General features: G+C 63.6%; 104 protein-coding genes and 1 tRNA gene (1 of these 105 running past the window's edge). 45 read left to right on the forward strand and 60 right to left on the reverse strand.

Features of this window, described 5'->3' with window-relative positions; translation table 11 throughout:
* Window positions 1-105: 105 nt before the first annotated feature.
* Window positions 106-522 (reverse strand): GNAT family N-acetyltransferase, encoded by a 417-nt coding sequence (locus OC373_RS01150; RefSeq protein WP_261996842.1) that lies wholly within the window; start codon window positions 520-522, stop codon window positions 106-108.
* A 114-nt stretch (window positions 523-636) separates the two neighbouring features.
* On the opposite strand from OC373_RS01150, the gene OC373_RS01155 reads away from it, so the two are divergent.
* On the forward strand, window positions 637-1,593 hold the full coding sequence (locus OC373_RS01155) for an SOS response-associated peptidase (RefSeq protein ID WP_261996843.1): 957 nt from the start codon (window positions 637-639) through the stop codon (window positions 1,591-1,593).
* A 7-nt stretch (window positions 1,594-1,600) separates the two neighbouring features.
* Here the strand turns inward: OC373_RS01155 and OC373_RS01160 are convergent, their stop codons facing one another.
* Complete coding sequence (locus OC373_RS01160; RefSeq protein WP_070425340.1) at window positions 1,601-1,981, reverse strand: response regulator; 381 nt, start codon at window positions 1,979-1,981, stop codon at window positions 1,601-1,603.
* Between the two features lie 124 nt (window positions 1,982-2,105).
* On the opposite strand from OC373_RS01160, the gene OC373_RS01165 reads away from it, so the two are divergent.
* A tRNA-Leu gene (locus tag OC373_RS01165) sits at window positions 2,106-2,192 on the forward strand.
* A 147-nt stretch (window positions 2,193-2,339) separates the two neighbouring features.
* On the opposite strand, the gene OC373_RS01170 is transcribed toward OC373_RS01165, so the two are convergent.
* From OC373_RS01170 to OC373_RS01220, 11 genes are all read right to left on the reverse strand, one after another.
* Window positions 2,340-4,196 carry a methyl-accepting chemotaxis protein gene (locus tag OC373_RS01170; protein WP_315985444.1) on the reverse strand — a complete coding sequence of 619 codons (1,857 nt, stop codon included), beginning with the start codon at window positions 4,194-4,196 and terminating at the stop codon, window positions 2,340-2,342.
* A 279-nt stretch (window positions 4,197-4,475) separates the two neighbouring features.
* On the reverse strand, window positions 4,476-6,674 hold the full coding sequence (locus OC373_RS01175; RefSeq protein WP_261996844.1) for a PAS domain S-box protein: 2,199 nt from the start codon (window positions 6,672-6,674) through the stop codon (window positions 4,476-4,478).
* Between the two features lie 251 nt (window positions 6,675-6,925).
* A complete protein-coding gene (locus OC373_RS01180; protein ID WP_261996845.1) occupies window positions 6,926-9,301 on the reverse strand; it encodes a Tex family protein in 2,376 nt (791 codons plus the stop codon).
* Window positions 9,302-9,507: 206 nt separating this feature from the next.
* Window positions 9,508-9,723, reverse strand: a complete 216-nt coding sequence (locus OC373_RS01185; RefSeq protein ID WP_261996846.1) for a hypothetical protein — start codon at window positions 9,721-9,723, stop codon at window positions 9,508-9,510.
* A gap of 132 nt (window positions 9,724-9,855) precedes the next feature.
* The gene (locus tag OC373_RS01190; protein ID WP_051010514.1) at window positions 9,856-10,290 is read right to left on the reverse strand and encodes a hypothetical protein; all 435 of its coding nucleotides are present in this window, start codon (window positions 10,288-10,290) and stop codon (window positions 9,856-9,858) included.
* Window positions 10,291-10,322: 32 nt separating this feature from the next.
* The gene (locus OC373_RS01195) at window positions 10,323-10,526 is read right to left on the reverse strand and encodes a PspC domain-containing protein (RefSeq protein WP_019184139.1); all 204 of its coding nucleotides are present in this window, start codon (window positions 10,524-10,526) and stop codon (window positions 10,323-10,325) included.
* A 47-nt stretch (window positions 10,527-10,573) separates the two neighbouring features.
* A complete protein-coding gene (locus tag OC373_RS01200) occupies window positions 10,574-10,957 on the reverse strand; it encodes a YfeK family protein (protein WP_261997325.1) in 384 nt (127 codons plus the stop codon).
* A gap of 61 nt (window positions 10,958-11,018) precedes the next feature.
* On the reverse strand, window positions 11,019-11,534 hold the full coding sequence (locus OC373_RS01205) for an SMI1/KNR4 family protein (protein ID WP_261996847.1): 516 nt from the start codon (window positions 11,532-11,534) through the stop codon (window positions 11,019-11,021).
* A gap of 62 nt (window positions 11,535-11,596) precedes the next feature.
* Window positions 11,597-12,667, reverse strand: a complete 1,071-nt coding sequence (phaC, locus tag OC373_RS01210) for a class III poly(R)-hydroxyalkanoic acid synthase subunit PhaC (RefSeq protein ID WP_261996848.1) — start codon at window positions 12,665-12,667, stop codon at window positions 11,597-11,599.
* Window positions 12,664-13,815 (reverse strand): class III poly(R)-hydroxyalkanoic acid synthase subunit PhaE, encoded by a 1,152-nt coding sequence (gene phaE / locus OC373_RS01215; RefSeq protein WP_261996849.1) that lies wholly within the window; start codon window positions 13,813-13,815, stop codon window positions 12,664-12,666. The genes phaC and phaE overlap by 4 nt, the downstream gene beginning before the upstream one ends.
* A gap of 52 nt (window positions 13,816-13,867) precedes the next feature.
* Window positions 13,868-14,482 (reverse strand): CDP-alcohol phosphatidyltransferase family protein, encoded by a 615-nt coding sequence (locus OC373_RS01220; protein ID WP_019184144.1) that lies wholly within the window; start codon window positions 14,480-14,482, stop codon window positions 13,868-13,870.
* Between the two features lie 377 nt (window positions 14,483-14,859).
* Between OC373_RS01220 and OC373_RS01225 the strand changes: the two genes are divergently transcribed.
* Complete coding sequence (locus OC373_RS01225; RefSeq protein WP_261996850.1) at window positions 14,860-15,513, forward strand: methyltransferase domain-containing protein; 654 nt, start codon at window positions 14,860-14,862, stop codon at window positions 15,511-15,513.
* A gap of 25 nt (window positions 15,514-15,538) precedes the next feature.
* Here the strand turns inward: OC373_RS01225 and OC373_RS01230 are convergent, their stop codons facing one another.
* From OC373_RS01230 to OC373_RS01240, 3 genes are all read right to left on the reverse strand, one after another.
* Window positions 15,539-16,027, reverse strand: a complete 489-nt coding sequence (locus tag OC373_RS01230; RefSeq protein WP_026069931.1) for an 8-oxo-dGTP diphosphatase — start codon at window positions 16,025-16,027, stop codon at window positions 15,539-15,541.
* A 56-nt stretch (window positions 16,028-16,083) separates the two neighbouring features.
* Window positions 16,084-16,593, reverse strand: a complete 510-nt coding sequence (locus tag OC373_RS01235; protein WP_019184147.1) for a DUF1249 domain-containing protein — start codon at window positions 16,591-16,593, stop codon at window positions 16,084-16,086.
* 144 nt (window positions 16,594-16,737) lie between these two features.
* Window positions 16,738-17,559, reverse strand: a complete 822-nt coding sequence (locus tag OC373_RS01240; protein ID WP_019184148.1) for a pyruvate, water dikinase regulatory protein — start codon at window positions 17,557-17,559, stop codon at window positions 16,738-16,740.
* Window positions 17,560-17,702: 143 nt separating this feature from the next.
* Between OC373_RS01240 and ppsA the strand changes: the two genes are divergently transcribed.
* Window positions 17,703-20,081 (forward strand): phosphoenolpyruvate synthase, encoded by a 2,379-nt coding sequence (gene ppsA / locus OC373_RS01245; RefSeq protein WP_046273401.1) that lies wholly within the window; start codon window positions 17,703-17,705, stop codon window positions 20,079-20,081.
* A 192-nt stretch (window positions 20,082-20,273) separates the two neighbouring features.
* On the forward strand, window positions 20,274-20,777 hold the full coding sequence (locus OC373_RS01250) for a transposase (RefSeq protein ID WP_083279763.1): 504 nt from the start codon (window positions 20,274-20,276) through the stop codon (window positions 20,775-20,777).
* Window positions 20,778-21,152: 375 nt separating this feature from the next.
* Here OC373_RS01250 and OC373_RS01255 read toward each other — a convergent pair whose 3' ends face one another.
* The 5 genes from OC373_RS01255 to mntR all read right to left on the reverse strand — a co-directional run bounded on the left by OC373_RS01255 (window position 21,153) and on the right by mntR (window position 25,002).
* Complete coding sequence (locus tag OC373_RS01255) at window positions 21,153-22,265, reverse strand: alkene reductase (RefSeq protein WP_261996851.1); 1,113 nt, start codon at window positions 22,263-22,265, stop codon at window positions 21,153-21,155.
* A gap of 117 nt (window positions 22,266-22,382) precedes the next feature.
* Window positions 22,383-23,252, reverse strand: coding sequence for an EcsC family protein (locus OC373_RS01260; protein WP_046273417.1), 870 nt, complete (start codon window positions 23,250-23,252; stop codon window positions 22,383-22,385).
* A 105-nt stretch (window positions 23,253-23,357) separates the two neighbouring features.
* Window positions 23,358-23,927, reverse strand: a complete 570-nt coding sequence (gene orn, locus OC373_RS01265) for an oligoribonuclease (RefSeq protein WP_019184153.1) — start codon at window positions 23,925-23,927, stop codon at window positions 23,358-23,360.
* A gap of 99 nt (window positions 23,928-24,026) precedes the next feature.
* On the reverse strand, window positions 24,027-24,551 hold the full coding sequence (tadA, locus tag OC373_RS01270) for a tRNA adenosine(34) deaminase TadA (protein ID WP_070425351.1): 525 nt from the start codon (window positions 24,549-24,551) through the stop codon (window positions 24,027-24,029).
* The gene (gene mntR, locus OC373_RS01275) at window positions 24,544-25,002 is read right to left on the reverse strand and encodes a manganese-binding transcriptional regulator MntR (protein WP_019184155.1); all 459 of its coding nucleotides are present in this window, start codon (window positions 25,000-25,002) and stop codon (window positions 24,544-24,546) included. The genes tadA and mntR overlap by 8 nt, the downstream gene beginning before the upstream one ends.
* A 240-nt stretch (window positions 25,003-25,242) precedes the next feature.
* Here mntR and OC373_RS01280 point away from each other — a divergent pair, with 240 nt between their 5' ends.
* The 3 genes from OC373_RS01280 to OC373_RS01290 all read left to right on the forward strand — a co-directional run bounded on the left by OC373_RS01280 (window position 25,243) and on the right by OC373_RS01290 (window position 26,403).
* The gene (locus OC373_RS01280; protein WP_070425352.1) at window positions 25,243-25,857 is read left to right on the forward strand and encodes a TlpA disulfide reductase family protein; all 615 of its coding nucleotides are present in this window, start codon (window positions 25,243-25,245) and stop codon (window positions 25,855-25,857) included.
* A gap of 123 nt (window positions 25,858-25,980) precedes the next feature.
* Complete coding sequence (locus tag OC373_RS01285; RefSeq protein WP_019184157.1) at window positions 25,981-26,160, forward strand: hypothetical protein; 180 nt, start codon at window positions 25,981-25,983, stop codon at window positions 26,158-26,160.
* Between the two features lie 60 nt (window positions 26,161-26,220).
* The gene (locus OC373_RS01290; RefSeq protein WP_019184158.1) at window positions 26,221-26,403 is read left to right on the forward strand and encodes a hypothetical protein; all 183 of its coding nucleotides are present in this window, start codon (window positions 26,221-26,223) and stop codon (window positions 26,401-26,403) included.
* 46 nt (window positions 26,404-26,449) lie between these two features.
* Here OC373_RS01290 and OC373_RS01295 read toward each other — a convergent pair whose 3' ends face one another.
* From OC373_RS01295 to OC373_RS01310, 4 genes are read right to left on the reverse strand one after another with little or no spacing between them, the layout of a single operon-like run.
* Window positions 26,450-27,568 (reverse strand): hybrid sensor histidine kinase/response regulator, encoded by a 1,119-nt coding sequence (locus tag OC373_RS01295; protein WP_261996852.1) that lies wholly within the window; start codon window positions 27,566-27,568, stop codon window positions 26,450-26,452.
* Window positions 27,565-28,149, reverse strand: a complete 585-nt coding sequence (locus OC373_RS01300) for a chemotaxis protein CheB (RefSeq protein ID WP_019184160.1) — start codon at window positions 28,147-28,149, stop codon at window positions 27,565-27,567. The genes OC373_RS01295 and OC373_RS01300 overlap by 4 nt, the downstream gene beginning before the upstream one ends.
* Window positions 28,149-28,997: a CheR family methyltransferase gene (locus OC373_RS01305; RefSeq protein WP_172838023.1), complete on the reverse strand. Its 849-nt coding sequence runs from the start codon at window positions 28,995-28,997 to the stop codon at window positions 28,149-28,151. Before OC373_RS01305 ends, OC373_RS01300 begins: the two co-directional genes overlap by 1 nt.
* Window positions 28,970-32,083 (reverse strand): response regulator, encoded by a 3,114-nt coding sequence (locus OC373_RS01310; RefSeq protein ID WP_070425355.1) that lies wholly within the window; start codon window positions 32,081-32,083, stop codon window positions 28,970-28,972. Before OC373_RS01310 ends, OC373_RS01305 begins: the two co-directional genes overlap by 28 nt.
* A gap of 153 nt (window positions 32,084-32,236) precedes the next feature.
* Here OC373_RS01310 and OC373_RS01315 point away from each other — a divergent pair, with 153 nt between their 5' ends.
* The 4 genes from OC373_RS01315 (at window position 32,237) to OC373_RS01330 (ending at window position 35,961) form a co-directional block, all read left to right on the forward strand.
* Window positions 32,237-33,394, forward strand: coding sequence for an ATP-binding protein (locus OC373_RS01315; RefSeq protein ID WP_261996853.1), 1,158 nt, complete (start codon window positions 32,237-32,239; stop codon window positions 33,392-33,394).
* Entirely contained in the window at window positions 33,387-33,755 is a 369-nt protein-coding gene (locus tag OC373_RS01320) for a response regulator (protein WP_019184164.1), read from the forward strand. The genes OC373_RS01315 and OC373_RS01320 overlap by 8 nt, the downstream gene beginning before the upstream one ends.
* 112 nt (window positions 33,756-33,867) lie before the next feature.
* The gene (locus OC373_RS01325) at window positions 33,868-35,652 is read left to right on the forward strand and encodes an EAL domain-containing protein (protein ID WP_261996854.1); all 1,785 of its coding nucleotides are present in this window, start codon (window positions 33,868-33,870) and stop codon (window positions 35,650-35,652) included.
* 69 nt (window positions 35,653-35,721) lie between these two features.
* Window positions 35,722-35,961: a DUF1653 domain-containing protein gene (locus tag OC373_RS01330; RefSeq protein ID WP_261996855.1), complete on the forward strand. Its 240-nt coding sequence runs from the start codon at window positions 35,722-35,724 to the stop codon at window positions 35,959-35,961.
* On the opposite strand, the gene OC373_RS01335 is transcribed toward OC373_RS01330, so the two are convergent.
* Together OC373_RS01335 and OC373_RS01340 are read right to left on the reverse strand one after the other, a co-directional pair.
* Window positions 35,958-36,485 (reverse strand): hypothetical protein, encoded by a 528-nt coding sequence (locus OC373_RS01335; protein WP_261996856.1) that lies wholly within the window; start codon window positions 36,483-36,485, stop codon window positions 35,958-35,960. The genes OC373_RS01330 and OC373_RS01335 overlap by 4 nt on opposite strands.
* A 93-nt stretch (window positions 36,486-36,578) precedes the next feature.
* Window positions 36,579-37,574 carry a GAF domain-containing protein gene (locus tag OC373_RS01340; protein WP_261996857.1) on the reverse strand — a complete coding sequence of 332 codons (996 nt, stop codon included), beginning with the start codon at window positions 37,572-37,574 and terminating at the stop codon, window positions 36,579-36,581.
* Between the two features lie 211 nt (window positions 37,575-37,785).
* Between OC373_RS01340 and OC373_RS01345 the strand changes: the two genes are divergently transcribed.
* From OC373_RS01345 to OC373_RS01355, 3 genes are all read left to right on the forward strand, one after another.
* A complete protein-coding gene (locus OC373_RS01345) occupies window positions 37,786-38,013 on the forward strand; it encodes a hypothetical protein (RefSeq protein ID WP_046273396.1) in 228 nt (75 codons plus the stop codon).
* Between the two features lie 163 nt (window positions 38,014-38,176).
* Window positions 38,177-39,391, forward strand: a complete 1,215-nt coding sequence (locus OC373_RS01350) for an MFS transporter (protein WP_019184168.1) — start codon at window positions 38,177-38,179, stop codon at window positions 39,389-39,391.
* Window positions 39,392-39,535: 144 nt separating this feature from the next.
* Window positions 39,536-42,283 carry a UvrD-helicase domain-containing protein gene (locus OC373_RS01355; protein ID WP_261996858.1) on the forward strand — a complete coding sequence of 916 codons (2,748 nt, stop codon included), beginning with the start codon at window positions 39,536-39,538 and terminating at the stop codon, window positions 42,281-42,283.
* A gap of 16 nt (window positions 42,284-42,299) precedes the next feature.
* On the opposite strand, the gene OC373_RS01360 is transcribed toward OC373_RS01355, so the two are convergent.
* The 9 genes from OC373_RS01360 to OC373_RS01400 form a co-directional block, all read right to left on the reverse strand.
* On the reverse strand, window positions 42,300-43,088 hold the full coding sequence (locus OC373_RS01360) for a CHAD domain-containing protein (protein ID WP_261996859.1): 789 nt from the start codon (window positions 43,086-43,088) through the stop codon (window positions 42,300-42,302).
* Between the two features lie 55 nt (window positions 43,089-43,143).
* Window positions 43,144-45,084 carry a response regulator gene (locus OC373_RS01365; protein ID WP_070425363.1) on the reverse strand — a complete coding sequence of 647 codons (1,941 nt, stop codon included), beginning with the start codon at window positions 45,082-45,084 and terminating at the stop codon, window positions 43,144-43,146.
* A complete protein-coding gene (locus OC373_RS01370) occupies window positions 45,071-45,931 on the reverse strand; it encodes an ATP-binding protein (protein ID WP_019184172.1) in 861 nt (286 codons plus the stop codon). Before OC373_RS01370 ends, OC373_RS01365 begins: the two co-directional genes overlap by 14 nt.
* Window positions 45,928-46,944 (reverse strand): ATP-binding protein, encoded by a 1,017-nt coding sequence (locus OC373_RS01375; protein ID WP_261996860.1) that lies wholly within the window; start codon window positions 46,942-46,944, stop codon window positions 45,928-45,930. The genes OC373_RS01370 and OC373_RS01375 overlap by 4 nt, the downstream gene beginning before the upstream one ends.
* Window positions 46,935-47,336: an anti-sigma regulatory factor gene (locus OC373_RS01380; protein ID WP_019184174.1), complete on the reverse strand. Its 402-nt coding sequence runs from the start codon at window positions 47,334-47,336 to the stop codon at window positions 46,935-46,937. Before OC373_RS01380 ends, OC373_RS01375 begins: the two co-directional genes overlap by 10 nt.
* Entirely contained in the window at window positions 47,333-47,704 is a 372-nt protein-coding gene (locus OC373_RS01385) for an STAS domain-containing protein (protein WP_261996861.1), read from the reverse strand. Before OC373_RS01385 ends, OC373_RS01380 begins: the two co-directional genes overlap by 4 nt.
* A gap of 1 nt (window position 47,705) precedes the next feature.
* Entirely contained in the window at window positions 47,706-48,566 is an 861-nt protein-coding gene (locus OC373_RS01390) for an STAS domain-containing protein (protein WP_070425365.1), read from the reverse strand.
* A gap of 355 nt (window positions 48,567-48,921) precedes the next feature.
* Window positions 48,922-49,962 carry a hypothetical protein gene (locus OC373_RS01395; RefSeq protein WP_261996862.1) on the reverse strand — a complete coding sequence of 347 codons (1,041 nt, stop codon included), beginning with the start codon at window positions 49,960-49,962 and terminating at the stop codon, window positions 48,922-48,924.
* A gap of 117 nt (window positions 49,963-50,079) precedes the next feature.
* Window positions 50,080-50,688: a hypothetical protein gene (locus tag OC373_RS01400; RefSeq protein ID WP_070474601.1), complete on the reverse strand. Its 609-nt coding sequence runs from the start codon at window positions 50,686-50,688 to the stop codon at window positions 50,080-50,082.
* A gap of 311 nt (window positions 50,689-50,999) precedes the next feature.
* Here OC373_RS01400 and OC373_RS01405 point away from each other — a divergent pair, with 311 nt between their 5' ends.
* The 10 genes from OC373_RS01405 (at window position 51,000) to OC373_RS01450 (ending at window position 63,550) form a co-directional block, all read left to right on the forward strand.
* Window positions 51,000-52,334 carry a TlpA disulfide reductase family protein gene (locus OC373_RS01405; RefSeq protein ID WP_261996863.1) on the forward strand — a complete coding sequence of 445 codons (1,335 nt, stop codon included), beginning with the start codon at window positions 51,000-51,002 and terminating at the stop codon, window positions 52,332-52,334.
* A gap of 117 nt (window positions 52,335-52,451) precedes the next feature.
* On the forward strand, window positions 52,452-53,033 hold the full coding sequence (locus OC373_RS01410) for a YceI family protein (RefSeq protein WP_261996864.1): 582 nt from the start codon (window positions 52,452-52,454) through the stop codon (window positions 53,031-53,033).
* A complete protein-coding gene (locus OC373_RS01415) occupies window positions 53,030-53,479 on the forward strand; it encodes a protein-disulfide reductase DsbD N-terminal domain-containing protein (RefSeq protein WP_261996865.1) in 450 nt (149 codons plus the stop codon). Before OC373_RS01410 ends, OC373_RS01415 begins: the two co-directional genes overlap by 4 nt.
* 14 nt (window positions 53,480-53,493) lie before the next feature.
* Window positions 53,494-54,495 (forward strand): cytochrome c peroxidase, encoded by a 1,002-nt coding sequence (locus OC373_RS01420; RefSeq protein WP_261996866.1) that lies wholly within the window; start codon window positions 53,494-53,496, stop codon window positions 54,493-54,495.
* Entirely contained in the window at window positions 54,492-55,028 is a 537-nt protein-coding gene (locus tag OC373_RS01425; RefSeq protein WP_261996867.1) for a TlpA disulfide reductase family protein, read from the forward strand. Before OC373_RS01420 ends, OC373_RS01425 begins: the two co-directional genes overlap by 4 nt.
* Window positions 55,029-55,165: 137 nt before the next feature.
* Complete coding sequence (locus tag OC373_RS01430) at window positions 55,166-57,724, forward strand: TonB-dependent receptor (RefSeq protein ID WP_261996868.1); 2,559 nt, start codon at window positions 55,166-55,168, stop codon at window positions 57,722-57,724.
* A 176-nt stretch (window positions 57,725-57,900) separates the two neighbouring features.
* The gene (locus OC373_RS01435; RefSeq protein ID WP_261996869.1) at window positions 57,901-60,138 is read left to right on the forward strand and encodes an ATP-binding protein; all 2,238 of its coding nucleotides are present in this window, start codon (window positions 57,901-57,903) and stop codon (window positions 60,136-60,138) included.
* Window positions 60,135-60,608, forward strand: a complete 474-nt coding sequence (locus OC373_RS01440) for a response regulator (protein ID WP_019184186.1) — start codon at window positions 60,135-60,137, stop codon at window positions 60,606-60,608. The genes OC373_RS01435 and OC373_RS01440 overlap by 4 nt, the downstream gene beginning before the upstream one ends.
* Window positions 60,601-63,030 (forward strand): hybrid sensor histidine kinase/response regulator, encoded by a 2,430-nt coding sequence (locus OC373_RS01445; protein WP_261996870.1) that lies wholly within the window; start codon window positions 60,601-60,603, stop codon window positions 63,028-63,030. Before OC373_RS01440 ends, OC373_RS01445 begins: the two co-directional genes overlap by 8 nt.
* 139 nt (window positions 63,031-63,169) lie before the next feature.
* Window positions 63,170-63,550 carry a response regulator gene (locus tag OC373_RS01450; protein WP_070427419.1) on the forward strand — a complete coding sequence of 127 codons (381 nt, stop codon included), beginning with the start codon at window positions 63,170-63,172 and terminating at the stop codon, window positions 63,548-63,550.
* Window positions 63,551-63,565: 15 nt separating this feature from the next.
* Here OC373_RS01450 and OC373_RS01455 read toward each other — a convergent pair whose 3' ends face one another.
* Window positions 63,566-66,448, reverse strand: a complete 2,883-nt coding sequence (locus tag OC373_RS01455; RefSeq protein ID WP_261996871.1) for a PAS domain-containing protein — start codon at window positions 66,446-66,448, stop codon at window positions 63,566-63,568.
* 370 nt (window positions 66,449-66,818) lie between these two features.
* Here OC373_RS01455 and OC373_RS01460 point away from each other — a divergent pair, with 370 nt between their 5' ends.
* The 3 genes from OC373_RS01460 (at window position 66,819) to OC373_RS01470 (ending at window position 68,923) form a co-directional block, all read left to right on the forward strand.
* On the forward strand, window positions 66,819-67,778 hold the full coding sequence (locus OC373_RS01460) for a cation diffusion facilitator family transporter (RefSeq protein ID WP_046273381.1): 960 nt from the start codon (window positions 66,819-66,821) through the stop codon (window positions 67,776-67,778).
* A gap of 85 nt (window positions 67,779-67,863) precedes the next feature.
* Complete coding sequence (locus OC373_RS01465) at window positions 67,864-68,604, forward strand: SOS response-associated peptidase (RefSeq protein WP_070425375.1); 741 nt, start codon at window positions 67,864-67,866, stop codon at window positions 68,602-68,604.
* Window positions 68,605-68,752: 148 nt separating this feature from the next.
* Window positions 68,753-68,923, forward strand: coding sequence for a CsbD family protein (locus OC373_RS01470; RefSeq protein WP_019184192.1), 171 nt, complete (start codon window positions 68,753-68,755; stop codon window positions 68,921-68,923).
* A gap of 214 nt (window positions 68,924-69,137) precedes the next feature.
* Here the strand turns inward: OC373_RS01470 and OC373_RS01475 are convergent, their stop codons facing one another.
* A complete protein-coding gene (locus OC373_RS01475) occupies window positions 69,138-70,061 on the reverse strand; it encodes an NAD(P)/FAD-dependent oxidoreductase (RefSeq protein ID WP_261996872.1) in 924 nt (307 codons plus the stop codon).
* Window positions 70,062-70,191: 130 nt separating this feature from the next.
* Here OC373_RS01475 and OC373_RS01480 point away from each other — a divergent pair, with 130 nt between their 5' ends.
* Entirely contained in the window at window positions 70,192-71,238 is a 1,047-nt protein-coding gene (locus OC373_RS01480) for a DUF6624 domain-containing protein (protein ID WP_237393548.1), read from the forward strand.
* A gap of 137 nt (window positions 71,239-71,375) precedes the next feature.
* Window positions 71,376-73,730 (forward strand): arylsulfatase, encoded by a 2,355-nt coding sequence (locus OC373_RS01485; protein WP_070425378.1) that lies wholly within the window; start codon window positions 71,376-71,378, stop codon window positions 73,728-73,730.
* A gap of 323 nt (window positions 73,731-74,053) precedes the next feature.
* Here the strand turns inward: OC373_RS01485 and OC373_RS01490 are convergent, their stop codons facing one another.
* From OC373_RS01490 to OC373_RS01515, 6 genes are all read right to left on the reverse strand, one after another.
* Complete coding sequence (locus OC373_RS01490) at window positions 74,054-74,470, reverse strand: hypothetical protein (protein WP_070425379.1); 417 nt, start codon at window positions 74,468-74,470, stop codon at window positions 74,054-74,056.
* Window positions 74,471-74,632: 162 nt separating this feature from the next.
* Window positions 74,633-75,910 carry a beta-ketoacyl-ACP synthase II gene (gene fabF, locus OC373_RS01495; RefSeq protein WP_070425380.1) on the reverse strand — a complete coding sequence of 426 codons (1,278 nt, stop codon included), beginning with the start codon at window positions 75,908-75,910 and terminating at the stop codon, window positions 74,633-74,635.
* A 36-nt stretch (window positions 75,911-75,946) separates the two neighbouring features.
* A complete protein-coding gene (locus tag OC373_RS01500; RefSeq protein WP_070425381.1) occupies window positions 75,947-79,012 on the reverse strand; it encodes an efflux RND transporter permease subunit in 3,066 nt (1,021 codons plus the stop codon).
* Window positions 79,009-80,121 carry an efflux RND transporter periplasmic adaptor subunit gene (locus tag OC373_RS01505; RefSeq protein WP_070425382.1) on the reverse strand — a complete coding sequence of 371 codons (1,113 nt, stop codon included), beginning with the start codon at window positions 80,119-80,121 and terminating at the stop codon, window positions 79,009-79,011. Before OC373_RS01505 ends, OC373_RS01500 begins: the two co-directional genes overlap by 4 nt.
* Window positions 80,122-80,186: 65 nt before the next feature.
* A complete protein-coding gene (locus OC373_RS01510; RefSeq protein WP_237393549.1) occupies window positions 80,187-80,756 on the reverse strand; it encodes a TetR/AcrR family transcriptional regulator in 570 nt (189 codons plus the stop codon).
* A gap of 146 nt (window positions 80,757-80,902) precedes the next feature.
* On the reverse strand, window positions 80,903-81,484 hold the full coding sequence (locus tag OC373_RS01515; RefSeq protein WP_070425384.1) for a TetR family transcriptional regulator: 582 nt from the start codon (window positions 81,482-81,484) through the stop codon (window positions 80,903-80,905).
* Window positions 81,485-81,718: 234 nt separating this feature from the next.
* On the opposite strand from OC373_RS01515, the gene OC373_RS01520 reads away from it, so the two are divergent.
* The 4 genes from OC373_RS01520 (at window position 81,719) to OC373_RS01535 (ending at window position 86,349) form a co-directional block, all read left to right on the forward strand.
* Window positions 81,719-82,501 (forward strand): SDR family oxidoreductase, encoded by a 783-nt coding sequence (locus OC373_RS01520; protein WP_070425385.1) that lies wholly within the window; start codon window positions 81,719-81,721, stop codon window positions 82,499-82,501.
* Complete coding sequence (locus tag OC373_RS01525; RefSeq protein ID WP_070425386.1) at window positions 82,498-83,496, forward strand: NADP-dependent oxidoreductase; 999 nt, start codon at window positions 82,498-82,500, stop codon at window positions 83,494-83,496. The genes OC373_RS01520 and OC373_RS01525 overlap by 4 nt, the downstream gene beginning before the upstream one ends.
* Window positions 83,497-83,664: 168 nt before the next feature.
* Complete coding sequence (locus OC373_RS01530; protein ID WP_070425387.1) at window positions 83,665-85,803, forward strand: TonB-dependent siderophore receptor; 2,139 nt, start codon at window positions 83,665-83,667, stop codon at window positions 85,801-85,803.
* A gap of 183 nt (window positions 85,804-85,986) precedes the next feature.
* The gene (locus tag OC373_RS01535) at window positions 85,987-86,349 is read left to right on the forward strand and encodes a hypothetical protein (protein WP_070425388.1); all 363 of its coding nucleotides are present in this window, start codon (window positions 85,987-85,989) and stop codon (window positions 86,347-86,349) included.
* Window positions 86,350-86,354: 5 nt separating this feature from the next.
* Here OC373_RS01535 and OC373_RS01540 read toward each other — a convergent pair whose 3' ends face one another.
* Both OC373_RS01540 and OC373_RS01545 read right to left on the reverse strand, forming a co-directional pair.
* Window positions 86,355-87,038 carry a thermonuclease family protein gene (locus OC373_RS01540; RefSeq protein ID WP_070427420.1) on the reverse strand — a complete coding sequence of 228 codons (684 nt, stop codon included), beginning with the start codon at window positions 87,036-87,038 and terminating at the stop codon, window positions 86,355-86,357.
* Between the two features lie 139 nt (window positions 87,039-87,177).
* Window positions 87,178-88,422 (reverse strand): MFS transporter, encoded by a 1,245-nt coding sequence (locus OC373_RS01545; RefSeq protein WP_070425389.1) that lies wholly within the window; start codon window positions 88,420-88,422, stop codon window positions 87,178-87,180.
* Between the two features lie 104 nt (window positions 88,423-88,526).
* Between OC373_RS01545 and OC373_RS01550 the strand changes: the two genes are divergently transcribed.
* Both OC373_RS01550 and OC373_RS01555 read left to right on the forward strand, forming a co-directional pair.
* On the forward strand, window positions 88,527-89,492 hold the full coding sequence (locus OC373_RS01550) for an AraC family transcriptional regulator (RefSeq protein WP_070425390.1): 966 nt from the start codon (window positions 88,527-88,529) through the stop codon (window positions 89,490-89,492).
* Between the two features lie 448 nt (window positions 89,493-89,940).
* On the forward strand, window positions 89,941-90,390 hold the full coding sequence (locus tag OC373_RS01555) for a hypothetical protein (protein ID WP_156785664.1): 450 nt from the start codon (window positions 89,941-89,943) through the stop codon (window positions 90,388-90,390).
* Between the two features lie 426 nt (window positions 90,391-90,816).
* Here the strand turns inward: OC373_RS01555 and OC373_RS01560 are convergent, their stop codons facing one another.
* On the reverse strand, window positions 90,817-91,848 hold the full coding sequence (locus OC373_RS01560) for a hypothetical protein (RefSeq protein ID WP_261996873.1): 1,032 nt from the start codon (window positions 91,846-91,848) through the stop codon (window positions 90,817-90,819).
* Window positions 91,849-92,076: 228 nt separating this feature from the next.
* Here OC373_RS01560 and OC373_RS01565 point away from each other — a divergent pair, with 228 nt between their 5' ends.
* The 7 genes from OC373_RS01565 to OC373_RS01595 all read left to right on the forward strand — a co-directional run bounded on the left by OC373_RS01565 (window position 92,077) and on the right by OC373_RS01595 (window position 99,659).
* Window positions 92,077-92,970: a M15 family metallopeptidase gene (locus tag OC373_RS01565; protein WP_261996874.1), complete on the forward strand. Its 894-nt coding sequence runs from the start codon at window positions 92,077-92,079 to the stop codon at window positions 92,968-92,970.
* 112 nt (window positions 92,971-93,082) lie between these two features.
* Window positions 93,083-93,709, forward strand: a complete 627-nt coding sequence (locus OC373_RS01570) for a fimbria/pilus periplasmic chaperone (RefSeq protein ID WP_261996875.1) — start codon at window positions 93,083-93,085, stop codon at window positions 93,707-93,709.
* Window positions 93,709-95,868: a fimbria/pilus outer membrane usher protein gene (locus tag OC373_RS01575; RefSeq protein WP_261996876.1), complete on the forward strand. Its 2,160-nt coding sequence runs from the start codon at window positions 93,709-93,711 to the stop codon at window positions 95,866-95,868. The genes OC373_RS01570 and OC373_RS01575 overlap by 1 nt, the downstream gene beginning before the upstream one ends.
* Before the next feature lie 76 nt (window positions 95,869-95,944).
* Window positions 95,945-96,463 (forward strand): hypothetical protein, encoded by a 519-nt coding sequence (locus tag OC373_RS01580; protein WP_261996877.1) that lies wholly within the window; start codon window positions 95,945-95,947, stop codon window positions 96,461-96,463.
* Between the two features lie 113 nt (window positions 96,464-96,576).
* On the forward strand, window positions 96,577-96,951 hold the full coding sequence (locus OC373_RS01585) for a hypothetical protein (RefSeq protein WP_261996878.1): 375 nt from the start codon (window positions 96,577-96,579) through the stop codon (window positions 96,949-96,951).
* The gene (locus OC373_RS01590) at window positions 96,948-99,005 is read left to right on the forward strand and encodes a YadA-like family protein (protein ID WP_261996879.1); all 2,058 of its coding nucleotides are present in this window, start codon (window positions 96,948-96,950) and stop codon (window positions 99,003-99,005) included. Before OC373_RS01585 ends, OC373_RS01590 begins: the two co-directional genes overlap by 4 nt.
* 204 nt (window positions 99,006-99,209) lie before the next feature.
* Entirely contained in the window at window positions 99,210-99,659 is a 450-nt protein-coding gene (locus tag OC373_RS01595) for a hypothetical protein (RefSeq protein ID WP_261996880.1), read from the forward strand.
* On the opposite strand, the gene OC373_RS01600 is transcribed toward OC373_RS01595, so the two are convergent.
* Entirely contained in the window at window positions 99,660-100,379 is a 720-nt protein-coding gene (locus OC373_RS01600) for a hypothetical protein (protein WP_261996881.1), read from the reverse strand. It lies immediately after the preceding gene.
* Window positions 100,380-100,510: 131 nt separating this feature from the next.
* Between OC373_RS01600 and OC373_RS01605 the strand changes: the two genes are divergently transcribed.
* Window positions 100,511-100,933, forward strand: a complete 423-nt coding sequence (locus OC373_RS01605) for a hypothetical protein (protein WP_261996882.1) — start codon at window positions 100,511-100,513, stop codon at window positions 100,931-100,933.
* 43 nt (window positions 100,934-100,976) lie between these two features.
* Here OC373_RS01605 and OC373_RS01610 read toward each other — a convergent pair whose 3' ends face one another.
* The 12 genes from OC373_RS01610 to OC373_RS01665 form a co-directional block, all read right to left on the reverse strand.
* Window positions 100,977-101,462, reverse strand: a complete 486-nt coding sequence (locus tag OC373_RS01610; RefSeq protein ID WP_261996883.1) for a hypothetical protein — start codon at window positions 101,460-101,462, stop codon at window positions 100,977-100,979.
* A 61-nt stretch (window positions 101,463-101,523) separates the two neighbouring features.
* Window positions 101,524-104,346: a MobF family relaxase gene (gene mobF, locus OC373_RS01615; RefSeq protein ID WP_261996884.1), complete on the reverse strand. Its 2,823-nt coding sequence runs from the start codon at window positions 104,344-104,346 to the stop codon at window positions 101,524-101,526.
* A gap of 96 nt (window positions 104,347-104,442) precedes the next feature.
* Window positions 104,443-105,807, reverse strand: coding sequence for a type IV secretion system DNA-binding domain-containing protein (locus tag OC373_RS01620; RefSeq protein WP_261996885.1), 1,365 nt, complete (start codon window positions 105,805-105,807; stop codon window positions 104,443-104,445).
* A gap of 478 nt (window positions 105,808-106,285) precedes the next feature.
* Complete coding sequence (locus OC373_RS01625; protein WP_261996886.1) at window positions 106,286-106,915, reverse strand: hypothetical protein; 630 nt, start codon at window positions 106,913-106,915, stop codon at window positions 106,286-106,288.
* On the reverse strand, window positions 106,912-107,316 hold the full coding sequence (locus OC373_RS01630; protein ID WP_261996887.1) for a hypothetical protein: 405 nt from the start codon (window positions 107,314-107,316) through the stop codon (window positions 106,912-106,914). The genes OC373_RS01625 and OC373_RS01630 overlap by 4 nt, the downstream gene beginning before the upstream one ends.
* Entirely contained in the window at window positions 107,313-107,882 is a 570-nt protein-coding gene (locus OC373_RS01635) for a hypothetical protein (protein WP_261996888.1), read from the reverse strand. Before OC373_RS01635 ends, OC373_RS01630 begins: the two co-directional genes overlap by 4 nt.
* Window positions 107,883-107,985: 103 nt before the next feature.
* A complete protein-coding gene (locus OC373_RS01640) occupies window positions 107,986-108,492 on the reverse strand; it encodes a hypothetical protein (RefSeq protein ID WP_261996889.1) in 507 nt (168 codons plus the stop codon).
* A gap of 103 nt (window positions 108,493-108,595) precedes the next feature.
* Window positions 108,596-111,409 (reverse strand): TraG/TraD/VirD4 family protein, encoded by a 2,814-nt coding sequence (locus OC373_RS01645; RefSeq protein WP_261996890.1) that lies wholly within the window; start codon window positions 111,407-111,409, stop codon window positions 108,596-108,598.
* Window positions 111,406-111,885, reverse strand: coding sequence for a hypothetical protein (locus OC373_RS01650; protein ID WP_261996891.1), 480 nt, complete (start codon window positions 111,883-111,885; stop codon window positions 111,406-111,408). The genes OC373_RS01645 and OC373_RS01650 overlap by 4 nt, the downstream gene beginning before the upstream one ends.
* Window positions 111,886-111,968: 83 nt before the next feature.
* Window positions 111,969-112,784: a hypothetical protein gene (locus OC373_RS01655; RefSeq protein ID WP_261996892.1), complete on the reverse strand. Its 816-nt coding sequence runs from the start codon at window positions 112,782-112,784 to the stop codon at window positions 111,969-111,971.
* A 43-nt stretch (window positions 112,785-112,827) separates the two neighbouring features.
* Complete coding sequence (locus tag OC373_RS01660) at window positions 112,828-113,439, reverse strand: hypothetical protein (protein WP_261996893.1); 612 nt, start codon at window positions 113,437-113,439, stop codon at window positions 112,828-112,830.
* A 14-nt stretch (window positions 113,440-113,453) separates the two neighbouring features.
* Window positions 113,454-113,900 carry a hypothetical protein gene (locus OC373_RS01665; RefSeq protein WP_261996894.1) on the reverse strand — a complete coding sequence of 149 codons (447 nt, stop codon included), beginning with the start codon at window positions 113,898-113,900 and terminating at the stop codon, window positions 113,454-113,456.
* 415 nt (window positions 113,901-114,315) lie between these two features.
* On the opposite strand from OC373_RS01665, the gene OC373_RS01670 reads away from it, so the two are divergent.
* Window positions 114,316-115,343 carry the 5' portion of an HNH endonuclease signature motif containing protein gene (locus OC373_RS01670; protein ID WP_261996895.1) on the forward strand. Its footprint extends 16 nt past the window's final position, so the window shows 1,028 of its 1,044 coding nt (coding positions 1-1,028); its start codon is at window positions 114,316-114,318; its stop codon lies off the right edge, out of view.

Raw genomic sequence — 115,343 nt, forward strand, 5'->3', positions numbered from 1 at the left:
AGGACATCACCCTTTCACGGTGGCGACCGGGGTTCGAATCCCCGTGGGGACGCCAGCTTCAAACACACAGCCCTGACTTTGGTCGGGGCTGTTTGTTTATGGGCCCTACGCTACGACCTTCGCCATGCCCACCGAGCGCTGCGCGGTCAAGGTAAAGCCGAACTGCGCATACAGCCGATGCGCCTGCCCATCAGCGATCAGGCTCACATAGGCGCCGATGGCATTCGTGCGCAGCCAGGCATCGAGCTGGGCCATCACGGCCTTGCCCAGGCCCTGCCCCTGGCGATCCGGGACCACGGCGATATCCACCACCTGCAGGAAGCAGCCGCCATCACCGATGATCCGGCCCATCGCCAACAGGCGATCTCCTTCGCGCAGGCTCACACCGAAGACGGTATTGGGCAGGCCACGCGCCGCCGCCTCGGCGGTTTTCGGGCTCAGCCCGGCCAGCACGCGCAGGGCACGGTATTCCTCCACGCTGGGTGGCAGGGGGATGCAATGAACACCAGCAGGCAGCGACATGACGCGGATCCGGCAATGAATGGACGCTCAGCATGCCCGAACGGATTCGCAGTATCTGCGACCCATCGGCCTATCCTGTCCCCTCCGCCCTCCCTGCGCGCTGCCGCCCCCGCCATGTGCTATTCCGCCCAGATCCGCGCCGACTACACCAAGCTGGTCCGTGAGTACGGCGCCATGATGTCGCTGGACGAGTTCGCCCAGCTTTACGCGCACGACGCCGGCAAGCAGCGCCCCAAAACCCCCAAGGCAATGGACGATGGCTTTGCCGGCGCCCGCACCGCGCAGGGCCAGGAGATCGTGGCCCGGATCCAGCAATGGCATGCCGAGGAAATGCAGGCACTGGATGAGGAGGTGCGCGTGCAGGGCGCACGCCTGCGCGTGGCCGAGGAGCAGTTGGCCGCACGCCCCACGCAGAAGGCACGCAACGAGGTGCGCGTGGCCGGCAACCGGATCGAACGCGCGCAGACGCGCCTGTCCGATCTGCAGCGCGCCGGCCTGGTGCCGCGCGACAGCCGCATTTTCCCGGGGGTCTACGCCCCGGTGATCGTGTCCGAACAGGGCCAGCGCGTGATCAAACCGATGCGCTACCAGTGCCGGCTGCCGGACAAACCCGCGCGCAACGACGTGCTCTATCCCGGCACCTACAACGCTCGCCGTGACAGCCTGGAGGCCTACTGGAAATCCGCGTTCGGCCACCGGCATGGCGTGGTGGTGGTGCAGTCGTTCTACGAGCACGTGCCGCGTCACGCACTGGAGCAGCGCCTGCTGTCGCCGGGCGAGAAATCCGAGAACGTCGTGCTCCAATTCAGCCCGCAGCCGCCGCGCGATCTGCTGATCGCCTGCCTGTGGTCGGAATGGGAAGGCCCGGAAGGCCGGCTGTTGTCGTTCGCCGCGATCACCGACGAGCCGCCCACGGAGGTGGCGCGTACCGGCCATGACCGCTGTATCGTGCCGATCCGGCGCGAACATCTCGATGCCTGGTTGAACCCCGACCCGGCAGACCTGGCCGCGCTGTACCGGATCCTGGACGACCGCGAACCGGTATCACTGGCGCACGCCGAAGCGGCATGACGCCCCCTCAGCCGGTGACCGAGTCCCCTGCCCGTGCGCGCCCCAGTGCGGCGTTCAATTCGGCCGTCAGGTAGGGCTTGGTCAGGATGATGCCCGAGCGGAAGGCCTCGGGCAGATGCTCGGTGGCCATGCCGGTGGCCAGCACGAAGGGGATCTGGCGGGCCGCCAGGGCCGCAGCCACCGCCTCACTGGTCTCGTTGTTGGCCAGGCGGTAATCCAGCAGCACCACCTGGGGCCGGGTCTCGCCGAGCAGGCGCAGTGCCTCCGGCACCGACGCGGCCAACCCCACCACCACGGCGCCGGACTGTGCCAGCTGCATCTGCAGCAGCGCCGCACTCATTTCGTCGTTCTCGACCACCAGCACCCGAAGATCCTGCAGCGCGCTCATGACGACTCCCTGTATGGTTCAGCGCGATGAGTATAGCGTCCTGTGTAGGTGAAACCCTGACGCCGACTTAAGCATTCAGGTCTGCACAAACCTCCACATCTTGTATACACTACGCGGCCAGCCAGCCGAAGTGGCGGAATCGGTAGACGCAGCGGACTCAAAATCCGCCGCCCTTAAAAGCGTGTGGGTTCGAGTCCCACCTTCGGCACCATGGAAAACCAGAACGCCCCGGATCGACGGATCCGGGGCGTTTTTCGTTGTGCGGCGGCTCGACAGCGCCGCGGCCACTACTCCACCGGCGCAATCGGCGGCAGGGTCTGTTTGCCGCGGCGCGCGGTCGGCGGTTCCCGCACGGCAGTCAGACCAGACGCAGTGCGGGCTGGCCAGCAGTGGGATTGAGGTGCGCCGCGCGAGGCGCACCTGTCCCCGCCACCCGGAACGCCGCCACCGTCTGCAGCAGCCGGGTGGACTGCTCTTCCATGCTGCGGGCAGCCGCCGACGCCTCCTCCACCAGCGCGGCGTTCTGCTGCGTGCTCTCGTCGATGTGCTCGACCACCTGGTTGATCTGCTCGATGCCCTCGCTCTGCTGCTGGGCGGCGGCGCTGATATCGGCCATCAGATCGCTTACGCGCTTCACGCTGACCACGATCTCGTCCATGGTGCGCCCCGCGCTCTCGACCTGGCGCGTGCCCGCCCCGACTTTCTCGACCGAGTCGCCGATCAGCTGCTTGATCTCCTTGGCGGCCTCGGCCGAACGCTGCGACAGCGAGCGGATTTCCGAGGCGACCACGGCAAAACCGCGGCCATGTTCACCCGCGCGCGCCGCCTCCACTGCCGCATTGAGCGCCAGGATGTTGGTCTGGAACGCGATGCCGTCGATCACCCCGATGATGTCGACGATACGGCGCGAGGAGTCGTTGATCAGCGACATGGTCGAAACCACCTCGTGCACCACCTGCCCACCCTGCGCCGCCACCTCGACCGCGCCACCGGCCAGCTGATTGGCCTGGCGGGCATTGTCGGCGGTGCGGCGCACGGTGGTAGTCAGTCCCTTCATCGACACGGCGGTTTCCTCCAGCGAGGCCGCCTGTTGTTCAGTGCGCACGGACAGGTCACTGTTGCCTTCAGCGATCTCGCTGGCGCCCACCGCGATGGTGTCCGCGGCCAGTTTGATCTGGGCGATGATGCCGGCCATCGTCTCGACCAGCGCATTGATGCCCTCGCACAGTTCGGCGATCGGGCCGGTCTTGTCCTGGGTGGCGATATGGCCGGTCAGATCGCCGGCCTGCGCTGCGGCCACCACTTCGCGTGTCTGCGCGACGGCCTGCTGCAGCGCCAGGGTGTCACGCACCTGCGCGGTGATATCGGTGGCGTACTTGACCACTTTGAACGGGCGTCCGTTCATGTCATAGATCGGGTTGTACGAGGCCTGGATCCAGACCTCGCGCCCGCCTTTGCCCAGTCGCTTGTACTGGCCGGCATCGTACTCGCCACGGCCCAGTTTCGCCCAGAACGCGCGGTACTCCGCGCTCTGGCGATGCTCGGGTTCGGCGAACATCGAATGATGCTGCCCGCGCACCTCCTCCAATGCGTAGCCCATGGCAGCGAGGAAGTTCTCGTTGGCGGCCAGAATGCGACCTTCAAGGTCGAACTCGATCACCGCCTGTGATTTGTTGATGGCCGCCAGTTGCCCGGCGAAGTCGGCCGCCTGGAATTTCTGCGCGGTGATGTCGGTCGCGAACTTGACCACCTTGTACGGCCGCCCGTTGCTGTCGAACACCGGGTTGTAGGACGCCTGGATCCAGATCTCGCGGCCACCCTTGCCGATCCGCCGGTACTGGCCCGCATCGAACTCACCGCGGCCCAGGTTGGCCCAGAAGTCGCGGTACTCCCGGCTCTGCGCGTACTCGGCATCGACGAACATCGCGTGATGCTTGCCCTGGATCTCCTCCAGGGTGTAGCCCAGCGTCTGCAGGAAGTTGTCGTTGGCATGGACGATGGTGCCATCGAGATGGAACTCGATCACCGCCTGGACCCGATGCAGGGCCTTGACCTGGTGCTCCAGCTCGGCCTGCCGCTGCAGGGCGGCCGATGCCGCAGCGCCTTGGGCGGCGCGTCGGGAAATGAACAATGCCGTGAGCGAACGCCACAACGAGCCGGCGTCGGCGTCGTTGCCACGACCTGGCACATGCGTGTGCAAGCCTGAAGTAATCATCTCTAGACCTCGGTGTCCTGTTAGCGAATAGGTCAGCGCCGGGCGGTGGCCCGGTGGCGGTATTCCGTTGGCTGGGACTCACGAAGACCGCCAGTGGGGATGACGTTGCTTCGATGGACTTCAAACACCGGGCAAGCCGGTGAACATGAACCATGAACAAGGTGTACGGCCAGATATCCACGTGAGCAGACAGGCAGCAACTGCGAGTCATATAACGGCGCGCGTTCTGAAAGCTTTAGGGCCAGCATCCCCGCCCTGTGATGCAGACTGGCCCGGCGCCTACTCGCCGCTTTCGCTGGCATCGAGGGCGTCCAGCGGGTCGACCGCACCCAGCGCCTGGGCTTCGACCTGCACGTTGTCGCGCCCCATCGCCTTGGCCCGGTAGCACTGGGCGTCGGCGGCGGCCACGGCATCATCCACGCTCATGCCCCCGAACAGGGGGGCGATGCCGATGCTGGCCCCCACGCTCAACCGGCGCTGATCCCAGGGGATGGACAACCCGCGCATCGCCTCGAGCAGGTCGCTGGCGATGCGGCGGGCACGCTTGAGCGAACAGCCGGCCAGGATCACCGCGAACTCGTCGCCGCCCAGCCGCGCCACGATGTCCGAATCGCGCACGCCGTGCCGCAGCACGCTGGCCACCGCCCACAGCACGGCATCGCCGGCCAGATGGCCGTGGGTATCGTTGACTGGCTTGAAATGGTCCAGGTCGATGTACATCAACGAGGCCGACTGCCCGGTCCGCGCGACCCGGGTGATGGCCTGTTGCAGGTGCGCCTCGAAACCGCGCCGGTTGCTCAGTTCGGTCAGCGGGTCGATCTCGGCCAGATGCCGGGCTTCGCGCTGGCGGGCGCGCTGCTGGGTGACATCACGGATCACCCAGACCGCGCCGCTGACCTGCCCCTGCTCATCGCGCAGCCAGGCACGGGTAAGGTCGACCGGCAGCAGGTGGGCACCGACCGACAGCAACAGGTCCGAATGCAGATCGACCGCGTTGCTGTCCGGGTCGAGCAGCACGGCCACATCCAGCGGTGAGCGCGGCGCGTACTCGGTGGTGAGTTCCATCACCTCCTGCAGCTGGCTGCCGGCCAGGGCCTCGGCGCCCTCCCCGGCCAGCGCGCGCGTGGCCGCGGCATTGGCGTACTGGATGCCCCCGTGCAGATCCAGGGTGAGCACCATGTCGGCCACCGCATCCAGGGTGACGCGGGTGCGCTGCTCGGATTCGCGCAGCTGCTGGCCGCTGAGCCGCTGCGCGGTCACGTCCTGGATCTGCGAAACGAAATGCAGCGGCTCGCCATTCTCGGTGCGCACCAGCGAGACCGACAGCCTCCCCCAGACCAGGTTGCCGGCCTTGCCCAGATAGCGCTTCTCCATGTGGTAGTGCTCGCGACGGCCGGCCAGCAGGTCACCGAGCAGGGCCAGGTCGGTGTGCAGGTCATCCGGATGCGTCAGTGTCTGGAAGTCGATCTGCAGCAGTTCGGCACGGGTGTAACCGAGGATGCCGCACAGCGAATCGTTGACGTCCAGCCAACGCCCTTCCAGCGAGACCAGGGCCATGCCCAGCGCCGCCGAAGAGAACGCCCCGGCAAACTTCTCGGCCGCGACGAAGGCCTGCTCGCGCACCTGCAGCAGCGGGGTGAGATCGACCGCCATGCCGACATAGCCGATCCGGCTGCCCCCCGCGCCGTCCAGTGGGCTGATCGACAACCGCACCTGGCGCCGCTCGCCGTCCTTGCGCAGGAAGGTCCATTGGTGCGACCACGTGCCTTGGGCAGCGTGCGCGGTCAGTGCCTCGAAAATGGTCGGCATCCGCCCCTCCGCATCCATCTGGGGCTGCAGGTAGGCACGCATCTCGTCCGGATCATGGAACAGCCCGGGGTTGACCCGCCCGATCACCTCCTCGGGCCGGTAACCCAGCAGCTTCTGGGCGCCGGTATTGAACAGGTTGACCACTCCATCGACATCGGTGGCGATCACCGCAACCTCATCGGATGCATCCACCACCGCCTGCAGGCGCTGGCGCATGTTGGCCGCGTCCTGCCGGGCCTGCTGCAGATCGGTGACGTCGGCATGGGCACCTGCCATCCACAGTGGGTGGCCCTGCGCATCGCGTTCGTAGACGCGGCCACGGTCCTGCACCCAGATCCAGTGGCCCTGCTTGTGGCGCATCCGGCACAGGCTGTCGTAGTGCGGCGAGCGGCCCTCCAGATGCGCGCTGAGCAGCGCGTTGGATTGGGCCAGATCGTCGGGATGCACCAGCCGGAAGAAGGTCTCGGGCGTGATCGGGGCGAGTTCCTCGCGGGTGTAGCCCACGATCTCCGCCCAGCGCTCGTTGACCCGCATCTGCCCGCCCGGGATGTTCCATTCCCAGGTGCCGGCCGCGGTGCCTTCGATGATCATTTCAAGCCGATGGCGCTGCTCGGCCATCTCACGCAGCGCTTCGGCAGCGTCGGAGGCGCTGGTCGGTGACTGGCTCATGGGCGCCCTCCGCGCCGGCAGGCCGCGCACAGCCCTGCCGCAGCGCGGTGATCGGCGCTGCGGCCCGCCCGGTTGCCCGGTCCTGCCTGGTCGTCTGTCATCTGGGCTCCCCGCCGTCCACCCACCCTACGGGCATTCAACGGGAAGTGTGCGTAAACATGCGTCAAACCAGAAGTGCCCACGGCCACCCAGACCCCCGAAAACGCCAAAGGCCGCCCGAAGGCGGCCCCTGGCAGGCAACGGCAGCAGGCTCAGCCGCCGCGCTTGGCCCGGGCGAAGGCATCGGCCAGCGCATTGTTGGCCGGCGGTGCCGCGCTGCCCGGACGGGGGCCGGACGGGCCGCCGCGGTTGCCGTTGCGCGGGCCATTGCCCGCCCCACCGTCGCGGCGGCCGCCACCGGCCGGGCGCGCGTCGCGCTCGCCCGGGGCCTTGGCCGGGGCCGGGGTGTCATCCAGGCGGCGGGTCAGCGCGATGCGCTTGCGCGCCACGTCGACCTCCAGCACCTTCACCTTGACGATGTCACCGGCCTTGACCACGTCACGCGGGTCCTTGACGTAGGTGTCCGACAGCGCGGAGATGTGGATCAGCCCATCCTGGTGCACGCCGATGTCCACGAAGGCACCGAACGCAGCCACGTTGCTGACCACGCCTTCCAGGACCATGCCGACCTTGAGGTCCTTCAGTTCCTCGACACCGTCGGCGAAGCGGGCCGCCTTGAACTCCGGACGTGGATCGCGGCCGGGCTTCTCCAGCTCTTTCAGGATGTCGCGCACGGTCGGCACACCGAAGGTCTCGTCGGTGAACTGCTCGGCCTTGAGCCCGCGCAGGAAGCTGCCGTCGCCGATCAGTGCCTTGATCGGGCGTGCGGTGGCCGCCACGATGCGCTCCACCACCGGGTAGGCTTCCGGGTGCACCGAAGACGCATCCAGTGGCTGGTCGCCATCGGCGATGCGCAGGAAGCCGGCGCACTGCTCGAAGGTCTTCTCGCCCAGGCGCGGCACTTTCAGCAGGTCCTTGCGGCGCTTGAACGGACCGTTGTCGTCGCGATGCCGCACGATGTTCTCGGCCACGGTGGATGACAGCCCGGACACGCGCGAGAGCAGCGCGGCCGAGGCGGTATTGACGTGCACGCCGACCGCGTTGACGCAGTCCTCCACGCGCGCATCCAGCGCGCGCGCCAGGCGGTACTGGTCCACGTCGTGCTGGTACTGGCCCACGCCGATCGCCTTGGGTTCGATCTTGACCAGCTCGGCCAGCGGATCCTGCAGGCGACGGGCGATCGACACCGCGCCGCGGATGGACACGTCCAGGTTCGGAAATTCCCTGGCCGCGAACTCCGAGGCCGAGTACACCGAGGCACCGGCCTCGCTGACCACGATCTTCTGCAGTTTGGTATCGCCCAGCGCCTTGATCACCTCACCGGCCAGCTTGTCGGTCTCACGGCTGGCCGTGCCGTTGCCGATCGCGATCAGTTCCACGTTGTGCTGCACGCACAGCTGCTTGATCGTGTGCAGCGACTGGTCCCACTGGCGGCGCGGCTCGTGCGGGTAGATGGTGTCGGTGGCGACCAGCTTGCCGGTGGCATCGACCACGGCGATCTTGCAGCCAGTGCGGATGCCCGGGTCGAGGCCGAGCACGGCCTTCGGGCCGGCCGGGGCGGACAGCAGCAGGTCCTTGAGGTTGTCACCGAACACCGAGATCGCCTCGGCCTCGGCTTTTTCGCGGGCCTGGTTGAACAGGTCCAGCAGCAGGTGCATGTGCAGCTTGGCGCGCCAGGTCAGGCGGCAGGCGTCCAGCAGCCAACGGTCGCCCGGGCGGCCGGCATCGCGGATGCCCGCGTTGTGCGCGACGCGGCCCTCGGCGTACAGATTGCCGGCCTCGGCATCGCTGCCCGGGTCCAGCTCCAGGAACAGGATTTCCTCGCGGCGTGCGCGGAACAGCGCCAGCAGGCGGTGCGACGGGATCTTCGCCAGCGATTCGGAATGTTCGAAGTAGTCGCGGTACTTGGCGCCCTGCTCTTCCTTGCCCTCGGCGACACGCGCGCGGATCACGCCGTTCTCGCCCAGCCAGGTGCGCAGCTCGCCAACCAGCGCGGCATCCTCGCCCCAGCGCTCCATCAGGATGGCGCGGGCGCCTTCCAGCGCTGCCTTGACGTCGGCCACGCCCTTGTCGGTATCGACGAAGGTCGCGCCGAAGACCTGCGGATCCAGACCCGGATCCGCCAGCAGGCCGTCGGCCAAGGGCTCCAGGCCGGCCTCACGCGCGATCTGGGCACGGGTGCGGCGCTTGGGCTTGAACGGCAGATAGAGATCTTCCAGGCGCGACTTGGTGTCCGCGCCGAGGATCTCGTTGCGCAGCTCATCGGTGAGCTTGCCCTGTTCGTCGATGCTGGACAGCACCGCGGCGCGGCGGTCTTCCAGTTCACGCAGGTAGGTCAGGCGCGTTTCGAGATTGCGCAGCTGGGTGTCGTCCAGGCCGCCAGTGACTTCCTTTCGGTAGCGGGCGATGAACGGAACGCTGGCGCCTTCGTCCAACAGGGCGATGGCGGCCAGGGCCTGGGCGGTCTGGGCACCGATCTCATCGGCGATGGTCTGGGCGATCTGCTGCGCGAGCTTGATGTCAGGCATTGCTTCCGGCCGGAGCCGCTTTGCGGAAAGAACCCATTCTGGCGATGCCGGGCGGCCGGGGAAAGCCGTTGACAGTCCGGTCCGAACCTGTCGCCCCGTGGCGGTGACCACACGAGGGGTCCTGCGTTCACGCCGGCATCCTTGCGTGGGGCCGGGATGCCGGCGCGGGCGCCCTTGATCAACGGGCGCCTTGGCGGTGCTGCGGGTTACCGGTAATGCACGGCAGCGCGTTGATGGACGATCTCATCGCGCATCGACTCCAGCGCCATCACCCGCACCTTGCCTACGCCCTGCAGTTCCATGAACCGCTCGGTGTAGATCTCAGGGCCCTGCTCGGTCTCGGCCTGGGATTTGCTGAAGCCATGCGGCACCAGGCCCTTGTCGCCATCCTTGCTACCACCGACATAAAGAACGATTGCCATGTGATGTGTTCCTCCAGAAAAACGGTTGCTCATACAACGCTGCAAGCTTACCCCGTCAAACCTGACTGATTCGTCATGCAGGCTAATAACGTTTTTTTGCACGCAGATGACGTCGCGTTGCCGACGTTTTTCTTACACGGATTTAACGCGGAAATAACGCCACCGTGGCCACCACCCGCGGCCCTGCAGCGCGTACACATCGGCCGCGCGCTCGAACGGGTTGCGTGCACTGACCCCACCGCACAGCAGGTACACCGGCAGATACAGCGGCCCCAGCACCAGGTACTGGTAGACGTGCGCGCGCTCGTGGTCGTGCAGGCCGATCACCGGCTCGGTGGCGTGACCGGCCTGGTGCGCGTAGGTCCGGCACGGCACGTCGAGCACCGGCCCGGTATGCAGTATCACGTTGCCCAGCGTGATCGCCCCGCCCGGCCCCCAGGGAAATTCACGGAACACGACCGCGCAGTCGCGCCCGTTCCAGGACGGACGTGCGCCAGCCAGCATCGCCGTGGTGCCCGCGGCGAGACCGATCAGGGTATTGGGCGAGGTCCAGACCGCGCCCAGCATCTGTAGTGCCCGCAGCAGCACCGGCGACAGGCTCAATCGGCCTCGTTGGGGATCAGCAGCCACAGGATCAGATAGACCAGGATGCCCGGAAACGCGGCCGAACCGATCGAGATCAGCACGAACAGCACCCGGACCAGGGTGACGTTCCAGCCGAAACGATGTGCAATGCCGCCCATGACACCGGCGATCATGCGGTCGTTGAGCGAGCGGGACAGCGGGCGCGGCGGTGTGTTCATGCACGGGGTCTCGAGCCGGTAGATGCCGACTCTAGCGCGAACCATGTCTACGGGGTGCGTTGGCGCAGGGCCGCCAACCGCGCGGTGAACCAGACCGCCGCGGTCTGCTCCGGCTGGCCCGGGCAGGCGATCCGGTACGGCTTGCCGCTCATGCTGCTCTGGCTGGCGGCGCGCTCGATGAACTGCTCGGCGGTGTCCACCTTGTCCTTCCTGAGCAGGTAGTCGTACTTGCGCTGAAGGTGCAAACGCGCATCGGCGGGACCGTACCAACTGCCATTGCGCTGGAACTGGCACCGGGAGCCATCCAGGCTTCCGATCAACTGCGCGATCTCGCGCTGTGCCTGCGCGCTGGGCGCGGCCAATGCGCCTGACGTCGCCAGAAGAAGTCCCGCAGACGCAACTGCGAGGCAATGAATTCGGACAAATCCCATGGCGCTCCCAATTTGCTTGCCCTGATTGTAGGTGTCACGCGATGCCACTGGAAAACCTCATTCAACGTTCCATGCCCTGAATGTTTGCACGGAAGGACGGGAAATCGGGAGCAACAACGGTCACGCCATCAGCATGGAACTCGTCCTCAGCAACTGTGAACTTCACAATTCCCGTTTGTGTATCAAGCCAATATTTGTTATCACCGCAGTCACCGGCAAAGGGGATGTGGGTTTCGAGGAATTCACGCATTTCGGGGTAGTAAAAATGCACTGACCCAATGACTTCCGCTATCGACAACAGTCGCGGATTGGTGGGCATACCGGCCACCTCAATGTAATTGAATGCCTCCACTTCGAGCCGATTGTAATCCCCCGCAAGCACTTCGTAGAATGCGTCGCGATAGAACACTGCGCCGCCGTCGAAGTAGCCGCCATTGTGCTTCGAATAGAAATCGATGAAGTCGTCTCTGCCCGGGAACCTGCCAGGTACCATGGCTGCAATCAGTTCGACCGGGACCGCTGGCGACGAATCATTGAAGGCGACGTTGCTTCTGGCGAAACCGGCTGGCTGCTCCATACACATATCCATCTGACGGGCACTCCAGCGTATCCATATTCCGCAATCGAGCAAGCTCGACTCTACACGTCCCGGGCCTTCAGCCAGTTGTCGATGGTCGCCGGCACTTCGCGCTGTGCGCGGCCGGAGACGTAGATGCCGATATGGCCGCCACGGAAACTGCTTTCGGTGTAGTCGGCGCTGCCGATCCGGCCGCGCAGCGCGCGTGATGCGTCCGGTGGCACCAGGTGGTCCTGTTCGGCGTAGATGTTCAGTACCGGCAACGTCACCTGCTGGAGGTCGACATGTTCCTCGCCGATGCGTACGCCATCGTGCATGAGCCCGTTGCCCTGGTAGAACTGCTTGATGAAATCACGGAACGCTTCGCCCGCCAGATCCGGCGAATCGAAGATCCACTTTTCCATGCGCAGGAAATCCTCCAGCGCGTCCTTGTCATCGAGGATGTCGAGCAGGCCGACGTACTTCTGCACGTTGAGCCGGAACGGCTTGAGCATCAGGTAACTGGCGTTCATCAGATCGGCCGGGATGTTGCCCAGCGTGTCCACCAGCAGATCCACGTCCACCTGCCGCGCCCAGTGCGAGAGCATGTTGTCCGGGGTGTGGAAATCGACCGGGGTGACCATCGTGATCAGGTTGGCCAGCTTGGGCTGGCGCAGCGCGGCGTAGCACAGCGCGAACACGCCGCCCTGGCAGATGCCGAGCATGTTGATCGGCTCACCGCCATTGTGGGCCTGCAGGTGGTCCACCGCGCCATCGACGAACCGCAGCAGGTAATCCTCCAGCGTCTGGTAGCGCTCGGAGCGGTCCGGATAGCCCCAATCCAGTACATACACATCGTGGCCGAGCGCCAGCAGTTTCTGCACCAGCGAGCGGTCTGTCTGCAGGTCGACCATGTAGGGCCGGTTGACCAGCGCATAGACGATCAGCAGCGGCGTCCGCCGTACCGGCGCCTGGCCGCCGACAAACCGGTACAGGGCGACCTTGCCATCGCGCCACACTTCCTCGCGGGAGGTGACGCCGTACTCGACATCCTCCACCGAGGGCAGCAGCGTCAGGCCATCCATCAGCTTGCGCTGCATGGCCAGCGTTTCCTGCAGCAGGTCTTCGGCGTTGAAGCCCAGGGGACCTTTCATGCGCTGCGTTTCCGGGGTTTGGCGGCGGCCTTCACCGGTTGGGTGGCCGTAGCGGTTTTCGCGGTTTTCGCGGCTTTAGCCGTTTTGGGTGCCTTGCTCTGTTCTGGTGCCACCTTCTTCGGGGCTGCCTGCTTCGCGGCTGCCTTCTTCGCGGCTGCCTTCTTCGGAGCGGACTTCTCCGGAGCTGCTTTCTTCGGAGCTGACTTCGTCGGAGCTGCCTTCTTCGAGGCGGCCGGCCGGGTGGCGGGCCTGCCATCGCCTGCGCCGCCGGCCATGCGCCGCACCAGCCGCTCCAACTCGGCGATGCGGCGGTGTGCCGCATCCATTTCCGTGCGTGTCGGCAGGCCGAAGCTCTCGGTCAGCCGTTCGATTTCCTGCTGGGTTGCAGCGCGCAGCCGCATCTGGGCGTTACCGAGGGCGGCGTAGACCGCCTGGAACGGTTCGGACAGCGCGACCTTCGCGTAGGCCTCTTCGGCCGCGTCGATCCACAGATCGAACATCGCCCGTGCACTGGTCAACTGATTGCCCGGCTGTTCGTGTTCGGCCAGGCGCTGCTCGAACAGGGTGAACGCATCGTCCAGCGCCTGCTTGATCTGCTCCACGTAATCGCGCGAGTGCGCCTGGTAGTCCTGCTGCGCACGCAGCAGGGCCTGCCAGCGGGCCTGATGCTCGCGGCCGGCGCCGAACGCCGGGCTCTGCAGCCACGGGCCGAGCTGGCGCTGCAGGGTTTCCAGCAGCTGCAGCAGGTCCGGGCCTTCGGCCTGGGTATGACCACGGGCGCCCTGCAGCATCCACTGCAGCAGCCCGTCGCCCTGCCCCAGCACCGCCGTGCGCCACGCCTGCGCGACTTCGGCGCTGGTGGTGTCGCGACCGGCGAACTGGGCCGCCACCTGCTGCATGGTGCCGTACCAGCCACCGGCCTGTTCACGGAAACGGTGCACGGCTTCGTCGGCCGGCCCGCTGGCGGCGTTGGGCATCATCTGCGCCCACCAGTCGATCGCCTGCTGCCAGTTTCCCTGGCCTTCGGGGCCGGCCGCCTGGCCCGGCGGCGCTGCGGCGTGCCGCAGGGCATCGCCCCACGCACTGAAATACTGCCGCGCAAGGGCCTCTACGTCGCCTGCGCTGCTGCCGCTGCCCGCCGTGGTCATGACCGTCCTCCCGTCTCGGGAAACGATGATAGCAATGCCGCGTCGCCGCGCCTCACGGCTTGGGAATGCGCAGGGTCTTGCTGATCATCAGCGAACCGGACAGCGCGAACAGCAGCACCAGCGGGTGCAGCTGCCACGGCCCGAGCTGCCACTGGCCCAGCCACAGGTCTGGCCCGGTCGCACCGACGCTGGCGGCCACCGCCAGCACCACCACCAGCGCCAGGCTGGTCGGGATCGGGGTGCCCTCGAAGTACGGCACCTTGTCGCCTTCGCCGGCCAGCGCCTCGGCGGTCACGTTGTAGCGTGCCAGGCGGCTGACACCGCAGCAGACGAAGTAGCTCAGCACCAGCCAGTCCCAGCCGCCCTGCATGCCACAGGCGTAGGCCAGCGCGGCCGGCGCCACGCCGAAGGAAATGATGTCCGACAGTGAATCCAGCTCGCGGCCCAGCGTGGAGCTGGACTTGCGCCAGCGGGCGATGCGCCCGTCCAGGGCATCGAAAATGAAAGCCAACGGGATCAGGGCCATCCCGAACAGCAGATAGCTGCGCTCGCCGTCCTGCAGGTAGCGCATGGCGGCAAAGACCGCCCCGGTGCCGCAGAACGCGTTGGCCAGGGTGAACCAGTCGGCCAGGTGGAACTCGCGCAACATCGAGAAGTGACGTTTCATGAAAGATCGGGTGGCGGCAATCGGAAGAGAGTACCGCGAGCGGCCCGCGCCCGGACAGCCCACCCTACGCTGCCGTACCCCGGCCTTGCCGCGCCGTTCACGCCAGCACGACCTGCGGTGAATTTTTGGCCACCCATCTTGACAGCGAGCACCGGCGGGGGCCGACGCGGCTTATCCACAAACTTGCCCACGAGTCATCCACACCCCCTGTGGACAACTCAGTCTCATTCGCCGCGACGCTGGTGATTTGTTGATCACCGTTCCTCATCGCCGGATGGAAATCGGCCTTCACCCGGCCGCCCATCGAGCGTCCCGGTCGGCTAAGCTGGCCGATGGACTCCGCCGCCGCCAGGTCCTGCCGCCCACCGACAGGAGTCTTGCGCGTGCTTTCCCCCGATGATCTGGCGATCCAGTTGCGCCACCCGCATGGGATCCACGCGCTTGCGGTGGCCCAGTCGATGAACCGCAGCAACGGTGATCTCAACCGCGCCGCCCTGGCACTGCTGTCGGTCACTGCCGGCGAGCAGGTGCTGGAGATCGGCCCCGGCAATGCCGCATTCGCGCCCGCGCTGCTGCGGGCGCCGCACAGTCGTTACCTGGGCGTGGATGTCTCCGCGGCGATGGTGGCGGCCGGCAATGCACTGCTGGCCGGGCACGGTCTACAGGATCGGGCCGAGCTCCACCTCGGCGACGCCCATGCCCTGCCGCTGGATGAGGCCTGCATCGATGCGGCACTGGCGGTGAACACCCTGTATTTCTGGGAGGAACTGAAACTCCCGTTCGCCGAGTTGGCGCGCGTGCTGCGCCCCGGTGGCCGGCTCTGCCTGGCCTTCGGCGATGCAGCGTTCATGCGCACCCTGCCGTTTGCCGCACATGGCTTCCACCTGCACGAACTGGCCGAGGTCGAGCAGGCCCTGCGCAGCGCCGGGCTGACCGTGCAGGCCTGGCGTGCCCATCACGAAACCGGGCGCAGCAACGACGGGCGCGAAGTAAACAAACACTTCCATCTGCTGCTCGCCCGGCGGCTGTAGTGCCGGCCGCTGGCCGGCAACCACGCTACAGCCGGGTGTAACTCCACGACTGCATGGCGCCGTCGCGGTACGGCATCACGCCGTGGAAGGCGCGCGGTTCGTCGTCGAAGACCAGCGGCAGGAAGCTGCGATCGCCTTCCCACAATGGCAGGCTGTCGATCTTGTCCACGTCCACCCACTCCAGCGTGCCCTCCGGGTTGGAGGTCAGCGGCGTGCCGGTGAAGTCATCGATGACGAACACGAAGCCGAACCAGTCCTCACCGTTCCTGCCGAAACCCGGCCAGCTGATCGTGCCGCGCAGGCGCATGGTCCCGCACTCGATGCCGGCCTCCTCGCGGATTTCGCGGCGCATGCAGGCGGCGGCGTCTTCATCGCGCTCCATCTTGCCGCCCAGCCCGTTGTACTTGCCCAGGTGCAGGTCACCGGGGCGGGCGTTGCGGTGGATCATCAGCACTTGCTTGCCGTCGGCGGACAGCACGTAGCCCAAGGTGGCCACGATGGGGGTATAGGGCATTTCGCACACGCTCGGGAACACAGACCCCGATTATGCGTGATCCGCCAGGCCGCGGCTCAGGGCACCAGGCTGGTGCGGCGTGCGTCGGCCGGTGCGGCCACCTCGCCATCGCGGCGCAGCGTGGCCACCCCGTGGCCGCGTTCGGCCAGGTATTCCAGCCATTTGCCGAGGAAGGTGTTCATCCGCATGCGGTGGCTGATCAGCTCGGCCGGCGGCGGGTACATCCCCACCACGTCCTGCCAGCGGCGGCCGACGTAGCAATGGGTGGTCTCGGCCTGCCGGGCATCACGGTACAGGCGCACATAGGCCGACGGGTCCGGCTGCCCGGTGACCGGGTCGGCGAAGTCGTAGGTCAGGCGCAGCTCGACCGTATAGCGGTGGCACTCGATGACATCCAGGCGCACATCCAGCCCATCGCCGATCGAGGAGACGTAGCTGCCGGGCACCAGTTCGGAGGGTGCGAACAGGCGCACCAGGTGCTGGTAGTTTTCCGCATACAGGCCCATCAGCCAGCTCAGGCGGCTGAGCCGGGGAATGCGTTCGATACGGGGCGATGCCTGGGCCATGGGTCGATCCTACACGTTGATCTCCCAACGTGGGGGCGGCACCACGCCGGCCAAAGCGGCGGCCCGCAACCGGTTCACGGACGCAGGGCAGCCCCGGCCCCGGACGAAGCAAGCGCCTCCCTGCTGTTCAAGGGGGCGCGCCGATCAATACATCTCGCGCTGCAGCCCCAGCGTGCCCAGCACCTTGCTCGAGATCTCCTCGATCGAGGTATGGGTGGTGCTCAGGGTCGGGATGCGCTCCATCCGGAACATGGTCTCGGCGGCGGCGACCTCGCGGCGGCAGGTCTCCAGGTTGGCGTAGCGCGAGTTCGGGCGACGCTCCTGGCGGATCTGCTGCAGGCGGTCCGGGTCGATGGTCAGCCCAAACAGCTTTTTCCGGTACGGGCGCAGGCGTGGCGGCAGGCGATCCTGCTCCAGGTCCTCGTCGGTCAGCGGGTAATTGGCCGCCCGAACCCCGTAATGCAGGGCCAGGTAGATGCAGGTCGGGGTCTTGCCGGCCCGGGAGACGGCCACCAGGATCACGTCGGCATCGTCGTAGTTGATGGCGATGCCGTCGTCATGGGTCAGCGCGAAATTCATCGCGTTGATGCGGCGGTGGTAGGTCTCGAAGTCCACCATGCCGTGCGCCTGGCCGACCCGGGAATGCCGGTTGACGGCCAGTTCCCGCTCCAGCGGCTCGATGAAGGGCGCGAACACATCCAGCATCAATCCGCCGCTTTCGGCCAGGATGATGCTCAGCCCGCTGTCCACGCAGGAACTGACCACGATGGGCCGGACCTGGTACCGCTCGCCCGCTGCACGGATCCTTTCACAGGCTTCGCGCGCTTTTTCCGGATCATCGATGAACGACATCCGGTCGGTGATGAAGCTGAACCCGGAGAACTGGGTCAGGAGGCTATGCCCAATGGTTTCAGCGGTGATACCGGTTCCATCGGACACGTAGAACACCGGTCGGATCGTCGACATACGGCTTTTACCCCCTCCGAAGCTTAAAAAGGCTGTCGATACAAGCTTGTGCCGACAGCGGTCTGCCCGGCATCATATCGGCTTCTTCCTACGGACGTGGCCATCCAGCCCGCCTCGGGCGATGGCCAAACGGAGCATCGCGCTTGAACGAGAACATCCTGTGGTTGCACGAACTGCGCCTGGCCGACCTGGCCCGCGTAGGCGGCAAGAATTCGTCGCTTGGCGAAATGATCGGCAACCTGGCCGGTCTGGGGGTGTCTGTCCCCGGCGGTTATGCAACCACCTCTGAAGCCTTCAAGGACTTCATCGCCCATAACGATCTGTCCAAGCGCATCTTCGACAAGCTGGCCACGCTGGACGTGGAAGATGTCGGTGCCCTGACCCTGGCCGGCAAGGAAATCCGCGGCTGGGTGATCGATGCCCCGCTCCACCCGGAACTGGACCAGGACATCCGCAGCGCCTACGCCAAGCTGTGCAGTGAAAACGGCGGCGGCGATGTCGCCGTCGCGGTGCGCTCCTCGGCCACCGCCGAAGATCTGCCCGATGCGTCCTTCGCCGGCCAGCAGGAGACCTTCCTCAACGTGACCGGCGCCGACGATGTCGTGCACAAGGTCAAGGAAGTGTTCGCCTCGCTGTACAACGACCGCGCGATCGCCTACCGCGTCCACCACGGCTTCAAGCACGAGGATGTGTTCCTGTCCGCCGGCGTGCAGCTGATGGTGCGCTCGGGAGTGGGTTCCTCCGGCGTGCTGTTCACCCTGGACACCGAGTCCGGCTTCCGCGACGTGGTGTTCGTCACCTCTTCGTTCGGCCTCGGCGAAATGGTCGTGCAGGGCGCGGTCAACCCCGACGAGTTCTACGTCTACAAGCCCACGCTCAGCGCCGGCAAGCCGGCGATCCTGCGCCGCTCGCTCGGCAGCAAGGCGATCCGCATGGTGTATTCGGATGTCCCCGGTGAGCGCGTGCGCATCGAAGACACCCCGGCCGAACTGCGCAGCACGTTCTCCATCAGCGACGAAGACGTGCAGGAACTGTCCAAGCAGGCGCTGGTCATCGAAAAGCATTACGGCCGCCCGATGGATATCGAGTGGGCCAAGGACGGTGTCAGCGGCAAGCTGTTCATCGTGCAGGCGCGCCCGGAGACGGTGAAGTCGCGTGGCCATGCCACCCAGATCGAACGCTTCGCGCTGAACCAGAAGGACGGCAAGGTGCTGGCCGAAGGCCGCGCCGTGGGCGCCAAGATCGGTGCCGGTACCGCCCGCGTGGTGCGCACCCTGGACGACATGGCCCGCGTGCAGCCGGGCGACGTGCTGATCGCCGACATGACCGATCCCGATTGGGAGCCGGTGATGAAGCGCGCCTCGGCCATCGTGACCAACCGTGGTGGCCGTACCTGCCACGCGGCGATCATCGCCCGCGAGCTGGGCGTGCCGGCCGTGGTCGGCTCGGGCAACGCCACCCAGGTGATCCAGGACGGCCAGGAAGTGACCGTCAGCTGCGCCGAGGGCGACACCGGCTTCATCTATGAGGGCAAGCTTGAGTTCGAGCGCACCACCACGGACCTGGGCAACATGCCGCCGGCGCCGCTGAAGATCATGATGAACGTGGCCAACCCGGAACGCGCCTTCGACTTCGGCCAGCTGCCGAACGCCGGCATCGGCCTGGCCCGTCTGGAAATGATCATCGCCAGCCACATCGGCATCCACCCCAACGCCCTGCTGGAGTACGACCGCCAGGACGCGGCGACCAAGAAGAAGATCGACGAGAAGATCGCTGGTTACGCGGATCCGGTCAGCTTCTACGTCGGCCGCCTGGCCGAAGGCATCGCCACCCTGACCGCTTCAGTGGCCCCGAACCCGGTGATCGTGCGCCTGTCGGACTTCAAGTCCAACGAGTACGCCAACCTGATCGGCGGCAGCAACTACGAGCCGCACGAAGAGAACCCGATGATCGGCTTCCGCGGCGCCAGCCGTTATGTCGACCCGAGCTTCTCGGCCGCCTTCGCACTGGAGTGCAAGGCCGTGCTGCGCGTGCGCAACGAGATGGGCCTGGACAACCTGTGGGTCATGATCCCGTTCGTGCGCACCCTGGAAGAAGGCCGCAAGGTCGTCGAGGTGCTGGAACAGAACGGCCTCAAGCAGGGCGAGAACGGCCTGAAGATCATCATGATGTGCGAAGTGCCGTCCAACGCACTGCTCGCCGATGAGTTCCTTGAGATCTTCGACGGCTTCTCGATCGGCTCCAACGACCTGACCCAGCTGACCCTGGGCCTGGACCGCGATTCGTCGATCGTGGCGCACCTGTTCGACGAGCGGAACCCGGCGGTGAAGAAGCTGCTGTCGATGGCGATCAAGTCCGCACGGGCCAAGGGCAAGTATGTGGGCATCTGCGGCCAGGGCCCGTCCGATCATCCGGACCTGGCCGAATGGCTGATGCAGGAAGGCATCGAGTCGGTGTCGCTGAACCCGGACACCGTGGTCGACACCTGGCTGCGCCTGGCCAAGCTCAAGGCCAAGGGCTGATCCTCCCCGCCTTGAGATGACGAACAAAACCCCGCGCAAGCGGGGTTTTGTTTTGTGCAACATCGGTAGAGCCGACCGTTGGTCGGCTGCTCCGTTGGTCGGCTGCTCCGTTGGTCGGCCGCTCCATCGGCCGGCTACACCATCGGTCGGCTGTACCCGCCCATCCCCCACACTCCAACGGCACATCGCCTGATGGGCGCCCCGCGCACCGATGGGCATCCTGACGGCATGCCCAGCCCACGCCTTCGTCACGGCCGCCACTCCTGCATCGGCACCGTGTACGCGCTGACGACCATCACGCATGCGCGTGTACCCCATTTCCACCAGCCCGACCTGGCCAGGCATGTCATGCAGGTGCTGCATGCCATGGAAGACGAGCATCGGGTCTGCAACCTTGCGTGGGTGGTCATGCCAGACCACGTGCATTGGCTGATGCAGCTCCGGCAGGGCTCCCTGGGCGCATGCCTGCAGCGCTTCAAATCGCGCAGCAGCCTGCTCATCAATCGCCAATCCGCCCGCAACGGCCCTGTCTGGCAAGCCGGTTATTACGACCACGCACTACGCAAGGACGAAGACCTGCGACGCCAAGCCACCTACATCCTCGCCAACCCGGTCCGTGCCGGCCTGGCGGAGGTGATCGGTGCGTATCCCTTCTCGTGGTGCAGATGGCCCACCGAAGACCATCCGCCCGGGTAGAGCCGACCGTTGGTCGGCTGCCGCGCATCGCGTGGCGGATCACGTGTGCATGGCGCCGGATGGGTGGGCAGCTGACCAACGGTCAGCTCTACCGACCATGGATCGTGGGCCTAAGCGCCGGTAGAGCCGACTGTTAGTCGGCTGGTAGAGCCGACCGTTGGTCGGCTGCCGCGCACCGCGCGGCGGATCACGTGTGCGCGGCGCCGGAGGGGAGAGCAGCTGACCAACGGTCAGCTCTACCGACCATGGATCGTGGGCCTAAGCGCCGGTAGTGCCGACCGTTGATCGGCTGCCACGCATCGCGCGGCGGATCACGTATGCATGGCGTCGGATGGGAGGGCAGCCGACCAACGGTCGGCTCTACGCATTGCGCGTTCAGGCCTCTGCGGTTTCCGCCACCGGGTAGTCGGTGAACCCTTCCGCGCCGCCGCCGAAGAACGTGGCCTTGTCCGGGAGATTCAGCGGCAAGCCCTGCTGCAGACGCTCCGGCAGGTCCGGGTTGGCGATGAACGGCCGGCCGAAGGCGATCAGGTCGGCCCACCCCTTGGCCAGCGCCTCCTCGGCGCGTTCCACGGTGTACTTGCCGGCGTAGATCAGCGTGCCGCGATAGATCATGCGCAGTGCCTCCTTGAAGGCTACCGGCATGACCGGGGCGTCTTCCCAGTCGGCTTCGGCGATGTGCAGGTAGCCCACGCCGATCTCGTCCAGCAGATGCGCCGCGGCCAGGTAGGTCGCCTGCGGGGTGTCGTCCACCGCGCCCTGCAGCGTGGTCAGCGGCGCCAGGCGCACACCGACGCGCTCGGCCCCGATCTCCGCGGCCACCGCCGCGGTCACCTCGCGCAGGAAGCGCAGGCGGTTCTGCAGCGAGCCGCCGTAGCCGTCGGTACGCTGGTTGGCCTGGGAGTCGATGAACTGGTTGATCAGATAGCCGTTGGCACCGTGCAGTTCGATGCCATCGAAACCTGCGGCGATCGCATTGCGCGCGGCCGTCGCGTAATCGCGCACGATGCCGGCGATCTCTTCGGTGGACAGGGCCCGCGGCATCGAGTGCTGGACCATCTCGCCGACGCCGCTCTGCGGGCCCCGGCCCTCCGGATCGACAAACACCTTGACCCCTTCGGCCAACAGCGCCGACGAGGACACCGGCGCGGCGCCGCCCGGTTGCAGGGCCACGTGCGAGACGCGGCCAACGTGCCAGAGCTGGGCGACGATGCGACCGCCAGCGGCATGTACCGCCTCCGTCACGCCGCGCCAGCCGGCAACCTGGGCCTCGTCGTGGATGCCCGGGGTCCAGGCATAGCCCTGCCCCTGCTGGCTTATCTGGGTGCCCTCGCTGACGATCAGGCCGGCCGAGGCACGCTGGGCGTAATAAGTGGCCATCAGCGGCGTGGCGACGTTGCCCTCACCGGCCCGCGAACGGGTCATCGGCGGCATCACGATACGGTTGGGCAGCGTCAGCGCGCCGCGGGTATAGGGAGAGAACAGCATGGCAATCCTTGATCGGGGGAGCCGCCGAAGCGGTGATGCCGACAAGGATGGGGACAGGGCCGCCGGCCCAACAGGCCTGCGGCGGCAAAACAGTTGTGCCGCCGATGCAACGATCGCTCAGTTGCGCTCGGCGGCCAGCAGGGAATAGGCGGCCCGCACGGTCTCGTAACCGTAGCTGCGCTCCAGCCGGCGCACGATGAAGTGCCCGCGCGCCACGTCCTGGTAGTAGTCGGTGAACATGGTATTGAGCGTGGCGCCAGCCACCGCCCCGACGATCGGGACCGCCTGCGCGGCAAACTTCTCGGTGACCACCACGCCGAAGCGCGCCGCCACTTTCTCCACGATCTTGGCCAGCCATTTGCCGGCTTCTTTCGGGGTCAGGCCGATCATCACCGGGCTGCCGCCGACCGCGCGCCCGGCCAGCTCGGCCGACAAGTGGCGCATCACCTCGGCAGTGAAGCCACGCGTGATGTAGTAGCCCGTCTCGCTGGCATCATCCTTGCCGGAGTTGCCACCCAGCGCGAACACCTCCAGGCAGGCATGCCGCGTGCTCATCTCGCGCAGGTCGAAGCCCTCGCTGCGGGCGACATCGGCCACCGAGCGCATCATGATCGTGGTGGACACGGGCAGTTCGATGAACAGCGTGGTGAAGCCGAACGCACCGCCTACCGCGCCCGACGTTGCCGCCGCCAGCTTGTGCCAACGCGTGGAGGCCGCCTTGCCGGGCGTGTTGTCCATGCTCCACAACGCGGCCTGGGCGGATTTGAACAGGGCCGCCTCGACCGCGCCGTGGATGCGGCGCGATACCGAATCAGGCAACCGCTTGACCGCGAACTCCAGTGGCGAGCCGATCAGGTTGGCCATCTTGGCCGTCAGCGTGGGCGATTCCAGCAGCTCCACCGCACGTTGCAGATCCCGCCAATCCTGCGAGGTCGGCAGGATCGAGGACGGCAGCGGCGGCGGTTGCGGCGAGGTGATGGCATTCATGGCCGCGATCATAGCGCCGCCGATGTTCATCGCTCGTCGCCTCGCCTGCCGTCAGCTGAACGATCCGGCACAGGCCAGCGTGCCGTGCCGACCCTGCTCGCTGGATCAGGCCGGCAGGCCCGAAAGCGCCCCCATGAACTGGCGGTAATGGCGCAGTTCTTCGATGGAATCGTGGACGTCGCTCAGCGCGGTATGGCTGGCGGTCTTGCCGACGCCCGCCGCGACGCTCGGGGCCCAGCGCTTGGCCAGTTCCTTGATCGTGGACACGTCCAGATTGCGGTAATGGAAGTACTTCTCCAGGCGCGGCATTTCACGGTGCAGGAAGCGACGGTCCTGGCAGATCGAGTTGCCGCACATCGGCGAGGCACCGGCCTTGATCCACTGCTGCAGGAACGCGATGGTCTGCGCTTCGGCCTGGCCGAGGGTCACCGTGCTGTCGACCACGCGCTGCCACAGGCCCGAGCGGCGGTGCTGGTTGCGGTTCCATTCGTCCATCGCCTCCAGCCGTTCCACCGGATGATGGATGGCGAACTCCGGACCTTCGGCCAGCACCTTCAACTGCGCATCGGTCACCACCGTGGCGATCTCGATGATCGCATCGTTATCGGTGTCCAGACCGGTCATTTCCAGATCGATCCAGATCAGTCGCTCGCCTTCTGCGCCGTTGTCGGCCATGTGTTCGCCTTGTGCTGGGCCGCCGCTTGCGCCGCGACCGGGATGGAGGAGGCGCCCATGATACCGCCAACGCGTCACGGCCCTGTCGCTGCAGCGGCGTTATTCCAGCAGCAACGGCGGCTTGCCGCGCTTGGCGCGGAAGTAGTTGGTCAACCGGGTGCTGGCATCCTTGGCCAGCACGCCCCCGTGGATTTCCACGCGATGGTTGTGGCGCGGGTCGCCGATCAGGTCGAACACGCTGCCGCAGGCGCCAGTCTTGGGATCGGTGGCCGCGTACACCAGCCGCGCCACGCGTGCGTGCACGATCGCCATCGCACACATCGCGCATGGCTCCAGCGTGACGTAGAGCGTGCTGCCGATCAGCCGGTGGTTGGTGATCGCCCTGCCCGCCTGCCGCATCGCGACGATCTCCGCATGTGCGCTGGGGTCGTGGTCGGCGATGTTGAGGTTCCAGCCTTCTCCGAGCACGCTGCCATCGGCACCGACCAGCACCGCGCCGACCGGGATCTCGTTGAACTCACGCTCGGCCCGCTCGGCCAGCCCCAGCGCGTGGCGCATCCAGTATTCGTCCTGGTCGTGCACCGGCACGCCCAGCGGCGGCGGCGGCGCGAGGCGCTCAACCATGGCCGTTGGCCTTGCGTACGAACGCGTCGAACGCGGCCAGGGTCGCCTCGCTCACGTGGTGTTCGATCCCTTCGGCATCGCGGCGCGCCGAATCGGCATCCACGCCCAGCGCCAGCAGGAACTGCTCCACGGTCTGGTGGCGGGCGCGCATCTCCACCGCCAGCTGCTCGCCGGCCGGGGTCAGGAACACGCCGCGGTACGGGCGCTGGATCGCCCAGCCCTCCTTGACCAGGCGCTTGAGCGCCTTGGCCACCGTCGGCTGCGCAACCCCCAGCCGTGTCGCGATATCCACCTGCCGGGCCTCACGGCCATCGGCGATCAGGTCCGCGATCAGCTCCACGTAATCCTCGACCAGCTCGGACCGGCGCGCTTCACGCACCTGCACGAAGCCCTCGACATGCACCTGGGCGTCGATCAGGGGCGAGACGGCTTTACGGGTCGAGGACGGCATGGTGGCTCCAGCAATGGCCGCTGGCGAAGGGCTTCGGCGCCCGGACAGTTTACCTCACGGGGGTTTGCGACTGATCCGGGCGGCCCGGCGGGCGCCGCGCGCGCCGATCTTTCGATAGGCAACGACCAGAATGAAACCTATGTCTCATTCACAGGATCTTGTATTTGACAAATGATTTTTGTTGCCGGATACATACACCACCTACTCAGCCATGGACCCGGCCGAAGGCCAAGGAGCAGCATGGACGCATCCGCATTCCGGAAGTACGGCAGCCTCGCGCTCATCGTTGTTCTGGCCGTGCTGATGACCGCGCTGGCGGTACAGAACCGGCAGCTCCGCCAGGAGCAGGCGCTGCTGGTGAGCAAGGTCGAACAGATCTCCAAGGCCGCCCACGGCCTTCCCGAGGGCGCCCAGCCCGAGGCCCTCACCACCACGGCACTCGACGGCCAGGCGGTTACCCTTGCCGGCCCGGCCAGCGGTCGCCAGGTCCTGTACTTCTTCTCCCCTGCCTGCAGGTTCTGCCTGGCCTCGGTGCCGCAGATCCAGGCGCTGGACGCGGCCGGTCGCAACAACGGCAACCGCGCCTTCGAGATGGTCGGCATCAGCCTGCCGCCCCACGAAACCGCTGCCGATTACGCGCGCCAGCATGGTTTCGCGTTTCCGGTGGTGAACGATACCGATGACCGGCTCCGGCAGCGCTACACCGCGACCATGGTGCCGATGGTGGTCGTCATCCAGGACGGCAAGGTGATCTACCGCCATGTCGGCCAGCTCAAGGAGCGCTCGGTGGATGCGATCACCGGCGCATTCGTGATCAACGCCGCCCGCAACCAGGCGCCCGCGCCGGCAGGCTGAAGCCATCCCACGTCGCCGCCAAGGCGACATGACCAGGTCCCTCCGCACCCGCTCGCCGGGGGCGGATCGACAGTTCCGTCCGTATTCCCGTTGCATCCGCGTCACCACAACAGGAGAAGCACCATGAAGTCCAGGAAGTTCCTTTCGGTCTTTGGCGGTATCGCTGTTGTCTGCGCCCTGGCGTTCGCATCGAGCCAGGCAGTGGCGACGTCCAGCCAGCCCAAGCAGCTGGATGGCTGTCCCTACAAGCCCGGCTGCACCTATGGCGGGCACAGCGAGATCCGGTGCTGCCAGCCGGTGTAACGCGTGACTGCGTGGCAACACGCGCCCCGTCAGCCTCATCCACAGAAGGAAAGACAGACCATGAAGTCGAAAACGCGGTTGTTGTCAGCCCTCAGCGGCGTCACCCTGATCTGCGCGTTGGCCTTCGCATCCAGCCAGGCGCTGGCCACCTCCAGCCAGCCCAAGCCGCTGGCCGGCTGTGAAGACCAGCCGGGCTGCACCTACGGTGGGCACGGGCTGTATCTGTGCTGCGAGCCGCTGTAAGCACGTCCACCATCCCGGCCCTGCGCCGGGATGGTTCTTTCCGCCCTCAGCGCGGCCGGCGCTGCAGCGCGGTCTCGAAGATCACCGCGCCCTCGATGTTGTGGGCCACCAGCGTGCCGCCATGCGCACGGGCGAACTCGCTGGCGATGAACAGCCCCAGCCCCAGCCCGCGACTGTCGTGGAAACTGGCCTTGAACGGCTCGAACAACCGCGGCAGCAATGCCTCCGGAATCTGACCGGCATTGCGCACCTGCAGCCGCAGTGGCGCGCTGCGCTCGCCCTCCACCCGCACCACCACCGGCGCATCACCGCCATGCAGCACGGCGTTGCCGATCAGGTTGGACAGCAACTGCGCGAGACGATCGGGATCGCCATGCAGCTGGGCATCGCCCTGTACCTGCAGCTCGATGGTCGCCTGCGGGTGCGCACGGCTGATCTCGGCCACCACCGCCGAGGCCAGTTCAGCCAGGTCGCACTCGGTGCTGTGCAGGCGCAGGCCGCCGGTACGGATCCTGGAGAAATCCAGCAGCTGCTCGACCATCCGCACCATGCGCTGTGCGCTGTTTTCCAGATGGACCAGGGTCCGTTGGACCTGGCTGTCATCGGGCAGATCCAGCGACAGCTTGTCGGCACACAGCAGGATCGCCGCCAACGGCGTACGCAGGTCGTGCGTCAACACCGCCATCATCGTTTCATTGAGCTTGAGCGCGTGCTCCAGCGCCTCGTTGCGCGCCTTGAGCAGCTGCTTCTGCTGGTAAAGCTCGATGAACACATTGACCTTGCTCATGATCACCTGCGGCTCGATCGGCTTGTGCAGGAAATCCACGGCGCCGGATTCGTAGCCCTTGAAGGCCCGCACCGGATCATTCGGCGAAGCGGTGAGGAAGATGATCGGCACATCGCGGCTGCGTTGCGAGCCGCGCATCAGCTCGGCCAGCGAGAAGCCGTCGATCTCGGGCATGTGCACATCCAGCAGGGCCAGCGCGACTTCATGCTCCAGCAGCAGCTCGAGTGCTTCAGCACCGGACAGCGCACACAGGATCTCCAGACCCGGGCGACGCAACAGCGCTTCCATCGCGACCAGGTTCTGCGGGATGTCATCGACAATCAGCAGCTTCACGCAATCGGTGGTGGCAGTCGACCCGGCGGGCTCGATCAGATTCATCGGGTAAGGCCTTTCATACGCGTGCAGATGGAGGTGAGCGGGAGCACCGCGTCGGCGCCGGCGTGTGCCAGGGCCGATGCGGGCATCATCGAGGAATAGGCCTCCTCAGGGCATTGGATCCAGGCTTCGCCACCGGCCTGGCGGACCGCGGCGACACCGTCGCTGCCGTCACTGCTGGCGCCGGTCAGCAGGATCGCCAACACGCCGCCGCCGAACACATCGGCGGCGCTTTCAAACAGGGGATCGATCGCCGGGCGCGAGAACAGCACCGGTGGATCGACCGACAGTGCCAGCGTGTCACGGTCCTCCACCAGCAGGTGGTAATCCGGCGGCGCGAACGTCACCGTACCGGCCTGCAGCGGTTGTTTGTCCTCGGCCTCGCGCACCGGCAGCGGGCAACCGGCATCGAGCAGGTCGGCAATGCGGCTGGGGCGGTCGCGCGGCAGGTGCAGCACCACCAGCACCGGCAGCGCCAGCGTGGCCGGCAGCGCCGACAGCAGTGCCTGCAGCGCACTGACGCCACCGGCCGAAGCGCCGATGACCACCAGGTCAAACCGGCTGCGCTGGGAGGCCGTGCTCATCAGGCCAGCTTCCGGTACAGGCGCTGGTCGCGCGCGCAGGCTTCGAACAGATCCGCGTGCGCGCCGAACTGCAGCGACTCCTTGCTGCCCAGGCCCAGGAAGCCGCGATGGACCAGGGCCTCATGGAACAGGCCGATGGCGCGATCCTGCAGTGGCCGCTGGAAATAGATCAGCACGTTGCGGCAGGACACCAGGTGGACTTCGGAGAACACCGTATCGGTGGCCAGGCTGTGGTCGGCGAACACGATGTTGCGCTTGAGGCGGCGATCGAACACCACGCTGCCGTAGCCGCTGCTGTAATAATCCGAGAGCGAGCCGGTGCCGCCGGCCGCCAGGTAATTGCGGCTGAACTGCGCCAGCCGGTCCAGCGCGAAGGCCCCGGATTCGGCCGCCTGCAACGCTTCGGGATTGATGTCGGTGGCGTAGATGATCGCCCGGTCCAGCAGGCCTTCCTCGTGCAGCAGGATCGCCAGCGACCACACTTCTTCGCCGGTGCTGCACCCGGCGATCCACAGTTTGATCGAGGGATAGGTGCGCAGCACGGGCACGGCATGCTCGCGCAGCACCCGGAAGTACGGCGGGTCACGGAACATCTCCGAGACCTGCACGGTGAAGTACTGCATCGCCTGGGCGAAGGTGTCCGGCTCGTGCAGCAGGCGGTGCTGCAGCGCGCCCATGGTCGGGCAGTCGAACCGGGCCATGGCATGGCGCATGCGCCGCCGCAGCGATGCCAGCGCATAGTCACGGAAGTCGTAGTGGTAGCGCTGGTACACCGCCTCCAGCAACACCTTCAGCTCCAGATCGAACAGCTCCGCTTCATTCATCGGCGCGAGCACCACACGCGGCACAGCGACACCAGCTTGTCCACGTCGATCGGCTTGGCGATGTAATCGTTGGCACCGGCCTGCAGGCAATGCTCGCGGTCATCGGGCATCGCCTTGGCGGTCAGCGCGATGATCGGCAGGTCGCGCCAGCGGTTGTCGGCGCGGATCTCGCGCATGGCGGTCAGCCCGTCCATCTCCGGCATCATGATGTCCATCAGCACCAGGTCGATTTCCGGGCGCAGCTTCTCCAGCGCCTCGCGGCCGTTGCGGGCGATGTCCAGGGTGACGCCGAGCGGCTCCAGCACGCTGGACAGCGCGAAGATGTTGCGCACATCGTCCTCGGCCAGCAGCACGGTACGGCCATCGAGCACCGCATCGCGGCGACGCGCTTCGCGCAGCAGGCGCTGCTGGTCGGTCGGCAGCGAGGCCTCCACGCTGTGCAGGAACAGGGTTACCTCATCGAGCAGGCGCTCGGGCGAGCGCGCGCCCTTGATGATGATGCTCTTGGAATAGCGGCGCAGGCGCTGTTCTTCATCGCGGGTCAGTGCGCGGCCGGTGTAGACGATCACCGGCGGGAACGCGACCGCATCATTGCCGGCCATGCGCTCGAGCAGGTCATACCCGGTGCCGTCCGGCAGCGCGAGGTCGGTGACCATGCAATCGAAGGTGGACCCGGCCAGTTCGGCCATCGCCTCGGTGATGGTGCCCACCGCGGTGATTTCCAGCTGGTCACGGCCAAGCAGCAGCTGCAGGTTCGAACGCAGCTCGCTGTCGTCCTCCACGATCAGCAGGCGGCGCATGTCGCGCTGGCTGGTGGCTTCCAGCTGCTGGATCGCTCCGACCAGGCGCTCGCGCGTGGCCGGCTTGATCACATACCCGATCGCGCCCAGCTCCATCGCCACCTGCGAGCGCTCCAGCCCGGAGACCACGTGGACCGGGATATGGCGCGTGGCCGGGTCGCGCTTGAGGCGCTCGAGCACGCTCAGGCCGGAGACGTCGGGCAGGCCGATATCCAGCAGGATGCCGTTCGGGCGCAGCTCGGCAGCCAGGCTCAACGCCTCTTCGGCGGTACCGGCCACTACGCAGTCGAAGTCCAGTTCGTGCGCCATCGAGACCAGGGCGCTGGCGAATGCAGTGTCATCCTCGACCACCAGGATCATCCGGCCGGCGCGGCTGCGGCGGCCGCGGTCATCGACCACCTTGTCCTGGGCCGGCGCCGGCGCGGCGGTGGGTTCGCCATGCGCCCGCCCCAGCGGTGCGGAAGCCGGCCGGGACGGCGCCGCTACGGCGGCCGGGCGCACGTCATGCACCACGTGCTGGGTGTTGCCCGTGCCGCCACCGGCCAACAGCGGCAGTTCGAGCGTGAAGCAGCTGCCGCGGCCCGGCTCGCTGGAGACGGTGATGCTGCCGCCCATGCGTGCAGCCAGGTCGCGCGAGATCGACAGCCCCAGCCCGGTGCCACCGTAACGGCGGCGGGTGCTGCCGTCGGCCTGGCGGAACGCCTCGAAGATGACCGCGGTCTGCTCTTCGGGAATGCCGATGCCGGTATCGGAGACGGCGAACTGGATCCGCCCTGCCCCCGCACTGCGCACCTTCAGCGAGACGCTGCCGTGCTCGGTGAACTTGACCGCATTGGCCAGCAGGTTCTTGAGGATCTGCTGCAGGCGCTGGCTGTCGGCCAGCAGCTGGGTCGGCGCCTCCGGGGCAGCGCTGATCTCCAGGGCCAGGCCCTTCTGCAAGGCCATCGGCTCGAACGTTTCCTTCAGGCGCTGCAGCACGCTGGACACGGCCAGGTTCTCTTCAACCAGCTCCACGTGGCCGGCCTCGATCCGAGACAGGTCGAGGATGTCGTTGATCAACGCCAGCAGATCGTTGTTGGACGAGTGGATCGCCTGGGCGTACTTGACCTGCTCGGCGGTCAGCGTGCCGTCCTTGTTGTCGGCCAGCAGCTTGGCCAGGATCAGTGCGCTGTTGAGCGGCGTGCGCAGCTCGTGGGACATGTTGGCCAGGAACTCGGATTTGTAGCGTGAACTGGCTTCCAGCTCGTTGCTGTTCTGGACCAGCTGCGCCTGGGCCAGCAGCAGCGCCTGCTGGCGCGACTCCAGCTCGTGGGTGCGCTCTTCGAGCTGCACGTTGGTCTGCTCCAGCTCGGCCTGCTGCTGCTCCAGGTTGGCCTGGGAATGCAGCAGGCTGCGGCTCTGCTCTTCCAGCTCTTCGTTGGCCACCCGCAGCTCTTCCTGCTGGGTCTGCAGCTCCTCGCTCTGGCGCTGGGTCTCTTCCAGCAGCTCCACCAGCTGCGCATTGAGCAGCGACGCCCGCAGGGCGATGCCGATCGGCTCGGCGCACTGCAGCAGCAGCGCCATTTCCAGGCTGCGCGCAGGCGACACACCGGCACGGCCCAGCTCGATCACGCCGATCACCACGCCATCGGCCGTGATCGGCCCCAACAGGCGCTGGTGAACGGTGGTGCGGCCCAGTGGGGTATCGATATCCAGCGGGCTGTCACTGTCCTCCAGGCGACGCGCGCGGCCTTCGCGGATGATCTCGCCCCATTGCCCGGCATGTGCCGGCAGAGTCTCGGGCAGCTGCGACGGCAGCGCGGAACCGCCGACCAGCACCAACCGCTCGCCCTGCAGGCGGTACATCGCGCCGACATCGGCATTGAGCTGCGCGCACAGGGCGCGCATGGCCTGGTCAGCCAGCTCGCGCGGGGTGGGATCGCCCTGCAGGCTGGTGCCGACCACGTTCTCTCCGGCCTGCAGCCACAGCGCATCGGCCGCTTCACGGCGCGCACCGATGGCCTTCATCACGGTCAGCGCCATCATCAGGAACGCGACGCCACCGATGCTGCGATTGACGAAGGAAAACGCCGAATTGCTGCTCGCCGGCGCCACGTTGTAGCCCACCGCAAGCAAGATGCACGAGCCGATCGCCACCAGCAGCGGCACTTCCATGCGACGCTGGAACAGCGTGATTCCGACTGCCATGAAGTAGGTCAGCCAGACCGCATAGCCCAGCGGCACCACCATCTCCGTGCCCAGCGTGGCGGCCATCAAGGCGGCCGACGCAAGCCAGATCCAACGGTCACGGGAGGTAGGCGCAGAATTCATGCCGTGTTCCAGCTCAAAAGGGGCCTGATGGTACCCGAAGCGGTAAACGGGTGTTAAGCGCCAGAAGTCAGCGTGATTGCGGCACGTTCTTGACATTTTCTTCACATCATGGCCCCTACGGTTCGGTCCCTTATCGGGGAGTCGATAACCGTCGTGGTCCAGGCCGTATCCAGCGTTGCACCGCTTGCCGACGAAAGCCGGCAGCTCAAGCTGTTGATCGACAACGTGAGCGATCACGCGATCTATCTGCTCGATACGCAGGGCAACATCTGCAGCTGGAACCGTGGCTGCGAGCGGGTCAAGGGCTATACCGCCGAGGCCGTGATCGGCAAGCATGTCGGCCTGTTCTATACCCCCGAGGATCAACAGCTGGGCGTGCCCCAGCAGGCGCTGGCGTATGCGCGTGACCATGGCCGCTTCGTCGGCGAGGGCTGGCGGGTGCGCTGCACTGGCGAGCGGTTCCGTGCCGGCGAGGTGATCGAGCCGGTCCGCGAAGACGGCTGCCTGCTCGGGTTCGTCAAGGTCACCCAGGATGTCACCGAGCGCTACCAGGCCCAGCGCCTGCTGCAGGATGCGCAGCGCGCGCATGTCCAGCAACGGCAGCTGGACAACGTGGGCCGGCTGACCCGCGGCCTGGCCCATGAATTCAACAACCTGCTGACCACCATCGGCAACGCACTGGACCTGATCGCCCTGCGCCCCGGCGCCGACGACCGCACCCAGGAGCTGGTGGACCTGGCCCAGGCCGCCGCCGACCGGGGCTCGCTGCTGACCCGCCAGCTGCTGGCGTTCTCGGCCGATCAGACCTTGGTGCGCGAGCCGGTGGTCGTGCAGGAGTTCCTGCTCGATGCCCTGCCCGTCCTGCGCCGCGCCTGCCCGGCCGGCATCGCGGTGCAGCTGGAATTGACGGCGGACCTGCCACCGATCGTCACCGATGGCGTACAGTTGCACAGCGCCGTGTTGAATCTGGTGCTCAATAGTGCCGAAGCGATGCCCCAGGGCGGCACGGTCACGATCACGGCCGAGGTCGAACAGCGACTGGCACCGGATCTGTCCCAGCCCATGCGCCGCCACTATGTCGCCATCGCGGTGACCGATGAGGGCGATGGTATGCCCCCGGACATCGCCGAGCGCGCCAGCGAGCCGTTTTTCACCACCAAGGAAGTCGGCAAGGGCAGCGGTCTGGGCCTGAGCCAGGTGTTTGGCTTCGTCTCGCAGTGCGACGGCTTCGTCGACGTACAAACCGCCCCCGGAAGGGGCACCACCGTCCGCCTGTTGTTACCTGTCATTGAGGAAGTCGAGCATGTCTGAGCCCCTACGCGTATTGATGGTCGAAGACCAGCAGGACCTGCGTGAACTGATCGGCCAGGCGTTGCAGGACTTCGGTATCGAAATCCACACGGCCGACGATGGTCCGACCGCCCTGCGCCTGATGCAGGACCCGGGTGGGTTCGATGTGGTGTTCAGCGATATCAGCATGCCCAACGGCATGAGCGGCGTGGAGCTCAGCGAGCACGTGGCCGACGTGCTGCCCAATGCGCGCATGATCCTGGCGTCTGGCTATGCGCGCTCGCAGCTGCCGCCACTGCCGGACCATGTCGAATTCCTGCCCAAGCCCTATCGCCTGCGCCAGTTGGTCACCTTGCTGCAGTCGCCGGACGCACCGCTCTGAGCCAGGGTTCCGCCCAGCCTGCGTGAACGCTTCATCCGCCTCGCCCCTGCTTCACACTGGTTCTGCATTGCCATCGTGATAGTAGCGATGAAGTCGGAACAGGGCGCGGTACATGCTGGACAGACGCAACGATGTTGACCGGATCGCGTTGATCGAAGCACTCAACGTGATGGACCCTGCGCTGGGCACGGCGCTGGACCCGATCACCGAACTGGCGGCCTTCACCTTCGGCGTGCCGATCGCGCTGGTGTCGATCTTCGATGCCGACCACCAGCACCTCATCTCGCGCGTGGGGCTGGCGCTGACCCGCAACGAACGGCATGCCTCGATCTGCGCGCACGCGCTGGGTTCCAGCCAGGTGCTGCAGATAGAGGATCTTCGCCAGGACCCACGCTTTGCCGGCAATGCGCTGGTCGCCGGCCCCGAGCAGCTGCGCTTCTATGCCGGTACGCCGCTGATCACCAAGGGCGGCGTCGCGCTGGGTACCCTGTGCATCATGGGGCGTGAGCCGCGGCGGCTCTCTGCCGAAGAGCAGGTGCAGTTGCAGACGCTCTCGCGCGTGGTGGTTGCGCAGATGGAACTGAAGATGTCGCTCGGCCGCCGTGATCAGGTCAGCGGCCTGCCCAACCGGCAGCAGTTCCAGGCCGACCTCACCTCCCTGTCCCGCCGCGGTGAAGGCCGGAGGTTCACGGCGGTGCTGCTGGATGTGTTCGACCTGCAGAGCGCCAACGACGCCGGCCAGGCCCTGGGCATGAAACCCGTGGAAACCCTGCTGCGCCAGGCGGCGCTGCGCGTGCAGGACGTGCTGCGTGATGTTACGCAGGTCTATCACGTGGGAGTGACCCGTTTCGCTTTCCTGCTGGCGGACCACTCGCATCACCAGACCGAGGGCCTGCTCGACCGCCTGCGCGTGCGCATGCGCCGGCCGCTGATGGCCGGCAGCATCCCGATGTCACCGCAGTTCCATGCCGGCGTCTGCGACTTCCGCGCGGTAAGCGAGGAGACCGCGGATCTGGTCCGCAAATGCCTGGTCGCCATGCATCATGCCCTGCAGACCGATGCCTGCCTGTGCTGGTATTCGCAGGAACGCGACGATGCCCTGCGCCGCCGTTACCGGTTGGCGTCCGATGCCGGACGCGGCCTGGCCCAGCACCAGTTCAGCCTGGTGTACCAGCCGCGCTTCGATCTGATCGATGGGCAGCCGGTGTCGGCCGAAGCCCTGCTGCGCTGGACCCATCCGATGCTGGGCCCGATCAGCCCGGGCGAATTCATCCCGGTGCTGGAGCGCACGGCGCTGATGCCCGCGCTAAGCCGCTGGGTCATCGATCACGCGCTGGCCCAGGCCGCGCACTGGCAGAAGACCGTGCCCGGCTTCAGCCTGTCCATCAATCTCTCCCCGCGCGACTTCGATGACCAGTGTGTGTGGAGCGTGCTGTCCGAGCGGCTGCATGCCTACGGCCTCGCCCCGGGCCTGATCGAAATCGAAATCACGGAAGGCCAGTGGCTCAACCACCATCCGGCGGCGCTGCCGCAGTTGCGTGAGATGGCGGCGGCCGGCGTGCGCATCGCGATCGACGACTTCGGCAGCGGCTACAGCAACTTCGGCTATCTCAGCGAGGTGCCGATCAGCCATATCAAGATCGACCAGACGCTGGTGACCGGGCTGGCGCGCTCACGCACCGCCCGGCTGAAGGTGGAAGCCATCATCAAGCTGGCCCGCCAGCTGGGCTACCGCACCGTGGCCGAAGGCGTGGAAAACGACGCCGAGCTTTCGCTGCTGCGGCTGTGGGGCTGCGATGAAGCGCAGGGCTACCAGCTGGCCCGGCCGATGCACCCCGACGCGGTGCTGCACCTGGTCAACGCCTGCCGCGCCGGCCCGTTGCCGGATGCCGGCTGACCCGACGGAACATCACCGCCAACCGGTGCGCGGGGCGATAATGGGCCGCCCGTCTTTGCTACCGCCGCCATGTCCGATCTTTCCCCGCTGCCCACCCTGCCGCTCGGCCACTACCGCCATTTCAAGGGCGGCAACTACGAGGTGATCGGAGTTGTACGCCACAGTGAAACGCTGGCGCCGATGGTGCTGTACCGGCCGCTGGATTCGGATGTCGGCCTGTGGGTGCGTCCGTACGAGATGTTCGTCGCACGGGTGGAGGTGGAGGGGCACTGGCGGGCGCGCTTTGCGCCGGTGGAGGCTGGGAACTAGGTGTGTTCGCAGGCCCAGGTGTTCCAGCCCTTCGCCCCGACATGTTTGAGGGTGATGAGACCCGTTTCTCCGTCGAGCTGACGACGCAGGCAGAAGCGCGCAGAATGAAACATCGTCGGGTCTGTGCCCTTGGTGCGCTCGAGTTTCATGACGACCTCGTAAGGCACCCCGACGCGCAGCGGCTGCAGCGGTTTCCGCGCGGCGCTGCCTTGCGCATCGCCGAAGAGGAGGCATCCGTCGGGATCCAGTGGACGAGGCTCACTCCATGGATATTCATCCAGCCAGACTGGGACAGTGCTCGAACGTTCCAGATCGAAGACGCTGATCGATTCCAGCTTCACTACCCGCTTCAGACGGCGAAGCTCGGCAGCCGGCAGACCGAAACAGGCGCTTCCCTCCATCCAGCGCACGTCGATGGTGCCTCTGCGGGAGTACGCCTCCACAGACGGGGTTGCAAGAGAAAAGAAGACGGTCAGCAAGGAAGCCACGACGCGCGGACGGGTGCATGACAAAACGTGCGACATCAGAGGCGCTGCTTCAGAGGGCCTTGCAGTCTAGCCAGAGGTTTCAGCATTGGGGCTGTCGCGTCGTGCCACGTCGGGAATGGCCCGTTTGTTTCAGCCCGCCACAGCCCGCGCCCCGTCCACCAGCGCACGCAACTGCGTGGTCACCGCGCGGAACTGCTCCGGCAGCGCGGCCGCGTCGAGCGCGTCCACCTGACGCGAAAGCACCGACAGCGCCTCGGCCATGCTGATCACCGGCTGCCCTGCCCCGGCCGGCGCATCCTGCACATCCAGCTGCGCGCCGATCAGCCCCGCCAGCACCTCGAAGCCTTTCACCGTCGCGGCGTCGAGTCTGGAAGGATTGGGATCCAACGCGCACAGCGTGCCGTGGAAGCCACCATCGCGGCGGAACATGGGGACCGAGATGTAGCTCTCGAACCCATACAGCGCGGGCGTGGGATGGCTGGAGAACACCGGATGGGTGCTGGCCTGGTCGAACTGGACCAGATGGCGATGCTCGCGTATCTCATCGCAGATGGTGGTCTCCAGCACCAGGTCATCGCCCGGGCGCAGACCGAAATCCAGACGATCATGCACGGCGCAGGCGGTCCACCGATCGGCGGTGACACGGGCCACCGCAACGAACCGCATGCCGGTCATCGCACTCGCCAACTCCAGCATGCCCGGCACGGCCGGCATCGCAAGCAGTGCGGCCACGTCGTCCAGGCGCGGATCCGTGGCATGGGCCAAGGACGCCGCAGGCGCGCTGCCCGGACCATCGTCATCCAGCGGGTTTTCCATCGCGGCGAGGCGGCGGTCCAGCGCTTTCGCGTTGACCTCGTTGAACAGGCCACGCACCGAGGCCGACAACGCCCTGGCATCGGTGATCGCACCCACGAAATGGAGGCCCTGCCCGACCAGGCGGATCTGCTCGACGCCGTGATCCAGCCGCAATGATGGCCACGCCAGGCGGTGCAGGATGCGCAGCCAGTCAGCGCGCGGGGTGTCATCCAGCAGCGCGGTGACAATCACCCGCTGCGAACGGGTCCCCGCCTGTGGGCCGGGCAGATCGAAACCGATAAGGGCAGGAAAGCCTGGACTGGAAGACATCGCAACCTCTCTGGCGGCATCGCGCAGCCATCGACGGGTGGCCTTGAAGCGAAATTGTCGCATGAATGGGCGAGACTGGCCGTGATCGACTAGTGATATTTCGTCGCCGCCCACCGGCCAATGCCGCTGGGCGCCCAATGCGGCCCTGGTCCAAAAGGCTGCGGCTATCATTGAGGTGATCAACCACCTCTCAACGACAAGGAAGTAAGACATGGGTCCTGCGGGTTCAGGGTTTTCGCTGTTGGTCGCGCTCATCGGCGCGCTGCTCGGGTTGTTGTGGCTGTTCGTTCCGTTTGCCATCTTCGGTATTAAGGGGCTGCTGCAACAGATCGTGGCCGAACAACGGCGCACCAATGAGATCCTCAGCCGCGTGCACGGCGAGCGCCTTCCGCCGGCGGCGCCCGAGCCGCAGCCGTTCAGGGCGCGGCCGTATCCGTGAAAAGGCGGCGATAGCCAAACGCGGCGGGCCTGTCCGCACGCTGCGGTAGGCCGCTCACGGGGCAGCGCGCACCAGGCAGATCCAGCGTTCCATGGGCCCGGCTGATTAATGCTGCGTCGCAGCAGTACAATGCCGCGCTTCCCCGTTCGACGCCGCCGCCTGCATGAGCTCCTCCTCCGTCCCTCTGGCCGCCCGGCTCTCGCCGCGCGAGCGCACCCTGATCCTGCTGGCCTTGTCGCTGGGCGGCTTTGCCATCGGCACCAGTGAGTTTGCCAGCATGGGCCTGATGCTGGAGATCAGCCGCGGGCTGTCGATCAGCGAAACCCAGGTCGGCCACCTGATCAGCGCCTATGCCATCGGCGTGGTGGTCGGCGCCCCGGTCCTGGCCTTTGCCGGCGCCGGCTTCGCGCGCCGCAACCTGCTGCTGGCGCTGATGGGCTTCTACGCCATCGGCAATCTGGCCAGCGCGCTGGCGCCCAACTACGGCACGATGCTGCTGGCGCGCTTCGTCGCCGGGCTGCCGCATGGCGCCTACTTCGGCGTGGCGATGCTGGTGGCGGCGGCAATCAGCCCGCCGGCGCAGCGTGGCGCGGCGGTGTCCAAAGTGCTGCTCGGCCTCTCCGTGGCGATCCTGGTCGGCAATCCGCTCACCACCTGGCTCGGCCAGCAGGTCAGCTGGCGCACCGCGTTCGCCCTGGTCAGCGTGCTGGCGATCGCCACCGTGGCGATGATCGCGCGCTTCCTGCTGCCCGATCCGGATGAGGTGCGTACCTCGCCGATGCGCGAACTGCGTGCCTTCAATCGTCCCCAGGTGTGGCTGGCACTGGCGATCGGTTCGGTCGGCTTCGCCGGCATGTTCTGCGTGTTCACCTATCTCGCCCCCACGCTGGTGCAGGTCACCGGCCTGGCCGAATCGTGGATGCCGCTGGCCGTGGGCATCTTCGGCATCGGCGCGATCATCGGCAACGTCGCCGGTGGCTGGCTGGTGGACCGCTTCCAGTTCCGCGCCGCCGCCGTCGTGCTGGTCTGGTCGATCCTGGTGCTGCTGGCCTTCCCGCTGGCCGCGCAATCGGTGTGGAGCGTGTTCCCGATGATCATTGCGGTCGGCACCATGGGCGCCCTGGCGGCCGTGCTGCAGACCCGCCTGATGGACGTGGCCGGCGAAGCGCAGACGCTCGCCGCCGCCTCCAACCATGCCGCGTTCAATACCGCCAACGCACTGGGCCCGTGGTTCGGTGGCATGGCCATAGGCGCCGGCTTCAGCCCCGCGGTGACCGGTTACGTTGGCGCTGCCACCGCGCTGGGCGGGCTGCTGCTGTGGTGCGTGGCGATGCTGGTGGACCGCCGCGCGCGCAGCGTGCCGGTGCTGCAGCAGTAGGCGCGCGCCCCGAACCACCGCTCGATCCGAATCCCCGCCCAGGCGGGGATTTTTTTTATTTCCCCTATCATGGGCATCCGATCAAACCGCGCCACCCATGCTGTTCCGGCCACGGCCGCAACGCGGGCCGCACCTGGAACACCGATGACGTACGAATGGGCCCCGAGCGACTGGGGCCAACGCCTCACGCGATCGCCGCACTGGCGCCTGCGCCTGGAAGACGACCAGCTGCTACTGACCATTGACGGTCATCGGTACCACGCGCCGCTGGATGCACTGCAGGTGTACCCGCGCCTGCCCTGGGCACGGCTGAGCCTCCATCGTGAAGGGCACCCACCGTTGATCCTCGGCGGCCTGCCCGCTGCGGCCGCGCGCTTGCTGGTGTCGGCCCTGGAGGAGCGAAGCGGCAAGCAACGCCAGCGCGACCATGTGGCCTTGTTCAAGCAGTCCTACACCGCCATCCAGCACTGGCTCGCCCAGGTGCAGGCGGCTACCGATCTGGCCGACGAGGAATCGCTGTGGCTGACCTGCGAGCAGCAGCAGGCACTGCTGCAGGCACGCCCCACCCTGCCCCTGGATGAGGACGCGCTGTGGACGGTGTTCGATGATGCCGACCTGCGCAGCCAGCTCGATGGCGACCCGGCCGCGATCGAAGAAGCGCTGATGCTGTGGCTGGCCGACTGGCCAACGATGTGGGCGCGCCGCAATGAGGTCCATCAGGCGCGCGAACGGGTCGCCAGCCGTGCGTTGCTGGACCGCGTCGAAAGCCGGCCACTCACCGATGAGCAGGCCCGCGCAGTGATCTGCTTCGACAACCGCGTCCAGGTGGTGGCCGCAGCAGGTTCGGGCAAAACCTCCACGATGGTCGCCAAGGCGGCGTACGCCATCGAACGCGGGCTGGTCGCGCCCGAGCGCATCGTCATGCTCGCCTTCAACAAGGAAGCTGCCACCGAGCTGCAGGCCCGTGCGGACCGCGCGTTCCAGCGCCTCGGCCTGGATCAGGTGCGGGTGGAAGCGCGCACCTTCCATGCGCTGGGCCGGCACATCATCGCCCAGGCCACCGGCCGGATGCCGCAGGTGCCGGACTGGGCGGTCGATGCCACCCAGGGTTTCCATCGGTTGGCCGAGATCATCGACCAGCTCAAGGACCGTTCGCTCGCCTTCCGTACCCAGTGGGACATGTTCCGGCTGGTGTTCGGCCGTGACCTGCCAGTCACCGGCGGGTCGCTGGAGGCCGAGGAGTGGGACAAGGATGGCCAGGGGTATGTGCGCACCCTGCAGGGCGAGCGCGTGCATAGCATCGAAGCGTGCGTGATCGCCGACTGGCTGTTCTACAACGGCGTGGCGTACACCTATGCACGCCGCGATGCATTCGATGCCGGGACCGATGCGTACCGCCAGTACCGCCCGGATTTCCATTACCCCGGCATTGCGCTGTATCACGACCACCTCGCCCCGGCGGGACACGACCGCGCGCCCGTGCCTCGCGCTGGCGAGCCGGGCGCCCGCGAGGGCATCGAGCGGATCGAGACCACCCCGCTGCAGTTGCGCACCGGCGAACTGTTCGTGCGGTTGGGCGAGGCCTTGTCGCAGCGCGGTATCGAACTGGACCCGAATCCCGACCGCGACCTGCCCGAGGGCGGTGCGACGCCGATGCCGGACAGCGACCTGATCGGCCTGGTCCGTACCTTCATCAGCCACGCCAAGAGCAACGCGCTGCACGTGGAGGACATGGTCGAGCGCCTGCGCCGCCTGCCCGACGATCACTTCAAGCACCGCTACCGCCTCTTCCTCACGCTGATCGTCCCGATCCTGGAAGGCTGGGACGATGCGCTGGTGGCCGAGGGCGGGATCGATTTCGAAGACATGCTCAACCAGGCCGCCGAGCACCTCGAACAGGGGCGCTACGTCGCTCCCTTCGATCTGGTCATGGCCGATGAATTCCAGGATGCCTCGCGCGCCCGTGCGCGGCTGTGCCGGGCACTGGTGCAGGCACCGGGAAAACACCTGTTCGCGGTCGGTGACGACTGGCAGTCGATCAATCGCTTTGCCGGCGCGGACGTGTCGGTGATGACCGGCTTCGTGGACTGGTTCGGTCAGGGCCAGGTGCTCAAGCTGGAGCAGACGTTCCGCTGCCCGCAGGCGCTGTGCGATGTGTCCAGTGCCTTCGTATCCCGCAACCCTGCGCAGATCCCGAAGGACGTCCAGTCGGTCACGCCGGCGTACGGCGCGGTGCTGCAGGCCTACCAGGTCGCCTCGCGCGACCGGCTGGCCGGAGCGGTCGAGCAGTATCTGGAGCGACTGCACCAGCAGCTGCTGTCCGGCCAGGTGCCGCCCGGCCGCGATGGCAAGGTCACGGTGTTCGTACTCGGCCGCTACAACGCAGACCGCGCGATGCTGTCGGCCACGTGGCGGGCACGGCATGGGCAACACATGGAGGTCAGCTTCCTCACCGCGCACCGCTCCAAAGGCATGGAGGCGGACTATGTGATCCTGCCCGGCATGCTGGACCGGCGCTTTCCCAATACCCGCGCCGATGATCCCGTGCTCGCGCTGGCGATGCCGGACAGCGATGCGTATCCGCTGGGCGAAGAACGCCGCCTGTTCTACGTAGCGCTGACGCGCGCGCGCCGCTCGGTGGCGATGTTCACCGTGCAGGGTCGGCGCTCGGCCTTCCTGACCGAGCTGGTCAATGACGGTGCGGTGCGCGTCACCTCGATGGCGGGTGAGACCATCCACGAGCAGGCCTGCCCAGCCTGCAGGGTGGGCGTGATCATGCCGCGCACCGGGCCGTATGGCGCGTTCCAGTCGTGCTCGGGGTATCCGCGGTGCGAGTACAAGCCGCCGAAGGTGGGGGGACACCCGGGCGTGCGTACCTTCGCGGGGGCCTGAGCGGCGCGCACATGGCTCAGCCCAGCGCAACCACCCCCTCCGCATCCATCTGCGCGAGCAGTGCACGGCGGCCCTCCACACCCGGCATCACCCGCACCAGGTTGCGCAGCATCCGTAGGTCCTGCTGCCAGCCCAGCTGATCGCCCAGCGTGTGCAGTGCCCGCGCCTGTCGGCCCGGGCTACTGCGCTTGATCGAGGCAGCCAGCGCGCTGTCCAGCGTTGGCAGTGCTTCCAGCTGCATGCGCAGGCGGCGTACCCGCCGGCGCCAGCGGTGCAGATCCTCGGTATCGCGGCTGCGTGCGGCGCGCTTTTCCGCCTTGGCGGTACGCCGCTCACTACGCGCCAGTCCCTTGCGCAGGTCACGCCTTGCAAGGGACTCCCATGGCTGGCCCTGGAGATCCCGCACGATACGTCCCAGTGCCGCGTGGCGGCGTGCAAACGCCGGGTCGCGTGCGAGCGCCTGGGCCAGGCGTGCGTCGCGGCGCACCGTCAGCCGTCTGCCGACCTCCGCCCATGGCAGGGCGGGCTGCTGCGCGGCCAGGCGCTGGCAGGTGTCCACCACCACGTGGGCATCGCGCAATGCCGACAGCCCTTGCCCGAGGCGCCGCAGGGCCGCATCGGCCTGGCCTGTCTCAAAATGGCTGTTCTCCAGCAGTGCGAGCAGCGCGCGAAGGCGGCGGATGGTCTTGCGCGCGCGATGCACGGCATCGTGGACATCGGGTTGGGGCGAAAGCGCCTCGGCGATGGCCGTGCACTCACGCGCCGCCAGTGCGCGGGCGGCCGGGCCGATTGCGGGTGGCGACATGGTGGTTTCCCCCGGAGGCGTCGGGGGATTGTACCCAGGCTGCGGGCGAAGCCTGTCAGCCCGGGTTGAACATCTGCCGCACGCCCCGCAGCAGTTCGTTGACACTGAACGGCTTGGGCAGCAGGGACATCCCCTGCCCGAGGAATTCATTGCGGACAGCGGCGCTTTCCGTATAGCCGGTGACGAACAGCACCGGCAGGTGCGGCCGCAGGGCCCGGGCCGCATCGGCAAGCTCGCGGCCGTTCATGCCGGGCAGGCCGACGTCGGACAGCAGCAGGTCCAGCTCACGGTCCGAATGCAGTTCCAGCAGCGCCTGCTGCGCGTTGATGGCCTCGACCACCTGGTATCCGGCTTCGACCAGCATCTCCCGGACCATCATCCGCACCGAATCGGTATCGTCCACCAGCAGGATGCGTTCGGCGCTGCCACGGGGCAGCTGTGCCGGTACCGATGCCTGGGCGACCGGCTGAAGCTGGCCCTCCGGCAGCAGCAGCTCGATTTCCGTCCCCTCGCCACGCTCGCTGGCGATGCGTGCGCTGCCACCGGACTGACGCGCGAACCCGTAGGTCATCGACAACCCCAACCCGGTGCCCTCGCCCTGCGGCTTGGTCGTGAAGAACGGCTCGAACACCTTGGTCAGCAGCTCGGTGGGAATGCCCACGCCGTTGTCCAGGACGGTGACCGTGATGTAGTGGCCCGGGGCCAGCTCATGGTCACGTTCGATCTGCGCACGCCCGGCGCGGATGCGGATCAGGCCTTGGCCGGCCAGCGCATCGCGGGCGTTGATGACCAGGTTGAGGATCACGTTCTCGAACTGGTTCGGGTCGGCCACCGCGATCAACGGCTCCGGGCCCAGCTCCAGTTCAAGCTCGATGTTCTCCCCGATCGAGCGCTGCAGCATGTCTTCCAGCGAGCGCACCCGCGCAACGACGTCGAAGGTCTGCGGGTCCAGCGGTTGTTTGCGCGCGAAGGCCAGCATGCGCTGGGTCAGCGCCGCGGCACGGTGTGCCGAGCCGGTGGCGATCTCGACGTAGCGCGAGGCCTTGTCCCATTTACCGCTGGAGGCGGCGATCTCGATCATGTCCAACCCGGAGATGATCGTGGTCAGCAGGTTGTTGAAATCATGCGCGATGCCGCCGGTGAGCTGGCCGAGCGCATCCATCTTCTGCGCCTGCATCAGCTCGATCTCGGTGCGCTCGCGCTCGGCGATCTGGAAGGCCAGTTCGGACGTGGCGCTTTCCAGCTCCTGGCGCTGCTCGTTGGCACGCGCATGGTGCTCGGTCGTGTCTTCGATCAGCACCAGCCCCTGGCCAGCGGCCTGATAGGGAGTCACCCGCCACTCGGTCATGCGGATCGCACCGCCGACGCGAAGGCTGAAGGTTCCCTGCCAGCGCTCGCCCTCGGCGAGGGCGACCTTCAACGCACTCAGCGGCGCGGCCTGATCCTGAAGCAGCTGATCGAGTTGGCCCGGACCGATCTGCTGGCCCAGCAGACGGGTGAACGCGTCGTTGGCGTCGTGCGCGTTGAGGTCGGCATCGAGCACCGCGATGGGCGCATTGATATGGCGGAAGATTTCGCGGAAGCGCGCTTCAGTCTCGCGCAGCGCTTCCTCCGCGCGGCGGGCGCGCAGCAGGCTGCGCAGCGTGGCCAGCAGCACATCCGGGTCCACCGGATGGATCAGATAGGCATCGGCGCCCGCGTTGAGGCCGGTGATCATGTCGCCGGTCGCGATCGAAGCCGCCGAGACGTGCACCACCGGCAGCAGCTGCAGGCGTGCGTTCTCGCGCAGCTGGCGGACCACATCGAAGCCACTCATGTCCGGCAGGTTCACATCCAGCACCAGCGCATCGAAATCATGCTCGGCCAGGCGCTCCAGCCCCTCCCCGCCGGTACCGGCTTCCTCGACATGGAACCCGTGATGCTCGAGCACCCGGCGCACCGCATAGCGGGTCGCTACGTTGTCGTCCACCACCAGGATGCGATCAGGGTTCGCCATTCGCGGCCTCCGTGGCCAAGGTCAGCGGCAACACCACATAGAAGTCCGAGCCTGCGCCGATTTCACTTTCGACCCCGACGTGCCCACCCAGCAGCTCGGCAAAGCGCTTGCACAGTGACAACCCCAGCCCGGTGCCGCGCAGCCGTTTCTGCAGCGGTGTATCCACCTGCACGAAATCCTCGAACAGGGTGGACTGCAGTTCGGCGGGGATGCCGATGCCGGTATCGCGCACGCTGAAGCGCACGGCGCTCTCCCCTTCCAACCGGGTCGACACCACCACCTGCCCATTGGGCGTGAACTTCAGTGCGTTGGAAATGAAGTTGCGCAGGATCTGCGCCAGCTTCTTGTCGTCGGTGTACAGCAACGGCATCACCGGCGGATCTTCGAACACCAGGTCCACCTGGTTGCCTTCCACCAGCGGGCGGAACATGCCACGCAGGGCCGAGAACAGGTCCATCAGGTCGAACCAGGCCGGTGAAATGGTGATCCGCCCGGCCTCGATCTTGGCCAGGTCCAACAGGTCGTCCACCATCTCGCGCAGCTCGCTGGTGGAGGCGCTGATGAAGCGCACCTGGCGGCGCTGCTCGTCGGTCAGCGGGCCGTCCATGCCGTCTTCCAGCAGCCGCGTCATGCTCAGGATCGAGCCCAGCGGCGTGCGGAACTCATGACTCATGTATGACAGGAACCGGCTCTTCAGCTCGGAGACCTCGCGCAGCTGCTCGGCCTGCTGGTCCAGCTCGGCATACAGCGCGAGCACGCCCTGGTTGGTTTCATCCAACTCGGCACGCAGCGCATCGGCTTCCAGGCGCAGCCGCTGCAGTTCCTCATCATTGGGGGTGACGCTCAATGCAGATCTCCAAGACGCAGGGCAACAATGCCGGCGTCATCCCGGCCACGATCAAAATCACGCTGCAGCACCGCCACGATCACTGCTGGATGACGGTGGAACAGGCCGGGGTAATCACGCAGGCTCCAACGCGCCTGTAGTCCATCGCTGTGCATGACCAGCAGCGTGCCTGTGGCCGCGTGAAAATGGAATGGTTGTGCCTTGCGGTACTGCACACCGACGATCCCCGGGTGCGAGGCCAGCCCACGCGAACTCGTGGGCTCGCACAGGCTGGCGGCGATGTTGCCGATGCCGGCGAACTCCACCTGGCCCGTCGCCACATCCGCGCAGGCCACCGCTGCCGCGCCCCCCCGGGTGCCGGACATACCCGCATGCAGCACGCCGATCAACGCCGGTGCACCGCCCGCGGCAGAATGCGCGACCGCATCCACACCGGCCCACGCAGCATCGGCCGCAGGAAGCCCGTGGCCGAGGCCATCGATCACCGTCAGCGACACGGTCCGTGCGTCTGCGCGGATATGCCATGCATCGCCGCAGGCCAGCTCGTGGCGCATCGGCAGGCGCAGGGCGCCGTAAGCCACGTCGATGTCGCGCGGGGTGCGGCTGGCGTAGATCCGCGCCACGACCACCGCCCCCTTGGCATCGGACCAGGCATCGAGCACGCTGGCCTGGCGCTGGATCGCGCCCAGCCCGAGGCCCTGGGTGCCGCCGGTCGAATACCCGTCCGGAAGGCACTCGGCCAGGGAAAAGCCCGGGCCGGTGTCCACGGTGCACAGCTCCACCCCGTTGCCGCCCCGGCCACAGACCACGGACAGGTACATGCGGCCACCGCGCCCATGTTTGAGCACGTTGGTCGCCATTTCGGTCGCCACCAGCGCCGCGCGGCCGGCGTCCATTTCATCCAGGCCGACATGATCGGCCAGTGCCAGCGCTTCGCGTCGCGCCTGTCCGACCTGTGAGGTTTCTTCGACCACCACGACCCGCGTTACCTGGCCTGCGAAGTTCAGCTCCATTTGGTGATCGTGATGCGGGTGCCCTGCCCCGGCGCACTCTCCAGCTCGAATTCATCCACCAGCCGGCGCGAGCCGGACAGCCCCAGGCCCATGCCCGAGCCGGACGACCAGCCATCGGTCAGCGCCTGCGCGACATCCGGGATGCCCGGCCCGTTGTCGGCGAAGACCAGCCGCACGCCCTTGCGCAGCCCCTTCTCGACCACGTCCCAGTCCATCGTCCCGCCGCCACCGTAGATCACGGCGTTGCGGGCCAGCTCACTGGCGGCAGTAACCAGCTTGGTCTGGTCGATCAGGCGCAGCTTGCAGGCCACGCACACCTGGCGCGCGGCCTGGCGGGCCAGCACCACATCCTGCTCGATGCGGATCGGCAGCGAACCACTGTTGGCACTCATGAGGCCGCTTCGTCTTCGTCGGTGCGCTGCAGCAGCTTCATCCCGCGCTCCACGTTGAGTGCGGTGCGCACGCCGCTGAGGGTGAGGCCGAGCTCCACCAGCGTGATCGCCACGGCCGGCTGCATGCCCACCACCACCGTGGTGGCATCCATGATCCGGGCCAGCGACGAAATGGTCGCGATCATGCGGCCGATGAAGGAATCGACGATATCCAGCGCGGAAATATCGATCAGCACGCCGCGCGCGGAGGTGTTGCGGATCTTCTCGGTGAGGTCATCCTGCAGGGTCAGCGCGAGCTGATCGTGCATGTCCACCTGGATGGTCACCAGCAGCAGATCGCCCATCTGCAGGATCGGGATGCGTTCCATCTCAGCGGGCGGTCCGGGTCACGGTCTGGCCGGTGCGCTTGAGCGCCAGCGCCAGTGCGTCGGCGAGGTTGGCCTTGGTGACGATGCCCTGCAGGTCCAGCCCGAGGTGCACGATGGTCTGGGCGATCTGCGGCCGCACGCCACTGATGATCGCATCGGCACCCATCAGGCGGATGGCGGTCACGGTCTTCAGCAGATGCTGTGCGACCAGCGTGTCCACGGTGGGCACGCCGGTGATATCGATGATCGCGATTTCAGAACCGGTATCCACGATGCGCTGCAGCAGCGACTCCATCACCACCTGGGTGCGCTGCGAATCCAGCGTGCCGATCATCGGCAGCGCGAGGACGCCTTCCCACAGCTTCACCACCGGCGTGGACAGCTCCAGCATCTCTTCCTGCTGGCGCTGGATCACGTCCTCGCGCGTCTTCTGGAACACGCTGACCGTGTGCAGTCCCAACTGGTCGATCAGCTCGGAGACCGCCCACAACTGGTCGCCCAGCTGCGCCGGATCATTCGCGTAGCCCTGCTGGATCACCTCGAACAGCGGTCGCTTCAGCGAAAAAATGAAGCTGGCGGTCTCCGACGAGTTGAAGCCCTTCAGCACGCGCTCGCGGGAAAGTTCCTCCAGGAAGCGGCGGATGTCCTGCCACTCGACCCGTGCGATGGAACTGACCTCCGTAGCCGACAGCGCCTCCAGGAACAGACGCCAGAACTCGCGGACCTGCTGGTCCAGCTCGCGGGAGGACAGGCGGCCGTCCTGGGCCTGGCTGGAACCGGCCAGATTGCCGGCCCATGCGGCCAGCAGGGGCTCTTGATGGCTGCGAATGAGATCGATCGTGCGCTGCTGCAAAGCCGCCATGGAAAAGGTCCTGAAAGAAGGGAAACACCGGGTGGACGGGCGACCCATCACCGATATGAATGGGGGTCGCAATCATCCAAGCTTAAATGAATTCAGGAAGATTGGGCATGACGGCAGATGCTGATGGCGTGAAGGTTGTTTGCACCTCCCTGACTCATTCAGAAAGACCGGACCTGGGCTGTTCGCCTGGCCCGTTTCCAGGCCGGGCCGCCACAACGCATCAGGCCGCCCGAAGGCGGCCTGATGGTGGAACGGTCAGCGCAGCAGCGCGAACAGCAGCAGCAGCGGAATCGGAATGCCGAGCATCCACAGCAGAATGTACTTCATGGTGTTTCCTCCCTTGGGATGGTCAGGTTCACAGGTCGCGGCGACGGCCGCCCCAGGTGGCACTCAGGCTGGCGATGAAGGCACCGATCAGCAGCGTGATGAACAGCCACAGCGCGGCATAGGCGGTCGCCTTGCGGGCATCGTCGGCCGCCTGCTTGGCCTGCTGCTTGGCGTTGTCCAGCGCAGCGCGCAGGCGGGTCTGGACATCGGTCACGCGGGCCTGTGCTTCGGCCTGGCTCATCCCGGTCTGTGTCGCCACCAGCTGGCCCAGGTACTGGGTATCGGCCGGGTCCATGGTGTCGGACTTGAGGCTGTTGACGATGATGCGATTGACCTCGGTACGCACCTCACGGCTGTCCGCACGACGGTCGGCACCCGGCATCGGGCGCGGCGGCGGCGGTGCGCCGTTGACCGGCGGTGCCGGGGGTGCGGCTGCATCGGCCGGACCGACCGGCGGCGCGGGCTGCGCTGCGGTCGGGTTGGCACGGAACAGCGAATCCACCCAGTACTGCACGTCACCCTCTTCGTTGCCCATCGCGGCCGAGCCTGCGCCCGCTGCGGCAATACCGCCGGCAGTGGACGCCGCCGCACCTGCGGTGGCACCGGCCACCTTGGCGCCAGCGCCGAGAATGCCGCCGATCGCGGAGGTCAGCAGTGCGGCGGTCAGCAGGGTAGCCACCGCCCACGACACGAAACCATGTGCGGTGTCGCGGAAGTAGGTCTCATCGCCGTGCAGGTTGCTCCACTTCGTGCGCAGGCGACCGGCCAGATAGCCACCCAGGCCGGAGGCTGCGATGGCGGTGAAGGTCAACCAGGCAATGCTGGACCAGCCGAAGGTCTCGGCAGTCACGCCTTCAAATGACCACGGCGAGACCGATGACAGGCCCAGGCCCACGCCGAGAATCACCAGGATCAACGAAAGCGCGGCTGCGGCGATGGCACCGGCCAGGATCGCGCCCCATGACACGGCGCTCTCGCGCGGAAGATCCACCACCGGCGGTGGGGTGACCACGGCCACGGTCGCGGCAGCGACGGGCTCGGGGTGGGCGTAATCGCCTCGGGTATTCATAGCGGATGGCACTCCTTTTCATGCGCTGCGGATGCAGCTCGCATCGGCAGGCTGCGCTTCAGGTCGTGAAATACGCGAGACGCTGAAAACAAGACCGTGTGGACGGCCGCACCAGACTCACACCCGCCGGCCAAGCAGCATGATCACGCCGACCAGCCCACCCAGCGCGCCGACAACCGCCAGCTCGATGGACGGCTCACGCAACCGCAATGCCATGACGATGCACAGCGCGCCCAGCCCGATGATCACCGCGCCGATGGCCGCCGCACGCGCCGAGCCATAGAAGTGAGTACGCCGGATCGGCTCGCTGAGCGCAGGCTGCCTGCGTTGCCAAGCCTCCAGTGCATGTTCGAATTCGCGCAGCAGGCGGTCACGGCTCTGCAGATCGGCTGCACTCACCATCAGTGTCGCCCGGCCCGGCCGCACCAGTTTCAGATAGTCATCGGTGCCCCAGCTGGACAACTGATCGAAGGGCACTGCGTCGCGTCGCGAAAACATCAGGCCATCGGCCATGACCATCACTTCATTGCGCGTCGGGAAGCCCTGGAAGGCCAACAACGGCGGCAGCACCAGGCACAGCAGTGCCACCACGATGGCGATACCCACCGGACCGCGATTGAGCACGATGAACATGAAACTGCCCGCAGCCAACAGAAATGCGAGTGGGACGGCCAGCTGGTGCCAGCGGGTATAAACCGAGACCTGGATACCTTCCCTTGGCTTCACGATGGGTTCCCTCCTCAGTATCGGCGCGGGGCCGGGCGCCCCGGGCCACCATGGTCTTCGATGCCGGCCACGGCGGCAAATGCGCTGATGTCAAAACGGTTATCAGCCTGCCATCGTCGCGCCGGTGAATATGCTGATGAACATGCGTTCCAAGCCACGATGAACTTTTACGACATTCACGTGGCAATAATCCAGTCACGCCACGGATGGCACGTGACCGGCCAGGGATGGCCTTTCAGCGGATGCAGTGGAACGGGGGCTGCATCGCCGGCGACTTGGCGCGTCCAAGGGGATTATCTGGAAGCACTCTCATGACACTGGCATTATCCGGTCGCGTCGTCGCGGCCCTGTTCCTCGCCTCAAGCCTGTCCTTGGCCCTGCCTGCAGCGGCCGCAGCGACCGCCCCATTTCCTGCCGAAGGCGTGTGGCGCGGCGAATTCAATATCGATGGCGATCCCATTCCGTTCAACTTCGAAGTAAAGGGAAAGCGTGCGCAGGACGCGACCTTCACCCTGCTCAACGGCACCCGCACCGACAGATTCAAGGTCACCCCGCGCGATGACGGGACCTTCTCGGTGCGGATGAACACCTACGATGCGGTGCTCGAAGGCAAGGTCTCCGAGGATGGCAAGCACCTGGTCGGCCAGTACAAGGACCTGGTGCCCAGCCGCAACGGGGCGCGCAACCTTGCCTTCACCGCCGAACAAGGCGCGGCGTGGCGCTTCGTCAAGCCCGGCCAGGACGAGGCACCGGCGGCGGACCTCAGCGGCAAGTGGGCCGTGCAGACCATCGACAAGGCCGCCCGCCAGGACAAGCGCAACCAGGTCGCCCTGCTCAAACAGGAGGGAAATCGCCTCTCCGGCGTGTTCATGACCGTGGTGGGTGATACCCGCGAGCTGGAAGGCACCGTGCAGGGCAACCGTTTCTACCTGTCCGGCTTCAGTGGGCCCAGCCCGCTGCTGATCCGCGGCACGATCGATGAAGACGGCAACATCCAGGGCGCGTTCGGCAGCGGCATCTACAACGTGGTGAAGTTCGAGGCCGAGAAGAGCGACAAGGTGGAGCTGCCGGATCCGTACAAGCTCACCTTCCTCAAGGATGGCCAGGAACGCATCGATTTCAGCTTCCCCGACCTGCAGGGCAAGCAGGTCTCGCTGCGCGACGACAAATACCGCGGCAAGGTGGTCATCGTTGAAGTGATTGGTACCTGGTGCCCGAACTGCACCGACCAGACCTATTTCCTGGCCCCGTGGTTCAAGCAGAACCAGCACCGTGGCGTGGAAGCGGTGGCGGTCGCCTTCGAGCAGGAAGACAACTTCGATTACTTCAAGAAGACCCTGACCACGTTCAAGGACTACTTCGATATCCGCTACGACATCGTGTTCGGCGGCATCGCCGACAAGAAAGTCGCTACCGAGAAACTCAAGGGCCTCAATTACATGGCCGCCTTCCCGACCACGATCATCATCGGCCGTGACGGCAAGGTCCGCGAGATCTACACCGGCTACACCGGCACCGTGACCGGGGAGTATCACCAGGATTATGTGGCCCGCTTCAACAGCCTGCTCGATGGGCTGATTGCCGAGCCCGATCCGTATGCGGCAAGCGCCGCGACCACGACGCCGGCACTGGCCGTCGCCCCGTAACCCTCCGCGGCGGCCGGCCTGCCCGCCCGCCGCGGCCCTCCCTCCTGCGCTGCACGCCCGCACGGCCTCCCCGCGATGCCGCGGGCGGCTGCGCGCCACGACAAAGAGACCTGCCCCATGCGCACCACCGTGCTGTTGACCCTGCTCACCGCTGCCACCGCACCTGCCGTGGCAATCGCCGCGCCGGTGACCTACCAACTCGACCCGACCCATACCGATGTGCTGTTCACCTGGAACCACAACGGCTTTTCGTTCCCGACCGGCCGCGCCGCGATCAGCAGCGGCACGCTGGTCTACGATGCCGCCAGGCCCGCCGCCTCGCAGGTACAGGTCGAGCTGCCGCTGGCCGAGCTGGCCACCCACGTGCCGAAACTCGACGAGATCGTGAAGAGCGACAAACTCTTCGATGTCGCCAGGTTCCCGCAGGCTGCCTTCCGCAGCACCTCGGTCGTGTCCCAGGGCGCCGGCCGCCTGAAGATCACCGGCGAGCTGACCCTGCATGGCGTCACCCGCCCGGTCGTGCTCGACGCCACCCTCAACAAGGTGGGCGAGCATCCCAGCCGCAAGGTGCCGACCATCGGCTTCAACGCCACGGGCGTGATCCGCCGCAGCGAATTCGGGCTGGATGCGTTCCTGCCCAACATCGCCGACGAGGTGCAGCTGCGCATCACCACCGAGGCGCAAGGGGCCAAGGAGTGAGGTACGGCATCCTTCCCCTGGGCATTGCGTTGCTGCTGAGCGGTGGCAACGCGATCGCCGCCGATACGCCAAAGGTCGCCCTCCAGCCGCGGCTGGAGGCCGCGCCCGACGGGTCCCGTGAGCTGGTCATCGATGCCCGCATCGAACCGGGCTGGATCCTGTACGCCTCAGACTTCGAGCAACCGCAGATCGGCCCGCGCGCGGCACGGGTGATCCTGGCGGACGGGGCGCAGACGCAGGGCCCGCTGCGCTCGGTCGATGCCCGCGAAGGCCACGGCCGCAGTTTCGCCGGTGACTACCGCTACACCTATTTCAGCGAACAAGGGCAGCTGCGCCTGCCCGTGGCGGCGGGCGCCACGCCGGTGAACGGCACCCTGCGCGCGCAGGTCTGCTTCGAAGAGAGCGGCCTGTGCGAGCTGGTCCAGCAGGAGATCGCCGCGCGTTGAGCGCGGCGCCCGCCATGCCACGCCCTGCCCTGTCCCTCTCCCTGCTTGCCGCACTGGCCGGCGGCGCGTTCCTGGCGCCGGTGCTGTCCGCCGATGCGCCGACCTACGACGGCGATCTGTCCGACAACCCGCGCGCCCAGCTGGGCCGACAGCTCTTTTTCGATCCCATCCTGTCGCGTGACCGCACGGTGTCGTGCGCCAGCTGCCATCAGCCGGCCCGCGCCTTCGCCGATGACCGCGCGCTCAGCCTGGGCGTGGAAGGTCGCCTGGGCACCCGCAACACGCCCAGCGTGATGAACAGTGCCGGGCGCACCCGCTTCTTCTGGGATGGCCGCAGCGAGACCCTGGAGGAACAGGCGCTCGCGCCGATCGCCAACCCGCTGGAAATGGACCTGCCGGTGGATGACGCGGTGGCGCGGCTGCGTGCCGATCCTGCGTGGGTGGCACGCTTCCAGGATGCCTACAGCGCCGCTCCCAGCGCGCGCACGCTGGGCCGCGCCCTGGCCGCCTACCAGAAGACCCTCAACACCGTGGACAGCCCGTACGACCGCTACGCGCTGGGCCAGGAGGATGCGATCAGCGACGCGGCCAAGCGCGGCCGCCTGCTGTTCATCACCAAGGCCCAGTGCGTGAGCTGCCACGCCGGGGAGGACTTCACCTCGGACCGCTTCAAGAACATCGGCATCTACAACGGCCGCGAGTTCAACGACGAAGGCCGCGGCGGGATCACCGGCGATCCGGCGCAGAAAGGCGAATTCAAAGTGCCGGGCCTGCGTAATGTCGCGCTGACCGCGCCCTACATGCACAACGGGATGTTCAAGAGCCTGCGCGAAGTGATCGTGTATTACGACGACCCCGGCAAGGTCATCCCCGATTCGATCGGCCGGGACGCGCAGCTGCGCGATCCGCTGCACCTGACCGAGGCGGAGATCGACGACATCGAGCAGTTCCTGCACACCCTTACCGACGACCGCTTCGCGTCGCGCGCGACCTCTTCATCGGCCTCACCTCCATGACCTCTTCCGCGTTGCGCCGCCCGGCGCTGCTGGCTACCGTGCTGACGATCGCGCTGCCCATGGCATCATTCGCCGCCCCGCCCACCACGGCCGCGCCTGCCGGCCAGGCGGCACCGGTCCTGCACTGGACCGATCTCGACGGCGCCCCGGCGTCGCTGGCGCAATGGCGCGGCCGCCCGGTGCTGCTCAACTACTGGGCCAGCTGGTGCGGCCCGTGCCTGAAGGAACTGCCCGACCTGCAGGATTTCTCGCAGGCGCAGACCTCGCGGCCGAACGGCGTGCACGTGGTTGGTGTCGCGCTCGATGATGTGGAATCGGCCAAGGCCCTGCGCGACCAGCTGCGCCTCACCTACCCGCAACTGGTGGAGGGCGACGGGCCGCCCGGCACCGCCGCCGCGTTCGGCAACCGCATCGGCACACTGCCATTTTCGGTGCTGATCGATGCGCACGGCACCGTGCTGCAGGTCCACAACGGCCCGCTGCATCCTGCCGACCTCGCCCGCTGGGCTGCCGCCGCCGGCGGTGCGCCATGACCGGCACCGGACGTGCCGCCGCCGCTGCCGAGTGCTGTTGCACGGGTACGCCAGCCACCGGCTGATCCGGTCCATCCGCCCTCGTCTGCCCGCCGCATGCCGCTGTGCATCGGCCCTCCTTCTCCTGGGGATCTTCCATGCTGTCCACGCACCATCGCCTGCCGTTGGTTCTCGCCGTCCTGTCCGCGTTGTCCCTGCCCCTCGCCGCATACGGCGCAACCGAGGTGGAGGACGCCACCAGCGTGAGCACCGCCACCCTGGATACGGTCACCGTGACCGGCACCCGTGCACAGGGCCGCACCGTGCGCGAAAGCGCGGCGCCGATCGATGTCCTGTCCGCCGAGGACATCCGCGCCGCCAACGCAACCAGCCTGCTGGATGTGCTCAACACCACCGTGCCCAGCTTCAACCTGCCGCTGGAGACCGGGGATCTGAACAGCATGGTGCGTGCCGGGCAGCTGCGCGGCCTCAATGCCAGCCACGTGCTGGTACTGGTGGACGGCAAGCGCCGCCACGCCACCGCGTTGCTGGGCGCGGGTGGCTTCGGTGGCGCCGCGCCCGCCGATCTCGCCCTGATCCCCACCGGTGCGATCGAACGCATCGAAGTGCTGCGCGATGGCGCCTCGGCGATCTACGGTTCGGACGCCATCGCCGGGGTCATCAACATCGTCACCCAAAAGGCTGCCCGCGGCGGCAACGTCTCCTACCGCGATGGCACCTACTTCGCCGGCGATGGCCGCGCGCGCGTGGTGCAGGCCGATGCCGGGTTCGGCCTGGGCGACGGCGGCTATCTGCACCTGGCGGCGCAGCTGGACGACCAGGAAGCCACCAACTACACCAGCCCCGCACGCGATACATTCCTGTACTACTTTCCGCGCAACGCGGCCGGCAATGCGATCCGCCCCGGCGGCAACCAGGCCAGCAACCCGACGCTGCCACCCGGCGCGACGCCGGATCCGCGCGAGGCCACGCGCGACAACAATGCCTGGCGCAACCGGGGCATCCGCGCGTTCCGCACGAAGACCGCCACGGCCAATGCCAGCATCCCACTGGCTGCCACGGTAGAGGCCTACGGGCTGCTGACCCTGGCCCAGCGTGATGCCTGGGCACCGCAGAACTTCCGCCAACCGCTGCGCAATGAGGTAGTACGCGCGATCGATCCGGATGGCTTTGCACCGACCGAGCACATCGACGAGAACGACGGCTCGCTCACGCTGGGGGTACGCGGCCAGTTCGGCGAGTGGGACTGGGACCTGAGCAGCGGCTACGGGCGCGATGCGATGGATATCAACCTGCACAACAGCATCAACCCCACCTACGGCCTGGACAGCCAGACCGATTTCTACGTCGGCGACCTGCGCTACAGCGCCTGGACCCATAACCTGGATCTGCGCCGCCAGCTGCAGACGGCGTGGCTGGCCGCGCCACTGGAACTCAGTGCAGGGGCGGAGTATCGCGACGAGCGCTACCGGATCGGCGCGGGCGACGTGCAGTCCTACACCCATGGCGGGCAGCGGGTGCTGGACGGCCCCTACGCGGGCACGGTGCTGGGGATCGGCCTGGGCGGCTCGCAGGCGCTGCCCGGCTACCGGCCCGAGGACGCAGTCGATGTCAGCCGCAACAGCGGTGCGCTGTACCTCGGCGTCGCGGCCGACCTGGGCTCGCGCTGGCGCGTGGACCTGGCCGGCCGGCATGAGCGTTACTCGGATTTCGGCAGCGAAACCACCGGCCGCCTCTCCACCCGTTTCGCGCTGCATCCCCGGCTCGCCCTGCGCGGCACGATCAGCAACGGTTTCCAGGCGCCGTCACTGGCCGCGCAGGCGTATCGCAACACCTCCAACGGCAATTTCTACACCGACCACATCCTGCAGGCCGGTTCGCCGCAGGCCATTGCACTGGGTGCGCAGCCGCTGCGCCCGGAAACCTCGCGAAGCCTCAGCCTGGGCATCGTGGCCGAGCCATGGCAGGGCGCATCGTTGACGGTGGATGCCTACCGCATCGATGTGGATGACCGGATCGCCCTGTCCACCACCTTCCGCGAGGGGCTGTATCCCGGCTCCGGCGTGCTGGTCACCTCGGTGGGACTCGGCGCACAGGATGGGGTGCGCTACTTCATCAATGCCGCCGATACCCGCACCGATGGCGTGGAAGCCACGCTCGAAGGCCGCGTCGATCTGGGCCGCGGCGGCACCCTGCGCTGGACGCTGGCGAGCAGCCATAACCGCGCCAGGATCACCGGCCTGGCCCCCACCCCCGCCGTGCTCGCCGCCTTCAATGTGCCGGTGTTCAGCACCGGATCGCAGAACGAGCTGCTCTACAAGGCGCCCAAGTCCCGGCAGGTGCTGGGCCTGGACTGGAGCCTGGGCCGCTACCGGGTCGGCCTGCGCCAGAGCCGCTATGGCGACATCCAACGCTATGGTTCGCCGACCACGGTGGCCAGCAGTGGGCCGTATGCCGGCCAGGCCGAGATCGCCTATGACATCGGCGGGCTCTGGATCACCGATCTGCAGCTGGGGGCCACCCTGCCCGGCGGCTGGGACGTGGCGCTGAACGCCAACAACGTGTTCGACCGCAAAGTCACCAGACTGCCCGAGCCGCTGCTTGCCGCGAACGAATACTACCGGTATGCCAACGGCGGACCGGTCGATGGCTCGGGGGGGCTGTGGTCAGCCACCCTCCGTTACCGCTGGGACTGATCCGCGCGCAGCGCAAGGAACACCGTCGCATCCTCACAGATCCGGGCCCCCGCCTATGCAAAAATAAGGGAACTGTGGCACGCCGCGTCGCAGGTGACGGTGTGTGCTCCTGACAACCAGGCGCAGCCGTGCCATTCGTGCGGTGGCCAGTACTGGTAAAGATCAGGAGTCAATGAATGTCCTCGAGGAATTCCGGCGCAAGCGCCTTGGATCTGTCCAGCTGCGCGCGTGAGCCGATCCGTACCCCCGGTGCCATCCAGCCGTACGGATTGATCCTGGTCCTCGATCACACGACATTGACGGTCAACGCCCGCGCGATGGCCGAGCCGGGCCTGCTGGAGGCGCTTGGCGATCCGCTGGGCCAGCCGCTGGATCAGGTGCTGGCCGGCACTCTGGCGCCATGCAGGCCGGTGCTGGAGGCATTGCAGGAGGGTGCCTCGCATTTCCTGGGCGCGCACCCGGTGGGCACGGCGGGCAACCACCACACCGTGGCCCACCGGATCGGTGATGACGTCATCATCGAGCTGGAGGCCCCGGTGCCGGGCGAACCGGGCTCGCTGGAGGACCTGTATCCCTCGATCCGCCGCTTCATGGCCGCCATCGAGCACGCGCCGACGACCCAGGCATTGTGCGAACTCGCTGCCACGCATATCCGCGAGCTGACCGGCTTCGACCGCACGATGATCTACCAGTTCGACAAGGACTGGAACGGCGCGGTGGTGGCCGAGGACCGCAACGACGTGCTGCCCTCCTACCTCGACCTGCGCTTCCCGGAATCGGACATCCCCGCCCAGGCGCGCGATCTGTACCGGCAGAACCGCGTCCGCCTGATCGCCGACAGCCATTACACCCCCGTGCCGCTGGTGCGCGTACCGGCCCTCGCCGATGCGGCGCCCATCGATCTGGGCCCGGCCATGCTGCGCAGCGTCTCCCCGGTGCACCTGCAGTACATGCGCAACATGGGCACGGGCGCCTCGATGTCGGTCTCGGTGCTGTCCGAGGGCGAGCTGTGGGGCCTGATTTCCTGTCACAACCAGGTCGCCCGCCGGGTGCCCTACCACGTACGTACGGCCTGCGAGTTCATCGGTCAGATCCTGTCGCTGCAGATCGCGGTGAAACAGCGCGCGGTACTGGTCGAAGAGCGCATCGCACGCCGCGCGATCCAGGTCCGGCTGCTCGGGCGGATGGCCGGTGACACCGACTTCATGGCCGCACTCGGCCGCGACCAGCAGAGCCTGCTCGCGCTCACCCAGTCCACCGGCGCGGCGATCGTGCACCTTGGCGAGTGCATCCTGCATGGCCAGTGCCCCGGCCAGCGCCACGTGATGCAGCTGGTGCAATGGCTGACCGCGCAACAGATCGAGGGCGACATCTTCTGCACCGATACCCTGCCGCTGGACTGGAAGGAGGCCGAAGCCTTCGCCGGCGTGGCCAGCGGCGTGCTGGCCATCTCGATCTCGCAGATCCACGACAGCTTCGTGATCTGGTTCCGTCCCGAAGTGGTCCGCACCGTGCGCTGGGGCGGCGACCCGCGCAAGGAAGAGACCGGACAGCCCCTGTCGCCGCGCACCTCCTTCGAGGGCTGGAAGCAGACCGTGCGCCAGCAGTCGCTGCCCTGGAACGACGTGGACCGCGATGCTGCGCTGGAACTGCGCACGGCCATCGTGGATATCGTGCTGCGCAAGGCCGAAGAGATGGCGGCATTGAACGAGCAGCTGTTGCGCAGCAACAAGGAACTCGAAGCGTTTTCCTATTCGGTGAGCCATGACCTGCGCGCCCCGTTCCGGCACATCGTCGGTTACTCGGAACTGCTGTGGTCCTCGGCCGGCGAAAGATTGAACGATTCAGAAAAGAGATTTCTCGACACCATCGTGGAGTCGGCAAAATCGGCTGGGACCCTGGTCGATGACCTGCTCAGCTTCTCGCAGATGGGCCGCTCGACGATGGGCCAGATCGCGATGGACATGACCGCCCTGGTGGAAGACGTGCGCCACAAACTCGACATGGAGTACGCCGGGCGCGCCATCGACTGGCAGATCGCGGGGCTGCCCAAGGTGCAGGCCGACCCCGGCATGCTGCGGTTGGTCTGGCAGAACCTGCTGGCCAATGCGATCAAGTTCACCCGCGACACGCCCGAACCACGCATCGAGGTCGGGCATGAACGCAACGACACGGAGGACATCTTCTTCGTGAAGGACAACGGCTGTGGTTTCGACATGCGCTACGTGGACAAGCTGTTCGGCGTGTTCCAGCGGCTGCATCACGTCGATGAGTACGAAGGCACCGGTATCGGCCTGGCCAACGTGCACCGCATCATCACCCGCCATGGCGGCCGGACCTGGGCGAAAGGCCAGGTCGGCGCCGGCGCGACATTCTATTTCACCATTCCCTTTGTTACTGGAGACCACCTATGAGAGATCTGCGACCGATCCTGCTCGTAGAAGACAACCCGAAAGACGCTGAATTGACCATGGCCGCGCTCGCCCGCTGCCAGTTGCTCAATGACGTGACCCATGTGCGCGACGGCGTGGAAGCGCTGGAGTATCTCCGCTGCCAGGGGCGTTATGAAGGGGCCATGCATGGCGGCCCGGTGGTCGTGCTGCTGGACCTGAAACTGCCCAAGCTCAACGGGCTGGAAGTGCTCAAGGAAATCCGTACCGACCGTGCCCTCAGCAGCACCCCGGTGGTGATGCTGACCTCCTCGCGCGAAGAGCAGGACCTGATCCGCAGCTACGAGCTGGGCGTCAACGCGTTCGTGGTCAAGCCGGTGGACTTCAAGGAATTCCTTGAAGCGATCCAGGGCCTGGGCATGTTCTGGGGCATCACCAACCAGCCGCCACCGCACGGCACGCTGTTCGGCGGGAAGAGTAGACACGATGGCTGAGGCCGCCACAGCAAAGACCATCAGGATCCTGATGGTCGAAGACAGTGCACTTGATGCAGAACTGATCACCGCGCAGCTCAAGCGCGCCGGGGTGCCGTTCACCGCCGAGCGCACCTGGTCGCACCAGGGCATGCTCGATGCCCTGACCACGACGCCGTTCGATGTGATCCTGGCCGACCACGTCCTGCCGGGCTTCGATGGTGACGCCGCGCTCGCCCTGGCCAGCGAGATCGCCCCCCAGATTCCCTTCATCTTCGTCTCCGGCACGCTCACCGAAGAACTCGCAGTGCAGGCGCTCAAGCGCGGTGCGCGCGATTACGTGGTCAAGTCACGCCTGCAGCGCCTGCCCGATGCCGTGCTCAGGGCCATCGGCGAAGCGCAGGAGCGCCGCCGGCTGCAGCGCGTGGAGGCCGAGCTGCATGAGAGCCACCAGCGGCTGAGGCTGATCACCGATTCGCTGCCGGCGCTGATCGCCTACTTCGGTCACGACCATCGCTACCGCTTCGCCAACAACGCCTATGTCGAGTGGCACGGCCGTACGCCGGAGAGCCTGATCGGCCGGCACACCCGCGAGGTGATCGGCGAGGACACCTTCAACAGCATCCAGCAGCACCTGGACCGTGTCCTGCTCGGTGAGAAGGTGAGCTTCGACCTGCTCTCGCTGCGCAGCGATGGCACGCCCCGCCACGCGCAGGTGGACTGCGTACCCGAGCTGGCGCCGGACGGCGCGGTGCTCGGCTATTACGCGATGGCGCGCGACATCAGCGAGCTCAAGCACGCGCAGGCGCTGCTCAGGGCCAACAACGAATCCCTGGAACGCCAGGTCGACGAGCGGACCTCGGCGCTGCACCGCAGTGAAAGCCGACTGCAGGCGCTGTTCGAATCCAGCTTCCAGCACCAGAACCTGCTGACCCTGGATGGCCACATCATCGACACCAATTCGGCGTCGCTGGCGGCCATCCTCGCCAACAAGGAAGACGTCCGCGGCAGCCTCTACTGCGAGTCTGCCTGGTTCGCCGATACCCCCGGGGTACCTGGCGTGGTCTGCACGGCCATTCTCGAGGCGGCGGCCGGCACCGCTTCCCGTCATGAACTGGAGCTGCGCCTGCCCACCGGCAAGCGGACCTTCGATTTCTCCTTCCGCCCCTTGTTCGACCATCAGGCGCGGATCACCGCGGTCGTCTCCGAAGCGGTGGAAACCACCGCGCGCCGGCAGGCCGAAGAGGCGCTGCGGCACAGCCAGAAGATCGAGGCCGTCGGCCAGCTGACCGGTGGCATCGCGCACGACTTCAACAACATCCTGACCGTGATCGCCGGCAACATCGAATACGCCAAGATGCTGACCGACCGCCTGGGTGACGCTGCGGGCAATTCCTCGCGCTCGCTGGACAACGCGATGAAGGGCGTGATGCGCGCGGCCAACGTCACCCAGCGCCTGCTGGCGTTCTCGCGCCGGCAGCCGCTGAAGAACATGCCGGTGGACCTGAACGAAGAAATGCGCGGCATGCAGGACATGCTCAAGCGTTCACTGGGCGAGCTGGTGCAGATCGACATGCTGCACAGCCCGGATATCTGGTGCGTGGAGATCGACCCGAACCAGCTGGAGGCCTCCATCCTCAACCTGGCGGTCAATGCCCGCGATGCCATGCCCGGGGGCGGGCGCCTGACGATCGAGATCGACAACATCCATCTGGACAAGGACTACGCAGCGCAGCACCCGGATGTGCCGCCCGGCCAATACGCCATGATCCGGGTGCGCGACAGCGGCCAGGGCATGTCCGCCGAGGTGATGGGCCGGGTATTCGAACCGTTCTTCACCACCAAGGAGGTCGGCCGCGGCACCGGGCTGGGCCTGTCGATGGTGTACGGCTTCGCCAAGCAGTCCGGTGGCCATGTGCTGCTCGACTCCATCGAAGGCAGCGGCACCACGATCACCCTGCTGTTCCCGCGCTCGGCCTCGGCCCTGCCCGGCACCCGCCAGGCCGAGGCGCAGGAAGCCAACGCCTACGAGGTGGAGGAGGAAACCACGGTGCTGGTGGCCGAGGACAATGACGATGTCCGTGCCTACACCGTGGATACCCTGCGCCAGCTGGGCTACCGCGTGCTCGAAGCGCATGACGGACCCTCCGCCCTGCGCCTGCTGGAGCGGCCGGACGTGAGCGTGGACCTGCTGTTCTCGGACATCGTGATGCCGGGCATGTCCGGCTGGGCACTGGCCAAGCAGGCGATCGGCCGGAAACCGGGGCTGCGGGTCCTGTTCACCTCGGGCTATCCGCGCGATATCGACGCAAGCGGCACGGTCGGCCGGACCATCGCGCTGCTTGCCAAACCGTTCACCCGCACCGATCTGGCCCGCTCGATCCGGGCCTCCCTGCAGGACGAGAGCCCCGCCCAGGGCGGTGAGACCTTGGACCGAGGGTAATGAAGGAGGCTGCCGTCATCGGCGCCTCCCGGGGATCATGACGCCGGGCTGGCGCGCGATGCACGGCCGGCTAACGCGCGCGGGCGCTAAGGTGGAGCTCCGCACAGGTGGCTGCATGCCACGAGGATCCGCGCCCGCAATGACTGCTGCCCGTTCCCACCCACGATGCCGCGTGCTTCTCGTCGAAGACGATGCGCCCATCCGGGAGATGACCAAGGACATCCTCAACGACGATGGCTTCGAGGTCCTCGACGTTGCCGACGCCGAGGCCGCGCTGGGGTGCCTCAGGCATGACGGCCCGTTCGACCTGCTGGTGTCCGATGTCGGGCTTCCCGGAATGGACGGCCGCGACCTGGCCACGATCGCCACCACGCTGCACCCGGCCATGCCCATCCTGCTGGTCACCGGCTATGCCGGGGCGGCCGGGGCCCGGCCGGACTTTCTCGGCGAGGACATCAAACTGCTGCGCAAACCCTTCACGCTCAAACAGCTGGTGAGCTCGGTCAGGTCCCTGCTCTGAGCGCAGCCAACACCGTCACTGGCTGCTGCCTGCAGTCGCCAACAGCGCGCGCGCACGCCGCTCCAGTTCGGCAGTGGTGAAGGGTTTGGTCAGCACTTCCATCCCCTCCTCCAGCTGCCCGGCGCCCACCGCCGCCGACGCCGCATAGCCGGTGATGAACAACACCGGCAGCCCGGGCCGCACCTGGCGCCCTGCATCGGCGACCTGCCGGCCATTGAGCCCGCCAGTGAGGCCAACATCGGTGATCAGCAGGTCGATGGGCTGTCCGGAGTGGAGCAGCTCGACCGCCTGGCCGCCCTCCGGCGCCTCCAGCACCCGATAGCCGGCGCCGCCCAGCACCTCGCTGAGCAGCGCGCGGATCGCCCCCTCGTCTTCAACCACCAGGATCGTCCCGACGCTGGGCGTGGATGTGGCGGGCGCATCCTGCTCGGTCTCCTGCACCGCATTGGCCGCGGTTTCGCCGATGAAGCGTGGCAGGTACAGCTCCACCGTCGTGCCCTGGCCGACCTGCGAATCAATCCGCACCTGGCCGCCGGACTGGCGGGTGAAGCCATAGATCATCGACAGGCCCAGGCCGGTGCCCTGCCCGATCGGCTTGGTGGTGAAGAACGGCTCGAAGACCTTCTCGATCACCGCCGCCTCCATGCCGGTTCCGGCGTCCTTGACGGCCAGCCGCACGTAATCGCCCGGGGGCGTATCCAGCGCTGCCGCAGCCTCGCCCTGCAACGTCACGTTCGCCGCACTGATGGTCAGCGGGCCGCCCTCGGGCATGGCATCGCGGGCATTGATGCACAGATTCAACAGCGCATTCTCCATCTGCGGCACATCCACCAGCACCGACCATGGATCGGAATCGAGCTGCGTGGCGATCGCGATCGACGGCCCCAGCGTGCGGGAGATGATGTCCAGCATCCCGCGCACCAGGGCATCGGCCACCACCGGCGTCGGCGCCAGCGTCTGCCGGCGGGAGAAGGCCAGCAGCCGCTGGGTCAGCGCGGTGGCGCGCGACGCGCTGGACTGCGCCATCTCCAGGTACCGGCCCACATCATCGTAGCGACGCTGATCGATGCGCAGCTCCAGCAGCTCCAGGCCGACCGAGATGGCGGTCAGCAGGTTGTTGAAGTCATGCGCCAGGCCGCCGGTCAACTGGCCCACGGCCTCCATCTTCTGGCTTTGCCGCAACCGCTCTTCAGCCACCTGCAGCTCGGCGCTGCGCGCCTGCACCCGCTCTTCCAGGGTCAAGGTCAGCTCGCGCAGCTGGTCTTCGGCCAGGCGCCGCTCGGTCACGTCCGAGGCAGTGCCGAACCATTCGGTGATCTCGCCGTTGCCGTCCAGCAGCGGCACCGCGCGCATCTGCACCCAGCGCACGCTGCCATCGGCGAGCAGGCTGCGGTGTTCCAGCGCCAGCGGCTCCCGCTGCGCCAGCGCGCGGGCGATGGCCTGCTCCAGCAGGCCCAGATCCTCCGGATGTACGTAGCGCTCCTTCCAGTCGCTGAGCGCGGGCAGGCTGTCGTCCTGCGCGACCGGTCCAGTGGCCAGAATCTGGCGCATCTCGCGCCAGTCGGCGGTGACCGCATAGAGCGACTGCGAGGAGGCGCTCACCAGCGCCCCGAGGCGTCGCTCGCTATGGGCCAGTGCATCGCTGGCGCGGCGCTCTTCTGTCCGGTCGCCCAGCACCTTGACGAAGCCCAGCGCGGCGCCATCTTCATCGCGCAGCACGGTCATGGCGCCGCTGGCCCAGAACCGCCCGCCGGATTTGCGCGCCAGCCAGCGCTCACCGCTGACCCCGCCCGATGCGATCGAGACGCTCTGGTTGTGGCGCAGGCGGTCGGCCAGGATGTCCTCCTGGGTATAGATCCGCTCCACCTTCTGGCCCAGCATCTCGGCCTCCGTCCAGCCGAAGATGTGCTCGGCGCCGGCATTCCACAGGGTCACGTTGCCCTGCAGGTCCGAGGCGACGATCGCGTAGTCGCTGGCACTGTCGATGATCTGGCGATTGCGCGCCTCCACCTGCCGCATCGTGCGCTGCAGCTCGATGTGGGAGGTGACATCCAGGCCCTGCACGAACACGCCGGCAGTGCTGCCGTCTTCGCCGGCCACCGGCTGGAAGACGAGATCCAGCAGGCGCCGGGCCGATGAGGGATCGGACGGGAACGGCGCGTCGTAGACCATCTCGCTGCCGATGTACGGCTTGCCGGTGCGGTAAACCTCGTCCAGCAACGGCATGAAACCCTGGTCGACGATTTCCGGCAGCGCCTCCCGGATCGACTTCCCGAGCACGTGGCGGTTGCCGACCAGGCGTTGGTAGCCCGGGTTGGCCAGCTCGACGCGATGCTCCGGCCCGCTGAGGAAGGCCATGAACATCGGCGACTTGTCGAACAGCGCGATCAGGCGCTCGTTCTCCTTGGCCAGGCGCTGCTGCGCCACGATGATGCTGGTCACCTCGTTGGTCACGCAGAACGCGCCGCCGACACTGCCATCGTCCAGGAAGATCGGCGAGAAGGAGAATGTCCACCAGGTCTCTTCAGGCACGCCCTGGCGGCTCATCGAGACCGGCAGGTTCTCGTAGCGGGAGGACCCGCCTGCGAAGGCAGTCTCGATCGGTGCGCGCACGGCGTCCCACGCATCCGCCCACAGCTGCCTCAGCGGCGCCCCCAGCGCCCCCTCCAGGCGCGGCCCCAGGATCGGGCTGTAGGCATCGTTGAAGAAGAATGTCAGGTCATCGCCCCAGACCACGTACATGCTCTCGGGCGAGGCCAGGATCAGGTTGACCGCATTGCGTAGCGCACTGGGCCACTGGTCGATCGGGCCCACCGGCGTCGCCTGCCAGTTCCATCCACGCACCTGCTCGGCCATCGGGCCGGTGCTGCCGGGAAAACGCCCCACCCCTGCACTCATGCGCGCCGCTCCAGGACGGCCGGGGCACGCGCGCCGCGCAGCCGCGCGACAGACCAGGGAAGGACAGACATCATCGGGTCACCGAACCTTGAACTGAAAGGCATCGCAGCAGCAGGGGAACGGCAGGCAGCGGTCGGCCGGCCGGTAGGGGGAGAGCAATTTAATCCACGCGGGGCCAACTCCATGTCAACGCCCGCAGCCGCAACGGACCGCTGCCCACGGCCACGGATTGTCCCGCGCCACGGGCGGCGGGTACAGCCCCGGCCGCTCAGCGCCGCACTGCCGCCCGGCCTGCCAGGCCCGGACGTGCACGCGCCCGGGACGCGCCGTTGGCGATGATGCGGCACCCTCCCCACCCCCCGCCTCCGCCATGGCCAAGCCGACTGGCTCCCGTCTCGTGATCTATGCCGCGCTCGCCGGCAACCTGGCCATCGCCATCGCCAAGTTCGTCGCCGCCGGCATCTCCGGCAGTTCGGCCATGCTCAGCGAGGGCGTCCACTCGCTGGTGGATACCATCAACGAGCTGCTGCTGTTGTATGGCCTGCGCCGGGCCGAGCAGAAGCCGGACACCCTGCATCCCTTCGGCCATGGGCGGGAACTGTACTTCTGGAGCTTCATCGTGGCACTGCTGGTGTTCGCCGCCGGTGCGGGCGTCTCGGCGTATGAAGGCATCCAGCACATCCGCAACCCGGAGCCGGCCACCAACCACCTGATCAGCTACATCGTGCTGGGCATCTCGCTCGTGTTCGAAGGCACCTCGTGGTGGATCGCGCTGCGCGAATTCCGCGCCACCAAGGGTTCATTGGGCTACTTCGAGGCATTCCGCCGCAGCAAGGATCCCTCCACGTTCACGGTGCTGCTGGAAGACAGCGCCGCCCTGCTCGGCCTGGGCTTCGCGCTGGTCGGCCTGCTCGCCGCGCAGCTGCTGGACATGCCCATCCTTGATGGCGTCGCTTCGCTGTGCATCGCCGGTGTGCTGGCGGTCACTGCCTTCCTGCTTGCACGCGAAACCAAGGGGCTGCTGGTGGGCGAACCGGCGCACCCAAGCGTTGCCAAGCGCATTCTCGCCGTGGCCAACACCGATGCCGACCTGCGCCGTGCCAATGGCGTGACCACCATGCAGATGGGACCCGAACAGGTCGTGGCGATGCTGAGTGCCGAGTTCGAAGATGATCGCACCACGCCGCAGATCGAGGCGTGCATCACCCGGATCGAGAAAGCCGTGAAGGCCGAGTATCCCGAGCTGGTCGCCCTGTTCGTCAAGCCGCAGACGCCAGAAGTGTTCCAGGCGCGGCGGGCCGCGTTGGCCGAGCCGCATCCTGATACATGAAGGCCGTGCACATCAGGCAGCGCCCGGGTGAGCAACGCCGGCGCTGCCTACGAGGCCGTCACGGATATCGTCGGATGCTCGGCCCATGCGCCGTTTCGCACAAGCCATCGCCGACACCGAGTCACTCCCCGCCGGACTGCCTGCCGCGCTGGCGCGGACGCTGGCCGCCGGCCCGGACCACTACAACATCGCCAAGGGCGGCGTGGCCACGGTGCTGGCGCGCGACCACGACGGCTCCATTGCCGTGGCCGACATGGTGTGGGGGCTGGTGCCGCGCTGGTCCAAGGAACCGGCCACGCCCTATACAACGGTGACCGCACGGCTGGAGCGCGCGCCACGCAGCCGCATCTACGCGCAGGCCTGGGTACAGCGCCCGTGCGTGCTGCCCATGACCGGGTATTACAAATGGGACCGCGCGCGCCGGCCGCCATGGCCGCTGTTCGTGCAGCGCAAGGACGGGCGTGTCCTGCTCGCCGCCGGCCTATGGGAACACTGGGAAAGCGAGGATGGCCAGCAGCTGGACAGCTTCACGGTCCTGACCGGGCCGAACCACGCGATCCCTGCCCCGCTCACGCCAGATGGACCGATCTTCATTGCACCGGCCGCCGCACTGGACTGGTTGGGCGGCGCCTTCAAAACGCCCGCGGCACTGAACGCCCGCGCCACTACGCCCGCACTGGAGGCCTATCCGGTCAGCCGCGCGTTTCGTGATCCCGCGCGCGACGATTACACGCTGTTGGAACCTGTCGATCCGGATGCCGCAGCCACCGCCGAACCACCGCAATGGGATGGCGATGCGTGGGATGAGCGCGATGCGGATGAATGACGTGCAGCGCGCGTGAGCGTCAACCTTTCCGGCGCTTGAACGGATTCCGCGTCACCAGCGAATTTCACCTTCGCGCCACTGCCGCCCCGTCAGGGTGGAGATGCCCAGCAACACGGGCCCTCTCTCTAACTACATTATGGAGTCAACCATGGACAAGAATCGCACTGAAGGCGCCAAGAACCAGGTCAAGGGCACCGTCAAGGAAGTCGTGGGCAAGGTCACCGGCGACAAGACGAAGGAAGTGGAAGGCAAGATCCAGAAGGGTGTGGGTGAAGTGCAGAGCGACGTGGGCAAGGCCCGCGACGACGCGCGCCGCTGAGTCTCATCCCACGGCTCTCTGACCGCATCAGCGGCAGAGGGCAGTGGGAGGTCAGCTGAGCGCCGTATCAGGGTGTTCTTCATCTGCCACGCCTTCCATCCGCCGTGTTCTCCTTCGGCGTAGGCGATTCGGCCTCTGAGCAACAGCGCGGCATGGAACAAGCCTGGCTGCTCCAATTGCGTTTCTTCCAACGATTCGGCATCTCCCTCGGGCGCTATTCCAGCAGCCCCATCAGGGAGTGGTGCACCGCCACGCCCGCCAGCGCCCCCTCGCCCACTGCCAGCGCGATGCTGCCTGCCATCCGGGCCGCGTCGCCGCAGGCAAACACGCCCGGTACCGTGGTCTGCTTGGCCGAATCGGTGGTGATGCACCCACCATCCTTGAGCTCGCAGCCCAATTGCTCGGCCAGATCACTGGACAACCGCGAATGCGGTGAAATGAACAGCGCATCCACCTCCACCCGGCGCCCGTCGGCGAGCACCACGGTAGCGCTGTCTTCCACCGCGCGTACGCGGGTCGATTCGACCACGACGCCGCACGCGTCCAGCCGTGCACGCTGTGCGGGATCGATCCTCGCGGAGGCTTCGCTGCAGAACAGCGTGATGTTGCCCCAGTCGCACAGCAGCAGCGCCTGGGCCGCGCCACCATCCTTCGCGCAGCCGATCACCCCGATGCGCCCTTCGAACACCTCGTAGCCGTGGCAGTACGGGCAATGAAAAACGCTCCGGCCCCAACGTTCGCCGATGCCTTGGATGTCGGGCAGATCATCGGTTACGCCGTACGCCAGGATCACCCGATCCGCCAGAAACGCCTGGCCGGCGTCCACCTCGACCCGGAAGGTTCGGCCCTCTTTCGATGCAGGTACCGTTGCCGTAGCAGAACGGGCAATACCGGCGAGCCAGGTCAACGTGGGATAGCGCAACAACTCTTCGCGGGCCTGGGAAGCGATATCCGCCGGCGGCAGCCCCTCCCGCCCAAGGAACCCATGCGCGACGCGCGCATTCCGGTTGCGCGGCGCCCCCCCGTCGATGATGAGTACTTTGCGGCGGGCACGCACAAGCTGCAGCGCGGCGGACATGCCCGCGTAGCTGCCACCGATGATGATGACGTCGTAACGATGGGGAGGCAGATCGGCCATGGCGCTGTCCCGGGCGTTGGGAGAGTGACGAATGCGCCAGAGTGCGGGAGCCTGGATCAACGCCGTGCGTGCTGCGCGTGAGCCTGGGCATCACACCGCCCGCACGATCCGGCAGCCTGGAGGGACCGGCATGTTCTTCGACTGCTACTGCCCACGCCGTGATCGCACCGCTTCGGCTCACGCACGCCAGGTTGAATTCCGGGGGCTGAAGCCGCTACGTTGTCGGTGCGTTCACCAAGGAAGATCACCCATGCACGGAAGGCCAATACGACCCATAGCAACCCGGGCGGCAACGCTGACGGTCGCCCTGTTCGCCGCTGCCGCGGCTGCCGCCGCCGAGCCGGCCAGCTTCTTCACCGCGCTGGATGCCTACGGCAACAACGACTACGCCGCCTGCGGCGCCACCTTGAGTGACCTGTACACGCACGGCATCCCCTTCCCCGACGGAGGCGAGCTGCTGCTGATCGAATGCACGGCGGCAGCCGGCGATCATGCCGCAGCGTTTGCGTACGTCGATGCGCTGCTCGCCAGTGGTCGCCTGCCACTGGAGGACCTGCGGACCAAACAGCGTCCCGGGCTGAATGCGCTGCGCGCCGATCCCGCATGGCCAGCGGTGCTGCAGCGGGTCATCGCCGAAGAAAAGAAGCACGAGGCGCTGCGCGATGCGCCGTTGAGGCAGGCCTTGCTCGCACGCGAGGCAAAGGACCAGACCGCGCAACATGCCGCCATCGCCGCTGGTGGCGGCGATGCGTGGCGGCAGACGGCGCCGGTGAGCGAAGCCAATGCAACCTGGTTGAAAGCCGTGATCGCCGAAAAGGGGTGGCCAGGCACCACGCGGGTCGGCCGCGACGGGGCCAAAGCCGCATGGCTGATCGTGCAGCACGCCGACCATGACCCCGCGTTCCAGGCGCAGGCGTTGGCGTTGATGCAGACCGCCGCCGAGACCGGCGATGCCGACGCCGCGGATGTAGCGCTGCTGACCGACCGGGTGCTCATCGCGCAGGGCAAGCCGCAGCGTTACGGCACGCAGTTCAAGAGCGCCGCCGACGGCGTGATGGAGCTTCAGCCCACCGAAGACATGCAGACCCTCGACGCCCGGCGGCGCGCGGTGGGACTCCAGCCTCTGGAGGCCTACAAGGCAATGCTCTCGGACAGCTACGGAAAACCGGTGAGATAGCTTGGCCGGCCACCGGCGGTAAATCGATCCGGCGCGCCGCCGCCAGTACTTCTACCTAGGCCGTGGCCCGTCTATTTTCGGGTGCCAACACAGACCCCGCTGGCCACACTGGGGCCTCAGTCCATCGAGGCGTGACCATGAGCCAGGAACTCCCCGGCAGCATCCTTCCGATCCCCGACCAGGCCTACCAGGGCCCCCTGTCGTTCGACGCGAAAAAGCTTGGGGTCAAGCTTCCTCCCATCACGGCCAAGCGCCCGCCGGACGGCGCACCCAATGTCCTGCTGATCATGTTCGACGATGTTGGCTTCGGCGCCGCCAGCGCGTTCGGCGGACCCGTGCATACGCCCACTGCCGATCGGCTGGCCAATAGCGGCCTGCGCTACACCCGCTTCCACACCACCGCCCTGTGCTCGCCCACGCGCGCCGCGCTGCTCTCCGGCCGCAACCACCACGCGGTGGCCATGGGCCACATCACCGAGACCGCCACCCCCGCGCCGGGCTATCGTTCAACACGGCCCAACTCGGTCACGCCGCTGCCGGAAATCCTGCGCCAGAACGGCTACAACACCGCCCAGTTCGGCAAGTGCCACGAAGTGCCGGTGTGGGAGTCCGGACCAACCGGCCCGTTCGACCATTGGCCGGCCTTCAGTGGCTTCGAGCGTTTCTACGGCTTCATCGGCGGTGAAACCAACCAGTGGACGCCCGCACTGGTCGATGGCGTCTCTGCCGTGGAGGCGCCTTTGGATCCGGACTACCACCTGATGCCGGACCTGGCCGACAAGGCCATCGACTATGTCCGCCTGCAGAAGAGCCTGACGCCGGACAAACCTTTCTTCGTGTACTTCGCACCCGGAGCGACGCACGCCCCGCACCATGTCCCGAAGGACTGGATCGCCAAGTACAAAGGCGCGTTCGATCAGGGCTGGGATGCCATGCGCACCGCTACCTTCGCGCGCCAGCGCGAGCTGGGTGTCATCCCCGCCGATGCCGTGCTCACCCCGCGGCCGGAGGGCATTCCGGCGTGGGAGGACATGCCGGCCGAACTCAAGCCGATCCTCGCGCATCAGATGGAAGTCTATGCCGCCTTCCTCGAGTACGCCGACCACCATACGGGCCGCGTGATCGACGCGCTGGAGGAACTTGGCGTGCTCGACGACACGCTGGTGTACTTCATCATCGGCGACAACGGCGCCTCCGCCGAGGGCGGCATCAACGGCGCCTTCATGCTCACCACCGCATCCAACGGCGGCGCCGAGTACGAGACCGCAGCATTCTGGCAGCAGCACCTGGACGAGGTGGGCGGACCCACGGCCTACAACCACTACGCCGTCGGTTGGGCGCATGCGCTGTGCACGCCCTACCAGTGGACCAAGCAGGTGGCCTCGCACTACGGCGGCACGCGCAACGGCACCATCGTGCATTGGCCGGCCCGGATAACCGGCAGTGGCGAACTGCGAAGCCAGTGGCATCACGTGATCGACGTGGCGCCGACCATCCTGGACCTCGCCGGGCTGGCACAGCCGCATACGGTCAACGGTGTCACCCAGGTACCGATGCACGGCGTTTCCATGGCCTACACCTTCAACGACGCCGATGCCGAGGAGCGCCACCTCACCCAGTACTTCGAGATCATGGGCAACCGCGGCATCTACCACAACGGGTGGACCGCGCAGACCAAGCACCGCACCCCCTGGGATGTGGTGGCCAAGGGCGTGGATTTTTCGCAGGACGTCTGGGAACTGTATGACACCACCCAGGACTGGACCCAGGCCGACAACCTGGCCGCCGCGCAGCCGGACAAGCTGGCCGAGCTGCAGCAGCTGTTCCTGATCGAGGCGGTTCGCCACAACGTCCTGCCGATCGACGATCGCGCCGCCGAACGCATGAATCCCGAACTTGCCGGGCGTCCCACGCTGACCACCGGCGACAGCCTGCGGCTGTACCCCGGCATGACCCGCCTGGGCGAGAACGTGGCGATCAACGTCAAGAACCGTTCCTACGCGGTAACCGCCGAGATCGAAGCGCCCGCCAGTGGCACGCTCAACGGCGTGATCGTGGCCCAGGGCGGACGCACCGGTGGCTGGTCGTTCTTTGCCGAAAACGGCAAGCTGGGCTACCACTACAACCATTGCGGACTGCTGCGGAAGACGGTGCTGTCCGAGGCCGACATCGGCACCGGCCGCCATCAGGTGCGGGTGGAATTCGCCTACGCGGGCGGCGGCATCGGGCGCGGTGGCACGGTCACCCTGTACATCGACGGGAAAGCTTCAGGCACCGGCGAGGTGGAGCGTACCCATCCGCTGTACTACTCCTTCGATGAGGGCCTGGACGTGGGCATCGACACCGGCATGCCGGTGTATGAGGGCTATGTGACCGAGCGCGGCAGGTTCAACGGGGTCATCCACTGGGCGGAGATCCAGCTGGACCAGGATGACCACTCGCACATGATCGATCCGGAGGCGCATCTTGAGGCGGTGATGCGGCACCAGTAGCGGCCGAGCTGACAGGGCCGTCAGGGACCGCCCGGCGCCGGGCGGGAGGCCGGGCGTGGGTGTGGGAGCGCCCTGATCTACCCGGCACGCCTTCAAGCGGCGGGCGAATACAGAGCGGATGGAGGTAGGTGTGCGGGTCATGGCAACAAGCATGACCCGGACCTACGCTGAACGTAAATCACGTTCAACGTACTCCGGGTACAAGGCCCGAAACGTCATCGGCGCCACTGCCCTTCCATAGCGCGTTTCGGACATCGACCTTCCGGTCGACCATGGTCGACGTGTCGACACTTCCCGTGAGGAAGCCCTTCCCAGGACACGGGTCAGAGCCTGATGTTCATCTCCCCGGATGCTTCGTTCCGACCCATCGGTGAACGCGGTATGTGCAGGGACACAGGTGGATGGGACCCGCCGTCAACAGCCATCGTCGACATCTCTGGAGAAACCGTGCTGCTCTGTTGAAGACCTTCCTGCACCGCTGCAAGCAATCGGCTGGCACAGCGCACAGCGCTTCCCAGGGCCGGATCCAGCCCGACGAGGTAAACGAAGCAGCCGTCGAACTTCGCCGACGCGGTCTCCAAGCCCTCTGAATACGCCATCTCCCGTTTGAGCGCCTTGAACCAGCGCTTGGGTGGCTCGGCGGCCAGCTCGATCACGACGGCGGCTTCGCCGAAGCCCAGCGGCATCGCTTCGATCTTCAGCACCTGGGGGTTTGACGGGGTCTTTTGTCTGGCGGCCATTGCCCTTCTCCTCTGGAACAATGACGGAAAAGTATCCTCAGCAGGCGCCAAGAGCGCGTCAAAATCTGCTGACCGCCGGCGCTGTTTCTCTGCAACTGCAGTGGCGCTGCGTAGCCGCGCAGGAAAAGCGCGACGGCGGCATCGCCTCTGGACTGACGGTGCTCACAGGCGCCGGAACAGCGCACTGGCATTCACTCCGCCAAATCCGAACCCGTTGGTCAGGGCGTATGCGATGTCCGCTTCTCGCGGCACACCGCCTACGATCGAGAGCCCCTCTGCCAGCGGATCCGGTTGGACCAGGTTGAGCGTCGCGGGGGCGACCTGATCACGCAGGGCAAGCACGGTAAAGATGGCCTCGATGCCGCCTGCCGCCCCGAGCAGATGGCCGGTGCTCGACTTGGTGGCGGAAATCAGAAGGTCGCCACGGGTGCCGAACAAGGCACGCATGGCGGCAAGCTCCGCCCGATCCCCGACCTGGGTCGAGGTTGCGTGGGCGTTGATGTGGTCGACCTGCCCAGCGGAAATGCCCGCCTGCGCCAACGCGATCTCCATCGCGCGGCGTGCACCGCTGCCGTCGTCAGGGCCGGCGGTCAGGTGGTACGCATCCGCGGTCGTACCGTAGCCGACCAGTTCGGCCAGCGGCCTGGCGCCCCGCGACAGGGCGTGATCCAGGCGCTCGATCACCAGCAACCCGGCGCCTTCGGACATGACGAACCCGTCCCGCTGCGTGTCAAACGGGCGGGACGCGGCTGTGGGTGTGTCGTTGAATGCGGTGCTGAGCGCCTTGGCAGCGGCGAAGCCGCCCAGGCTGACGCGGTGCATCGCCGCTTCCGCACCGCCGCACAATGCGATATCCGCTTCGCCGGACCGGATCAGGCGCGCCGCATCACCGATGGCCTGCACGCCCGCCGCGCAGGCCGTAACCGGCGCGCCCTGTGGGCCCTTGAACCCGTACCGGATCGACGCCTGCCCCGCCGCCATGTTGGCCAGGAAGGTGGGTGCAGTGAAGGGCGACAACCGGCCAGGCCCACGGCTTTCGGTGGTGTGGACCGCATTGACGATGGAACCAAACCCACCGATGCCCGTCGCAATCACGGTCGCGGTTCGCAGCAGGCCACGCTCATCGGCCGCGTTCCACTCTGCCTGCGCGAGCGCTTCGTGGGCGGCCACCAACGCGAACTCGACAAACCGGTCCATCTTCTTCAGATCTTTCGGCGCGATGATGCCGCCGGAATCGAAGCCCGCCTCAGGATCCTGTTCCCGGTCGGGCACGCGGCCGCCTACGTTGCAGTCCGTTCCGGCCGACAGCGCCTCGCCCAGCGGGCCAATCCCGGAGCGTCCCGCCAGCAGGCGCGACCACACTGTTTCCACTCCGCACCCGAGGGGGCTCACCACGCCCATCCCGGTCACCACGATGCGATCTTTCTCGGCAATGCGCATAACTCACTTCCCATATAAAAGAGGTCCCGGTCGCACTCAGGCAACAGAGGGCGTTTCCGCTCGGACCTTGAACCAGATGGCATACATCGCCGGCAGGAACACCAGCGTCATCACGGTGCCGGCGATGGTGCCGCCAATCAACGTGTAGGCAAGCGTTCCCCAGAACACCGAATGGGTCAGCGGAATGAACGCAAGCACCGCCGCCAGGGAGGTCAGAATCACCGGGCGTGCGCGCTGGACGGTCGCCTCGATGATCGCGTGGAAGGTCGCCATCCCTGCCATTTCGTTCTCGTGGATCTGGCCGATCAGAATGAGCGTGTTGCGCATCAGGATGCCCGACAGTGCAATGAGTCCCACCAATGCGTTGATGCCAAACGGCTGCTGGAACAGCAGCAGGGTCGGCACCACGCCGATCAGGCCCAAGGGGCTGGTCATGAAGACCATGATCATGGCGGAGATGGAGCGCACCTGCAGGATGATGACCAGCAAGGTGACCGCCAGCATGATCGGGAACAGCGGCAGCATGGCGCTCATCGCCTTACCGGATTCTTCAATGGAACCGGCCTGGGCAATGGCGTAGCCGTCAGGCAGCGACGCGATGAGCGGCGCAAGCTGCCTGCTGATGGCCGCTGATACGTCCGGTGGCTGCAACGCATCGTCGATGTCACCCCGCACGGTGATGGTCGGCACACGGTCGCGCCGACGCAGCACCGGCTCTTCCATGCGAACCTCAACGGCACCGATCTGCGACAGCGGCACGCGCTGGCCAGCGGCGCCAACCAAGGTGAAATCCGCAATGCGCGCGGGATCCAGGCGCGTGTCCCCGCCCGATCGAGCGACCACCTCCACGGTCCGGATGTCCTCACGAACGGCGGTGACCGGCACCCCGCTCAGGAAGAACTGCAACTGCTGCGATACCGACGCCGAGGTCATGCCCATCGCCTGCAGGCGGTCCTGGTCCAGCGTGAAGTGCAGCGTGGGCGTGCGCACACCCCAGTCGGTGTTCACGGTCCGCATCATCGGGCTGGCGTGCATGATCTGCTCCACCTTGGCGGCAATGCCACGGATGACATCCGGATCCGGACCGCTGACCCGATACGCCACCGGATACGGCGAGTAAGGCCCGAACACCAGCTGCGTCACGCGCACGCGGGCTTCGGGCGCCAGGCCCTCTGCCACGGCCTGGCGAAGCCTCGCCTTCAGCGCATCGCGCTGTTCCTGGCTGTCGGTGCGGACCACGATCTTGGCAAACGCAGGGTCCGGCAGCTCCGGCGAAATGGCGAGGTAGAAGCGCGGCGCACCCTGGCCGATGTAGGCCGTGACGATCTTCGATTCCGCCTGCGCCGACAGCCACGTTTCGACCTTCCTGGCCGCCAGGCTGGTCTGTTCGATGGCGGTGCCATAGGGCATCTGCACCTCGACCAGTACCTCCGGGCGATCGGAAATGGGGAAGAACTGCTTCTTCACCGCCCCCATGCCAGCCACCGAAAGCACGAACAGGCCGATCACCGACCCTGCGGCGAGCCACTTGCGCGCAATCACACGCGCCAGGATCGACCGGAAGCGGTTGTAGCGCGGCGTGTCATAAAGGCTGCTGTGACCGCCCTCCACTGCCTTCAGATCAGGCAGAAGCTTCACGCCCAGGTACGGCGTGAAGAACACCGCGACTACCCACGACACGATCAGCGCAATGCCGACGATCCAGAACATGTTGCTGGTGTATTCACCGGCGGTGGACCGGGCAAAGCCATTGGGCATGAAGCCCACGGCCGTCACCAGGGTGCCGGCCAGCATGGGCGCTGCCGTATGACTCCACGCGTAGGCCGATGCCTTGACCCGGCTGTAGCCCTCCTCCATCTTCACCACCATCATTTCGATGGCAATGATCGCGTCGTCGACCAGCAACCCCAGGGCCAGGATCAGCGAGCCCAGCGTGATGCGGTCAAAATTCTTTCCGGTGGCCGCCATCACCAGGAACACAGTGGCCAGCGTCAGCGGTACGGCAGCTGCCACCACGATGCCTACCCGCCAGCCCATGCTGACGAAGCACACCACCATCACCACCAGCAGCGCGACGAAGAACTTCATCATGAACTCGTCCACCGACGCGCTGATGTTCACCGCCTGGTCGGTGACCTTCTCCAAGGCCATCCCCACCGGGAGGCCGTCGTTGATCTTCTTGACCTCGGTGTCAAGCGAGGCGCCCAGATCCAGGCCGTTCCAGCCGTCACGCATGACGATCCCCAGCAGCATGGCCGGCTCGCCCCCGTTGCGGATCATGAAGGTCGACGGATCTTCATAGCCACGCTTCACGGTGGCGATGTCCTGCAACTTCAGTGTTCTGCCCTGCGCAACGATGGGGGTATCGCGGATCTTCTGCAGCTGATCCAGCGCGCCGTCGAGGCGGATGAAGATCTGCGGGCCCTTGGCCTCCACGGAGCCGGCGGGCGTCAACGCGTTCTGGCCGTTCAGCGCCGCGAACACCGCCTGCGGCGTGATCCCCAGGTTTGCCAGGCGTTCGTGGGAAAGTTCCACATAGATCCGCTCGGACTGCTCGCCAATGATGTTGACCTTCTTGACGCCGGGAACATGCAGCAGGCGCTGACGAAGGGTTTCGGCGTCGCGTGCAAGCACGCGGAATGGTTCGCCCTTGGCCTTCAATGCGAACAGCGCAAACGTGACATCGGCATATTCGTCATTGACCATCGGGCCGATCACGCCTGCGGGCAGGTTCGCGGCTTCGTCGGCCATCTTCTTGCGCGCCTGGTAGAACTCCTCCTGCACCGCGGACGGGGGCGTGCCGTCCTGCAGGGTCAGCGTGGTGAACGACAAGCCGGGACGCGTATACGTTTCACTGCGGTCATACCAGCGCAGCTCCTGCAGGCGCTTTTCCAGCTTCTCGGCCACCTGGTCCTGCATCTCCGTGGGCGTGGCCCCCGGCCAGGCCGTCACCACGGTCATCACCTTCACGGTGAATGCCGGGTCTTCTGCGCGGCCCAACTGGAAGAACGACACGATGCCGGCAACCGAGACCAGGAAGATCAGAAAAACCGTGATGGCGCGCTCGCGCACCGCAAGCGCCGACAGGTTGAACCCACTCACGGGTGGGCTCCCTTGCCCGCTGTGGCGGTGGCCGTGGCGGTATCGGCCAGACGAACCACCTGCCCTTCGTGGAGCAGGTGCGCGCCCAGCGCGGCCACGCGGTCGGATGCTTTCAACGCGCCCTCAACCAGGGCCAGGTCGTCCCCCAGCCGCTTGACCACTACCGGCGTCCAACGGGCGCTGGGTGGCTCGCCCCCGATGACCCAGACGCCGGTTCCGGTGCCAGGATCAAACACCGCGCCCAACGGGACCTCAACGCCCCCCGCCTCACCTGCGGTGCCTTCAACCGCTACCGTCACGGTAGACCCCAGCGGCAATGCGGTGTTGCCGTCCTCCAGGGTGTAGCGGGCTTCAAAGGTGCGGGTTGCAGGGTCTGCCGATTCGGAGAGCACGCGCAACCGTGCCGGCATCGAAACGCGCGCACTAAACAACGACGCCGATGCGGCCGAGCCGATCTGCGGGCGAAGCGTCTCGGGCAGTTGGACCACGGCTTCCCGACTGCCCGCACGGGCAAGCCGGGCGACGATCTGCCCCGCCGCCACTACCTGGCCGGGCTCGGCCAGAACGGCCATGACCACCCCATCGGCATCGGCAACAAGCGAGGTGTACTGACTGGCGTTGCGTGCCACCCGGGCCTGGGCGTCGGCCGCCCTGAGCTGCGCAGCCGCCGCGTCTGCCGCCGCCTTCATCTGATCGTAGGCCGAGCGCGACACCACGCCCTTGGCTGCCAGGTCGCGATAGCGCGCCTCGTCGGCCGTGGCCTGCACGCTCTGCGCACGGGCCGCGATGACGGCCTGCTGCTGGGAAGCGGCAGCCAGGTTCAGGTCGAGCGGATCCATCCGATAGAGCACGTCGCCGCGCTTGACCGTCTGCCCCGTCTCAACGCGGCGCTCAGTGACCTTGCCTCCCACCCGGAAGGCCAGATCGCTCTGCACCCGTGCGGCGATGGTGCCGGTAAAGGTGCGCGCGTTTCCCGCGCCCGGCTGCACCTGCGCCACCCGGACGATCGGCGGCGCGGTCCGGGGGTCGCTTTCACCCGGCTTGCTGCAGGCCACAAGGAACAACGGAACAACACAGGAAATGGCTGTGAGTACAGAACGGCGCCGCATACGGTCTTCCGGAGTGGGGTATCCGGGTGCATTCTGTTCCTAGTGACTAATCCAGTCAATAGTCACTAGGATGGAATCACAAGGCTCCGCAGGACCAGTTGGTGCAGCGCCTCAGGCGCTTCCGCATGCAGGGCCGATACGTGGGGCAGCGTCACCGGGTTCAGGTAAGGCACCAGAACCTGGTAGACGGCGCGGCTGGTGTCGCCCAACGGTGTCGTGCTCTCGAACACCCCGGCAGCGCGACCTTCCTGGACGATGTCCTCCACCCGCTGGCGGATGCGGTGCTTGTACGCCTGGACGGAGGGCCAATCGCCCGTCGCGGCCGCGACCGCGATTTCATACAGTCGCCGGTCCTGGAGGAACAGGCGAAGACTGGACGCCACAATCACGGTGAACAGCGCGCGGAGCCTCTCCGGCGGCGCCTGGATCCCTTCCAACGCGTCATCTACATCGCGTTCGATCTGGCTGAGGCAGTTGGCGCAGATCACCTCACCGATCGCCTGCTTGGAGGTAAAGAACTTGTAGATGTACGCCTTGGAAAAGCCGATGGCTTTGGCCAGGTCGGACACCGTGGTCTTGTCGTAGCCGTAATGGCTGAAGTGCGCGGTGGCCGCCTCGATGATCTGGGTGCGCACATCGTGCTCGGCGGGGCCACGCCCGGCATCGGGCACTGCGGAGGTTGAAATAGACATACCGCAAGGGTAGCGCTGCCAGATAGAGCGGGCAAATAGTGACCAATCGGGTATGGGTTCACCATCGCATGGTGCTCGCCCGACACGCGTCAGGGCGCAGACGCCCCTGACATCCGCGCCAGCACATCCGCCCGGCAGACATCCAGAAGCTCGTCGGCCAGCGCCGAATCGTCCGGGCAGGACCGGGACAGCACCATCGCCCCGACAGCCTGGGCCATCAAGGCGATCCGCCGCGCGCGCGCCTGTTCGGCGGTGGCGGCGTCGGACTGCTCTTCCGGCGTGGAAGCAACCGCCAGCTGCGCCTCGATGCCTGCCGCAAAGGCCGCCTTGACCCCCGCCGGCTGACGCGCCGCGTCGGTGCACAGCGCTGCCATGGTGCAGCCCTGGCCTGGCGCGTCCCGGTGCTCGCGGGAAAGGTAGTAGCGCACGAAGCTCTCCCGGTCCGTGCAGGTCGCGGCCTCGGCCGATTTGGCCAGGCCGCAGCTCGCCGCCTCGGCCATCAGGTCGGCCTTCGACCCGAAGTGCTTGTAGAAGCCGCCGTGGGTGAAGCCGGCGGCCGCCATCAGATCGGCCACGCCCACGCCGTCGTAGCCCCGCTCACGGAACAGCGTGGAGGCGGTGTCGACGATGTGCGCCCGGTTGGCCTGCGCCTGTGCCTTGGTGACCTTCATGACCCGGTCTCTCTTCACGCTCTGCCTTGGTGAAGCGCACTTTACCACGATAGATGACCACCATCATCAAACCGTTGACATCTAAGATTACGGTCATCATCATTGCTGCACGCTATCAGCCGTCGCCACCGCCGGGGCGGGACTACCCCGCGTTGACCGATACAACGCCCCGGTAAGCCGTCGACAACGCCCTGCCGCCCCCCCGGCCGCCCGCCCCCTTCCACGAGACACACCATGAGCCAGCTTCCCACCGTCCTCATCACCGGCGCCTCCAGCGGTATCGGCACCATCTACGCCGAACGCTTCGCCCGCCGCGGCCACGACCTGGTGCTGGTCGCGCGCGACACGGCCCGCCTGGAGTCGCTGGCCGCCCGCCTGCGCCAGGACACCGGGGTCGACGTAGACGTCCTGCCGGCCGACCTCACCGTGCGCACCGATCTGGCCACCGTGGAAACCCGCCTGCACGACGATGCCCGCATCGGCATCCTCATCAACAACGCCGGCATGGCGCAGTCCGGCGGCTTCACCGACCAGTCGGCCGACAGCATCGATCAACTGGTCACCCTCAACACCGTCGCCCTGACCCGCCTGGCCGCGGCCATCGCCCCGCGGCTGGCCAACGCCGGCGAAGGCGCGATCGTCAACATCGGCTCGGTGGTCGGCTTGGCGCCCGAGTTCGGCATGTCCGTCTACGGTGCGAGCAAGGCCTTCGTCCTGTTCCTGTCGCAGGGGCTCAGCCTGGAGCTGTCGCCCAAGGGCGTTTACGTGCAGGCCGTGCTGCCCGCAGCCACCCGCACCGAGATCTGGGAGCGTGCCGGTATCGACATCAACACGTTGCCCGAAGTGATGGACGTCGGCGAGCTGGTCGATGCCGCCCTGGTCGGCTTCGATCGCCGCGAAACCGTGACCATTCCACCATTGCATGTGGCCGCCCGCTGGGACACGCTGGAGGCATCGCGCCAGGGCCTGCTCTCGGACATCCGCCAGGCGCAGGCAGCGGAGCGCTATCGCCCATGAAAGCCTTCCTCATCGACCGCTATGGCAAGAACGAAACGGGCCACACCGATGACGTGCCAACGCCAGCGCTGCGCGATGGCGATGTGCTCATCCGCGTGCACGCGGCCAGCGTCAACGCGCTGGACCCCAGGATCCGGCGTGGCGAATTCAAGGTGATCCTGCCGTATCGCCTGCCGCTGATTCTGGGCAACGACCTGGCCGGAACGGTGGAGCGCGTGGGCGCCGGCGTTTCCCAGTTCAAACCGGGCGATGAGGTGTATGCACGTCCCGACGATGACCGCATCGGCGCGTTCGCCGAGTTCATCGCCGTCAACGCCGCCTCCGTGGCCTTCAAGCCCGCCAACCTCACCATGGTGGAGGCCGCTTCGCTGCCGCTGGTCGCGCTGACCGCGTGGCAGGCTCTGGTCGAAACCGCCCAGCTCAAAGCTGGGCAGAAGGTCTTCATCCAGGCCGGCTCCGGCGGCGTCGGCACCGTGGCGATCCAGCTGGCCAAACACCTTGGCGCGTTCGTTGCCACCACCACCAGCACGCCCAACGTGGGATGGGTAAAAGCGCTGGGCGCGGATGTGGTCATCGACTACCGGCGGCAGGATTTCGCCGCGGACCTGCGCGACTACGACGTGGTGCTCAACAGCCTGGGCAAGGAGGAACTGGAGCGCTCGCTGCAGATCCTCAAGCCGGGTGGGCATCTGATTTCCATCTCGGGCCCGCCCACGCCCACCTTTGCCACATCGCGCGGGCTGGCCTGGCCGCTCAAACAGGTGATGCGCCTGCTCAGCCACGGCATCCGCAGCAAGGCCAGGAAGAAGGGAGTCACGTATACCTTCGTCTTCATGCGAGCCGATGGGGCGCAATTGAGCACCATCACCTCGCTTGTGGAATCCGGCGCGATCGCACCGGTCATTGATCGGGTGTTTCCGTTCCAGGACACCCAGGGCGCGCTGGCTTACGTGGAGAGCGGGCGGGCGAAGGGCAAAGTGGTGGTGGAACTGTAACGCCGGAGCGGCTCAAGCGCGCGCTATCCCGTGGCCTTGCCGCACGTCCAGGAGCAACGCGACTTGCATTATCGGGCGCTGCACCGCCTTGGGGTGATGCAGCCGATTGAGTGATTGAGGCTGCATGTTAATATTTCTCATTCGCGACTACGCCCCCCCCTGCCTCCGATGACCCGCCCGTCGCTTCGTCTCTCTGCCCTGGGCTTGCCCCTGACCTTCGCCTGCCTTTCGGCACATGCCGCTCCGCCCTCCTCCCCCGATGTGCAACAGCTCGACGCAGTCCAGGTCCTCGGCCGCGCCCAGACCCTCTACCGGGTCGACGACGCCACGGTGGGCACGCGGACGGATACGCCGCTGGCGCTGGTGCCGCAGTCCATCCAGGTGGTGCCGCGTGAGCTGATCGAAGACCAGGCGGCCCGCCAGATCACCGACCTGTACCGCAGCATCAGCGGCATCAGCTTCTTCAGCTACGCCGGCGTGACCCTGCGCGGCTTCCGCCAGGAAAACGTGCTGTATGACGGCCTGCGCGGCGACCCCTATGCCGGTTTTTCGGTCCCGCAGCTGTTCAACATCGAGCGCGTGGAGGTCCTGAAGGGACCGGCCGGCGCCCTGTACGGCGGCGGTGATGCCGGCGGCGTCATCAACTACGTGACGCGCAAGCCGAAAGCCACGCCCGAGCGCCGCATCGAACTGCAGGCCGGCAACAACGATTTCCGGGCTGCATCGATCGAGGCCACCGGGCCGATGAACGCCGCTGGCAGCGTGCGCTACCGCGCCGGGCTGTATGGCGACACCGAGCAGGGCGTGCGTTGGAACGCAGACAGCGAAAGCGTGATCGGTGATGCGTCGCTCGCCTTCGACGTAGGCGACACCGGCGAGTTGACCCTGCAGTTCACCGACATCACCCAGAACCTGGGCGGCAACCGCCTGCGCGGCGTGCCGGTGGACGACAACGGCAGCTTTCTCACCGACCGGCGCTGGAACCACAACGAAGCCACCGACTTCCTCGACATGCGCGCCAAGGTGGCGCTGGCGCAGTACCGCTTCTCGCCCAGCACCAACCTGGACGTGGATGTGGGTGCGCGCTGGTTCGAGAACAACGAGCACCAGATCTACCACGAGCCGATGGGGCTGATCGACCGCAACCGCGACGGCGTGCCTGAATGGATGACCCGCCAGCTGCGCAACCAGATCCGCGACAACGATGCCTTCACCGCCAACGCCAACGCAGTGTGGCGTGTCAGCACCGGCCGCATCGAGCACAAGGTGCTGTTTGGCGCCGATGTGTACCAGCAGGATGCCGACTTCACCGCGCAGACGGCCAACAGCGCGGACCTGGCGCGGGGTGCCGGCCCGGTGCCGGGCATCGACCTGTTCAACCCGGTGTATGGCGCAAGTTCGTGGCGCGACTACAACCTGGCCGCCCTGCCCTGGCGGAGCACCAGCACGCGCAGCAAGCGCTATGGCGGCTACCTCCAGGACGAACTGACGCTGACCCCGCGCTGGCATGTGCTGGCCGGACTGCGCTGGGACGGGTTCAAGGACGATGACCGCATTGCCGGCACCGCGGTGGATGGCAACGACATCAGCTGGCGGCTGGGCAGCACGTACACCGTGCGGGAAGGCGTCAATTTCTACGCCAACATCGCCAGCGGCTTCATGCCCCAGAGCGCGGCCAACCAGAGCGCCGAGGCGGGCGGCCCGTTCGATGCCGAGCGCAGCAGACAATGGGAAGTCGGGTTGAAATCCCTGCTGGCCGAGCGCATCACCTTGAACCTGGCCGCGTACCGGATCGACCGCAGCAATATCGTGCAGGCCACCGGTGAGATCGTGGACGGCGTCAACCAACTGGCCGCCCTGGGCCTGGTGCGCAGTACGGGCATGGAGCTGGACCTGCTGGCCGATGTCACCGACCGCTGGGTGCTCAACCTCACCTACGCCTACAACGATGCGCGGGTGAAAGATGCCGGCAGCAACGGCATCACCAATGCGTCCGGCGATCGCTTCGCCAATGCGCCGCAGAACAAGCTCGGCCTGTGGACACGCTACGACCTGCCGGCAATCCATTCGGCCATCGGTTTCGGCGCCGATTACGTGGATGAGCGCGTCAGCCTGGATGGCCAACGGGTGAAGCCGTACACCGTGTTCGACATGAGCTGGAAGACCCAATGGCAGCAGTGGCAGTTCCAGGCCAACGTCAAAAACCTGTTCGACAAGGTGTACGCCGCCAGCGGCTTCAGCGAGCGCACCGGCCACTTCCCGGGTGAGCCGCGCCGTGTGTACGTGCAAGCTGCGTACGCCTTCTGAGCCCGCCCATGCGCCAGCCAGTGCCAGCGCCCCCGAACCGCCCGGCAAGCGCTGCCAGTGGGGCGCTGGCTGTGGCTGGCCCTGCTGCTGGTGTGGGCGTCACTGGTGCCGTTTGAGACCATGAAGTAGACGCACTCACCCGTCGAACGATGGCATCCTGCCCGTTCGCGCAGGAGCACAACGATGCGGACGACGGGAAATCTTCTTGCAGCAGCAGCTGTCACGCTGAAGGTCGGCGTGGTGTTCTGGGTGCTGGTGGCCTGGCGGACACCCGGCGGCGAGCCTTGGGATGCGCCGGCGTTCTGGACCGTCGTCTATCCCATCGCACTGGCTATCGCCGCGGTTCTAGGCGCCTGCTTCCCCCGCAAGGCGTGGCTGTGGGGACTGTTGCTCATGGCGCTGCAGGTGCCGGTGGTGGCCGTGGTCTCGGGCGTTGGCCCGTTGTTGCTGGCCGGACTGGTGTATGCACTGGTGCTGGCGTTGCCTGCGATGGCCATCGCGGCAGCGGCGGGCGCGCTACGTCGCCGCCTGCATGAGAGGGTTTGAGACGCTCAGCGCTTGGCCGCCTGCCACCCTGCCCGCACTGCGTCGGCAGGGCTGCAGAACATGCGCTCGCCGCGACTCGTGTCGATACTCGTGCGCGCGTAGTCCCGCTGGCCCGGCACGTGGTAGATCTTCTTGCCTTGGCGGGAGATGTTGCCCTTGATTTGGCATCCGCCCGGCGCCGGCTGCGTGGCCACCGGGGCGTGTCGCGCGGCCTGGTCACGCTTGCTGCGACGATAGTCGGCTGGCATCTGGAACGGCCCCTGCCAGAGGTTCCGCTGATGCTGGCGCGCGTCGGCTTCGTCTGCGATGAATGCCGTGGCGTACTGGCGGTACGCCACCGCCCAACCGGAGCGCACCATCCACCGATTGACCGACGCCCCCTGGACAAAGCACTCCGCCACCACCCTGCCGTAGCGGTCCGTGTCCTTGGGCTGGCAACGAACGGTTTTTTCCAGCAGATAGCCGTCCAGCGCGGCGGCTGACCGACGCCCACAGGGCCAAGTGCGCCCATCTTTACCGGTGCATTGCTGCGCGCTTTCCGGCGCATCGATGCCCCATAGGCGGATGCGCTGCTTGGCCACGGTGAGGGTGTCCCCGTCCGTGACCGTCGCGCGGCCGACCAGCTCTGCTGCCACACCAGGAACCGACGCAGAAACCAAAAACAACACCACCAGACCTTTCAACACCATCAACAACAACGTCCTTCAAGTGCACGCTCGGGAGCGAGCGCCAGTTAAAACAGGGCCGAGCACTTTAGCGGAAGCGGATACAGGACGCCGACTACATCGACAGTCCTTCACTCCCGACGTGCATTCCTGGTGTGGTCGCCTAGATATGAAACGCCGGACCTGCCGACAACGGCGCCGAGCTCACCCTGACCCGGAACGCGATGAGCAGGCTGGCGAGGAGCATCACCGCCGCGGCAACGACAAGGACTGCAACGATGCCGCCCAGCCCGAACACCACGCCACCCAACGCGGCGCCCGCTGCGATGGACGACTGCACCGCAGCGACCACCATCCCGCCGGCACTCTCGGCCTGGTCAGGCACCGCACGCGCGACCCAGCTCGACCACGCAACCGGCACGCCACCGAAGGCCAGACCCCACAGTGCTACCAGGATCGACAGCCCACCGACGCTCACCGGCAACAGGAGCATGCCCAGCGCGGCTACGCCAACCAAGGCAGGCATGAGCACCAGCGTGACTTTCAGACTGCGCTCCATGAGCCAGCCGGCCAGGAGAGTGCCAACGAAATTCGCCACACCGAACCCGAGCAGGATCAGCGCCAGGCCATCGGCGCTCATCTGCCCCAGGCTCTCCAACGTGGGGCGGATGTAAGTAAAGAGCGAGTACTGACCGGTGTGCGCCAGGACGCAGCCCAGCATGCCGACCGCAACGCCCGGACGGCGCAGCAGGGCCACCACCGACTCGGGAACTGCCGCCTTGCGGGGGGCCATCCGGGGCAGCGTGAACCACTGGAACGCAAACGTGAGTCCACCTACCGCCGTCGCCGCCCAGAACGCGCTGCGCCAGCCCAGCATCCCGCCGAGGTAGCTCCCCAACGGAACCGACACCACCGTGCCGACCGCAATCCCGCTGAAGATGATGGACAGCGCGCGAGGCACGCGCTGGGGCGGCACCAGCCGCATGGCCACGGCCGCTGCCATGCTCCAGAAACCGCCCAGCGCGATGCCCAGAAGGACCCGCATCACCAGCAGCACGCCCATGCTGGACGACAACGCCACCAAGGCGTTGGAGAGGATCATCAGGGCCGTGAAACTCAACAGCACCAGGCGCCTGTCTATCGAACGGGTCAACCGCGGCACCAGCAGGCCAGCGAACAGGGCCACAACCGCAGTGACCGTCACCGCTTGCCCGGCCAGCGCCTCCGACACCCCCAGGTCCGCCGCCATCGGCGTCAACAGGCTGGCAGGCAGATATTCCGCGGTGAGCAGCCCGAAGACCCCCATGGCCAGCGAAAACACCGCCACCCATGCCGATGAAGAAGGCTCCCCGCTCCCCCTGTCCACAGAATCAGGCGTGTTCGCGACATCAACTACGTTATTGCTCATCACAGATCCCAGTGCATTCGTGCAGCCGAGAGTCTAGGGAGCCAGGTCAGGATGATCTATGATTGTCCGACCTGTATTTTTGATCGAAACCCCGAACCGTCTCCATGAGCCACACGCCACTCCAGCCCACCGACCTGATCAGCGAACTGCTGACCGGCATGCGGCTGCATGGCGTTCAATACCGGCGCATTCAGACCGGACCGACCTTCGGGCTTGGATTTCCCTCAAAGCCAGGCCATGCCTACTTCCATTACCTGGCAGTGGGCACGGCGATTCTTCGTGGCGCAGACGGCAGCCAACACCGTCTATCCGCCGGGGATGTCGTACTTCTTCCCCGCGGAGACGAACACGCGTTGCTGTCGGGCGAGGACCATCCCGTCCAGTGCCTGGAAACGATCGACGCAGCCCCGCTGGGCGACGCAGTGAGCGGGATAGACACGTGCCCAAGCACACATGCCGTGCCCAGCGCGGTGCTCTTCCACGGCTGCATGGTGTTCGATCTGGGCGGCATGCAAGGGTTGAGCAAGGTGATGCCGGCGGTGATGTTGTGCGATGGCAACGCCACGCAGTTCCCTGGGCTGTTGCCGATGGTCGACGCGATGAAGCGCGAGGTGTGTTCCGGACGCATTGGCTATGCAGGAATCCTCGCCCGGCTGGCGGATGCAGTGGCCGCCATGATTGTCCGTGACTGGGTCGAGCGCGGTTGCGACGGCGCCTCCGGCCTGGTCATGGCCCTGCGCGACCCGCGTCTGTCACTGTCGTTGCTTGCCCTGCACAGAGACCCTGGGCGGGACTGGACGGTCGAAGCGCTGGCTGCGGAATCCAACATCTCACGGTCTGTCTTTGCGGAACGGTTCCAGACTGTCATGGGAACCGCGCCGCTGCGATATGTGACCGAGCTGCGTATGCACTTGGCCAGTCAATGGCTGAGCCAGCAGAACCTCTCCATCGAGGTGGTGGCAGAGCGTCTTGGGTACGCGTCGCAGGCGGCTTTCAGTCGGGCTTACAAGCGTGTTATGGGGTACTCGCCTGGTGCGACTCGGCGGGGGCGTGGGTTGGCCTCTGTGTAGGAGCGCCGCTAGCGCCGTTTTTGAACGGCCGCTGGGATCTGATCACCACCGATGTGTGACTTGGAGCGAAAAATGGTAACGAAAAACATGATCGCGACCACACTCCCTCCAAATCAGCATTGAAAGCACGCGCGGAAAATCTAGAATGGAAAAATACCATCAAAGCTGAAACCCAGGCTAGAGCGCACCAGGGCAAATCCATAACAGTTCCGCGACACGCATAGGTATAAATCAGCTCAACCTGCGGCAAATTCCTGCAAATGTTGCAGCAGGACTCGCTGCGTCTGCGCGTGGAGACGTCGAAGCAATGCCAGAAAGCATTGATGAGTGCGACGTCGATGAAGGATTCAAGAAAATCCTGAGCAGGCAACCAAAAGGGCATCCAAAGACACTAAATTGCCTTACAAAAGGCCTGATTACATGATCGCCCGCGGACTACGAGACCAACATGGAACACTTTGAATGCCTTGGATATTATCACGGCGAAACCAAACTTGACGCTTTACTGGCTGCACTGGATGTCAATGAGCGACCCATCCTTCCACGGGGAGATACAGATACCTACCTGTCGAACGAGGCCGCTGGAATCGAACTGACATTCTCGGACTCAGCATCACTCAGCGCCCCACAACGCGACTATCCGGCCGGAGCGCTCGTGTTGGTGAACATCCGTTATTACGGGATGAGGCTGGAAGAATTTTCGATCTACCAAGGCAACTTGCCTTACGGACTAACATTTGGCCTGAAAAAATCTGAACTCATTGCATTACTTGGCGAACCAGAATGGAGGAATCCAGAAGGACTTCGCTTGCGCTGGATACGCGGACACCACCGAATTCACGTGACTGTCAGCAAGAGCGAAGGAGCGATCATCGTCTCCTTGGGGCTTCCGCTTTAGGAACGAAGTCATTACCGAGACCTTAAAAATCGAAAGTGGAAAGGCAGAAAAATTAAAGAGTCACCCGCGACGTCCATCCACATCACACTTCGAACTTCCGCCCAAACAACCAAGAAAGCCCATTGCTGCTATCCCCCGTCTCCCGATGGATGTGTACTGCAAAGGTGCTGCGTTGCGAAACTTGAGCGAAACCTGATTTACACCACCAGCCCTTGAGGGTTGATGCATATGTGGTTGTCGAAATAGACAGGCAAAGACCTGCGGGGTGGCGGAGAGAGTGGGACTAAACGATCCCAGCACTAACCTATTGATATTAAAAAGGAACTCTAGCCGGAATGTGTCCTGGTGAGTGTCCTTCGAGTCTATTGCCAAAGTCCCATTGACTCAAGCACAGCGATGTCGACTGGCCTTAGTTAGGGCGTCAATTTAATCGGCCGCCGCTGCTTCAACACCTGAATTGACGTCAAAGGTCCATCCGCACCCAGAGCAGACAATCGAATTTTGCTCGTAAAGCTTGAACAAGGACTCGTTGTCTGACAGCACGGGCTCAGTGCAATTCGGGCAGTCTAAATCCAGCTCGTTAAGCATAGATCTGATCTCTGTCATGAGTTCGGTAGAGCCCAGACCATTGGAACGGAGATCAACCCAGTGCGCAAACCCAATCCGAGTTCTGACAAAAGTTAAATCCAATACGTCGTCTCGTCTTTTGGCGAAGCTGGACACAATAGCCTCAACAACATCAATCGTGTGCATGATCACAAGCGGAAGGTAGCTATAAAAGCCCTCCCATTGAGTCAGCCATGCCTCTTCTGTCGAAAATATGAAGTTGAAGTTAGCCGCCTCTGTCTCTAGACCTGGAAAGGTTGTTACAAGATGATTTGCTTTTTGAAAAAGGTCTTCATAGCCATAAGCGAACTGCTTGTTGTAGCGAAGGTCATACATAAGCTTGGGCTGCATCCAGCCCCCTAGCGACGTATTTTCCATCGCACGTGTGATGAGCTCCAATTTCCTCTTCTCACTCATCTTACTGATCGACTTCGCCTTAAGCTCTTCACCTTCGAACACCGTAAGCATGTCTTCTGGATCAGCGAGCAACCATTCAAGGTAAAGAAGGTTTTCTTTCAAAGGCTTCCTCAAGAGTGCGTATGCGACCGTGAGCTTGCCTTTCGCAGAGCACCTTAAAGCCTCATAGAGAAAATTTAAGAAGTCCCTGAGCAATGCAGACGTGAGCTGCTTGTAATACATCTCCTTGATTTCGTCACGATGGCCGTTTTCCGTCATCCACTTGAACAGCTCATCACCGCCAAGCCCCTCTTGAATGGGAGCGTTCGCAACAACCTGGACGGAAAAGATGTCCGCTTTCTCCCCCTCTTTCCATGTCGACACCAACTGATCGTGCAGGAAAAAGACGAAGTTATGACTGAAACGAAATTGCTCGGGGAGATTTCCGTAATCCACGCATGTTCCTAGTGAACGCCAGGCAAGGCATTGCCAATTCTTACGTCAGCTAACCGCGCCGTCAAGACCGCGCCAGAGCCACCGGCCATTGATTTAAGGTCGAGCCTGCGCCCCAGCCAATGGATAGCTAAAACTAACGAGCGACACGAAAACTTTGGTCGATGAATCCTTGACATTGCGTGACCCCGGCTTATTTGTGATTAACACTCAAATAAAACCGGAGATCCAATGCGCAAACTGCTTTTTAGCTTACTCATACTCCTTACACCAACAACTGCCCTTGCCGCTCAAGAACCCTATTGGACAAAGCTCACTTCATCGAATTTCCTGGTGAGCCCGAGCACAGCTCACGCTCAATTCTTTGATCAAAAATCAACTGGCATCATCTATGGATCTTCAACTCCTGCTTCCTATGGAGAAGTCGTGTCAAAGAGCATCTCGTTCCAAGCCGAAACACAAAGATCAACGAAGAAGTCACGTGGACGGATCTATCGATTCTTCCATCCTGGCCAAGAACGAATTTGGAAAGGCATTCACCCTGACCTGAGAGAGAAGATTGAAGCCATTCAAGATGTCATGAGAGACGAAGGCTTTGATCTAAGACCAGTTGAAGGATATCGAAGCCCTGAACGCCAAGCCGTCCTCCTCGCGTCCGCATCTGGGGTCACGAGTGTTGGAGCTTGGTCAAGCTGCCACAACTATGGCTTAGCCCTGGATGCCGCCATCTATGTCAATGGAAAGCCAAGCTGGGATCTGAGCGACCCTCATGTCATAGCGGGATATCAGCGGTTCGGCGAGCTGGCTGAAATTCTTGGCTTAAATTGGGGCGGCCGGTGGACGTCTCCTAAAGACTACCCGCATGTCGAGATGAGAGCTGAGTGCGGTCGGTCCAAATGGGCGAAACGCCACGGGCAAATCCTACCCAAGTTCATCGCGAGCGCTGGCGAACCATCATCTCTAATTCTTGAACGAGCTCTGGTTTCGACCTGGTGCCCAATGGGCTTGGAGGCAACTTGTATCGCAATGGGAAAGGAACGATTTGCTTTGTGGGGGTGGACTGTTCAGAGCCAAAGCAGAGCATGCATGGCAGCGCTTGACGTCTATCGTTACTCTTTTTCTTAATCATAATTTAGAGCACAAAGCCGCACATCGTTGCGGCTTTTTATTGCACACAGCTTGACAATCTTTGGACCCGGGTTATTTGTGAAGGACACTCAAAAAATCCGGAGATCCAATGAAATATCTACTATTAAGCGCAGCACTAGCGCTCTGTCCATTTGCATCAACTGCAATGCAAGTCTCACCATTAGCTCAAACCATCAACCCGAGTAAGAACAATGGCTCATTGACTGTCGTCAACACGTCGAATGACAAGAAGGAATACCAGCTCCAAGCGTTTAAATGGATCTTGGTTGATGGAAAGCAGACCCGCACACCAGTTGACGCGATCCGTTTCGCTCCAAGCTCCTTCTATCTCGAAGCAGGCAAATCTCAAGTGGTCCGCTTCATCAACACCGAGACATCCAGAAGTGAGCTTGCTTATCGCGTCGTCGTGAAAGAAAAGAACGTCAAGAAGCTGGAGACGACTGGGGTTGAACCCGTCTTCAACATGAACTTCCCTATTTTTTGGCGTGCATCTGATCGAGCCACGGTGACCGCAAAGACTTCTGGATCAACCATCCTTCTTCGCAATACAAGCCTGATCACTGCCCAAATCGCCAACATCGATTACGGGACGTATCGTAAGGAAGGCCTCGTCGGCTACCTGCTCCCTGGGGAGGAGATGGGGATCTCCAAGGGCAGCGCGAAATCGGTCAAGGCTTTGATCAATGGCGTTGCCACCGAGCTTGTGATTGAGTAATGGCCTGGCGCGCCTTTGCGCTAGCCCCTCTTCTTTGGTGTTCGAATTCATATGGTGCTGAGAGCATCTATGCCATTGCGATCAACGGCAAAACCGTCGATGAGGCACTTCTAGCAACCACAACCGAAGACGGCGATTTGCTCGTGCGATCAGACAAGCTCAAAAGCTACGGCTTGGTCGGCGACTTCGCTTCAATCCAAAGCATGAAAGCACTCGGTGTAGGGGTGGAAGTGCAAGATGAGAAGCAACTCGTCACCCTCACAGTGCCTGGCAGATATTTCAAGCCTCAGGTTGTTGGATCAGTGGACGCGCTTGTAGAGGCAGACCCCGCACCGAAGGGCATCTTGATCAACCAAGATCTCGCCGTCATCCGCTCCTATCGAGGCGACTGGGCAGCATCCTGGGGCTATGACATGCGCACAGGCATGGCCGATGGCGTGCTGATCAACACGGGACAATTGAACCTTCAATCGGGTGGTTCTACCAACACACGGGGACTCACGACATGGACCAAGGACTTAATCAATAAAAGTCTATCGGTGGAGATCGGGGATGTCTTTACGCCTTCACTTGGCATCACGTCCACGTCGAATTTGCTGGGATTCAAAGTCGGCACGGAGCGCGAGCTTACGGGCGATCTCTACCCCGTCCCAGTCATCGCTGGCATTGCCGATAGCCGGACAACTGCGGAGATCTATCTCAACAATGAGAGGCAACGCCAGCTCAACCTAGACCAAGGGCCCTACTCCATTGAACAGGGATCGATGCTCAACGGCTTGAACTCGTCGTCTGTCGTGCTGAGAGACCAGTTTGGCCGCGAACAGATCATCCAGAGTGACTTCTATTTTACCAACCGTGCCCTGCGCCCAGGGGCATCAGAATGGGCTGTGACTGGCGGCCTGAGCCGCTTCGGATCCATTGGTAACGACTACCGAGATCTTGCTCTCGTGGGCTTCTACCGCAGGGGCCTGAGCCCTTTCTTTACGCTCGGTTCCTCTGCACAAATGACGGGGCAGAACGCGAACATGGGCCTGGATGCAACTGTCGTCCTCGGGACCGCTGGTGTCCTCACTCTAAGCAGTCTGGCAAGCCACTCAGATAGGCAAAACGCTCTCTCCTACTTGGCTGGATACAGCTATCAGACTCGCAACTGGTCCATCAACGCTCAGACCCAGAAACGCTCAACGGACAGCTGGCAGCTCAGTGACCAATGGCGCGGTGGATCGGTCATCACACGCAGCAACTTGGCGAGCCTTTCATACACCCATCGCCCATTCCAGGTTGGGTTGTCTTGGTCTTCGAACACCTATTCCTCGGGAGCTCAGAACGAGCGCCTGAGCCTCACAGGACGCTACTCCGGTGCCAACAGCACCCTGAGCGCCCAGCTCTATCGAGACCGCGATGAGAGCGGCTTCTATGTGTTCTACACCCGTCAACTTGGCACCCGGCAGCGGGCGAGCATGTCTTTCAGTGATGACCAGAAGAGCCTGGCATTCAACAGCAGAGCCGGAAGGATCAACTATGGAGTTGGGGCCTCTGATTCGGGGTCCTATGGCAATGTCGGGCTCGACACCCGCTCAGGACGCTTCCAAGCACAGTCCACGACGCGCGAAGGTCAAACGAGCCTGTCAGGCCGGTATGAAGGCTCAATCTGGCTTGGCGAAGGTGGTGCACTTGTCGGCCGCACTCTCAATCGCTCCTTTGCTCTCGTCGAAGTTGCTGATACATCAAACGCGAAGCTCAACGCCAACGGATCAAGCCAGGTCACCAATAAGCGGGGTTACACCCTCTTTCCCCTGTCCGCCTATCGAACGTCGAACGTTGGTCTAGACGTAAGCTCCCTGCCCCTCGATGCCCAGGTCAACGAGCGCACCCAGACAACGACGCCGCTAAGGTTATTCGGAAGCAAAGTGATCTTCCCAATCTCTTACATCAAACCGCTAGAACTGCGAGCGATGTTCCAAGGGAAGATCGTGCGTAGTTCAGGGGTCGCGGTCGCAGACGACTTGGAAGTTCCAATCGCTGATGACGGCCGAATATTCCTTCCCACCTACAACCCTGGCAGAAGCATCACGATCAAAACAGATAGCGTCACTTGCAGTGGGGTCCTTCCCATCGATAAGGACGACAAAGATCTTGAAGAAATTGAGTGCCAATGACTTGCGCAATTTAAAATTCGCATTAGCTTCGATTGGATCCTAAGCAATTTCGCTTATCAATGAAGGAGATCAATCGATGTTAAAGAATAAAATTACCATTGCTACCGGCTTAGCATTTGGCCTGGCAATGGCAGCGGCAAATCCGGCTTTTGCTGCGACTGAGACGCAGACAATGAACGTCACTGCCGTTCAAGCAGCGATCTGCACGATGGCCATCCCGCAAGATGTCTTCATGCAACTTGGCGACAAAGACGAGGGAAGCGTCCTGGTCGCGCTCTCTGCGATCCAGGATCTGACTGTCACCTGCAACAAAGACCTCCCCTACACGGTTGAGATGGATACCGCCGACGCGTCCGGCAACTTCGTGATGACTGACGCCGCCACATCCAAAGAAATCAAAGCACGCGCAAGCTTTGGCCTGAGCGGTCCGTCGAACTGGCAACCCTTTAGCACCACTGCAAACAACGCCGCATTGAGCTCTGTGGGGACTGGCGCAGAACAAGTGTTTAGCACTCGCATCACTGTCAACACAGACGCGACTTATGCAGCTGTCGGCACTTACACGGCCGAACGTCAAATCACGATTTCTTACTAAGATCGCCAAGTTAAAAAAGAAAGCCGCCTTCGGGCGGTTTTTTTTGTGATCAACGTCTTGCGCTTTAGATTTTTTCTGTTTTGTTAAAGACAACTCAACGAGACGGAGATCCAGTGTTTAAATTATTTATCCCACTTCTTGCCTTTTTATCAGCCCCCACATTTGCAACAGTGATCACAACTGTCGATCCGCAAGCATTCAATGCGGCCGTCAAGCCAACAGTGACTTTCCAGAACGGCGTTTGCACAGTCGAAGGCGCACTGATCGTTGCTAACGAACTCGTCTCTGACGCCCATATCGTTGTTCGCGCCAACCAGGGAACATCACCCGTCGCGGAAGCACGCACAGGCAGAGACGGGCGCTACACCGCGACCTTTGCATCAAAGAAAGGAGCGAGCTTCCAAGAAGTCGTGATCTCTAAGCCAAGCAAAGACGGAAAGATCAGCGCAGTGCCTGGCCCCATGTTTGTCTGTGGGGTGAAGCAATGAATGCCTTCCGCAAACTCTCACTTGCGCTGTCGTTCGCACTTGCAGCCTTCGCCCATCCGGCCATGGCTGACACAGTCGGCGATCAAATGATCATCAAAGGCTCCCAGAACGCCACATGCCGGGACAATGGTGTAGTCGGCTGTCTCGTGCTCGGCAACGGCGCTTCGGCGTGGCTGACTACCGGAGGAGTCACAGACAACTCCATCGATGCCAACCCAATCGGAACGGCCACTGTCGTTGGGAATCGGGCTAACAATACAGACGGCGGCGTTGCCTTTGGCGATACGGCCTCATCTGCCTGGGGCGGTTCGGCAATCGGCAATTTTTCTGTCGCTGGCCAGCAAGCGGTAGCCCTAGGCTACCGAGCTTACGCCGGCACCATCGGCAGCATTGCCATTGGCTCAGGCGCAGTGGCCAACGGCAGCATGTTTGGCTCAGCGATTGCCATCGGCGGGCAAGCTACTGGTGCTCGCACAATCGCTATTGGTGGCGAAGCGTCGTCCCAAAATGCCGTCTCCTTAGGCCACGGCTCGACGGATGGCGGCTCCAACACCGTTTCTGTGGGTGACAGCAGCTTACGTCGCCGCATTGTCAATGTTGCAGCCGGCCAGGCCGCAAATGACGCGGTGATCGTGAGCCAGATTGCACCACTTGCTGCATCACTGGGCGGTGGAGCGAGCTTCACGTATGGTGCCTTCAATGCTCCAAGCTATGCTCTTTCCACAGGCACTTACACGACTGTTGGAGCTGCTCTAACTGCCTTGGACAACAAGCCAAGCAGTGGATCAGCCTCCCCCTATTTTAAGGCGACATCTCCCGTATCAGATGGCACGGATGCCACCCAAGCGAGCGGTCAGTCGGTCGTAGCAGCAGGTCCCGGGGCCAAGGCAGCTGGCACCTACAACACGGTGATTGGCGCAGATAGCGCGGCTTCGCTCTATGGATCGACGGTCATCGGAAGCCTCAGTTCAGCGGGTGATTCTGCCTTTGCGGGCGGACATCAAACCGTTGCTGGCGAATCGTCGGTGGCTTTGGGTGCTTACGCAACGGCTGGCCAGGACTGTATTGCCATTGGCTACGGTGCATCGTGCACCGAATCAATGACCGCGAGCTTTGGGAGCGCCGCAGGTCAGCCTGTTCGCTTGACGAACATCGCGAGCGGCCTAGATGAGACTGACGCGGTCAATATGGGTCAGCTCAACAGCGTCTCCGTTCAAGTCACCAACACCCAAAGCGCTCTCTCTTCGACCACCAGCTATTTGGGTGGCGGAGCCAGCTACAACGCGGTCACAAACACCATCACAGCTCCAAGCTTCAACTTCTTAAGCGGTGCGAGCTACAACACCGTGGGGGATGCTCTGGCAGACCTGGATGGACGGGTGACCGGCTTGGAGAACGCACCAGGCGGCGGTGGATCCAACACTCCTGGACCGCAGGGCGAGAAAGGTGAGACAGGAGCGCAGGGCGACAAAGGCGATAAGGGCGATCCAGGTCAAGATGGGAATGACGGCTCGGCCAATGTGGCAGCTGGCAAGAACATCGAAGTTCAGACCCAAGTAGATGGGAGCACTACTGTGAGCCTCTCAAATCAAGTCGAGCTGAGCGATCAAGGATCGATCAAGGTAGCCAAGACCATCATCAACGGTGATGGAATCAACGCTGGTGGCAACCGGGTAACCGGGGTGGGCAACGGCTCGATCTCCCAGGGATCAACAGACGCGGTCAATGGCGGTCAGCTCTATGACATGCAGCAACAGTGGTCGGATCGATGGGAAGACACCACTCAACGCATTGGCAACCTGGAACGTGACGTCAAGATCCAAGGGGCACAATCGGCAGCATTCGCCAGCATGATGGGTGCCCAGACTTCTGGCGTCATCGGCGAAGTGCATGCGACAGCCGGCGTTGGCTTCTATGGCAACAAAGCTGCTGTGGCGGTGGGTTGGAAGGCCCGCGTGAGTGAGAAGGTCAACCTCTCAGCAGGCTTCTCAAAAGGTATGGGCGGCGGATCCGTGCAGGGTGGTATCGGGATCTCAGTCAACCTCGGCCAATAATTATTCTTCAACCCCAGGGAGATCCGATCTCCTTCTCCCTGGGCGGGGGCTCCCTTTTTGAGTGAGGGAGCCCCCATCTTTTTTGTATTAGGGACGGTGGCGGGTCCGCCGTCGGATCTGTGAACTACTTCACAAAAATCAACAACTGCAATACTATCAGTCACTAGTCATTTGTCTATTCAGCCAGCTTCAACGGAGTGAAGTGTGCCACTTTTTATCATCTCCTTAATCGCAGCACTTGCACTCGCTATTCCTACATGCGGCATTTCACTCGTCGTTTTTGTCGTCGTCAAATATGCAGTGGACATTGCTGGTGTCAACAAACTGCTCGCCGCTACGCAGACTTCGTTGAACACGGACGACCAAGTCTTGATCGGGCATGTCAACAATGCGGCTATCAGGAATTTTTTTGAGAAGCACGGAACGACCGCTGTAAAATGTGTCCGGCACGAAAAACCCTTCATCTTCTACATTGGCTATGTCACTGCGGTAAGCGGTGCAGAATGCGTTTCGTTAGTTGGTCGCGGCAATGGTGTGATGTTCGTTTCAGCCATGGAGCCCCCCGTTCAGTTCGGCGAAGACATGCTGTCGCTCATCGGCAAGAAGCAGTTCATTGATGAGATCGTAGCGGGTTTGAATGCCGCTTCTCGCTGATCAACGACGATCAAAGGCGACCTCGCCACCCTCGGCGCAGCTCTCAGCTAACGCACTGTGATTGATTGAACGTCGAGAGTAGACAAGCACACCATTGACGTGGACTTCCGAAAACGCCCTGGCAGAGCTCTGCACCAGCCCTAGGCACAGGTTCGCCTGGAATGCAGTCGCGGTGATTCGGAAGCCCTGCCCTGCATTGAGGGGTGAGAGCTCGATGCTGCCTAAGCTACGAGAGTTCAGTTCCTGGCCGACTACCCAGGCAGACGGGGCCAACCCACGCTCAACGGCGCTTGCTGTGCTGACGCTTTGATAGCGCCCTTCTTCGACGGCGAAGTCCGCAGCGATGGCGTCAGCCAGTTGGGTAAGACTTGCCGCTTCTTGTTGGATCCTTGTGCCAGCGGATGTGGGACCGAAGGCCATCCAGGCACCTACACCGGCTATCGCAGCAAGGCCAACGACAAGGCTGAGCTCGACGAGTGCAAAGCCTCGAGACCTCATCGCTTGGCCTTTACTCGCTCTGCCACCAAGATCTTCTTCAAGCGCGTTAAGCACAGAGCCAGTGCGAGGGCAGCTGATGCCATGTATGTAGAGAGTTGGAAGGGCGAAGCTCCATAGCTCGGCCAAAGCACGAGCATGGTGACGAAGCTCGCCACAACGACTGAGAGCAAAAGTGGATGTGGGATGTTTTTCATTGTGATCTCCTCTGATGGGTCTTTTCATCAAAAGGCGAATCAGCTAGGTGTCAAGATTTCGGCCGTAATTTGATCGTGCAATCATCGTCAGAGACTGGAGCCCCAAGCTATTAAGCCTGATGTATAGTGCCTCCACAATTTTCCATGGATGCTGCAAGGATGCTTGAATTGATTGGGACAGTCGCCCTGTGCGCGGCTGGAATTTGGATTTTGTCCAAGGCTTATGGCTACTACCGTTACAGCAAGGACCTCAATGTGACGGAAGATTTTGCGCGGTGGATGATGGTCTACTCAGGCGTGCAGAGTGCGCTTGGTGAGGCAGAATCAGCAGATCTTTGGGAAGAAATGGGATCATCGCTGTCTGGTAGCGTCACGATGCTTCGCGGACTTGCAATCCCCGATTACGAAGAACTGCTTAAGCAGGTTCGGGTGCTTGATCTGTGTATCCGAGAGCGCATGTGGGTCAAGATGTATAACAGCGATCCAGCGTTGATCCTTCTCGCAGGTCGTGTATCAGAAGCCATCCCACGTGTTCGCGAGCACGTCGTAACCGTTGGACGCGCAAGAGTTCCAGGTGCCTGACGCAAAAAAACCGCCTTTCGGCGGTTTTTCATTGAAAAGGTGCTCAGTAGAACTCGTAGAAGAACCCGCCATCGGGGTGATCAGAGAACTCATCACCCTCTTGCAAGATGGTGAGTCGATTTTTACCCCCCTGAACAACTTCCGAACTGACACGCGCCTTGCTCACCTTCTCGTTGACAAGCTCACGCAGCGCTTCATCGCTCAGATCTGACGGTCGAAGCACACGGATCACGCTTTCGAGCGTCGAAATGACCGCATGATCCCCGATCAAGCAGTCTTCGAAGAGCTTTGTCTTCTCTCGCTCTTTTGCAAGCTGTGCCTTGACCACGGCAAGCTCCGCAGCTGCATCGTGGACCTGGTTTGCGAGCTGCACGTTCTGGAACTGAGCGGTGCGCGCCTGTCCCCGATAGGCCCGGGCCCGGTCGGCCTGGTGAGCGACTTGGTCACCATGGATGCTATCAAGCCCCTGATCCACAGCTTCCTTGTTTTGCTGGTTCAAGATGTTGGAGAACTTGGTAAGAAAGCTCATGTCCATTCCTTTGACCAGGCCAACCCCGGCAAGGGAATGCTGCACCATATCTAGAGCAGAATCAACGTGTTAACGCCATCCTAGCCTGCCTATTCCGACGAGCGGTCAAACGCTCAACGAAGCCGAAATTGACCTTCAATTTTTGCCCCAGCTGCTGACCCAGCTGCTCAAACTCGTTCTTTAGGTCCGGCTGCTTCGCCCGCATTGGCTTCTTCACCTCGATGGCGTTCTCTTTGAGCCGCTGCTGCCCAAGCTTCCCTTTAATCTGGTCCAGGCTCATCGAATCGGCAAACAGGGTATAGCTGCCTTTCGTCAGTCGGGTAAAGGCCACCAAAGCGCTCTGGTTGTCGGTCATCCCCGCATGACCCAGGTGAAAGACGTCCGTCTTGCCCTGGCCCTGGGCCTTATGGATCGTTGAGCAATATGACAGATCAAGAGCACTGTATTCATGCGAGTCAAAGCGGATCGTCTTCGTGACCCCGTTGCGCTCGATCTCCACCCCAAGAGTCACCCCACCCGCACTGCTTCGCTTGATGCTCTTCACCGTCCCTTTGGTCCCGTTGATGACATCCAGGCCTTCATCTTTGACGTTAAAGATGACCTGATCACCCCGGCTCAACGTAAGGTCACGAAACACCTTATTTTTGCCAATAGATCGGAAAGTGAAGTCCTCTTTGTCTACCTGACCTCTCGCCTTCAATTCCTGACGGACCCGTCGATTGAGATCCTGCATATCCTCGTTCGAGTGAACAAGAATGAGACGCTCTTGGGTAGGTGCAGCACTGTTGAAATAGGCTTTGATGCACGCCTTTTTGGCTTGCTCACTGGTCGCCCATTCGTCTACCTGGCCGTTGTCTGCAAGCGCTTGGAAGATCTTCTTGCTCTTCTCAATGATGTCACTGCGTGACTGCACCTTGTCTGCGTTCCGCACCTTGCCATCAGCGCCATAGTTGTAGAAGAGCCCTGCTGTATGACGATCCTGAGCAGTCTTCTGACGACGAATTTCAGTGAGCTTTGCGTCGCCAATGGCCTCTTTTGCAATGGACATGCCCGAGCCCGCACCCACCGGCTGAATCTGCTCTTGGTCACCCTGCAAGATGAGCTTTGCTCCTGCCTTTTGGCAATAGGCCATCAGGTCCCGAGTCTGGCGGCTGTCTACCATTCCTGCTTCATCTAAGACGACAACGTGCTTATCCGTCAGTTTGAGCTTGGACTTGTCCAGGTCACTGATCAGCTTGGCAACGCTGGTGCACACAAGGCCCGATTCCTGATGAAGCTTTTCGGCCGCCTCGTTCGAAACGCAGGCTCCTAGCACGGTGCGCCCATCAGCTTTGAAGGCCTCTGCGTAGATCAGGCTCACTGTCGTCTTACCAGTCCCAGCAAGCCCTGAAAGCACGCCCACGCCCCCTGTATCGACGGTGAGGTGCTCCACCGCTTCCCGCTGCTCTGCACTTATCTGGAAGCCTTTTGCGGCTTCGAAGGCTTGGATGGCGTCGTTGAGCTTATCGAGCGGCACATGTTGGAAAACCTCGCCTTCGCGGCTCAGTGTCTTATGCAGGATCTCCTGCTCCATGGACACCATCCACGGGGCTGCAAAGCGCTCCTCTGTATGCCGGCGAGCAAGGGATGAGCCCATGTCGTCCGTGTGGATTCGCTCAGGGCAGACACGCACAAGATTGTTGCGCTGGATGAAGTCCGAGACCATGACGTCTAATTGCCTTGAATCAATCATCCCAGAGTTGGCTTGGCCTAAACGAAAGCGAAGCTCCTTTTCATAAAAAATTGCTTCGTTCTCGTGGAGAAGCTCCAAGATCTCTTCGTCAGTAGCAGGGACGAACTCCCTGGTGCTTTTCTGCTGCTTGATCTCATCAATCGTCATCAGAAGCTCGGGGTGCTGCTTCTTCAACTCAATAGCATCCTGTTTCCAGGCTTCAACTAGCTCAAGGAAGGTAGGTTCATCCTTGTGCTTGCGTGTAGCAAGAGACGCTTGCTGCATCGTCCCCCCGTTTTCTTGCTGATGCTTCAAGATGTCTTCGCGACGACTTGACCAGAGCTTCGATAGTTTCTCAGTTCCAAGGACCTCCCATGTGCGGACACCCGTCTTCTCGCCCAGGGCATTGACCTCGGCGTGCTGTTCAATCTTGTAACCCAAGGCTTTCAAGCCCGCAGCGAGCTCGTTCTTGTAGATCTCATCAGCCGCTTTGCGATGAGCGAAAATCTCGTAGCTATCGTATGTGCCCCACTTCCCATCGGCCCCCTTCGCAACACCCATGGCAAGCGCATGGGTGTGAATCTGAGGGTCCAGATTCCTTGAACTTAGATGCTGATGAAAAGAGACGATCAACCCATCGACTGGGATGACAGTCTTGCCACCTTGATCACGCCTGGTCTCGACCTTGCTTTCGATGTAGCCAAAGGCCCGCTCGACAGCCCTACGCTGGACTTCCAGTATTTTCTCTCGCTCGTCTTGATCTGCCAGTGCAAACACGGTGGACAACGACTTTGGTGCGCTAAACGTCAGCTCATAACCAACTCGGTGACCGCCTTGTTCAATCATGACCTGGTTGCCATCTTCATCAAGGAGCGGAGCACCCTTCGCATCGAACTTTGGTTTCAGGACCGGCTTTTCGCCGGCATTCTGGCAAAGCGGTTCATGAGTGAAAGGATGAAATCCGTCGCATAGAGAGAGCATATGCCTACCGTCCACAGCAACGCCAGCGAGCTTGATTTCATGCGCGAGCTTACCGCCCCAATATGACGCCGAGACCTCTTGAACCTCGCCGTTGTAGTAGCGAACTAGGCCCTCGGTAGCGAGCAGATATTCAACGACTGCCTTGCCGTCTTTGTTCCTGCCTTGCGCTGTAAGTGCGGTAATTGGAATCAAGACTGATCTCCTCTAATGTGATGTGATGTGATCAGTCAAAGGCATTCAGAGCAAACGTCAAGATCAAAGGACGTGGTTGGGTGTGGATGCTTTGCATCATTCTCGAAAGAACTGATCGATCTCTTCTTTCGTCATCCCCACCCGCTTTGGCTGAGCGCTAAGAGATGCAGCCTGAGTAGGTCCGGGAATGGCCAGGTTGTTGCGCTGGTGAGGTTGAGCCATCCAGCGAGCGGGGATCTGCCCAGGACGCTTGGTCCTCATGACGACACCAGGAAAGTCCAAGAGCAATGGATCTCCGCCCATCTGAACGATTGCTCGCACCCCAAAACCATGCGGGCCGTAGTGCTTGCCTTTGCGCGGGCCAAGGCGGTCTGTAAGCTCACCTGGGCTGATAAGTGCCCTGCTCTCTTCATGGACAGCAACGTTGTCATCATGCGTTCGATACGCAACACGATGCTTGCCAAGTTGCTGAGCGGCCTTCTCTCTTGTCTCACCGATCTGCAACTGACAGATGATGTGAGTGCCGACCATAGACGACATCGCTTCGGCGAATTTATCGCCGTAGACCTGGGCTACTTGGGCGATGTTCTGATAGCACCCTATGAAGACCACTCCTTTGCTTCGGCCTTTGTCAATCAGAGGACCGATGTTGAGCCTACCGGCCGTCGCCAGCTCGTCGAAGACAAACCCAATGAAGCGATCCTTCTCCGCATCTGGGAGCTTAGGGGAGATGATCTCTGGGATCGCAAGATTGACCAAAGCGCTGATGTAAGCCTTCGTCATGCCCTCCTCTGGGCCGCTTTGCACTATGACTTGCTTGCGTCCTTTATAGCCATCCTGAGCCCACTCCGTGATGGCAAAGCGGCGATTCTCTTTGCGCACGGGCCAGGCCATGGCCATGTCATCGATCATCTTCGTTTGAGCAACAAGCGTAGACAGCAATGAGGCTGTGGTCTGACTCTCCGTGTTCTCTACCAAGCTACTCGCAGAATCAAAGTGCTCCTGGATCATGGGAAGCATGGCCGCCGCCGACTGGTTTTTGAGCAATGCCAGATCGGCCCACGTCCACACGCCGGGCGTTTCCACTTGAAGGGATCGGATAGCGGCGACGAGCAGCTGCCTTGCTGCCATCGACCAGAAATCACCATTTTTTTGATCAGGGCTCCCAGGGATGAGGATCTCTGCAAGCATCGCGGCTTGCAGTGGATAACGGCAGTCAGCGGCTATGTCCCAATAGTAGGAGCGCTCATCGAAAGGGCAAACAATGATCGGATTCTTGAAGTAGCTCGTGAAGTCGCCCTTCGTGTCGAACAAAAACAGCTTGTGATCCGCCCGGATGATCTGCTCAATGATCGGCAACAAGATCTGCGTCTTGCCGCTTCCCACTGAGCCCTGTAAGAGCGTGTGCCTCGACCAGTGAGACTTGGGTAGGTGCAACTCTGGGTGGAGCTTCAAGCTCATCCTAGCCATCCATCCTCCTTGATCTGCCGTGGCTTCATCGAGCGGCGACGTGCCTCTCTGATCGCTGCTTTTCCATCCAGCAAACTTGGGCCGGACACATGCCAAGTGTTGGACCGGGGTTCCAGCGCCTTTGCACCTACCCAGGTTGCTACTGCCAAGCTCACAAACAGCGAGGGACCAACCCGGACCCACACCTTCCAAGGCTCCCAAAGGAAGCTGGTGTAAGCATGAGCGGCATTGGGGAAGAGCGAGCCAAGAGAAAGCCAATGCAAAAGGGCAGCGGGTGCCCCCAAGAGGTCAAATGACAGGCTCGGGCTCAGTGGGCTACCTGGAAGCTGCCAGGTGAGCCACGTGAGGCCTGGATAGGCAGTTAGGAACAAGATCAGGAATAGGGCTACGCCATGGTCAACCCGCCGCACTGGCTGGCTCGGCGGAATGGAGGTCGAGACTTTGCCGAAGGCGTTGTAGACCACTGCCTTCATAGACGCCTGGAAGCTTGTGGCTGCGCCAACACATGCAAAGTGGATCGTTCAAGAGCGGCTCGATCATTGCTTGCAGCCAACGACCTGACATCGTCAGCAGTGATCAACGGCGACCCTGCCGGACTCTCACAATTCAGCAAGGCGGCGACGACAGCCGCGTTCTCGGAGGAGACATCGAGACTATCGATCTTTGACAGGCAGAGCAGTAGGTCCCCAACAACATCCGCGTCATACTCGTGCTCTAGCGAACGCGCTATGGAGTAATACCGCATGAGTAGTTGCAAGTAGCTGCCTTGCTCAGTCAAAAATTCGGGATTGGCACCATCAACGACCAGATCCCTCATTTCACGGAACAACCAGGACTCAGGGCCCTGATGCTGGGATTTAGCAGCCATTTCGGCTAACTCGATGTCCTTTTCTTCGGGGTCTAGCTCCGGGCAGCACATTGACAGCTTTTCAGCGAGCTCCCCAACGACAAGCGCCCTCTCGGGCCCACGCCAGCTCACCTGCCTCGAACCGCACATGAAGTCGATCAGCCCTTCGTCATAGTCATGACGAAGGATCCCAAAGCCGTCCCAGATGGACCCCCTACTCGCATCAATCAATCTACTAAGGATGTTCCTCATAAGCGCACCGGCTTATGAACAAGACTTACCTTAGGCGTATTTCTTTGTAGTGCGCCCCTCTGATCTAGAAGTCGATCTATACGGTCTATTTCATGGCGCTTCTTGCTCTCAAGTTCTTCCTGGGCAATATCTAGATCACATTTCCAAGAATTGCAGCCCGAACTTGATCGCACGGGCCTCTTAAGATCACGAGCGATGTCACGCACCTCCCGCAACAAATGATTTACCCTAAATCCCTGCATCGCCATCGGAGTATGGGCAAGCGGTGGCAGAGGCGGAGCAGCCAAGTCGACTTTGATAAGCTCATAATTGGCTTCGTCAAAGTAGATTTCATCAACAAGACAAAACGACAGACCACCACTACTGAACGAATGGCTGATCAATATTGGCTTCTTGCTCATAAACGAACTCCAATCTTGGTCAGCGGGACATATGCCGAAGTTTGATCAAGCAACACGCGGTCGATCAATGAGACAATGTGATTACTCTCGTGATCAATCTGACCAGCGTGGATGTTCTGATAGACAGGAAGGATCATTGCCTTAGCTGCATCAGCAGATGCGACAGCGCCGAGCGAAAAAGCAGCAAGCACAAGGTCTGGGATGTTCTCGCTTGCGTCTTTCCAGCACCAATATCGGCCTTCGGCGGTGAGAACATCCAAGAGATTGCGCCCGTTGCTCAACTGTGCATTTGGATCAGCGCCAAACATCAGAAGACCGTGCAAGTGATCGACGTAGCTGGAAGCTTCATAGCGATGATCACCAATCCATTCGCTGGGATGATCAAGCATCGAAAGGTTGTGGAGGAAGATGCAAGTGATGTCATCAACGGCAGGGGGACTATCAGACCTACCCAAGCACACTGAATTCGCCACTTCAATGAGCTTTTGTTGCCAAGGGTTCGCACGAGCATTCATTCTGACAAGGTCACGCTGCATGATTGGCAGGCGTTCGATAGCATTGATCATTTGTGCATCTCCGATTTTTTTGTTTGAGTAAAATCAGTCAAAGGCAGATGCAACGAAAGTCAAGAGATTGAGGTATAAGAAAAAGGCCCCGAAGGGCCTATTTTCATATTGACTGTGCTTTGGGCTTTTGTTCCCAGGGCTTTTCCGACTGAGTCAGCGTTGGCTTGGGAGTGAATTTCTCAATCTCGCCTTCAACCGGAACACGTCCATTTTCACGCATGAATGCATTGAATTTCTCTTCGTGTTGCTTCTCTTCGTCAATGCCATCTCGGTTGATGAACTGCTTCTGATAGCCGTCGTTGTTCTGACTGCGTGACACGCGCTCCGCGTTCAGCGTTTGCGCTTGTATGATCTCTTCAATTTGGTCAGAGCGATAGACCGACAGCCTGCTTTGGAATTCAACCTGACTAACCTTGGATTTAAGCAACTCCGGATCGGAGCTCTTAGACAGTGAAGTAAGTTCAGTTCTCAGAGCATCGCTCACTTGTGAAGTGATCTTTTGCTCGTCTTGCTTGAATGATTTGACTTGATCAGTCATTGTCACCTGTGGACCGGGGTTGTTTTGATAGAAATCGTTGCGTCTCTTTTGTGCTTCTGCAAAGCTTGTCATGAATGGTCTCCAAAGTTGGGGTAAAACCAACGTAAGGCAATTTTGGGTCTTGTAAAGCAATTAGCCCCGAGCAATCGGGGCTAATTCTATGGAGATTAAGCAATCAGACCCTACGGTTCTCTCGCATGAAATCCTCCACTTGATCTGCTTCTAGTCCTCCGACTTCACAGATTTCCGTTCGCGTTGACCCGGCGCGCGACACGACGATCAAGGCCTGGCCCTGGAAGAGCGTGTTAGCAAAGTCATCATCGTCCATCACCCAGGACAACTCAGTGCCCTGCACTGTTTCAAGATCGAAGTTCTTAATTCGAGCAACGTCTTCAAAGCGGTGCGCCGCATCCTTTACGTCGATTTGTCGGGGAGCGGAGTGGACATAGGAGTTCTGGATCGCGCCGACTCCCTTCTCTCTCAGCTTCTGCATGAAGACAGCATCGGGGTGCTCAGGATCTACCAGGGCGCTATTGGCGTAGCGCTGGAGCATAGCCTGGTTGTTGATCCCCACTGACGCGGTTTTATATGGCGTGAGCCTGGCTTTGCCCAACATTTCTTGGAAATACTTGTATGTGCTATGTGAGCTTTCGTTCTGCATAAGAACTTTGGTAGCAAATAGCTCGAACAAGTTGTGCGCCCCGTGCTCACTGAAATTAGCAAGGAAGGAGCTGATATTCTGCGTCAAGAACACGAAGTAGCAGCCCAAGCTTCGTGCCATTGCGATTAAATCACGCTCTGCTTCGCCGATGACCGACTGAGCCTCATCGATGAAGTTGAAGACAGGGTTGTGCCCTTCAAGGTCAGCCCAATTGACAGGGCGATTTTTGATGAGGTTGTAGACTCGCATTCGCACGATGTCTGCTGTGATCTGTCCACCCACCCCATGGACCATCGTTGGCAAGTTCACCCCGATCCAAAGCTTATTGGTCAACACGCCTTGAAAGTCGATGCCTGTCTCGGTGTCGGCCCACAGAACTCCATCCGCGTTTTTGAGATGTCGCCCACGGAAGACGTCGTTCAAGGCGTTGTCGATGTTCGAAGTGATGCTGGTGCGGGTTTCAGGTGCCATCACTGCCCAGGTGTTTGCGAAATACGAGACTGACCCTTTGATCTGGTTGGCTGCATCCGCAACATTCAGATAGCCAGATTTTTCAATGAAGTCGAACGCGCCCCGGAACTCTTCGTGGAGCTCGAACCCTTTTTCCGTTTGCTTGATCTGATTGACTACATTTAAGAAGCGCTGGATCTGACCAATTGTCCAGTAGCACGAGCGCGGCTGCTTCAAAGATGCTTCCAACTTGCGGATATTTGCTCTGGTCTCAGCAATTGCATTTTTGGCGTGCGACAATCGCTCTTGATCACCCTCCAGCTCAGCCAATCGCTCGATGGAAGTGAATTTGATCAACTGCTGTTCTTCGTCAGAGATCAATAGTGCCGTGTTGCTGCGAACAAACTTCTCGGCTTCGCATGCCGCTTCAACAATCATCGCTACGTGCTCTAAGACGATGAAGCCCATGCTTGTCCAGAAGCTGCTTTCGTCCTCGGACATTTTGCCCTTTCGCTTCAACTCTCTAAACGCCTGGACAAGCTGTTGAGCATTCATCCCTTGGCTTAGAGACAGGTTGATACCAGGCTCAATCACGATATCCATCAAGCTCATCACTTCGCGAACCAGCACATTTTTGCCGTCACCGACAATGGCTCCTGCCCATTTCGTCAACTTGACCAATGCCATGAACTTTCGAAGCCAGAAGGTCTTGCCGCCACCAGACTTGGCGATGACCAAGATGTGTTGAGAAGTGTCCTTTAACGAAGCCACCAGCATTTTTCCGGGGACGGGCGCAAAGCGATACATCTTGTTGAACAAGAACCCAGTGGCTTTTCCTAAAGGAATAAGCGGCGTTTTATCATTGAGTGCACGCAGCGCCTGGGCGATCCACTGCTTCTTCATCATTCCGCGAGCAGTGTTCTCATGACGTCCTATTGTGAAATGATTGCTGTTTGACGATGTCTCAGATGTGCGGGTTTCGCGCTCAATCTGTGTGTAGCGAATGCAATACAAGTTCGGCACTGCAAAAATAAAGATTAGGCTCAGCGGTGCGGGAAGGAGCGACACAGCCACGGCATAGACAACGAATGAGACTTCGACCTTCAACGCTCTCGCGAATAGATCGAGTGATTTCTCATGTTTGGTTCCTTGCTTGCTACTGAAATAGCAGCAAGCAAACGTGAGGGTAACGACAACCAAAAACACTATTCCCAGCGGAATTAAACCCGGTCCGGACATGAGACTTCTTAATGCTGCCACGCCCGCACCACCCAACGATTGGATGCCAACAAATAGTGGTCCGATCAGCAAGCAGAAGAAAGAGCCAATAGCGTGAGAGGCTGATTTGTCGACACGAATAGCCTTGAGATATGGCACTGCTGCAAGAAGAGCCAAGTATCCATAAGCTCCGAAGAAGCGACTAAGAATGAAGGCTGCGCATGCGATTACCGGAAGCGCTGCGAACATCAATGGCATTGCCGAGGAGACAGATCCAGTGATCGTGTCTTGAGGTAGCACTACGGCGTCCATTGGTTTGCCAGAGCGCGTGATCTTAGAATTCTCGAAGCGCACGATCATGTCGTCAGTCGCGTTAGGCATCCACGATTCAAGATCCTTCGAATGCTTCAAATCATCGCTTACGTGCCAGGACCCATCAGGGAATTGAATCGCCCCATATGCTTCTACAATAGCCTGATCTTCTTCTTTGACATCGACAAGAATGTTGCTTGGGACTTTAACGAAGTCATCGAATGCGCCGACCACTTCATGTATTTCTTCATTGGTGCGCTCTTGGATTGACGCTTCAACATCAACAAATCGCTTCAAGCCCGGAACTTTGCCGAGAACACTCAGCACCTGAAAGATAGTCGGGATCATAGTTCGCCCGCCTTTTCCATAACTTCTTGGCACTTCGGGTTTACATCTGATCCAGTCTCGATTGATTTCTGATACTGCGCCTTGCAAGCTTGATATGACGGCGCGAGACCAACTGCACTACCTACCTTGCTTCCAAGAGAACCTAGGCCCAGCATCATCATGAAGGCAAGTAACATGGCAGTGATGAGGGCTGTGCTAAGCAAGCATGCATAGACACCGACATAGCTGGTCTCGACTCGTCGACGTATATCTGCTCTTTGGCAGTCTCGCCCCCATCCCGCCTGGGTCATGACGCCGTCCAACGGATAGCGGTCTTTGTGGAAGTAGTAGTAAGTGCGAATAACATCGGGGTGCAACGGACCCAATCCCTTGCTTTCAACGCTTCCAATGAGAAGCCTTCCGTGAAGATGCATCCAGCGCGAGCCGTCTGCGCTTTTGACCTTTGTTCTAAATTGGCGAAATAAACTTTCGAACACACTGATCTCCTATTTTTTTTTGAGTGGTAGATCAGCAATAAGCCAAAAAGCGAAAAGCGCAACATATTAGCTGCGCTTTTTGTCTACTTTAATTGCTCTGCGAAGTGATCGAGATCATTGTTTGCTTTGTCTACCCAATCACTCCGCTTTGCCTTGGGTTGTTCAATATGTTGTCGCATCGCTGATCGCTCTTTGGGTGCGCGAACAAACGCGTTGGGTGCAGGTGATCGTTCTACCTTCTGGGGATTGGGTTCAACCGACTTTGGCTGTTCCTCGACAATGGGCGTTACAGACACTTCTTGAACAGGCTCTATGGCCTGGACGGGCTCAGGAGCTTTGGGCGCTTCCTGGACCTGAGGTGCTGAGGTTGTTAGCTGTGGCGTCGTTGTGACCTGGTGCTTCTCAGTAGCCTCTTTGCTGTCGTGTTGAGCCCAGAGCCATGCGCCAGCTACTGCAAGAGACGTCAAGATCGCTACGGAAACCAGAACTTTGACGGTGGGCTTCGATTGCGATTTAGGGATGGCATCACGTGAGCTTTCAATGATCGGGTTTTGCTCTTCCCGACCAAGATCAGCATCCTGGATCCGCTTAACCTCTTCGTGCTCTGTTCGCTTCGCATCCTGTGCTTGCCTCCAAGCATCTGCCTTTGCTTTGGCACGCTGCGCTTGTTCCTGGGCAAGCTTGGCAGTCTTGGCCGCAAGCTCTTTGGCAAATTTGCTCGTGGCTTGTGCAGTCGCTTTGGCTGCGACCTGTGTCTGTTCCAGGCGCTGATCCAGCTTCCGATCTTTAACTTGCTGCTTGTTAAGAGGACTTGGAAAAGATGATCCACCTTCTTTTTCAGATTTAAGCTTTGCAGCTTTTTCCAATAGTTTTCTTCGTTCGTAGTCACTAATACTCATCTTGATCTCCTTTTGAGATAAGAAGAGCCCCGAAGGGCTCCACTTATTTCAGCTCCGGCAGCGGGGAGACTAAGATGCGGTGGGTTGGAACATTTCCGCATTGATTGTCGAGTTTGTGTTTTGCCAAAGCTGCTCGCCCATTGAGTTCACCGACGACTGCCAAGCACCCCGCCCCACCCTCCGTTCTAACAGTCAGCTCATTCTTTGAAGACTTCAAGATCGTGCCGAGCTTGTCGAAGAAAGCTTTGGTCTTTTCGTCCGGCTTGACCACAGATGCAGGGTCATACTCAACCACTAGGCCTTGGAACTTTTCCGTGGCCTTCCCATCGGCAGTGGTCTCGGTCTTCACGTCCACAGTGGCTTTCATTCCCGCCAAGCGAGCGGCATCTGCGGCTTCTCTGGCTCGTGCGAGCTCTTGCTTGTAAGCAAAGCCTCCACCGATTAATCCGCCTGCCGCACAGCCTCGCAGCGCACCGTCTTTGCCTGCGAAGATGGCCCCGAGCGCACCACCCGCTGCACAGCCAATTCCTGCACCTTTCGCGACTGTGCCTTTGCTAACCGGAGATGCGCTTCCACCGGCAAGTTGGTCAATGGTGGCGCATCCAGCGAGCGAGGAAGCAAGCATTGCGATCATCGTTAATTTTAGTTTGTTCATTTGTATCTCCTTCGTTAGTTAGGGTTGTTGTTAGTTTTGGTGACGCCTTGACTCTGCATCCCATTCAATATTTCTCGGCTCGATCTCACTGCCGGCATCGCTTTTTCTTGGATCGGCTCACCGTTCAATGCATCTGAAAGATTGCGAACAAAGGCCTTAGTCAGATCAGTGCTTCGTTCGATGTGCCGCTCGGATGCCTCGTTCATTGCCTGGACTCCTGCACTTAGATCTGAAAGAAGTTCTCTACGAACTTCTGTCAGTCGCTTTTCCTCGCGGTCAGCAAAATTCCTAAGCTCTTGCATTGTTTTTTCATGGAGCTCGTTGAACAGTTGATCGTTCAACAATCCATCGACAGCTAGTCGCACCAACTCATTGACGCTTGTTCTTTTCCGAATTGCCATTGCGCTGAGTGATCTCAATTGATCGCTCTCAAGTAATACATTTCTTTTGATCAGCTTCATAAATTCTCCGTTTGGCATAAATTGACCGTAAGGCGATTCCGTGAATTGGCAAGGGGTCTGCTTAAAATTATTTAGCGAAAGATGCTGCGGTGAATCGAAGGCGTTAAAAAAGCCCCTCACCGGGGGCTTCTTTTAATCCTTGCGCTGAAAAGCTCTCAGAGGCTCTACACAGGGCGCGCGGGGGTCAGCGCGGAACACCCCAAGGTGCGTCATGTGTATGATCTAGACTTGTGAAAATGACGATGCCTCTGCCGTTCCGCTAGCCGACGCTTCTGCTTTTTCTTTTCGCTCCTGGTCTTTCTTTTCGATGCTGACTCTTGCGCCGATCTCAATTTCTGCTTCACTGAAATGAGATCAAGCAAGCACGGGAGATGACAGCTTTATGGAGACAGCAGACGGTATTGGGATTGAGCAAGTGAACGAAGCGAAGCAAAGTTCGCTTGATGATCCGATTGCGAATTTCAGCCAAGCCATCTCTGAACGATCGGCTCGCCAATCGTTCCATCTGCCGGCAAAGCTTCGTGAGCAGTTGAAATCAATGCAGACCTCTTGCCCGATCTGCGCGTGTGACTTCTCCCAGCAATCATCTATCGTCGTTGCTCAGATCGTTCCCATTGAGCACGGCGGCCCGGATGACTTCTCGAACTGCTTTCTGTGCTGTGAGCGCTGCAATCGAAGACGCAGCACTTCAGATTTGCTCAGCATGGGCGATGCGTTCTGCAGCCCAACCGCTGCCCCACGCCTTCCACCACACGGACGCGCCATGGGCTTTTCCCCAACAGACCTGGTGCAGCGCCGTCTGGAGTTGCTGGCGCGCTCTGCCAATCACTGGACGCCCCACACCCGAAATTCAATGAAGAACACAGTGTTGAAGCACCTGACCAAGCGTTGGGCTGAGCCGCGCTTTCGTGTCTTCGCACACCACTCTTCTGACCTGGCCCTGATCGGCTTCGGGGCGCGCTCAGGTGACGCTCAGAGCTTGGGTGTCGCCAAGGTGCTGATCAAGTTTCAAGGTGCCAGCGCGGCGATGATGGACGATGATGTGAGCGTCTACCAGGTAGATCCTGGGAGCTTCCTAACCTTGATTTGGTCACTGATCGAGCTCAACGCCTTGATGGTGCCAGTGCGAGTCCCAGGCAAAGGCGCACTGGCTCCTGGTAGCGAGTGGCAAGACTTCTGGCCGGACCATGTGCGTTCAGTCGCTACACTCAGATCCCGCTTGAGGCCTGATCATCCCAGTAATTTCGGTGAGCTCGCCCGCTGCCCTGACGCAAGACGGGTGCTATCTAACAAGCCTGACGCACTGCGGAAGCGTCGGAACAGTGCCGCGCGGGTGGAGCGAAACCGCAGCCAGCGGCTCGCCCTCCATCACCAAAAGCGGCTCAAGGATGCTCTCCAAGACGGCGCTTTCGCCGTCTTGGAGGCTCGGCTGGCATCACTTCA

Source organism: Stenotrophomonas sp. Ste96, from assembly GCF_024519495.1.
Lineage (GTDB): Bacteria > Pseudomonadota > Gammaproteobacteria > Xanthomonadales > Xanthomonadaceae > Stenotrophomonas > Stenotrophomonas bentonitica_A.

Bases quoted from the DNA above. Each gene is read 5' to 3' on its own strand.
- OC373_RS01180 (WP_261996845.1), bottom strand. From the start codon at position 9,301: ATGCCTGACATCAAGCTCGCGCAGCAGATCGCCCAGACCATCGCCGAT.
- OC373_RS01365 (WP_070425363.1), bottom strand. From the start codon at position 45,084: ATGGCGAACCCTGATCGCATCCTGGTGGTGGACGACAACGTAGCGACC.
- OC373_RS01170 (WP_315985444.1), bottom strand. From the start codon at position 4,196: ATGATTACTTCAGGCTTGCACACGCATGTGCCAGGTCGTGGCAACGAC.
- mntR (WP_019184155.1), bottom strand. From the start codon at position 25,002: ATGCCGTCCTCGACCCGTAAAGCCGTCTCGCCCCTGATCGACGCCCAG.
- OC373_RS01240 (WP_019184148.1), bottom strand. From the start codon at position 17,559: ATGTCGACGATCCGACCGGTGTTCTACGTGTCCGATGGAACCGGTATC.
- OC373_RS01190 (WP_051010514.1), bottom strand. From the start codon at position 10,290: ATGCTGGGCGCGGTCTGGACCTCGCCCAATACCCTGATCGGTCTCGCC.
- OC373_RS01380 (WP_019184174.1), bottom strand. From the start codon at position 47,336: ATGAGTGCCAACAGTGGTTCGCTGCCGATCCGCATCGAGCAGGATGTG.
- OC373_RS01550 (WP_070425390.1), top strand. From the start codon at position 88,527: ATGAGCCACACGCCACTCCAGCCCACCGACCTGATCAGCGAACTGCTG.
- OC373_RS01435 (WP_261996869.1), top strand. From the start codon at position 57,901: ATGTCCTCGAGGAATTCCGGCGCAAGCGCCTTGGATCTGTCCAGCTGC.
- OC373_RS01340 (WP_261996857.1), bottom strand. From the start codon at position 37,574: ATGTCTTCCAGTCCAGGCTTTCCTGCCCTTATCGGTTTCGATCTGCCC.
- OC373_RS01545 (WP_070425389.1), bottom strand. From the start codon at position 88,422: ATGAGCAATAACGTAGTTGATGTCGCGAACACGCCTGATTCTGTGGAC.
- OC373_RS01590 (WP_261996879.1), top strand. From the start codon at position 96,948: ATGAATGCCTTCCGCAAACTCTCACTTGCGCTGTCGTTCGCACTTGCA.
- fabF (WP_070425380.1), bottom strand. From the start codon at position 75,910: ATGCGCATTGCCGAGAAAGATCGCATCGTGGTGACCGGGATGGGCGTG.
- OC373_RS01555 (WP_156785664.1), top strand. From the start codon at position 89,941: ATGGAACACTTTGAATGCCTTGGATATTATCACGGCGAAACCAAACTT.
- OC373_RS01465 (WP_070425375.1), top strand. From the start codon at position 67,864: ATGCGCCGTTTCGCACAAGCCATCGCCGACACCGAGTCACTCCCCGCC.
- OC373_RS01235 (WP_019184147.1), bottom strand. From the start codon at position 16,593: ATGGCCCAGGCATCGCCCCGTATCGAACGCATTCCCCGGCTCAGCCGC.
- OC373_RS01635 (WP_261996888.1), bottom strand. From the start codon at position 107,882: ATGATCAATGCTATCGAACGCCTGCCAATCATGCAGCGTGACCTTGTC.
- OC373_RS01260 (WP_046273417.1), bottom strand. From the start codon at position 23,252: ATGAATGCCATCACCTCGCCGCAACCGCCGCCGCTGCCGTCCTCGATC.
- OC373_RS01355 (WP_261996858.1), top strand. From the start codon at position 39,536: ATGACGTACGAATGGGCCCCGAGCGACTGGGGCCAACGCCTCACGCGA.
- orn (WP_019184153.1), bottom strand. From the start codon at position 23,927: ATGGCCGACAACGGCGCAGAAGGCGAGCGACTGATCTGGATCGATCTG.
- OC373_RS01430 (WP_261996868.1), top strand. From the start codon at position 55,166: ATGCTGTCCACGCACCATCGCCTGCCGTTGGTTCTCGCCGTCCTGTCC.
- OC373_RS01505 (WP_070425382.1), bottom strand. From the start codon at position 80,121: ATGCGGCGCCGTTCTGTACTCACAGCCATTTCCTGTGTTGTTCCGTTG.
- OC373_RS01325 (WP_261996854.1), top strand. From the start codon at position 33,868: ATGCTGGACAGACGCAACGATGTTGACCGGATCGCGTTGATCGAAGCA.
- OC373_RS01255 (WP_261996851.1), bottom strand. From the start codon at position 22,265: ATGCTGTTCTCTCCCTATACCCGCGGCGCGCTGACGCTGCCCAACCGT.
- OC373_RS01540 (WP_070427420.1), bottom strand. From the start codon at position 87,038: ATGGTGTTGAAAGGTCTGGTGGTGTTGTTTTTGGTTTCTGCGTCGGTT.
- OC373_RS01525 (WP_070425386.1), top strand. From the start codon at position 82,498: ATGAAAGCCTTCCTCATCGACCGCTATGGCAAGAACGAAACGGGCCAC.
- OC373_RS01160 (WP_070425340.1), bottom strand. From the start codon at position 1,981: ATGAGCGCGCTGCAGGATCTTCGGGTGCTGGTGGTCGAGAACGACGAA.
- tadA (WP_070425351.1), bottom strand. From the start codon at position 24,551: ATGGTTGAGCGCCTCGCGCCGCCGCCGCCGCTGGGCGTGCCGGTGCAC.
- OC373_RS01515 (WP_070425384.1), bottom strand. From the start codon at position 81,484: ATGAAGGTCACCAAGGCACAGGCGCAGGCCAACCGGGCGCACATCGTC.
- OC373_RS01350 (WP_019184168.1), top strand. From the start codon at position 38,177: ATGAGCTCCTCCTCCGTCCCTCTGGCCGCCCGGCTCTCGCCGCGCGAG.
- OC373_RS01605 (WP_261996882.1), top strand. From the start codon at position 100,511: ATGCTTGAATTGATTGGGACAGTCGCCCTGTGCGCGGCTGGAATTTGG.
- OC373_RS01640 (WP_261996889.1), bottom strand. From the start codon at position 108,492: ATGACAAGCTTTGCAGAAGCACAAAAGAGACGCAACGATTTCTATCAA.
- OC373_RS01625 (WP_261996886.1), bottom strand. From the start codon at position 106,915: ATGAGGAACATCCTTAGTAGATTGATTGATGCGAGTAGGGGGTCCATC.
- OC373_RS01565 (WP_261996874.1), top strand. From the start codon at position 92,077: ATGCGCAAACTGCTTTTTAGCTTACTCATACTCCTTACACCAACAACT.
- OC373_RS01665 (WP_261996894.1), bottom strand. From the start codon at position 113,900: ATGAAGCTGATCAAAAGAAATGTATTACTTGAGAGCGATCAATTGAGA.
- OC373_RS01570 (WP_261996875.1), top strand. From the start codon at position 93,083: ATGAAATATCTACTATTAAGCGCAGCACTAGCGCTCTGTCCATTTGCA.
- phaE (WP_261996849.1), bottom strand. From the start codon at position 13,815: ATGACCACGGCGGGCAGCGGCAGCAGCGCAGGCGACGTAGAGGCCCTT.
- OC373_RS01195 (WP_019184139.1), bottom strand. From the start codon at position 10,526: ATGAACACACCGCCGCGCCCGCTGTCCCGCTCGCTCAACGACCGCATG.
- OC373_RS01295 (WP_261996852.1), bottom strand. From the start codon at position 27,568: ATGAATCTGATCGAGCCCGCCGGGTCGACTGCCACCACCGATTGCGTG.
- OC373_RS01620 (WP_261996885.1), bottom strand. From the start codon at position 105,807: ATGAGCTTGAAGCTCCACCCAGAGTTGCACCTACCCAAGTCTCACTGG.
- OC373_RS01440 (WP_019184186.1), top strand. From the start codon at position 60,135: ATGAGAGATCTGCGACCGATCCTGCTCGTAGAAGACAACCCGAAAGAC.
- OC373_RS01520 (WP_070425385.1), top strand. From the start codon at position 81,719: ATGAGCCAGCTTCCCACCGTCCTCATCACCGGCGCCTCCAGCGGTATC.
- OC373_RS01285 (WP_019184157.1), top strand. From the start codon at position 25,981: ATGAAGTCCAGGAAGTTCCTTTCGGTCTTTGGCGGTATCGCTGTTGTC.
- OC373_RS01610 (WP_261996883.1), bottom strand. From the start codon at position 101,462: ATGAGCTTTCTTACCAAGTTCTCCAACATCTTGAACCAGCAAAACAAG.
- OC373_RS01335 (WP_261996856.1), bottom strand. From the start codon at position 36,485: ATGTCGCACGTTTTGTCATGCACCCGTCCGCGCGTCGTGGCTTCCTTG.
- OC373_RS01450 (WP_070427419.1), top strand. From the start codon at position 63,170: ATGACTGCTGCCCGTTCCCACCCACGATGCCGCGTGCTTCTCGTCGAA.
- OC373_RS01475 (WP_261996872.1), bottom strand. From the start codon at position 70,061: ATGGCCGATCTGCCTCCCCATCGTTACGACGTCATCATCATCGGTGGC.
- phaC (WP_261996848.1), bottom strand. From the start codon at position 12,667: ATGAAAGGTCCCCTGGGCTTCAACGCCGAAGACCTGCTGCAGGAAACG.
- OC373_RS01320 (WP_019184164.1), top strand. From the start codon at position 33,387: ATGTCTGAGCCCCTACGCGTATTGATGGTCGAAGACCAGCAGGACCTG.
- OC373_RS01280 (WP_070425352.1), top strand. From the start codon at position 25,243: ATGGACGCATCCGCATTCCGGAAGTACGGCAGCCTCGCGCTCATCGTT.
- OC373_RS01150 (WP_261996842.1), bottom strand. From the start codon at position 522: ATGTCGCTGCCTGCTGGTGTTCATTGCATCCCCCTGCCACCCAGCGTG.
- OC373_RS01230 (WP_026069931.1), bottom strand. From the start codon at position 16,027: ATGCCCTATACCCCCATCGTGGCCACCTTGGGCTACGTGCTGTCCGCC.
- OC373_RS01330 (WP_261996855.1), top strand. From the start codon at position 35,722: ATGTCCGATCTTTCCCCGCTGCCCACCCTGCCGCTCGGCCACTACCGC.
- OC373_RS01310 (WP_070425355.1), bottom strand. From the start codon at position 32,083: ATGAATTCTGCGCCTACCTCCCGTGACCGTTGGATCTGGCTTGCGTCG.
- OC373_RS01630 (WP_261996887.1), bottom strand. From the start codon at position 107,316: ATGAGCAAGAAGCCAATATTGATCAGCCATTCGTTCAGTAGTGGTGGT.
- OC373_RS01155 (WP_261996843.1), top strand. From the start codon at position 637: ATGTGCTATTCCGCCCAGATCCGCGCCGACTACACCAAGCTGGTCCGT.
- OC373_RS01250 (WP_083279763.1), top strand. From the start codon at position 20,274: ATGGGCGCCCCGCGCACCGATGGGCATCCTGACGGCATGCCCAGCCCA.
- OC373_RS01530 (WP_070425387.1), top strand. From the start codon at position 83,665: ATGACCCGCCCGTCGCTTCGTCTCTCTGCCCTGGGCTTGCCCCTGACC.
- OC373_RS01345 (WP_046273396.1), top strand. From the start codon at position 37,786: ATGGGTCCTGCGGGTTCAGGGTTTTCGCTGTTGGTCGCGCTCATCGGC.
- OC373_RS01600 (WP_261996881.1), bottom strand. From the start codon at position 100,379: ATGAAAAGACCCATCAGAGGAGATCACAATGAAAAACATCCCACATCC.
- OC373_RS01175 (WP_261996844.1), bottom strand. From the start codon at position 6,674: ATGAGCCAGTCACCGACCAGCGCCTCCGACGCTGCCGAAGCGCTGCGT.
- OC373_RS01490 (WP_070425379.1), bottom strand. From the start codon at position 74,470: ATGGCCGCCAGACAAAAGACCCCGTCAAACCCCCAGGTGCTGAAGATC.
- OC373_RS01445 (WP_261996870.1), top strand. From the start codon at position 60,601: ATGGCTGAGGCCGCCACAGCAAAGACCATCAGGATCCTGATGGTCGAA.
- OC373_RS01420 (WP_261996866.1), top strand. From the start codon at position 53,494: ATGCCACGCCCTGCCCTGTCCCTCTCCCTGCTTGCCGCACTGGCCGGC.
- OC373_RS01535 (WP_070425388.1), top strand. From the start codon at position 85,987: ATGCGGACGACGGGAAATCTTCTTGCAGCAGCAGCTGTCACGCTGAAG.
- OC373_RS01220 (WP_019184144.1), bottom strand. From the start codon at position 14,482: ATGAAACGTCACTTCTCGATGTTGCGCGAGTTCCACCTGGCCGACTGG.
- OC373_RS01360 (WP_261996859.1), bottom strand. From the start codon at position 43,088: ATGTCGCCACCCGCAATCGGCCCGGCCGCCCGCGCACTGGCGGCGCGT.
- OC373_RS01480 (WP_237393548.1), top strand. From the start codon at position 70,192: ATGTTCTTCGACTGCTACTGCCCACGCCGTGATCGCACCGCTTCGGCT.
- OC373_RS01395 (WP_261996862.1), bottom strand. From the start codon at position 49,962: ATGAATACCCGAGGCGATTACGCCCACCCCGAGCCCGTCGCTGCCGCG.
- OC373_RS01205 (WP_261996847.1), bottom strand. From the start codon at position 11,534: ATGGAGCAGCCAGCCGGTTTCGCCAGAAGCAACGTCGCCTTCAATGAT.
- OC373_RS01470 (WP_019184192.1), top strand. From the start codon at position 68,753: ATGGACAAGAATCGCACTGAAGGCGCCAAGAACCAGGTCAAGGGCACC.
- OC373_RS01655 (WP_261996892.1), bottom strand. From the start codon at position 112,784: ATGAGTATTAGTGACTACGAACGAAGAAAACTATTGGAAAAAGCTGCA.
- OC373_RS01455 (WP_261996871.1), bottom strand. From the start codon at position 66,448: ATGAGTGCAGGGGTGGGGCGTTTTCCCGGCAGCACCGGCCCGATGGCC.
- OC373_RS01385 (WP_261996861.1), bottom strand. From the start codon at position 47,704: ATGGAACGCATCCCGATCCTGCAGATGGGCGATCTGCTGCTGGTGACC.
- OC373_RS01410 (WP_261996864.1), top strand. From the start codon at position 52,452: ATGCGCACCACCGTGCTGTTGACCCTGCTCACCGCTGCCACCGCACCT.
- OC373_RS01200 (WP_261997325.1), bottom strand. From the start codon at position 10,957: ATGGGATTTGTCCGAATTCATTGCCTCGCAGTTGCGTCTGCGGGACTT.
- OC373_RS01660 (WP_261996893.1), bottom strand. From the start codon at position 113,439: ATGAACAAACTAAAATTAACGATGATCGCAATGCTTGCTTCCTCGCTC.
- OC373_RS01390 (WP_070425365.1), bottom strand. From the start codon at position 48,566: ATGGCGGCTTTGCAGCAGCGCACGATCGATCTCATTCGCAGCCATCAA.
- OC373_RS01375 (WP_261996860.1), bottom strand. From the start codon at position 46,944: ATGGAGCTGAACTTCGCAGGCCAGGTAACGCGGGTCGTGGTGGTCGAA.
- OC373_RS01460 (WP_046273381.1), top strand. From the start codon at position 66,819: ATGGCCAAGCCGACTGGCTCCCGTCTCGTGATCTATGCCGCGCTCGCC.
- OC373_RS01185 (WP_261996846.1), bottom strand. From the start codon at position 9,723: ATGGCAATCGTTCTTTATGTCGGTGGTAGCAAGGATGGCGACAAGGGC.
- OC373_RS01580 (WP_261996877.1), top strand. From the start codon at position 95,945: ATGTTAAAGAATAAAATTACCATTGCTACCGGCTTAGCATTTGGCCTG.
- OC373_RS01290 (WP_019184158.1), top strand. From the start codon at position 26,221: ATGAAGTCGAAAACGCGGTTGTTGTCAGCCCTCAGCGGCGTCACCCTG.
- OC373_RS01575 (WP_261996876.1), top strand. From the start codon at position 93,709: ATGGCCTGGCGCGCCTTTGCGCTAGCCCCTCTTCTTTGGTGTTCGAAT.
- OC373_RS01425 (WP_261996867.1), top strand. From the start codon at position 54,492: ATGACCTCTTCCGCGTTGCGCCGCCCGGCGCTGCTGGCTACCGTGCTG.
- OC373_RS01485 (WP_070425378.1), top strand. From the start codon at position 71,376: ATGAGCCAGGAACTCCCCGGCAGCATCCTTCCGATCCCCGACCAGGCC.
- OC373_RS01405 (WP_261996863.1), top strand. From the start codon at position 51,000: ATGACACTGGCATTATCCGGTCGCGTCGTCGCGGCCCTGTTCCTCGCC.
- OC373_RS01300 (WP_019184160.1), bottom strand. From the start codon at position 28,149: ATGAGCACGGCCTCCCAGCGCAGCCGGTTTGACCTGGTGGTCATCGGC.
- OC373_RS01645 (WP_261996890.1), bottom strand. From the start codon at position 111,409: ATGATCCCGACTATCTTTCAGGTGCTGAGTGTTCTCGGCAAAGTTCCG.